A 115343-nucleotide genomic window follows, 5' to 3' on the forward strand; every position below is an offset into this window, starting at 1 on the left:
GGGGGCCGCCGCGCGTGGCTGAGCCTCTGGCGGCGCACGGACTACCTCGGCTTCCCGGTTGACTCGTACGCGAAGCCCGACAGGGAGCACCTCCTCGCGCGCGTGCCGGCGCTCGACCGCTACGCCGAGGAGCTCGAGCCGTCGAGCTACCTGGCCCGCGTCGCGACGCACGGCAACTACCTGGCGACCACGGGCTACGCTTCGGCGCGGGAGGAGCTCCTCGGAAGCCCCTGAGCTCCGGGGCCTCCTGGACGATTGGCTCGCTGCGCACGGCATGAACTCGTGTTCGCCGAGTTCAAGGGCCCGGTCAAGGACCGGCTGCTGCGCTCCAGGACGCGCGCGGGCGATTCGGGCCGGACCTGCCACCCCACCGAGAGCGCCGCCGTGCGGGTCCTGCGCTCGGACACTGCGCCCGGCAGTTCATCCGACGATCCATCTGGCGGCGAAACCACCGACGACGGCGGCCCCCGCACGTGAGCGGGGGGCGCTGGGTTCCACAGATCTAGACGAGGCCTAGATCAGGGAGTGATCGTCGTCGCGGCAACGTCTGTCCGGTTCGCGGTGTTGCCGTCGTTTGCCCGGACAGACAGCGACACGAAGTTGCTGCCCGAGGCGTCGAGCCCTTGATAGTCCCCCGTGAAGAAGCCGCGGGCGAACGGGGCAGTCAGCATGTCGAACGGACCGTAGAGGTGGGTCTCGTTACCGAAGGCGGCGCCGCCGGCGGGCGATGAGGTGAACCAGTAATCCGTGGGCAGCGTGCTCGTGTTCCCGACGGTCAGGTTGCGGAAGTCATAGTACGTGACCCCCACGGTGCCGCTCGCGTTGACCCGCACGCTCGGCGTGAAGGCTGGCGTGCCGGTCGGCGTGTTGACGCGCGCCGGGGCCGTCCAGGTCGCGCCGCCGTCAGACGACGTGGAGATCGCCACCTGGTCGAACGCGAAACCGGTGAAACGAGCATCCTGCCAGACGACGTAGAGCTGGCCCGTAGCCGGGTCGATCGCCGGTTCCGGAATGATGTCGCCCGTGCGGATCGGCGCTCCCGTATTCGGATCCCTCACGCCGACCGTGAAGAGCTTCGCCACGATCTTCGGCGCCGTCCAGGTCGCGCCGCCGTCAGTGGACTTGACGAAGGCGACGTTGAGCCCGTGGAGCCCGTCCACGCCGTGAGGGCCGGTTCCGAGAATGAGATCGAAGAAGTTGTAGAGCGTGCCGGTGCGTGGATCGACGACAATCTGGTTGCCGATCGTCTGCTGACGCTGCGCCGTCGGGACGATGACCTTCGCGGCGCTCCACGTGACGCCGCCGTCCGTGGTCTTGGAGAACCAGGCCGGGCCGGTGAAGGCGCGGATGTGCGGGGCAGCCTTGGGGTTACCCGTTGGGGAGACGAGGCGGTCCCAGACGGCGTAGGCCGTTCCGGCCTTAACTGGATCGGCCGTCACCGACTCCTTGTCGTTGAAGAACCGCGCTGTGCCAAGGTCTTCCTTGATGATGCGGAGATTGCCCCAGGTCTTGCCGCCGTCAGTCGACGTCGCGGCGGCCACAGCGTTGTCAGGGCCAGCGCCCTGCAACGAGAGGGACACCGAGTACGCCGTACCGTCCGGGCCGAACGATACCCAGGGGTCGGTGGCCCGATCGTAGCGGCTCAGACCGCCGGGCGCGCACGCGCTGAAGGGTTGCGTGGCCTGGCCCCAGGTCTTACCGCCGTCGGTCGAGTAGCCCGCGACCAGGCCGTGGGCACCACCGTCCGACCAGCGGTCCTGCTGCCACACGCCGATGATGTTGTCGGGATTCGCCGGGTTGACGGAGACCCACGGCTCGACTTCGGCGTTGACGTAATTGACCGACCCGGGCGCGGCCCCGACCGTGCAGGACGCATAGGGGCTCGGCCCGCTCACGGTGGCGAGTGGCGTGAAGGTTGCGGCCGAGGCGGCGCCCGCCGAGTTGAGCATGAGCGCGGCTGACAGCATGGCCGGCAGCGCGAGACGTACGGAACGTGTGCGGTTCCGCGCGGAGGGATCCACGGTCATGATGCTCTCCTAGGGTGACATTTCGGTGATGCGAACGGTGCGAGTGCATGAGGTGCGTGCCGCTGGCAGCCGACGGCACGATCCTGCCGACTTGCGTCGACGCGGGGAGGATTCAGGAACTGAAGCGGTACATTCCTACCAAGACGCCTGAGCTCCCTTGTCTTCCGGGCACGGAGTTTCGCGCTTCGGTTTAAGGCCGACGACCCCGCACCACGCGGCCGGGTAGCGGAGCGACCCGCCGAGGTCATTCCCGTGGGCGAGCGGTACGAGGCCCGCACCAACTGCCGCCGCCGAACCTCCGCTCGAGCCGGACGTCGAGCGGGATAGGTCCCAAGGGTTATGCATGGGCCCGTGGAGTGTCGGCTCGGAGCTCGGCGCGAGACCGAAGGGCACCCCAGCGAACGGTGCCTCGGCCCTCAGTAGGCGCGCTGCGCCGTCGTCCGGCTCGCCGCCTTCCGGCAGCCGGTTTCCCGACTCGTCGGCGAGCCAGACGACGGCGTTCAGGGCGAGGTTCAGAACCCGGATCCGTTCGCGCGCCTCTTCCTCGAGCTCCGCCGGACTCGCGCGTCCCGTGCGGACCAGTTCCGTCTGGCCAAGGCCGTCGAGCCATCGAAGCTCTTCGTCCACGCGCTCAGAGGACCACTGGACCCGCGGACGCGCAAGGTCCCGAGTAGCCGAATTTCAGCGGGCGGCGCGCACGAATTGAGATGAGGCCTGCGGCCTTCATCGCGCCCTCGGCGACCGCCATCGACGCCATGCGCCCACCCAAAGATTTTCCCGCAGTCACAGCGGTTCGGGGGCCGACCGCCGTCGTGCCTCCACCTCCACGACGGCGGCCCAACCAGGAATCGCTTTGGGCGCCCGGTCCGGAAGCTTCTTTGCCGACTTCCATGTAGGCGAAGTTGAAGTCGCGCCCGAACGCATCGCTGCGACGAGTTCGTCCACCATCAGCTGGCGCCGCGACTGGACCAGGGCCGCCAACGTCGGGGCGAGCAGCGCCCGTGCGCGCCTACGGCTTGCCGTTGACGGCGACGATGGCCACGTCCCTCCAGTTGCCGAAGGCGAGGACCGTCTGGGTGGGCGGCGGCTGTCCCGCAGATCCGCCCAGCATGGTGTGGAAGAACCGGTGGAGATTCCGGTGGACGCCGGATCCGATCGTGTGCCCCGCGCCATTCGTGCCGTCGGTCGCGCGGCCGGGCCGCGTCCAGTCGATCATCGTGTACTCCGCGGACGAACCGTCCGAGGAAGGGCGGGAGAGGATCACGACCATGTGGTCCGGCGAGACCGCGCGGACGTTGAAGGGCCGGGGACCTGCATCGGCGAACACGACCTTGTCGCCGAGGGTGAGATGGCGGAAGTCCATGGGGCCCCTCCGGAAGGCACTGGGTTGGACACAAGCGTAAGCGCTTACGCAGCCCTGCGCGAGTGGGCCGGGAAACTCCGCCAATGTGACGTTCGGCATACGCGCGGCTCGCCGGGCAGCCGACGACTGTCGGCGCGGTCCGCTAGGGTCACTCTCATGGACGCGACAACCGCAGGCGCCTTCTGGGGTGCCCGGCCAACGGCGCTTGGGACGGACTTCGCACTCGCAACAGCCCCCGAGGCGGAGCGGGTGGAGGTCTGCCTCGTCGATGCGGACCGGGCCGAGCGCAGGGTCGAGATGACGCGGGCCATGGCGCTCGTCGGCGGGGCCGTGAGGTGGGAGGCGAGCGTCCCCGGGGTGCGCGCCGGCCAGCTCTACGGCTACCGCGTCCACGGGCCCTGGGACCCGGACGGCGGACTGCGCTTCAACCCCGCGAAGATCCTCCAGGACCCCCGCGCGCTCGCCGTCTCCGGCCGCAACGAGTGGGGCCAGGAGATGCACGCCTACCGCTTCGGGGACCCGCGCACGATCGACACCTCGGACTCGCTCGGGCACGCGATGCTCTCCGTCGTCGTGGACCACGGCGAGTACGACTGGGAGGACGACGCGCCCCCGCGCACCCCGTACAACGAGAGCGTCATCTACGAGGCACACCTCAAGGCCCTCAGCAGGCTCCACCCCGAGGTTCCCGAAGCGCTCAGGGGAACCTACGCCGGGGCGGCCCACCCCGCCGTCGTGCGCCACCTCGCCGAGCTCGGAGTGACCGCGATCGAGCTCATGCCCATGCACCAGTTCGTGCACGACGCGGTGCTGCGCGAGCGCGGGCTCGCGAACTACTGGGGCTACAACACGATCGGCTTCTTCGCGCCGCACTCGTTCTACGCGTCGTCGGGGGACCGGGGGCAGCAGATCTTCGAGTTCAAGGAGCTCGTCAAGGCGTACCACCGCGCGGGCATCGAGGTGATCCTCGACGTCGTCTACAACCACACGGCGGAGGGCAACCACCTCGGCCCGCAGCTGAGCCTGCGCGGGATCGACAATGCCGGTTTCTATCACCTCGTCCCGGGGAATGAATTCCACTACATGGATTACACCGGGACGGGAAACTCGCTCAATGTCGGCAACGCGCATGCGCTCTCGCTGGTCATCGACTCGCTGCGGTACTGGGTCACCGAGATGCACGTGGACGGCTTCAGGTTCGACCTCGCGGCGACGCTCGCGCGCGAGGAGGGCACGGTGGACATGGTCTCGCCGTTCTTCGAGCTCGTCGCCGCGGACCCAGTGCTGAGCCGGGTCAAGCTCATCGCCGAGCCGTGGGACGTGGGTCCCGGCGGCTACCAGGTGGGCAACTTCCCGCAGCAGTGGACGGAGTGGAACGGCAGGTTCCGCGACTGCGTGCGCGACTTCTGGCGCGGCGAGCAGGGCACGCTCCGGGAGCTCGCGATGCGCGTGGCCGGCTCGGCGGACCTCTACCAGGAGGACGGGCGCAAGCCGAGCGCCTCGATCAACTTCGTCACGGCGCACGACGGCTTCACGCTGCGCGACCTCGTCTCCTACAACCACAAGCACAACGAGGCCAACGGTGAGGGCAACCGCGACGGCGAGAACCACAATCGCTCGTGGAACTGCGGCGTCGAGGGCCCCACGGACAATCCCGCGGTCCTCGAGCTGCGCGCCCGCCAGCAGCGCAACCTCCTGCTCACGCTGGTGCTGTCCCAGGGCGTGCCGATGCTCTCCCACGGCGACGAGCTCGGCCGGACCCAGCACGGGAACAACAACGCCTACTGCCAGGACAGCGCACTGGCCTGGATCGATTGGGAATCCGCGGACGCCGAGCTGCTGGACTTCACGCGCCGGCTCCTGCGCCTGCGCCACGCGCACCCCGTCTTTCGGCGGCGCAGCTTCTTCGACGGCTGCCCCGTGGCCCCCGCCGAGGGCGAGCCGCTGCCGGACATCGCGTGGCTCGACGCGGACGGGACCATGATGGGCGGCGAGGACTGGGACAACGACTGGGCCCGCTCCCTCGCCTTCTACCTCAATGGGGCCGCCGTCCCCGGAACCGGCCGGCACGGATCGGCCGGCGATTCGGACTTCCTCGTGATCCTCAACGCCGCGGTGAACGACGTCGAGTACCTCATCCCGTCGGGCCACTTCCCCGCGAAGTGGACCACCGCGCTCACCACGTGCTCGCGGCAGCTCGTGGGGGAGACGACGGCGGCAGGTGAGCGATTCGTGGTCCCGGCGCGCAGCGCCGTGGTCCTCGAAGCAGTCACGGACAGCCCAAGGAGCTGACATGGACATCTGGCCCGGAACCGCATATCCCCTGGGGGCTACCTTCGATGGCACGGGGACGAACTTTGCCCTCTTCAGCGAAGCGGCGAGCGGCGTTGAGCTGTGCCTCTTCGACGACGAGCGCAACGAGAAGCGCGTGCCCATGACCGAAGTCGACGGCTTCGTGTGGCACTGCTACCTCCCGCACGTCCAGCCGGGGCAGCTCTACGGTTACCGCGTCCACGGTGACTACGATCCCGACACTGGGCAGCGCTGCAACCCCAACAAGCTGCTCCTCGACCCCTACGTCAAGGCCGTCAAGGGCGAGCCCGACTGGGCGCAGCCCCTCTTCTCGTACAACTTCGGCGAACCGAACAGCAAGAACCACGAGGACTCGGCCGAGCACATGATGCTCGGCGTCGTCACGAGCCCGTTCTTCGACTGGCAGGGAGACGCCCTGCTCAAGGTCCCCTACCACCGCACGGTCATCTACGAGGCCCACGTCAAGGGCCTCACCGAGGCCCACCCCGAGGTGCCCGTCGAGCTCCAGGGGACGTACGCGGGCGTGGCCCACCCCGCCGTCGTCAGCCACCTGACCAAGCTCGGCGTGACCGCCCTCGAGCTCATGCCCGTCCACCAGTTCGTGGACGACAACACGCTCCGGGAGAAGGGCCTGTCCAACTACTGGGGCTACAACACGATCGGCTTCTTCGCCCCGCACAATGGGTACTCCGCGAGCGGGGACAGGGGCCACCAGGTCCAGGAGTTCAAGGCGATGGTCCGCACGCTCCACCAGGCGGGCATCGAGGTGATCCTCGACGTCGTCTACAACCACACGGCCGAGGGCAACCACCTGGGCCCCACGCTGTCCTTCAAGGGCATCGACAACGCCGCCTACTACCGGCTCGTCGAGGACGACCAGCAGTACTACATGGACTACACGGGCACGGGGAACTCGCTCAACGTCCGCCACCCGCACTCCCTCCAACTGCTCATGGACTCGTTGCGGTACTGGGTCACCGAGATGCACGTGGACGGGTTCCGGTTCGACCTCGCCGCGACCCTGGCCCGCGAGTTCTACGACGTCGACAAGCTCTCGAGCTTCTTCGAACTCATCCAGCAGGATCCGGTCGTCTCGCAGGTCAAGCTCATTGCCGAGCCGTGGGACGTCGGCCCCGGCGGCTACCAGGTGGGCAACTTCCCGCCGCAGTGGACGGAGTGGAACGGCAAGTACCGGGACACGGTCCGCGACTTCTGGCGCGGCGAGCCCGCGACCCTTGGCGAGTTCGCCTCCCGGCTCACGGGCTCGGCGGACCTCTACCAGCACACCGGGCGGCGGCCCGTGGCGTCGATCAACTTCGTCACGGCGCACGACGGCTTCACGCTGCGCGACCTCGTCTCCTACAACAGGAAGCACAACAAGGCCAACGGCGAGGGCAACGAGGACGGCGAGAGCCACAACCGCTCGTGGAACTGCGGCGCCGAGGGGCCGACGCACGACCCGGCTGTGCTCGAGCTGCGCGCCCGCCAGCAGCGCAACTTCATCGCCACGCTCCTGCTCTCCCAGGGCGTGCCGATGATCTCGCACGGGGATGAGCTGGGCCGCACGCAGAAGGGCAACAACAACGCCTACTGCCAGGACACGCCGCTGACCTGGATCAACTGGAAGAACGCAGACGGCCCGCTCGTCGAGTTCACCGCCGCCGTGGCCCGGCTCCGGGCCGAGCACCCGACCTTCCGGCGCTCCCGCTTCTTCGACGGCCGGCCCGTGCGCCGCCGGGGTGAGGGCCTGCCGGACATCGAGTGGCTGCGGGCCGACGGCGAGCCCATGGTCCCGGAGGACTGGGACATCGCCCTGGGCCGGAGCGTGGGGGTGTTCCTCAACGGCCACGGCATCCGAGGCAAGGACACCCACGGCCGGCCCATCACCGACAAGAACTTCCTCCTGTACTTCAACGCGGACGACACGGATGTGGACTTCCGCATCCCGCCGGACGAGTACGCCCCCGGCTGGGACGTCCTGCTCGACACCTCGGGGCAGACGGCCGGGGTCACCGAGATCCCGAGCGGGGCCCTGCTGACCGTCCCGGCCAAGAGCATGGCCGTGCTGCGTGCCCACGAGCGCACCGAGGAGGTCGACCACTCCGTGGCCGCGTCCCTCGCCGCGCAGGCGGGTTCTTTGAGCAAGAGCAACCAGCCGTCCTCGAGCAGGGCGGGCGAGTAGCCCGGGAGAGCCGCCCGCACGCCGACGCGAAGGAGCACCGTGAAGATCCCAGCCTCGACCTACCGAGTCCAGATCCGGCCCGGATTCACGCTCCGCGACGCGGAGGCGATCCTGCCCTACCTGCGCTCCCTCGGCGTCGGGTGGCTCTACCTCTCGCCGCTGCTCGAGGCGACCGACTCCTCCGAGCACGGCTACGACGTGTGCGACCCGTCCCGCGTCGACCCGGCGCGCGGCGGCGGCGAGGCGCTCGCGTCCCTCTCGGCCGCCGCGCATGCGGAGGGCATGGGCCTCCTCGTGGACATCGTGCCCAACCACGTGGGCGTCGCCGTCCCTGCGCAGAACCCGTGGTGGTGGTCGCTCCTGCGCGAGGGCCGCGGGTCGCGCTACGCGGAGGCGTTCGACGTCGACTGGGACGCCGCGGGCGGGAAGGTGCTCCTGCCGATCCTCGGCTCGGAGGACGACCTGACCGTCCTGCGGCTCGAGGATGGCGAGCTGCGGTACTACGGGCACCGCTTCCCGCTCGCGCCCGGGACGTGGAAGCAGGGCGAGACCGCCCCGGAGGTGCACGCCCGCCAGCACTACGAGCTCATCCCGTGGCGCTTGGCCGACACGCGGCTCAACTACCGCCGCTTCTTCGCGATCAACAGCCTCGCGGGGGTGCGGGTCGAGGTTCCGTGGGTCTTCGACGAGGCCCACACCGAGGTCAAGCGCTGGTTCGACGAGGGCCTCGTGGACGGGCTCCGGATCGACCACCCGGACGGCCTCGCGGACCCCGCGGGGTACCTCTCGCGGCTGCGCGAGGTCACCGGCGGGGCGTACACCTTGGTCGAGAAGATCCTCGAGGGGCACGAGGAGCTGCCCGCGTCCTTCCAGTGCGAGGGCACGACGGGCTACGACGCTCTCGGCCTCGTGGACCGGCTCTTCGTGGACCCAGCCGGGGAGGCCGGCCTGACGGCGCTCGACGCGGAGCTACGCGGCGGCGAGCCGGCGGACTTCGCGGACATGGTCCACGGGACGAAGCGCTGGATGACGGACGGCCTCCTGCGGGCGGAGATCCTCCGCCTGGCCCGGCTCGCCCTCGACCCGGTGGCCGAGGCGGTTCAGGCGGACCCGGCCGCGGCCGAGCTCGTCGAGGCCGAGTCGCTGCCGCGCCATCCGGAGGTGAGCGCGGCCGACCCCGACGCCGTCAGCCCCCTCGAGACCGCCGCGGACGCCCTCGCGGAGGTCGCGGCGCAGTTCCCCGTGTACCGCACCTACCTTCCCGCGGGCCGCGAGGTCCTCGCGCGGGCTTGCCGCGACGCGGCCGCCCGCCGCCCGGACCTCGCCGCGACGATCGGGGACCTCGAGCCGCGCCTCGCCGACCCGGCGGGGGAGCTCGGGGTCCGGTTCCAGCAGACCACCGGCATGGTCATGGCCAAGGCCGTCGAGGACACCGCGTTCTACCGGTACACGCGCCTCGGCACGCTCACCGAGGTCGGCGGCGACCCGACGCACTTCTCGGTCTCCCCGGACGAGTTCCACGCCCGCATGGCCGAGCGCGAGCGGCACCAGCCGCACACCATGACGACCCTCACGACCCATGACACGAAGCGCAGCGAGGACGCCCGGGCCCGGATCAGCGTCCTGTCCGAGCTCGCCGAGGAGTGGGCGGCCCTCGTGCCCCGGCTCAACGCGTTCGCGCCCCTGCCCGACGGTCCGCTGTCCAACCTGCTCTGGCAGGCCATCCTCGGCGCATGGCCCGCGGAGGCCGGTCGGCTCACCGAGTACGCCCTCAAGGCGGCCCGCGAGGCCGGCGTCCACACGCTCTGGACGGCACCGGACGAGGAGTTCGAGACCGCCGTGCGCGCGCTCGTGGACATCGCGCTCGTGCCGGGCGAGGTGCGCCGGCTCCTCGAGGAGCTCTCCGGGCGCATCGACGGCCACGCGGCGTCGAACGCGCTCTCGGCCAAGCTCGTGCAGCTCGCCATGCCCGGCGTCCCGGACGTCTACCAGGGCACGGAGTTCTGGGACCGCTCGCTGTGCGACCCGGACAACCGGCGGGACGTCGACTTCGCCGCCCGCGCCGCCGCGCTCGAGGCCCTCGACGCCGGCGCGCCCGTGCGCGGCCCCTTGGTCCAGGAGGCCAAGCTGCTTGTCGTCTCACGGACCCTGCGGCTGCGCCGGGATCGTCCCGGGCTGTTCTCGGGCTATGCGTCCGTCGAGGCGCACGGGCCCGCCGCGGAGCACCTCGTCGGGTTCCGGCGCGGCGAGCGCGGGGCGCTCGCCCTCGCCACGCGCCTGCCGGCCGGGCTCGAGCGCCGCGGCGGCTGGGGCGAGACGAGCGTGCGGCTGTCCCGCCCGATGCGGGACGCCTTCACCCAGACCGAGTACGACGCCGGCGAGCACCACGTGGGGGAGGTCTTCGCGGCCCTCCCCGTGGCGCTCCTGATCCCGGAGGAGGGGGCCTAGACAATGACGGAGCGGAGCGCGGTACGCGTGGCTGAGCGGAGCGCGGCGGAGTCGAAACGAGGTCCGGCGGTCGAGCGGAGTGCAGCGGAGCCGAGGCCCCCCGGCTGGGTCTGGGCCCCCCGGCCGCAGCGGGTCGAGCTCGTCCTCGGCGCCGGCCCGGAGCCTGAGCGGCTGGCCCTCGAGGCGCGCGACGGCGCGTGGTGGGCGCCGCCGTCGGGCGCCGCCGCCCGCGTGGCCGCCGCCCTCGCCGCGGGGGAGCGCTACGGCTATGCCCTCGACGGCGAGGGGCCCTACCCGGACCCGCGCTCGCTGCGCCAGCCCGACGGCGTCCACGAGCTCTCGGCGGGCTTCGACCCGGGCGCCCACGCCTGGTCCGACGGCCGCTGGTCCGGCCGCGAGCTCGCTGGCTCCTCGGTCTACGAGCTGCACGTGGGCACCTTCACCCGCGAGGGCACGTTCGACGCCGCGGCGGCGCGCCTGCCGTACCTGGCCGACCTCGGCGTCGGCTTCGTCGAGCTCCTGCCGGTCAACGCGTTCAACGGCCCGCACAACTGGGGCTACGACGGCGTCCTGTGGTCGGCGGTGCACGAGGGCTACGGCGGCCCAGCCGCGTACCAGCGCTTCGTCGACGCCGCGCACGCGGCGGGGATCGGCGTCGTCCAGGACGTCGTGTACAACCACCTCGGCCCCAGCGGGAACTACCTCCCGCAGTACGGCCCCTACCTCCTGCCCGGCGCCGCGACGGGGTGGGGCGACGCCGTCAACCTCGACGGCCCCGACTCGGACGAGGTCCGCGCGTTCATCCTGGCCAACGCGCGGCTGTGGCTCGAGGACTACCGCGTCGACGGCCTCCGCCTCGACGCCGTCCACGCCTTGGTGGACCGCCGCGCCCGCACGCTCCTCGAGGAGCTCCAGGATCTCGCGGACGACGTCGCGGCCCGCACCGGCCGCACGAAGGTCCTCGTGGCCGAGTCGGACCTGAACAACCCGAGGCTCATCGACCCGCGTTCCCGCGGGGGGTACGGCCTCGGCGGGCAGTGGAGCGACGACTACCACCACGCCGTCCACGTGGCCCTGACCGGGGAGTCGGCGGGCTACTACGGGGACTTCGCGGACCCCGAGGCCCTGCCGAAGGTCCTGCGCGGCGGCTTCTACCACGACGGGACGTACTCGAGCTTCCGCGGCCGCGGGCACGGCCGGCCCATCGACCCCGACCGCGTGCGCCCCTCGCAGCTCGTTGTCTGCAGCCAGAACCACGACCAGGTGGGCAACCGCGCCGTCGGGGACCGCCCGAGCGCGCACCTGGGCCACGAGGGCCTCGCCGTCGCCGCGGTCCTCACCCTCGCCGGGCCGTACACGCCGATGCTCTTCATGGGGGAGGAGTACGGGGCGAAGACCCCGTGGCAGTTCTTCACCTCCCACCCCGAGCCCGAGCTCGCCGAGGCCACGCGCGAGGGCCGGCTCAAGGAGTTCGAGCGGATGGGCTGGGACCCCGCCCTCGTCCCCGACCCGCAGGACCCGGCCACGCGCAAGCGCTCGATCCTCGACTGGGCGGAGGCGGAGACGCCCGACGGCGCGCGACTGCTCGCTCTGTACCGGCGCCTCCTCGCCGTGCGCGCCGAGCTCCCGGGGCTCTGGGACGGCCGGCTCGACGAGACGGAGGTCCTCTCCGGGACGTCGGCCGACGGCTCGCGCTGGCTCACGTGGCGCCGGCCCGGGGCTGCTGTGTGCGTGGGCTTCGGCCCGGGACCGGTCTCCCTGCCCCTCCCGCAGGGGCTCGCCGCCCGGATCGCCGTCGCCACGGACGAGGCGTGCACCGTCGACGGCGCGGAGGCGCGCCTGCCCGGGCTGGCCGCCGTCGTCCTCGCGACGGGGTGAGGCGGGCTGTCAAGACGCGGCACGGTCATGACTTCTTCTGAGAGCGGTGCACGCACCGTGTCGCGGGGGGTCGACAAACGTCTCTGTGGACTACATCCAATCCTTGGATGAATCAGGCGACTCTCCCTAGACACCCGCCGCGGGCGGTCCTAGCGTGTTTGACACATCTCACTCTTAGCCTGGGGGCAGACCGTGGATCGACGTGGATCAATCATTGCCGCCGCCGCGAGCGTCGTGGCTCTTTCGCTGTTCGGAATCCCCGGCGCGGCCGCCCACCCGGACGGCCAGCACGGCATGGACGAGGGACACCTGATCGGTGCCGGGGCCTTCGGGAACGTCGAGTTCGTTGACAAAGTCGACGTGACCGACACGCCCGACCTCATCGCGGATGTGGCCGTCTCGCCGGACGGCAACACCGCATTCCTCGCCAACTGGGGCGAACCGGACTGTGCCGGGCCGGAGACCGGTGGCCAGACCAGCCCGGATGCCGGCGCCTACATCGTGGACATCTCCGGCGTCGACCGGAACCCGCGCGAGGCGGCCCGGCAGATCGGCTTCATCCCCTCCCACCAGGACTCGCGTCCCGGCGAGGGCATGCAGGTCATCGAGGTGACCACCGCAAGCTTCAGCGGCGAGGTGCTCGTCATGAACAACGAGCCCTGCGGGAAGAACGCCAAGGGCGGAGTCTCACTGTGGGACGTCACCGACCCGCTCAACCCGAAGAGGCTCTCCGAGCACTTCGGCGACCGGGAACCCGGGGCCCGCGACACGCACCAGATCCACAGCGCCTTCGCGTGGGACGCGGGGGACAAGGCCTACGTGGTCGTCACGGACAATCTCGAATTCCCGGACGTGGACATCCTGGACATCACCAACCCGCACCGGCCGCGCGTCATCGCCGAGTACGACCTCAACCTGGCCAAAGAAGGCGGCATCGCCCAGCCGGACCTCGGCCTGACCGACTCCTTCCTCCACGACATGGTGGTCAAGCAGATCGACGGCCGCTTCATCATGCTGCTCTCGTACTGGGACGGCGGGTACGTCCTGCTGGACGTCACGGATCCCGCCAACGCGGTGTTCTTCGGCGACACCGACTTCGCCGCCGTGGACCCCGAGCTCCTCGAGTCTCTGGGCGTCTCCCTCACCCCCGAGGGCAACGCCCACCAGGCGGAGTTCACGATCGACAACCGCTTCTTCATCGGCACGGACGAGGACTTCGGGCCCTACAGGACGGCGCCCTTCCAGATCACCACCGGCGATTTCGCGGGCGAGTACCCGTCGGTCATCGTCCCAGGCGGTCAGGCCCCGGCCATCCTGGGCGACCTCACGCTGAACGGGCCCGTCGTGTACGGCGGCTATGGATGCCCCGACTCGGCCGCGATCCCCCGCCCGGAGGACGTCCCCGGCTACCTTCCCTTGCAACCGGGCGAGGAGAAGACCCTCGTGCTCCAGCGGGGGCCGGTGGGCGATCCGAGCGAGCCAGAGGAACCCTGCTTCCCGGGCGAGAAGGCCCACGAGGCCGCCTTGGCCGGATGGGACGCCGTGCTGTTCGTCGAGCATCATTCCGGGGCGGCGGCCGAGGGCGCGCCCTTCTGCGGCTCCGGAGCCTTCGTCGACGAGATCGTGGCTGTGTGCACGTCCCACGAGGCGTTCCACAGGCTCTTCGGCCTCGCGCCGGTCGACGGCCCCTGGACCTACCCTGAGGCCCTGGCCATCGGCACGGTCGGGGAGGACATCGAGGTCGGCTCGATCTTCGACGGCTGGGGCTACGTCCACCTGTTCGACGCCCAGACCCTCCAGGAGCTCGACACCTACGCCATCCCCGAGGCCCACAATCCGGACTTCGCACTGGGGTTTGGGGACCTGAGCGTCCACGAGGTCGCTGTCGACCCGCAGGACCCGTCGCTGGCCTACCTGTCCTACTACTCGGGCGGGCTCCGCGCCGTGCAGATCCAGTGCACCGACCCGGCAGACACCGCCACGTGCGGGCTCGTCGAGGTCGGGGGCTACCTGGACAAGCAGGGCAACGACTTCTGGGGCGTGGAGACCTTCGTCGGCGAGGACGGCCGGACGTACATCCTCGGCAGCGACCGCGACAGCGGCCTCTGGATCTTCGTCCATCAGTGACCGACATCTTCGTCCATCAGTGACCGAGAGGACCCTCGCGGACCCGCCTCGACGGGTCCGCGAGAGGTCTTGGCACTCTTGGGCGAGAGTGCTAAAACGGTGCCGTCGGGAGAGATCCCGACCCGAGAGACAAGGAGTGAACACCCCCCGAAGGGGGCGATGAAGGAGTGATTCCTGATGGTTGATTTTGATCCGATCCGCGAGCTCGACCGCATGGCCGGAGCCCTGTTTGGCCAACGCAGCAGCGGGCCCAGGCTCATGCCGATCGACCTCTACTTCGAGGACGATCACTACATCCTCAACGCCGACCTGCCCGGCATCGACCCGGGCTCGGTCGACATCGACGTCGACGGCCAGCTGCTGACCATCCGCGCCGTGCGCACGCTGCGCGGGCACGAGGGCGTCAAGTGGCTCGCACGGGAGCGCGAGGGCGGTGCATTCCTGCGCCAGCTCACCCTCGGCCAGGGCATCGACACGGAGAGCATCTCCGCGACGTACAGCAATGGCGTGCTCGCAGTGACCATTCCCGTGCACGAGCGTGCCAAGCCCCGCAAGATCGAGGTCAGGACCGAGACCGAGGAGACGCAGGTCGGAACCCGCGGCGAGGCCCCCAAGGACCTCGGCGAGCGAAAGGGACGCCAGCGTCAGGTCGGGGCCTGACGAGGGTCGGCTCCGCCGCTGGCGGAGCGATGGAGGGGCGGTGCCGGACGGCGCCGCCCCTCCGCGGTGCTGGAGGTGACCCCGGATCGCAGGGAGGTGACCCCGGATCGCTGGGAGGTGACCCCGCATCGTTCGGGCGGCGGTTGGGTAACGTGAGCCTCAACGCCGCCGATCGGAAGGGGCACACCGGCATGGAACGCTGCGCACTCGTGGTCAACCCGGTCAAAGTCGGGGCCGCGAAGGTCGCGAAGGCCTTCGAGGCCCGCTGCGCGGAGGCCGGCGCCGAGCCGATCGTTCTCGAGACCACGGTCGAAGACCCCGGCGGCGGGATGGCCCGGGAGGCTGTCCGGGCCGGCGCCGGGCTCGTCGTCGTCGGCGGCGGGGACGGCACGGTGCGCGCCGTGGCCGGCGAGCTCGCCGGCACGACGGTGCCGATCGGCGTCGTGCCCCTCGGGACAGGCAACCTGCTCGCGCGCAACCTCGGGATCCCCATCGACGACCCGGCGGCGGCGCTCGCCACCGCGTTCGGGCCCCATGAGCGGGTCATCGACGTCGCGTGGGCGCGGATCGACGACGGGCCCGAGCTGGCGTGGGTCGTCATGGCGGGCATGGGATTCGACGCGACGATCGTGGCCAGGACCAACGTCGACCTCAAGGCCCGTGCGGGCTGGCTCGCCTACGTCGTCTCCGCCGCGCAGAGCGTCGTCGGGGAGGCGCACCGGATCAGGGTCGACGTCGACGGCGAGCTCGCGCTCGAGCGGCGCCAGCGCGGCGTCATGGTGGGCAACTGCGGCAAGATCCAGGGCGAGGTCGAGGTGTTCCCCGGTGCCAAGGTCGACGACGGGATCCTCGACGTGCTCGCCGTCGCGCCTCGCGGGGCGCTCGGCTGGTTCCGGGTCGCGACCGCGCTCCTGAGCCGCGTCCGCCGCCACAATCCGCCGGACCTCGGGCACTTCACGGGCCGGACCGTCCGGGTCGCGTCCGCCACCCCGCACGACGTCCAGCTCGACGGCGAGCACCTCGGCACCGGCAGCCGGCTCACCTTCCGCGTCGCCCCCGCCGCGCTGACGGTCCGCGTCCCCGAACGGGATAGGCCAGAACGGGGATAGGATCGATCCCTGTGACCTACATCGCAGCAGCTGACCGCTATGAATCGATGCAATACCGCCGCGTGGGCCGGAGCGGGCTCAAGCTCCCCGCTATCTCCCTGGGCCTGTGGCACAACTTCGGCGACGACAGTCCCTTCGAGGTCCAGCGGGACATCCTGCGCCGGGCCTTCGATCTGGGCGTGACCCACGTCGACCTCGCGAACAACTACGGCCCGCCCGCCGGCAGCGCCGAGACGAACTTCGGCCGGCACCTGCGCGACGACTTCCGCCCGTACCGGGATGAGCTCGTCATCTCGACCAAGGCCGGCTACCACATGTGGGACGGCCCCTACGGCGAGTGGGGATCGCGCAAGTACCTCATCTCGAGCCTCGACGCCTCCCTCAAGCGCATGGGCCTCGAGTACGTCGACATCTTCTACTCCCACCGCTTCGACCCCGAGACGCCGCTCGAGGAGACCATGGGCGCGCTTGACTTCGCGGTGCGCTCGGGCCGGGCGCTCTACGCGGGCATCTCGTCCTACTCGCCCGAGGACACGCTCGAGGCCGCCCGCATCCTGAAGGAGCTCGGGACGCCGCTGCTCATCCACCAGCCGCGCTACTCGATGCTGGACCGCTGGACCGAGCAGGGCGCCCCCGACCTGTATGAGGCCCTCGACGACGTCGGCGCCGGCTCGATCGTGTTCAGCCCGCTCGAGCAGGGCCTCCTCACGGACCGCTACCTCCGGGGCATCCCGGAGGGCTCGCGCGCGGCCAAGGAGCACTTCCTCAAGTCCTCCTCGATCACCGAGGACAGGCTCGCCGTGATCAGGGACCTCCATGGCATCGCCGAACAGCGCGGGCAGTCGCTCGCGCAGATGGCCATCTCGTGGACCCTCCGGCCGCGGCCCAATGGAGCCGCGCCCGTCACGAGCGCGCTCGTCGGAGCGTCCTCGGTCCGCCAGCTCGAGGACAGCCTCGGCGCCCTCGCGACTCTGGACTTCAGCGACGAGGAACTCGAGCGGATCGACGGGATCGTCGCCGGGATGTCGTTCCGGAGGTGACCCCTGGGCCGTGACGTGGAGACGGCCGCCGCCCGGGGGGAGTCCCGGGCGGCGGCCGTCCGAGCGGCAGGCGAGCGCCGCCGTCGTGCGCCCTACGCAGTCACCCCGCTGTCATATATCAGAGGTGCGCGTAATATATCAGAGCTTCTTGCCGAGGCCGACGCCCACCGCCGTGTGCAGGCCCGCGGTCGAGGCCTTCGTCCCGGAGCCCCTCCTGATCTCGGCCGGGACGTGCTTGCGGCCGAGGAGGAAGTACGCGATCGGTCCTATCCCGTTGATGAGCGTCCCCAAGGCCCATGCGGCCTTGGGGCCGTTGACCTGGTCCGAGGGCCGCTTGGCCAGGTCGCGCAGGGCGAGCCCCTGCAGTGTCATCTGGATGGCGGCCCCGAGCACGACGCCGAAGCGCTGGCCGCCGCTGAGCTCACTCCACTTCTTCTTTCTGCGTCCCATGCCGTCAGTCTAGGCAGGCCGGTTAGGATGGTCGATGCTCTCCGGCGCGCACAGCAGCCCAGCCGGGGACCGATCAACTAGGAGTGACGTGTCAGAGAAGAAGATCAAAGTCGCCATCGTCGGCGTGGGCAACTGCGCCGCCTCCCTCGTGCAGGGCGTCCACTACTACCGTGACGCCGACCCGGCGGACACCGTCCCGGGCCTCATGCACGTCGAGTTCGGCGACTACCACGTGGGCGATATCGAGTTCGTCGCGGCGTTCGACGTCGACGGCAAGAAGGTCGGCTTCGACCTGGCCGAGGCGATCGTCTCGAGCGAGAACAACACGATCTCGATCGCCGAGGTCCCGCCCACGGGCGTCACGGTCCAGCGCGGGCACACCCTCGACGGCCTCGGCCGCTACTACCGCGAGACGATCGAGGAGTCGGTCCTCGAACCGGTCGACGTCGTCGCGGCCCTCCGCGAGGCCGAGGCCGACGTGCTCGTGTGCTACCTGCCCGTCGGCAGCGACGAGGCCGCGAAGTTCTACGCCCAGGCCGCGATTGACGCGGGCGTCGCGTTCGTCAACGCGCTGCCCGTCTTCATCGCGAGCGTCCCGGAGTGGGCCGAGAAGTTCCGGGCCGCGGGCGTGCCGATCGTCGGCGACGACATCAAGAGCCAGATCGGCGCGACCATCACCCACCGCGTCCTCGCGAAGCTGTTCGAGGACCGCGGCGTGACCGTCGACCGGACGTACCAGCTCAACGTCGGCGGCAACATGGACTTCAAGAACATGCTCGAGCGCGACCGCCTCGAGTCCAAGAAGGTCTCCAAGACGCAGGCCGTGACCTCCAACGTCGAGGCCGAGCTCGCCGAGCGCGACGTGCACATCGGCCCGTCCGACTACGTCCAGTGGCTCGACGACCGCAAGTGGGCGTTCGTGCGCCTCGAGGGCCGCAACTTCGGCGATGCCCCCGTCTCGCTCGAGTACAAGCTCGAGGTCTGGGACTCGCCCAACTCCGCGGGCGTGATCATCGACGCGATCCGCGCGGCGAAGATCGGCCTCGACCGCGGCATCGGCGGCCCGCTCACGTCCCCGAGCGCCTACTTCATGAAGTCCCCGCCGGAGCAGAAGGCCGACGACGTGGCCCGCGCCGACGTCGAGGCCTTCATCCGCGGCGAGCGGGAGCGCTGACCGGCGTCCCTTCCACCCCCCCTTCCCAACGCCGCATCGCAACACGCTGTTATGAGATCTCCTTTTCGGCGTGTTGCGATGCGGCGTTTGGCTTGAGGCGGACGACGCCGGGCTGCGGCAGGGCCCCTCGGCCCACCAGGGCGTCGCGCAGGCGCCTGACGGTGCGGTCGAACCCGTTCGCGAGGTCCTTCCTGGTGGCCTTGATGAGCAGCCAGTCCGCATCGGTGAACTGGGCGTCGCGCTCGACGTCCCGCCACTGCTGTTCGGCGGTGAGGTGGTGCTCGCCCTCGTACTGGAGGCCCACGCGCACGCTGCGGTAGCCGGCGTCCGCCGTCGGCGACCAGGGATCATCCGGCCGCAGCGCGATCTGGAGCTCGGGCTCGGGAAGACCGGCATCCACGATGGCGAGTCTCAGCTTGGTCTCTGGGACGGAGTCCGCGCCGACGCGCATGAGCTCAAGAGCGGCGCGGGCCTTCCGGATCCCCTGGAGGTTCGGGTGGCGGCCCACCAGGAGGCGGAGGCCCGCGACTGTGTCCAGCGGCGCCGACCGGCCCTCGAGCTCGGGCCGGGGCCGGCGGATGAGGTGGTCGCCGAGGGCGACGAGGTCAGGGAGCGGGAGCCTCCGCGCCAGATCCAGCCACGTCCGGCCTGGTGTTGCCACGGGAACACCCGAGATCTCGGTGAGCTCCTCGGCGAAGGCCGTGACGTTGTGCGCAATCAGGCCCATGCGGCGGGACTGGGGCAGGGCCCGCGGCCGGCTCACGTGCAGCGCCGCGTCGAGGTCCATCCACGGCGGGACCGGGAGACCGTGCAGCGCGGCCGCGGACTCGTGCGAGACCCAGGCGCCCGGGCTCGCCGCGCAGACCGCACGTGCGAGCGCGAGGACGGGCACGTCGTCGTGCGCCGGCGTGTACAGCCCGTGGCTGAGCCGCTCGAGGTCGCCGGCTCGGAGCCTCGTCGGCGTGAGCCCAGCGAGGCGCGCCTCGGCGCTCGTGAAGGGGCCTTCGCCGAGACCCTCCGGAAGGGGAGCGGGTGTGCGCATGCGCCCATGGTGCCCGAGAACGGACGGGGCCGTCGGGAGTTATCCACAGCCCCCCGTCCCGCCCAACGCCGCATCGCGACACGCTGGAAAGGACCCGTCATAAGGGCGTGTTGCGATGCGGGGTTGTCGGCGGACGACGGCGGGTTCCCACCCGCCGTCGTGCGCCCGCCTGCGCTGCGTGAGTGGACCCTTGACGGTCCGGAGGCCGGGGCGTAGACCGAAAGGGTCATGGGGCCGTCTCTGGCTGGGGAATCTACGGAGGCGGTCCTCCACTCGGGTCTCGTGGGCAATTCTGGAGTCTGTCATGGGTACCGAGCGGTTTGATGTTCTCCGCGAGCAGGTTCGTGGGCAGGTCATCGAGGAAGAGGACCCGGAGTACGACGCGGCGCGCCGGGTCTTCAACGCCATGGTGGACCGCCGCCCGGCCGCGGTGCTGCGCGTATCGCAGGTCGCCGACGTCATGGCCGCGGTCCGCTTCGCGCGCGATCAGGGCCTCGACGTCGCCCTGCGCGGCGGCGGGCACAGCGCACCCGGCTACGGCACGGTCGACGGCGGGCTCGTCCTCGACTTCTCGGCTCGCCGCGGCGTGCGGGTCGACCCGGCGACGCGGACGGCCCGAGCCGAGGCGGGCGCGACGTGGGCCGACTTCAACCACGCGACGCATGCCTTCGGACTCGCGAGCACGGGCGGAATCATCGGCACCACAGGCGTCGCGGGCCTCACGCTCGGCGGCGGGATCGGCTACCTGGCCCGCAAATGCGGGCTCGCGTGCGACAACCTGATCTCGGCGGACGTCGTCCTGGCCGACGGGAGCTTCGTCACCGCCAGCGAGAGGGAGAACCCGGACCTGTTCTGGGCCCTGCGCGGGGGCGGCGGCAACTTCGGGGCCGTGACCTCGTTCGAGTTCCGGCTCCACCCCGTTGACACGATCTACGGTGGCGTCGTCTTCTTCCCCGCCGCCGAGGGTCGCCAGGTCGGCGAGTTCTACCGCGAGTGGCTCCCGGGGCAGCCCGAGGAGTTCGGAGCCTTCTACGCATACCACCAGGGCCCTCCCGTTCCCTTCCTCCCCGAGGAGTGGCACGGCAAGCCGGTCTCCCTGATCGCGGGAATGTGGACGGGGGACGTCAGCGAGGGCGAGAAGCGGTGGCAGCCCGTGTTCGACGCGGCGACGAGTGTCGGCTCGCTGATCGCCACAATGCCCTACCCCGCACTCAACGTGGCCTTCGACGCCCTGAACCCTCCGGGCATGCAGGGCTACTGGAAGTCCGACTTCGCGAAGGAACTCTCGGACGACCTCCTGCGCGTCGCCGCGGAGTTCGGGAACTCGGTGCCGAGCGTGCAGACGGCCAACCACTTCTACCCGATCGACGGCGCCGTCCAGCGCGTCGCCGCCGATGCGACGGCCTTCCCCTACCGGAACGTCAACTTCTCGCCCGTCATCGCGGGCCAGTGGGACGATCCGGCGGCCAATGAGTCCAACATCCAGTGGGTGCGGTCCTACTGGGCGGCCCTGCACGAGTACACCGAGCCCGGCGGCTACATCAACTTCCAGGATGCAGACGACCAGTCGAGGATCCAGGCCAACTACTCGGCCAACTACGCCCGGCTGGCCCAGATCAAGGCGAAGTACGATCCCGACAATTTCTTCCGCATCAACCAGAACATCACCCCGGCCGCCTGAGGCGCCGCCGCCCGCCCGCCCAACCCCGCATCGCAACACGCTGTTATGACGCATCGTTTGCGGCGTGTTGCGATGCGGCGTTTGGGGGCGGCGCGGTCAGGCCGGGGCGCCCGGGTCGGGCTGGGCGAGGAGGCCCGGGCCGGGTGCGGCGGGGCCGTGGCGCATGATCGACCGGCTCGTCTGGGCGAGCGCGAGGAGCTTGACCACGAGCTGGGCGCGCATGTGCATCGCCACGGCGGCGCGGGTCACGAGGGTCTCGAGGTCCGGGGCCTCGGTGGCGTTGCCGATGTCCACCTGGGCGATTGCGTCCGCCGCGGCGCTGTAGGCGTCGAGGACCGCGGCGTCCGGGAGGATCCCGAGCTTCTCCATGGCCTCGAGGTGGTCGTCGAGCGCGGCGCGCGCCCCCGTCGGCAGGGGCGGCCAGCCGCGGAGCCGCACGACGTCGTCGCCCGCGGTGGTGCGCCCGGGCTGCGGCGCCGGCAGTCCCTGGATCTGCACCTGGATGGCCTTCATGACCTCGATCCGCTCCGCGCCGGAGTCGATGAGCCTCACGATCCCGCGGATCTGCGCGACGCTCAGGCCCACCGCCCGGCGGAGGGCGCGGATCGTCCCGAGGCGCCGCACGTGGGCGTCGCCGTAGTCGGCCCGCGTCTGGGTGAGGATCCGCCCCGGCGGGAGGAGTCCCTCCCTGAGGTAGAACTTGATGGTCGCGACCGGAGTGCCGGTCGCTTCGCTCAGCGCTCGCAGCTGCATGGCATCCCCTAGGAAGCCCCTTGGATAGTGCCACTTTAATACTTCTCAAGACGTTCGGAGTGGCCCGAAGCTGGATAGCAAAGGTATCTTGGTCGGTGGGTCGGGGCGCACGCTCCTCCGAGGGAGCGCGCGATGGATTGGGGGGCGCTCCCTCGGCCCTGCCCGCAGGAGGCGGCCCGGGCGGGCGTCAGGGCCCAGGCGGGCCTCAGAAGAGTCCGGAGATGCGGCCCTCGTCGTCGACGTCCATGCGCAGGGCCGCGGGCTCGGCCGGCAGGCCCGGCATCGTCATCGTCTGCCCCGTCACGGCCACGATGAACCCCGCCCCCGTGCGCGGCCACAGCTCCCGCACGTGCACAATGAAGCCCTTGGGCGCGCCGAGCCTCGAGGGGTCGTCGGTGAACGAGTACTGCGTCTTGGCCATGCACACCGGCAGCGCGTCCCAGCCGTTCTCCCGGATCTGCCCGAGCTGGCGCAGGGCCTTGTCCGAGAACTCGACGCCGGCCCCGCCGTAGACGTCGCGCACGATCGTGCCGATCTTCTCCTCGATCCCCGCCTCGAGGGGGTACAGCTGGCGGCACTGCCCGGGGGTCTCGAGCGCGGTGAGGACCTCGCGCGCGAGGGCGTCCCCGCCGTCGCCCCCGCCGCCGCGGCCCCACACGTCCGCCACCGCGGCGCGCACGCCCCCCTCCGCGCACCAGCGCAGCACGGCATCGAGCTCCTCTGCGGTGTCCGCGGCGAAGCGGTTGATGGCCACAACCGGCTCGAGCCCGAAGCGGCGCACGTTGGCCACGTGCCGGGCGAGGTTGGCGAGGCCCCGCCCGAGGGCCTCCACGTTCGGCGTCCCGAGACGGTCCTTCGGCACGCCGCCATGCATCTTGAGCGCGCGGACCGTCGCGACGAGCACGACGGCGGAGGGCGCCACGTCCGCGCAGCGGGCCTTGATGTCGATGAACTTCTCGGCGCCGAGGTCCGCGCCGAAGCCGGCCTCGGTCACGACGACCTCGGCGAGGCGGCGCGCCGTCGTCGTCGCGAGGACCGAGTTGCAGCCGTGCGCGATGTTCGCGAACGGACCGCCGTGCACGAGGGCCGGCGTGCCGGCGATGGTCTGGACGAGGTTCGGCTTGATCGCGTCCTTGAGCAGGAGCGCCATGACGCCCGCGGCGCCGAGCTCTCCGGCCGTGACGGGCCGGCGGGCCCAGGTGTAGCCGACCGTGATCCGGCCGAGGCGCTCCTTGAGGTCCCTGAGCGAGGACGCGAGACAGAACACCGCCATGACCTCGGAGGCGACCGTGATGTCGAACCCGTCCTCACGCGGGACGCCCTGCGCCGGGCCGCCGAGGCCCACGACGATCTCGCGCAGCGTGCGGTCGTTCATGTCCATGATGCGCTTGACGGCGATCCGCCGCGGGTCGATCCCGAGGGCGTTGCCCTGGAAGATGTGGTTGTCCACGAGCGCGCACAGGGCGTTGTTCGCGGCCGTGACGGCGTGGAAGTCGCCCGTGAAATGCAGGTTGATGTCCTCCATCGGCAGGACCTGGGAGCGGCCGCCGCCCGTCGCGCCGCCCTTCATGCCGAGGATCGGGCCGAGGCTCGGTTCGCGCAGGGCGACCATCGTGCGCTTCCCGGCCCGCGCGAGGGAATCCGCGAGCCCGACCGTGAGGGTCGACTTGCCCTCGCCCGCGGGGGTGGGGGACAGCGCCGAGACGAGGACCACCTGGCCGAGCGTGCCCGCGGGAGGCAGGCGGCCGACGTCGACCTTCGCCTTGTAGCGGCCGTAGAGCTCGAGCGCGTCGGCGGGGATCCCCGCGGCCGCGCCGACCTCCTCGATGGGGCGGAGGGTGGCGGCCCGCGCGATCTCGAGATCGCTGGGGGGAGAGGCGCTGGGCGTCGCTGCCGTGGCGGTCATGCGGCCACCCTACCCCGCGACGCTGAGACTGCCCCGACCCGCCCCGTTGAGGGGTTTGCGGGTCAGGGGAGCGTTGCCGAGGCGAGGTGTGCCGCGTGCTCGCGCATCGCGGCCCGGTACGCCGCCCGGGTCGCCTCCGCCGTCTGCTCCCAGCCGAACCGCTCGGCGTAGATCGAGGCCGCGCGGCCCAGGTCGTGCCGGGTCTCCGGGTCATCGTGGAGCTGTTCGAGCACGGCTGCCCAGTCGGAGGGATCGTGCCCGTCGATGAGGAACCCCGTACGGCCGTCGCACACGGCACGCGTGAGCCCGCCGACCCGGGCTGCGACCACCGGCGTCCCGCACGCCTGCGCCTCGAGGGCCACGAGCCCGAACGACTCCGACGCGCTCGGCATCGCCACGGCGTCCGCTGACCGGAACCACTCCGCGAGCTCCGCCGCCGGCACGGGCGGCAGGCGCCGCACAACGCCGTCGAGCCCCTCCGCCTCCGCGAGCACGTCCAGATCGAGGCCCGCCGAGCCGCTGGGCGCCCCGACAATGCTCACGCGCAGCGGGATGTCCGGGCGCCGCCGGCGCAGCTCGCCCGCGGCGGCGACGAGCACGTGCGGGCCCTTGAGCCGCTGGATCCTCCCGGCGAAGAGGACGTGGAATTCGTCCGGGCCCACACCCCGGACGGCGCGGGAGCGGGTCCGGAACGCCGGCCGGAAAACCGACAGGTCCACGCCGGGGGAGACGACGTCGACCATGTCCTCGTCCGCATGGTAGTGCCGCACCAGCTCGTCCCGCTCCGCCGGCGTGTTGGCCGTGAGCCGCGCCGACGCGTCCACGAGCCGCTGCTCGCCGCGCTCGCGGTTGCTCGGCTCGGGGGTGTCGCCGGCGGGCAGGTGCAGGTTCTTGACCCGCGCCATCGTGTGCATCGTGTGCACGAGCGGGACGCGGAGCTCCCTGGCCACGTCGAGGCCCGCCATCCCTGAGACCCAGTAGTGGGAGTGCACGACGCCGGTCGGGTCGCCTCCCGCGTCCTGCCCGGCGAGGATGCGGCGCACCACCCCGGCGGCGAACTCCGCCGCGAGCGGGGGCATCTGCTCCTTCGCGAGCCGCCGCCGGGGCCCGGACTCGATGTGGTGGACGAGCGCCCCCGGCCCCAGCTCGACGGTGTCCGGCTGGGCTGTGTCGGTCGCGCGGGTGTAGACGTCGACGTGCAGTCCCGTCGCGGCGAGGGCCCGGGCGAGATGCGAGACGTACACGTTCATGCCCCCGGCGTCGCCGGCCCCAGGCTGCTCGAGGGGGGACGTGTGGAGGGAGATCATCGCCACGCGGTCGAGGTGCTGCACCCTTACAAGGCTACGGGTCCCGCGGAGGTGACCCCGCATCGCAGGGAGGTGACCCCGCATCGTAGGGAGGTGACCCCGCATCGCAGGGAGGTGACCCCGCATCGGGGTGGGCAGGCTGCGGCACCCGGCCCGGCGCCGTCGTGCGCCATGCCTGCGCCACTCCTTGTGCGACCTCCGGTCCGGGCTTACCTTTGCCGCGGAGCCCGCCGTGCCGCGCGCGGCCGGCGCTGGACAGCCGTCCGGCTCCGCGAGACCCCAGCGCAGGAGCACCCCATGACCAATCTCGAACGCCTCCAGGCGGGCTTCAAGGCTGCCTTCATCGACCGGGACTTCGACGCCGTCGACGAGTACTGGGCCGAGGACTACATTCAGCACTCGACCTTCGCCGCGGACGGCCGCGACGGCTTGAAGCAGGCCATCGCGCAGATCGGCGACGGGTTCTCGTACACCCCCGCCCGGGCCATCGAGGATGGCGACTTCGTGGCCCTGCACGGGATCTACACGGGGTTCGGCCCGGACCCGCTCGTCGCCTTCGACCTCATGCGGGTGGTCGACGGGAAGAACGCCGAGCACTGGGACGCCCTGACGCCCGTCGTGGCCCGGACGGCGAGCGGCCGCTCGCAGACTGACGGGCCGACGTCCATCGAGGACCTCGACCGCACGGAGGAGAACAAGGAGCGCGTCAGGGAGTTCGTCGAGAAGGTCCTGGTCGGGGCGGACTACGCGGCCCTCGCGGACTACATCTCGACCGAGCAGTACGACCAGCACAACCCCTTCGTCGCCGACGGCCTGGACGGGCTCGGCCGCGCCGTTGCGGCCATGGCCGCGGACGGCCGGGCGCTCGTGTACAAGAAGGTGCACCACATTGTGGGTCAGGGGAACTTTGTGCTGGCCGTCTCGGAGGGCGAGTTCGGCGGACCCGTGGCCTTCTGGGACCTGTGGCGCCTCAAGGACGGCAAGCTCGTGGAGCACTGGGACGTGGTCCAGCCGATCCCGGAGAAGCTCCCGCATGGCAATGGGGTGTTCTGAGCGGCCGAGGTGACCCCGGATCGCAGGGAGGTGACCGGCGGATCGCAGGGAGGTGACCCCGGGTCGTGGGGACGCGCACGACGGCGGCGACCCGGCGCCGTCGTACGCCCCGAGTAGACTCGGGGCGTGACTTCCGAACCCACCACGGCCTCCTCCAGCGTGCCCACGTCGCGGCTGCCCGAGCGCGCCGCCGTCGTCGACCTCGACGCGATCCGGCACAACATCGGCGTGCTGCGGAAGGTCGCGGAGCCGGCGCGGGTCATGGCGGTGGTCAAGGCGGACGGCTACGGGCACGGCGCCGTGCCGGTCGCGCGGGCGGCGCTCGAGGCCGGGGCGTCGTGGCTCGGGGTGGCGCACATCAGCGAGGCCCTTGGCCTGCGCGCGGCCGGTATCGACGCGCCGATCCTCGCGTGGCTGCACACTCCGGACTCGAACTTCTCGGCGGCGGTCGCGGCGGGGATCGACCTGGGCTGCTCGGGCTGGGAGCTCGAGCGGATCGTGGCGGCCGCGCGCGAGCAGGAGCGTCCCGCTCGGGTCCACCTCAAGATCGACACGGGCCTGGGCCGCAACGGCGCGACCCCCGACCGCTGGGACTCGCTCGTGGGCGAGGCCGTCGAGCACCAGGACGAGGGGCTCCTGCGCGTCGTCGGCGTCTTCAGCCACCTCGCCGTGGCGGACGAGCCCTCCCGCCCCGAGACCGACACCCAGCTCGGGGCGTTCCGCGAGGCGATCGCGCTCGCCGAGGACGCCGGCTGCGACCTCGAGGTGCGGCACATCGCCAACTCGCCCGCGATCTTCTCCCGCCCCGACGCGCACTTCGACCTCGTCCGCGCGGGCGTCTCGGTCTACGGCCTCTCGCCCTTCGAGGAGCAGTCCTCGGCGGACCTCGGCCTGCGCCCCGCGATGACCGTGCGGGCGACCCTCTCCCAGGTCAAGCGCGTCCCCGACCGCCAAGGGGTGAGCTACGGGCTGCTCTACCGCACCCGCGGCGCCTCGACCCTGGGCCTCGTGCCGCTCGGCTACGCCGACGGCGTGCCGCGCACGTCCGAGGCCGGGCCCGTGCGGATCGCGGGGGAGACGTACCCGGTCGTGGGGCGGGTTGCGATGGACCAGATCGTCGTCGACCTCGGCCCTGGCGCCGACCCCGACGCGCTCGCGGGCGCCGAGGCCGTGCTCTTCGGCTCGGGTGACGACGGCGGTCCCACCGCCGACGACTGGGCGCGCGCCGCCGGCACCATCAACTACGAGATCGTCACGCGGATCAGCCCGCGCGTGCCGCGGGTCTACATCGGGGAGGGCGCGTGAGCGGCGGCCCCGGCCCGGTGCCCGCGGCGCCCGGCGGCTTCGCGTGGGAGATCGCCTTCGCGCCGGCGACGGCGGAGCAGACCCACGCGATCGGCGCGGCGCTCGCGGGGGTGCTCCGCGCGGGTGACCTCCTCGTGCTCACCGGGGAGCTCGGCGCGGGCAAGACGACGCTCACCCAGGGCCTCGGCGAGGGCCTCGGCGTGCGGGCGGGGATCATCTCCCCGACGTTCGTGCTCGTGCGGATCCACCCGAACCTGCCCGACGGGCCGCGACCCGGCGGACCGGACCTCGTGCACGTCGACGCGTACCGGCTCTCCGGGGCCGGGGAGGTCGACGACCTCGACCTCGAGAACTGGGCAGACACCGCCGTGACGGTCGTCGAGTGGGGCCGCGGGCGGGTCGAGCACCTCGCCGAGAGCTGGCTCGACATCGAGCTGCGCCGCCCCGGTGCCCCGGCGCCCGCGCCCTCGGCCGGGATGGGCCCGCTCGACTTCGACACCGAGGATGACGACGAGCCCCGCCTCATCGTCGTCCGCGCCTTCGGCCCCCGCTGGGCCGCGCACCCCGAGGTGCACTGGCCCGCCGTCGAGCGCGTCGGCGCCCCTGGGCTCCACGCACCGACGGGCCCCGCCGAGATGGGGTCCCGGGACCGCGAGATGGGGTCTGGGGACGCCGAAATGGGGTCCCCGGACCGCGAGATGGGGTCCCACGGCGTACACGCCGCCCCGACGAAGGAGGAGGCTCCGTGATCATCCTCGCCATCGACACGTCCGCGATCGCGTCCGCGGCGCTCATCCGCTCCCATGAGACGACCGACGGCGACCCCGGCGCTCCCAACGATGCCGCCGTTCTCGCCTCCTTCGCGACCGAGGACACGAAGTCCCACGCAGAGGTCCTCGCCCCGGGAATCCGCGCGCTCCTCGCCGAGCAGGAGCTCGCGCCAGGCGAGATCGAGCGCATCGTCGTGGGCATCGGCCCCGGTCCGTTCACCGGCCTGCGCTCCGGCATCGCCACGGCGCGCGCCCTTGCGTTCGCGTGGGACGTCCCGCTGCACGGGGTCATGAGCCTCGACGCCCTCGCGTGGGACGTCCTCGCCGCGGGCGTCCCGGACGACGGCGCCGGCGCGCCGGGCGCCGACGGTGCGGCCCCGCCGTCGTCCGCGCCGCCGTCGTCCGTGCCGCCGGAATTCGGCGCCCCGGAATTCGGCGCGCGCGACTTCGCCATCGCGACCGACGCCCGCCGCAAGGAGCTCTACTGGGCGCGCTACGGCGCCGACGGGGTGCTCCGCGACGGCCCGCACGTCACGCCCCCTGGCGGGCTCCCCGCGGTGCCGGTCTACGGGGCCGGCGCCGGGATCTACCCCGAGCAGCTCGCCGACGCCGGGGCGACTTGCGTGCACGCCTTCGACGCGGCCCAGCCCACCGCGGCCTCGCTCGGCCTCGTCGCTGCCGCGCGCATCGCCAGGGGGCTGCCGCTCGCGGACACGACGCCCCTGTACCTGCGCGAATCCGACGCCCAGGTCCCCGGCCCGCGGAAGCGCGCCCTGTGAGCGGCGAGGCCGCGCGTGCTGGCCTGCCGGCCGGGGTCGTGCTCCGCGAGATGGCCGAGGCGGACGTGCCCGAGGTGCACGCGCTCGAGCGGCTGCTCTTCCCGGCGGATGCCTGGCCCGAGCAGATGTTCCGCGACGAGCTCGCCCAGGCCCAGACGCGCCGGTACTGGGTCGCCGAGCACCGCACTCCCTCCGGGACGAGGATCATCGCGTACGCGGGGCTCATGTGCGTGCCGCCGATCGCCGACGTGCAGACGATCGCCGTCGTGCCAGACTTCGAGGGCCGCGGGCTCGGCTCGGCGCTCCTGACCGGGCTCATCGACGAGGCGCGGCGGCGCGGCGCCGCCGACGTCCTGCTCGAGGTCCGCGCCGACAACCCGCGCGCGCAGGCGCTCTACCGGCGCTTCGGCTTCGTCCAGATCCACACGCGCCGGCGGTACTACCGCGACGGCGTCGACGCGCTCATCATGCAGCTGCCGATCGCCCCCGCGGGGGCGGCCGAGGCCGGCGACGCCGGGGAAGGGGAGACCGAATGAACCGCGAGGCACCGCTCGTCCTGGGGATCGAGTCCTCGTGCGACGAGACCGGCGTCGGCGTCGTCCGCGGCACGCGCCTGCTCGCCAACACCGTCTCCTCCTCGATGGACGAGCACGTGCGCTTCGGCGGCGTCATCCCCGAGATCGCCTCGCGCGCGCACCTCGACGCGGTCGTCCCGACCCTGCGCGAGGCCCTCGACACCGCCGGCGTGACCCTCGACGAGGTCGACGCGATCGCCGTGACCTCCGGCCCCGGGCTCGCCGGGGCGCTCATGGTCGGCGTGTGCGCCGCCAAGGCCCTCGCCGTCGCGACCGGCAAGCCGCTGTTCGCCGTCAACCACCTCGTGGCGCACGTCGGCGTCGGGCTGCTGGACGACGGCGTGTACGGCGGCGCGCTGCCGGCCGGCCTCGGGGCGCTGCTCGTCTCGGGCGGGCACACCGAGGTGCTGCGGGTGCGGAACATCGCCCGGGACGTCGAGCTGCTCGGCTCGACGATCGACGACGCGGCGGGGGAGGCCTACGACAAGGTCGCCCGGCTGCTCGGGCTCGGCTACCCGGGCGGGCCGGCGATCGACGGGATCGCGCGCGAGGGCGACGCACACGCCGTGCGCTTCCCGCGTGGGCTCACGCAGCCCAAGTACATGGGCACGGCCGAGGACCCGGGCCCGCACCGCTACGACTGGTCCTTCTCGGGGCTCAAGACGGCGGTGGCCCGGTGCGTCGAGCAGTTCGAGGCCGCGGGGCAGCCCGTCCCGGTCGCGGACATCGCGGCGTCGTTCCAGGAGGCCGTCGTGGACGTCATCACGTCCAAGGCCATCCTGGCCTGCCGCGAGCAGGGCATCCGGAACCTGCTCCTCGGCGGGGGCGTCGCGGCCAACTCGAGGCTGCGGGAGGTCACGGCCGCACGCTGCGAGTCCGCGGGGATCTCCCTGGCCGTGCCGCAGTTCTCGCTCTGCACCGACAACGGGGCGATGGTCGCGGCCCTCGCGGCGCGGGTCATCATGGACGGCGGGGAGCCGAGCGACCTGGGCTTCGCGCCCGAGTCGTCGCTGCCCGTGACGTCGGTGACGGCGTAGGGGGCCGCCGGGCCAGCGCGTCAGAAACTGCACAAGTCAGCACCATTTAGCCGCCGCGGCGGCGGTCGGGCGCGCTGAGTTGTGCAGTTTCTGACGTCCCGCCTCGGAATCTGGCCCCGACGGGGTTATCCACAGGTGGCGCCATGACGCCCATTCCACGGGGGAGCCCGGGCAGCATGGGAATGTGGACCACGTCGTTGAATTCCTTGCCGCGGTCGGTGGAAGTGCCCGGACGGGACAGCTCCTGCGTCACGTCTCCGCCCGGCACCTAGCAATGGCCGTCCGATCCGGTGCCGTCCTCAGGGCGGGCCAGGGCATGTACGCGCTGAGCGCCTTGGGGGAGGCGGAGCGGCTCGCCCTGACGGGGAGGGCCGTCCTCTTCGGCAGGTCCGCCGCCTTGGCCCACGGGCTCGGGGTCCTGCACCGGCCCGAGAGCGTCGAGCTGGCCGTCCCGCGAGGGCGCCGCACCAGGAAGGTCCCAGGCACCGTGGTCGCGACGCGACTCCTGCCTGCAGCTGACCTCGTCGCCAACGGCGCAGTACAGGCGACGTCGGTGGCACGCACGGTGCTGGACTGCGCCGCCGCGCTGCCATTCGCGGAGGGGCTGGCCATCGCTGACTCGGCCCTGCGGCTCGGGAAGGTCAGCCCGGACCAGCTTGTCGAGGCGGCGGGCCGGTGGGTGGGACGGAACCGCAGGGCCCAGCAGAGGGTCCTGCAGGCGATGGACGGGCGTGCATCAAACGCCTTCGAGTCAGGGCTCCGGGCCGCGTGCCTCGAGGCTGGGGTCGTCATGGAGCCGCAGGTCTGGATCCCCACGGCTCGGGGCGACTACCGCGTCGACCTGGCCAAGCAGTGGGTACTCGTCGCCGAGGCGGACAGCTTCGAATGGCACGGCGGGCGCGATGCCCTGCACCGGGACTGCACGAGGTACAACGAGCTCGTTCGTGCGGGCTGCACCGTGCTCAGGTTCAGCTGGGAGCACGTCATGTTCGAGCGGGCCTGGATCGGCGAGGTGGTCTCGGACGTCGAGAGGCGTCTGAAACTGCACAACTCGGAGCGGGAACGGGGCGAAGGCCTGCGCCCAGCCGCATGAGTTGTGCAGTTTCTGACAGCCAGAGTAGTCCCTAGGCGTTCTCGAGCTCCGCGATCACGATCTTCTTCTGCCCCATCATGATCTGGACCTGTTCGGGCCGCTTGGTCAGCTCGCCCATATTCGCGGGGATGATCTGCCAGCTGACCCCAAACCGGTCCTTGCACCAGCCGCACTGCTCGGAGTCGGGGACGTGCGAGAGCTTCGACCAGTAGTCGTCGATCTCGTCCTGGTCCGCGCACGAGACGACGAACGAGATCGACTCGTTGAAGGTGAACAGCGGCCCGCCATCGAGGCAGACGAAGTCCACGCCGTTGAGCGTGAACTGCCCGTTGATCACCTTGCCCGACATGCCCTTGAAGTGCTCGTCGAGGGACTCGTCCGGATACTCGTCGATCCGGTTGATCCGGGAATTCGGGAAGACGTTGACGTAGTACTCCATCGCCTCGCGGGCCTGGCTGTCGAACCACAGGCACGGCTGGATGGGTGAGAGCTCTGCCATGGCGGCCACCCTACGCCCGCGGTCCACCGCAGTCGAGGGACCAGTCAAACGTTCGGGATGTGGCCCCTCAACGGTGGGGAGGTGGCCACTCAGTCGCTCAGCCCGAACGGCGGCGGCGCCACTCGAGGACGCCCTCGACGACGGCGTAGACCGCCGCGGCCACGGCGACCGACAGTGCCGCCGTCGGATGCGCGGTCAGCGCGAGGACGAGCGCTGCGAGGGCGAGGACGACCATGATCCGCAGCGGCGAGCGCCGGCGCGCCGGGCCGGAAGCCCCGCGCCCCGGCCCCCGCCCGGAGGCCGTCACCCGACGTGGCCCTCGCGCATGAGCTTGGCCTCCTCGAGGACGACGGCGCGCAGGTCGCCTCCGTGGGTCTCCGCGACGCGGCGCTGCCGCTGGTACCCGGCCCCGCGGCGGATGATGCCCTCGACGTCGCGCAGCTCCGTCGCGCAGCCGAGGTCCCGCGCGACCGGCTCGAGCCGGCCGAGCGTCTCGGCGAGGTGCTCGGTCACGAGCTGCTCGTTGCCCGCGGCGTCGGTGATGATGATCGCGTCGAGCCCGTACCGGGCCGCGCGCCACTTGTTCTCCTGCACGTGCCACGGCGGCATGGTCGGGATCGTCCCGCCGGCGTCGAGGGTCCGCGAGGCCTCCTCGACGAGGCACTGCGTGAGGGCCGCGATGGCGCCGATCTCCTCGAGGGTCGAGAGCCCGTCGCACACGCGCATCTCGATCGTCCCGAGCCGCGGCACGGGCCGGATGTCCCAGCGGATCTCGCTGATGACGTCGATGACCCCGGTCGTGAGCATGTCCTGCACGTAGGCCTCGAACCCGGCCCAGTCGGGGAACTGGAACGGCAGCCCGGCCGTGGGCAGCTGCTGGAACATGAGCGCGCGCTGCGACGCGTAGCCGGTGTCCTCCCCGCTCCAGAACGGGCTCGACGCCGAGAGCGCCTGAAAGTGCGGGAAGTAGTTCACGAGGGCGTCGAGGACAGGCATCGCCTTGTCCCGCCGGTCCAGGCCCACGTGCACGTGCACGCCGTAGATCACCATCTGCCGGCCCCACCACTGCGTGCGGTCGATGAGCTTCGCGTACCGCTCCTTGTCCGTGACCGGCTGGAGCCGGGGCGGGCTGAACGGGTGGCTCCCGGCGGAGAAGAGCTCGACGCCGAGCCGGTCCGTGACGCCGCGGACCGCGGCGAGCGACTCGGCGAGGTCCGCCTTCGCGTTCCCGACGGTGTGGTGCACGCCCGTGACGATCTCGACCGTGTTGAGCAGCAGCTCCTGGTGGATGCGCGGGCAGGACTCCTCGAACAGGTCGGCGCGCTCGGACTGGAGCCGCGAGAGGACCTGCGGGGCCACGGAGACGAGCTCGCCACCGTGCTTGTCGACGAGCGCCATTTCCCACTCGAGCCCGATGGTGGACTGCTCGGACTGGGCGAAGTCGATCTTCAGGTGTCCACCCCCTGGGAAGCCGGCGTCAGTGCCGCCGGCGCTGGTCGTTCGGTCCCCCCAGTCTAGGACAGCGGCCGACACCGACCCTTCCATCCACCGCTCGCGCGGGCGCCCGGCGTCGTCCGCTGCGTCACACCCGCTCGAGGATCTCGTCGGTCCGTGCCGAGTCGGGAAGGCACCCGTAGCCGAGGCTCCGGCCCGGCGCGAGCCGGGCGGCGATGAAGGACTCCGCGACGGACGACGGCGCGTGCCCGACCAGGAGCGTCGCCTCCAGCGCCAGCGCGAGGGACTCCGCGAGGGAGCGGGCCCACGCCTGGGCTTCGTCCGGCTCGCGGACGGCGTCCGCCATGAGCGCGAGCGCCCGCTCGAGGTGCGCGTCGAGGACGGGGTCGGAGCCCCGGTGCTCCTCGAGCTCGACGGCAAGCACGTCGGCGGAGTCGGGCTCTCGGGCCAGGGCGCGCAGGACGTCGAGGGCGACGACGTTCCCCGTGCCCTCCCAGATCGCCATGACCGGCTGCTCGCGGTAGCGCAGCGCGAGCGGGAAGTCCTCGGTGTAGCCGTTGCCGCCCAGGCATTCGAGCGCCTCCGCCGCGTGCCCCGGACCGCGCTGGCACACCCAGAACTTGGCCGCGGGGACCGCGATCCGCGCGAACGCGCGCTCCCGGTCGGCGTCGACCCCCGGCCGGGGGGCCGGACCGTTGTCCACGGAGGCGGCCTCGCCGCCGCCCGCCCCGCCGGGGGCGGCGCGGTCCTCCGCCGGCGACCACACGGCGTCGTCCGCCGCCGCCAGCCGCATCCCGAGCGCGGTCGCGGCCTCGGACTCGAGCGCGAGGTCCGCGAGGACCGCCGCCATGAGCGGCTGGTCCGCCAGCAGGCGTCCGAACGCCCGGCGGTGCTGCGCGTGCCACAGCGCCTCGGCGACGCACTGCCGCATCCCGGCCGCGGTGCCCAGGACGCAGTCCAGCCGGGTCTCCTGGACCATGCCGAGGATGGTGCGCAGGCCCCGACCGGGATCGCCGATGCGCCAGCCGAACGTGTCCTCGAACTCGACCTCGGCCGAGGCGTTCGCGCGGTTGCCGAGCTTGGACTTGAGCCGCACGAGCCGGAAGGTGTTCCGCCCGCCGCTCTCGAGCACGCGCGGGACGAGGAAGCACGAGGGCCCCTCGGGCTCCTGCGCGATGACGAGGAAGGCGTCGCTCATGGGCGCGGAGCAGAACCACTTGTGGCCGGTCAGGAACGCGATGCCGCCGCCGGCATCGTGCGCCACGGTCGTGTTGGCGCTCACGTCCGAGCCGCCCTGCCGCTCGGTCATGGCCATGCCCATGAGCGCGCCGGGCTTCTGCCCGGCCGGGGCGAGGCCCGGGCTGTAGCCGGTGCCGAACAGGCGGGGCAGCCAGACCCGCGCCACGTCAGGCTCGGCGAGGAGCGCCGGGACGGCCGCGTGGGTCATCGACACGGGGCAGGTGTGCCCCGGCTCGCCCTGGGCGAAGAGCATGAACGCCGCCGCGCGGGCCACGTGCCCGCCGGGCCGCGGGTCGGCCCACGACGACGTGTGCGCGCCGCTCGCGACGGCGGTCGCGAGCACGTGGTGGTACGCGGGGTGGTACTCGACCTCGTCGGCGCGCTCGCCGTAGCGGTCGAGGACGTGCAGCTCGGGCGCGTGCTCGTTCGCGAGCCGGGCGTACTCGGCGAACTCGTGCGAGCCGACGAGCCGGCCGATCGCCGTGAGGACGCCAGCGGCCCAGCCGGCGCCGTGCCGCTCGACGGCCTCCACGAGGGCCGCATTGGAGGTGAATTCGTTGATCCCCCCGCGGGGCGGGGCCTGATTGCGACCCAGCGGCTCGGGATGCCGATCCGCGTCCACTGGCAGGCTGCGCTCGCTCGCGGCGGTCATGCATATATTGCACACCCGTGATGGCACGGGGGCCAGAGGGCGGCGATTCGCTTCTGAGAACAATTCTCATTAGACTCACTGGCCATGCATGTCTCCCTCCTGAGCTCCCTCGATCCGCAGTGCCGTGGGACCGCCGCGGCCCGTCTCGCAGCCACCCACCCCGGCTCGATCGTGCTCCAGCACGACCTGCTCGACGGCGGCGTCGTGCTCCGGCAGACCTACGACGGCGGGCGGCTCGCCGAGCGCGCCCACGCCACGCTCGAGCACGGATGCCTCACCTGCACGGTGCGCCTCGACGTCGTCCCCGCGATCGAGCGGCACCTCGAGGCCGGGACGCCGCACGTCGTCGCCGCCCTGCCCGCCGGCGTGAGCGTGGGCATGGTGCTCGCGGCCCTCGGCGAGGCCTTCGGGCTCGATCCGCAGGGCCACGGGATCCACGCGCCGCTGCGCATCGACACCGCAGCGCTCGCCGTGGACCCGTCGGCGCTCGAGGACTCGATCTGGGAGCGCGGGACGCTCTTCGAGTCCTCCCTGACGTCCTCGCCCGGCGACGACCGCACCCCCGGCGAGTTCCTCGTCGGCGAGCTCGCCGCCGCGGACACGGCCTTCGCCGTGCCCGGGCTGGCCGCGAGCCTGCTCGCGACCGGGGCGGAGTCCACTCCCGCGTGGGCCCGCGGCACCGAGCTGCTGTCCGAGCTCGCGCCGCACGCCGCCGTCGTCCGCCCCGACGACGACTACCGCCCCGGCTGCTTCGACGGCCCCGAGGCCGCCGCCCGGTCGCGGCGCGGCGAGGTCCGGGTGCCCGCCGCGGGCCTGTCCGGGCGGTTCGGCACGCTCCACCATCGTCTCGAGCGTCCCCTGCACCCCGCCCGGCTGCGGGAGGCGCTGCCCGAGCTCGCCGCCGGGAGCCACTGGCTGCGCGGGCGGCTGTGGGTGGCCTCGGCGCCTGGGCAGCGGATCGCGATCTCCGGCGTGGGGCCTCGCGTCTGGTTCGAGTCCACCGGGCCGTGGCCGGACGCGCCCGAGGTGCCCGGCGCGCCGCGGCGCTGCACCGAGGTCGCCGTCACGGCCGACGCAGAGGACCTCGACGCCGACGGCTTCCGCGGGCTGCTCGACGGCTGCCAGCTCACCCCGGCCGAGATCGCCGCCGGCCCCGGCGCCCTCGCGGCCGACCCGTTCGGCTTCGCCGACTCCTGACCCCTCACCCCAGGGGAAGTGACCCCTCAACCAGGAAGGAACCACCATGAAGGTCCGCAACTCACTGCGCGCGCTCAAGAAGATCCCGGGGGCGCAGATCGTGCGCCGCCGCGGGAAGACGTTCGTGATCAACAAGAAGAACCCGCGGTTCAAGGCCCGCCAAGGGTAGGAGGCTGCTGAACAAGGGGCTCGATGCGGCGGGCGGAACGCCACCAATGGCCGACTAGCGGCGTGTTCTAGCCAGCACCCGTGGGTGCGGCACCGGGGTCGTTCCGCCCGCTTGGTTTGAATGTGCCCCCGAGTGCGGTGCGTTTTCCAGTGGTGGGTCAGGCCGAAGCTCCGGGCGGCCACGACAAACCTCCTCGTCATCGCCCCGCCCCCCTGCCGAGAGGCTGCGTTCACCCTGGATTCACCCCCAGCCGCTACGATCCGACCAGGTCTCGACGGCGCACGGAAGAGGAGAGCAGTGGGCGCTCCTGAGCACCCGCACAGGCGGGTCCCCCAGATCGAGGAAATGCTCGCCCTGGCGCTGGCCGACAACATCGGCTCAAGCATGAGCCTAGGGATGTTCGCCCACTATATGCGCGCTGGTTCGCATCCGGCCGGTTCCATGGCACGGGCAGACGTACTCCATCGCCTCCGCACCGCCCTCACCGAGGGCCTCATGGTCGCAGGTACCGTCGGCTACACCGAGCACCGTCCTTGGGGCTTGGGCCCTGAAGCTGCCCTCCACTCCATCGCCGCGGCCTGGCCCCAACACGTCCCCGCCGAATACATGAATCTGCGGGACATCTGCTGGCTGGCCAACACCTTACGGGGAGACGAAGTCGGCAGGGCATTTGCCCGTGCAGCCGCACTCTGCCCCAGTACGGTACAGGGAGCAGCAGCACCCTGAACCGAAATGCTCCACCCCGACACCACGGGCGCCGGCTCACCCACCGGCCTCGTGCTGGGGGCTGTGTGTCAACCCGATGGGAGATTAGCGAGGAGGCGAGGCGTTCAGCACGGACGCAGACTAGCGTGCCGCCGTCATGGGTAGGGCAGGGGCCGGCGCGGCACTAGCCTTGTGCCGTGCCGATCCTGAACAAAGACATGACCCTGTGCATCTCGCTCTCGGCCCGGCCGAGCAACAACGGGACGCGCTTCCACAACTTCCTCTACGAGGCGCTCGGCCTCAATTGGATCTACAAGGCCTTCGCGCCGACTGACCTCGCCCAGGCGATTGCGGGCGTGCGCGGCCTCGGCATCCGCGGCTGCGCCATCTCCATGCCGTACAAGGAGGAGGTCATCGCTCTCGTCGACAGAATGGACGCCTCGGCCGCCGCGATCGACTCGGTCAACACGATCGTCAACGACGCCGGGATCCTGACCGCGTACAACACCGACTACACGGCGATCGCACAGCTTCTGCAGCGGAATGAGGTAGACCCGGCCTCGTCGGTGCTCCTGCGCGGTTCCGGCGGGATGGCCAAGGCGACCGCCGCGGCGTTCCGGGACGCCGGCTTCGGAGAAGTGACGATCGTGGCCCGCAGCGAGGCCGCCGGGCGGGCGCTCGCGGATCTCTACGGGTTCACCTGGCAGCCGACCATCGAGGCGGCGCTCGCAGAGGACCCGACCGACGTCGTCGTCAACGTCACCCCGATCGGCATGGCCGGCGGCGCCGAGGCGGAGGCGCTGTCCTTCCCGCAGGAGGTGATCGACGCGGCATCGATCGTGTTCGACGTCGTGGCCGTCCCCGCCGAGACCCCGCTCATCCGCGCGGGCCGGGCTGCCGGCAAGACCGTCATCACCGGGGCCGAGGTCATGACCATCCAGGCGCTCGAGCAGTTCGTCCTGTACACGGGCCTCACCCCGACGCCGGAGCAGGTCGCGGCGGCCGAGGAGTTCATGCGCGCCCAGTAGCCCTCCGGCCCGGGGTCACCTCCCAAGGTTGAGGGGTCACGTCTCAAGGTTGCGAGGTCACGTCTCAAGCTTGCGGGGTCACAATGACCCCGCAACGCTGGGAGCTGACCCCGCAACGCTGGGAGGTGACCCCGCAACGCTGGGAGGTGACCCCGCAACCCAGCCCTCGGGGGAGGGGTGGTCAGGCGGGCTCGGCGACGACGGGCTCGACGACGGCGGCCACCCGGTGCTCTCCGATCCGGGTCAGCACGAGGGTCGCCTTGCCGGTCGCGCCCTTCTTCTGCCCGGCCAGGAGCACCTTGCGCAGCTCGTCGGGCGTCACGGCGGTGCCGCGCTTCTTGATCTCGAGCACGCCGATGCCCTGTTCGCGCACCCACGCGCGCAGGGCCTTGACGTGGTAGGGGCGCACCTCGAGGACCCGGTACGCCCGCGCGAACGGCGTCTCGACGAGCCCGGGCGCGCACACGTACGCGATCTGCGGGTCGAGGAGGTGCCCGCCGATCCGCTCGGCGAACTCCGCCACGAGCCCCGCCCGGATGACCGCGCCGTCCGGCTCGTACAGGTACCCCTCGAACGGCCCGATGTGCGGCTGCGCGCCGCCGCCGAACTCTGTCTCGGCCACGAGCTCCGCCGCGCCGCCGTGACCGAGCACGAGGGCCGCCCGGCGCACGGTCGGGCGGCGCAGGGCGTTGAAGTAGAGCGCGACCTCGGCCACGTCGCCGTCGACCGAGACCCACTGGGCCTCGCACCCGTCCGGGACGGACTCGTGCGGCAGCCCCGGCCCGAGCTTGACCCCGAGGGGCAGCCCCCGCGCCGCGAGCGACTCGACGAAGGACAGCGGCGGCGAGAACGCCTCCGGGTCCCAGATCCTGCGCGTCCCCGAGCTCGAGGTCTCCCGCCGCGCCGGGTCGAGCCACACGCCGTCGACTTCCTCGAGCGGCACCGTCTCGGCGTCGGCGTGCACGACGCGGGCCTCCGGGAAGGGCATGAGGTTCATGGTCGCGCACGCCGCCGTCGCCTCGTCGCGCTCGACGGCGGTGACCTCCAGCTCGAGCGAGGCCATCGCGAGGGCGTCCGCGCCGAGCCCGCAGCCGAGGTCGGCGACGTGCCGCACCCCGGCGTCGACGAAGCGGCGCGCGTGCCGCGCGGCGACGGAGAGCCGCGTGGCCTGCTCGAGCCCTGCCCGCGTGAACAGCATCTGCGACGCGAACTCGCCGAACTTCACCGCGGCCCGCGCGCGGAGCCGGGCCTGGCTCAGGACGGCGGCGACGAGCTCGGGGGAGTGGCCCTCCTTGCGCAGCCGCGAGCCGAGCGCGAGGGCGTCCTCCTCGCGGTAGGGGCCGAGCGAGTTGAGCAGGGCCCATCCCTCCGGCGTCAGGAGGGGGGCGAGCTGGTCCTGGGCATTCTCGTCATGGGCCATGCATCCAGCGTAGTTGGATAGGGTTGAGCGCATGGAGACGACCCCGACTGTCCCCCAGCCCGCCCACCGCCCGGGGGGCTTCGCCCATCTCGCGCGCCCCGCCCTCGTCGTGGGCCTCGTCATCGTGGTCATCTCCGGGCTCCTGCTCGCCGTCGTCCTGGGCCTCGACGCCTTCACCGCGACCGTGTACTCAGTCGGGGGCAAAAGCATCAGTGACCCGACCCCCGAGGCTGCGGCGCTCCGCGACCAGTACGCGGGGGCGAAGGTCGCCGCGATCGTCGGGCTCGTGCTCGGCGGGGTCGCCCTCGTCGGCGCGGCCGTCGCGATGTACGCGACGCGCGGCCAGGACGCGGAGGACGACGGCGGCGGCCTGAGCTTCGACGAGCTCGCGGGGGAGTAGGGCTGGGCGGCGGCTCCGACGTCGCCCGACCGCCTTGGCACTCGCCTTGACCGAGTGCCAACCCGCTCACTAGAGTCGCAGTAGCACTCGGCAGCGTCGAGTGCTAACCATGTCAGGCACGCTCCCGGCACCCGCGACGACGGTTGCTTGCCCGGCTCCCCACCCGTGAACCCGTTCATGTAAAGGAGAGATCCGTGTCGGTCTCCATCAAGCCCCTCGAGGATCGCATCGTCGTCAAGCCGCTCGAGGCCGAGCAGACCACGGCTTCCGGTCTTGTCATCCCTGACACCGCCAAGGAGAAGCCGCAGGAGGGCGAGGTCGTCGCTGTCGGCCCCGGCCGCGTCGACGACAACGGCAACCGCGTCCCGGTCGACGTCACGGTCGGCGACGTCGTCCTCTACTCCAAGTACGGCGGCACCGAGGTCAAGACCGGCGGCGCCGAGTACCTCGTGCTCTCCGCCCGCGACGTCCTCGCGATCGTCGTCAAGTAGCGCCGTGTGCGACACCCCGGCCGCCGAGCGCGGCCGGGGTGTTGCGCGTTGCACAGAAGGAGAAGCGAATGGCTAAGCAGCTCGCATTCAACGACGACGCCCGCAAGGCCCTCGAGGCCGGCGTCGACAAGCTCGCCAACACTGTCAAGGTCACGCTCGGCCCCCGCGGCCGCAACGTCGTCCTCGACAAGAAGTGGGGCGCGCCCACCATCACGAACGACGGCGTCACGATCGCCCGCGAGGTCGAGCTCGAGGACCCGTACGAGAACCTCGGCGCCCAGCTCGCCAAGGAGGTCGCGACCAAGACCAACGACGTCGCCGGCGACGGCACGACGACGGCGACCGTCCTCGCCCAGGCCCTGGTCAAGGAGGGCCTGCGCAACGTGGCCGCCGGCGCCGCCCCGGGCGAGATCAAGCGGGGCATCGAGGCGGCCGTCGAGGCCGTCGTCGCCCGCCTCGCCGAGAACGCGAGCGAGGTCTCGGGACGCCAGGTGGCCAACGTGGCCGCCATCTCGGCCCAGTCCGAGGAGATCGGCGACCTGCTCGCCGAGGCCTTCGACAAGGTCGGCCAGGACGGCGTCATCACGATCGAGGAGTCCTCGACCACCCAGACCGAGCTCGTGCTCACCGAGGGCATGCAGTTCGACAAGGGCTACCTGTCGCCGTACTTCGTCACCGACGCGGAGCGCCAGGAGGCCGTCCTCGAGGACGCGCTCATCCTCATCAACCAGGGCAAGATCTCCTCGCTGCAGGAGTTCCTCCCGGTGCTCGAGAAGGCCCTGTCCGCCTCGAAGCCGCTCTTCATCATCGCCGAGGACATCGACGGCGAGGCCCTCTCGACGCTCATCGTCAACAAGATCCGCGGCACGCTCAACGTCGTGGCCGTCAAGGCCCCGGGCTTCGGCGACCGCCGCAAGGCCATGCTGCAGGACATCGCGACCCTCACCGGCGCGCAGGTCGTCTCCCCGGAGGTCGGCCTGAGCCTGGACCAGGTCGGGCTCGAGCAGCTCGGCACGGCCCGCCGGATCACGGTCACGAAGGACACGACGACGCTCGTCGACGGCGCCGGCTCGGCCGACGACGTCGCGGGCCGCGTCGCGCAGCTCCGCGCCGAGCTGGCCCGCACGGACTCCGACTGGGACCGCGAGAAGCTCCAGGAGCGCCTCGCGAAGCTCGCCGGCGGCATCGGCGTCATCAAGGTCGGCGCCGCGACCGAGGTCGAGCTCAAGGAGAAGAAGCACCGCATCGAGGACGCCGTGTCCTCGACCCGCGCGGCCCTCGAGGAGGGCATCGTGGCGGGCGGCGGCTCCGCCCTCGCCCACGCGGTCCGCGTGCTCGACGAGGACGAGAAGGTCAAGGCCCTCACGGGCGACGCCGTCGCCGGCGTCAGCATCGTGCGCCGCGCCCTCGTCCAGCCGCTGCGCTGGATCGCCCAGAACGCAGGCTTCGACGGCTACGTCGTCGCCGCCCGCGTGGCCGATGCCGAGGTCAACCACGGCTTCAACGCCAAGTCCGGCGAGTACGAGGACCTCATCGCGGCCGGCGTCATCGACCCGGTCAAGGTGACCCGCTCGGCGCTGCTCAACGCGGCCTCGATCGCGGCCCTCGTCCTGACCACGGAGACGCTCGTGGCGGACAAGCCGGCCGAGGACGCCGACGCGCACGCGGGCCACAGCCACTAGGCTCTCGCACAGCACCCCGGCGGCGGGTCCCCTTCCACGCGGAAGGGGGCCCGCCGCCGTCGTCCGCCCCCTTTCGTTTCGGGTACGCATCTCGAGGCGCCTCCGGCCTTTCGGGTGCAGATCTCGACGCCCCTTCCGCATTCCGGGTGCGCGCGACGGCGGCAGGCGGGCGCGATTCCCAGGGCATGCGGGACGGCGCCCACGGACGACGGCGGCTAGGCACGACGGCGCGCGTCGCGGCGGGCGAGCCGCAGCGCCGTCGTGCGCGGCAGCTTGGGGCTCACGGCCCCATAGACGAGCAGGACCACGACGGCCGCGACGACGATCCCGAGGAGGTTTAGCCCGAGCTGCGCGGCGGAGAGTGCGGCCTTCTCGACCTCGCCGAGCACGAGCGCCACCGCGACGAACCCCGCCGAGGGGACGGTCGTGACCGAGATGACCACGCCCACGAGCACCGAGGACTTGCGGCTGATGAGGGAGAGCATGCCCACGGTGCCGGCGATGGCGGCCACGATGAGCGAGTACGGCCCCGGGTGGTAGATGAACTCGACCGCGGAGTTCGAGGTGCGGACCTGTTCCGGGTCGTAGAGGCCGAGCGGGACGGAGACGGCCGCCGCCGCGGCCACGGTGAGCATCGCGAGCGGGAACCCGAGGCCGAGAGCGAGCGCGGCCTGCCGCGCGAGCCTCCACTTGCGCTCGACGACGGCGACGGCCAGGGCCGCGAGCGGGCCGAACTCGGGCCCGACGACCATGGCGCCGACGATCGCGATCGTCGAGTTGGTCACGATCCCGATCCCGGCCAGGTGCGTGGCGGCGACAAGGAAGACGATGTAGCTCAGCGTCAGCCGCGAGTCCTCGCCCGTGCGCTGGGACACCTCGTCCCAGATCACGGCGTCGGCGCCCTCGCCCGGCGCGGCCGCGTCGGCGTCGTCCGCCGCCGAGGAGAGCACGAGCTCGGGGCTGCCCGCCGTGATGGAGCCGAGCTCGGGGACCTTCAGCGCCTCGAGCTCCTCGAGCAGGCGGTCGGCGGCCTCGCGGGCCACTTGGACCTCGACGACGTCGCCCGGCGGGTGCACGGAGGCGCCGCGCGCGACGGCGACCTCCGCCGTGCCGACGTGCCCGCGGCACGCCGCGACGACGGTGTCGGTGAGCTCTCCTGGGACGCGCACGCGCAGGGTGACGATCACACGCTGAGCCTCTCATGGACGGCCATCCGGGGGCGGCGCGGCGTGGCTTTCCTCACGTGGCCGCCGCGAGGAATACGCTCGCCCCCGCCAAAAGTTACGATAGAAACCACCGCAGCAGACCAGACCCGTAAGCACTGGCTGGTCATCAGCGCAACCGCCTCACCTCTGCCGACCCCCGGCACACGGCCAAGGAGCACTCATGACCACGCCCCAGCCCCCCGCACCCGAGCATGACCCGTTCGGCTTCCTGGGCCTGACCTACGACGACGTCCTCCTCCTCCCCGGCCCCACGGACGTCATCCCGTCCGAGGCCGACACCTCGACGCGCCTCTCGCGCTGCATCCGCCTCGGCATGCCGATCCTCTCCGCGGCCATGGACACCGTGACCGAGGCGCGCATGGCCATCAGCCTCGCCCGCCAGGGCGGCATCGGCATCCTGCACCGCAACCTCTCGATCCAGGACCAGGCCGACCAGGTCGACCAGGTCAAGCGCAGCGAGTCGGGCATGATCACCAAGCCCGTCACGGTCGGCCCGGACGCGACGCTCCAGGAGCTCGACGACCTGTGCGCCCACTACCGCGTCTCGGGCCTGCCCGTCGTGGACGGCAACCGCAAGCTCCTGGGCATCATCACGAACCGCGACATCCGCTTCGTCCCGGGCGAGCAGTTCGCCACCCGCAAGGTCCACGAGGTCATGACGCCCATGCCGCTCGTGACGGCGAAGGTCGGCGTGGGCCGGGATGAGGTCATCGGCCTCCTCGGCAAGCACCGCATCGAGAAGCTCCCCCTCGTCGACGACGACGGCATCCTCCAGGGCCTCATCACGGTCAAGGACTTCGAGAAGGCGGACCAGTACCCGAACGCGACGAAGGACGACGCCGGGCGGCTCCGCGTCGGCGCGGCCGTCGGCTTCTTCGGCGACGGCTTCGAGCGCGCCATGACGATGGTCGAGGCCGGCGTCGACGTCCTCGTCGTCGACACCGCCAACGGGCACAGCCAGGGCGTGCTCGACATGATCGCCCGGCTCAAGAGGGATCCGGCCGCGGCGCACGTGGACGTCATCGGCGGCCAGGCCGCGACCCGCGAGGGCGCCCAGGCGATCATCGACGCCGGCGCGGACGCGATCAAGGTCGGCGTCGGCCCGGGCTCGATCTGCACGACCCGCGTCGTCGCCGGCGTCGGCGTCCCGCAGATCACCGCCATCTACGAGTCCTCCAAGGCCGCCATCCCGGCGGGCGTGCCGATCATCGCCGACGGCGGCCTCCAGCACTCGGGCGACATCGGCAAGGCGATCGTGGCCGGCGCCGACTCCGTCATGCTCGGCTCGCTCCTCGCCGGCACGGCCGAGGCCCCGGGCGATCTCGTGTTCATGAACGGCAAGCAGTTCAAGTCCTACCGCGGCATGGGCTCCCTCGGGGCGATGCAGACGCGCGGGAAGAACACCTCGTACTCGAAGGACCGCTACTTCCAGGCGGACGTGCCCTCCGACGAGAAGCTCGTTCCGGAGGGCATCGAGGGCCAGGTCCCGTACCGCGGCCCGCTCTCCGCGGTGGCGCACCAGCTCGTGGGCGGCCTGCGCCAGACCATGTTCTACGTCGGCGCGCACACCATCGACGAGCTCAAGGCCAAGGGCCGGTTCGTCCGGATCACCGCCGCGGGCCTCAAGGAGAGCCACCCGCACGACATCATGATCACCGCCGAGGCGCCGAACTACCGCCGGTAGTCGGTACTCCTCCCCACACCGATCGGGGGTCACCTCCCAAGGTTGCGGGGTCACCTTCCAAGGTTGCGGGGTCACGTCTCAGGGATGCGGGGTCACGTCTCAGGGACGCGGGGTCATTGTTAGGACAATGACCCCGCAACGCAGGGAGGTGACCCTGCAACGCAGGGAGGTGACCCTGCAACGCAGGGAGGTGACCCCCCATCGCAGGGAGGTGACCCCGCAACGCAGGGCAAGCGCAGACGACGGCGGCCCCCACCTCGCGAGGTGGGGGCCGCCGTCGTGCGTCCTTCCGTGGCCGGGAAACGCCTACTTCTGCGGCAGGTGCGGGTCCACGCCGTACTTCTCGGCGAGGGCCGTGAGCACGCCGTGCGCGCCCTGGATGCTCACCGAGGTCGCGAAGACGCGGTCGTCCACCTCGAGGACCTCGCCCTTGAGCGTCGACCACAGCGGGTTCGACATGAACGCCTGCTTCTGCGCGCGGGACTTCTCGCCCTCGGCGGTGTCCTGGCCGAAGGCCGAGACGATGATCAGGCCAGCGTCCGCCGTCGGCAGCTGCTCCTGGGAGAGCTCGACGAGGATCTTCTCCTTCGAGTCCGGCTGGCCCGCCGGGCGCGCGATGCCCGCATCGGTCATGATCTCGCCGAGGAACGACGTCGAGGAGTACAGGCGCGCGGTGTCCTCGCCGGCGAAGCGGAGGTACGAGTAGGTCAGGCCCGGGTTCTTCTTCAGGATCTCCTCGCCGACGGCCTTGGCGCGGTCCTTGTACTCGGTGATGAGCTTCTCGGCGAGGTCCTTCTTGCCGAGGGCGTCGCCGAGCATGACGATGTTCTGCTTCCACGACGGGCCCGTGGAGACGGACATGATCGTCGGGGCGATCTTCTCGAGCTGGCTGTAGAGCGCCTCGTGGCGGACCTTGGCGGAGACGATGAGGTCCGGCTGCGCCTCGAGGATCTTGTCGAGGCTCGGCTCGGCGAGGGCGCCGACGTTGACGGCGTCCTTGGTCAGACCGCTCACGTCGCCGAGGTACGACGGGAAGGACTCGTCGCCCTTGCGGTAGGTCGTGTAGCCGGCGATCTCGGCGCCGAGCAGGAGCGCGGCGTCGGTGTAGCTCGCGTCGAGGGTGGCCACGCGGAGCGGCTTCTTCTCGATCGTCGTCGAGCCCATCGCATGCTCGATCGTCTTCGGGAACTGGGCGTCGGCGGCGGCGGTCGACGGCGCGGCCGCCGGGGTCTGGCCGCCGCACGCGGTGAGGGCGAGGAGGCCGAGGGCCGTGGCGGCGGCCGCCGCCACGCGAGTGAATCGGGTGCGCTTCATGGGACTCTCTGTCACAGGGGGGCAGGGATGCACGACGGCGGTGGCCCGCCATCGGGTGTCACTAAGGCAAGCCTTGCCTGAGTTTCGTCGTAGACTGTACCGGCGTGTTTCAAATACGCGCAATTCGACTTGCGTAATCCAAAGGGAGGCCAGTGGCAGCGACCCTCGTACCGCCCCGGGCACGCACCGGGACCCTGCCCCGGAGGCGCCCGCTGCTCGGGCTCGCCGTCGGCGCCGGCGTCCTCGCCGCCGCCCTCGCGCTGAGCCTCGCGATCGGCGGCCGCCCCACGAGCCTCGCCGAGCTCCTGCACGCGCTCTTCACCCCGGACGGCTCCGTCGCGGACCTCGCGATTCGCGAGCTGCGCTGGCCGCGCACCGTCAACGGCCTCGTCGTCGGGGCGTGCCTCGGCGTCGCCGGCTGCCTGAGCCAGGGGCACACGCGCAACGCCGTCGCGGACCCAGGTCTCCTGGGCATCTACCCGGGCGCCGCGCTCGCCGTCGTCGGCGGCTCGCTCGTCTTCGGCGGGGCGGGCACGACGACGTACGCCCAGGCCGCGCTCGCGTTCTGCGGGGCGGTGGTGGCCTGCGCCGTCGTGTTCGCGGTCGGGTCCGCGACCCGGCACGGCGTGACGCCTGTGACGCTCGTCCTCGCGGGCGCCGCCGTCTCGGCGCTCGCGGGCGGGTTCGTCTCCCTCATCGTGCTCAGCTCCGACGCGGCCCTCGACACGCTGCGCTTCTGGCAGCTCGGCTCCGTCGCCGTCCGCGGCGGGCTCGTGCCCCAGATGCTGCCCTTCGTCGCCGTGGGACTGGCCCTCGCCGCGGCGAACATCGGCCCGCTCAACGCCCTGGCCCTCGGGGAGGATACCGCCCGCTCGCTCGGCGTCTCGGTGGCCCGCGCACGGTTCCTCGGCCTCGCGTCCCTGGCCCTGCTGGCAGCGTGCGCCGTGACGCTCGCCGGCCCGATCGCCTTCGCCGGGCTCCTCGTGCCGCATATGGTCCGCGGCCTCGTCGGCGCCGACTACCGTTGGCAGCTGCCCGGCTGCGCCCTGCTCGGCGCGTCCCTGCTCCTGCTCGCCGACACGGCGGGGCGGGTCATTGCCCGCCCCGGCGAGCTGCCCGTCGGCGTCGTGCTCGCCGTCCTCGGCGCGCCCTTCTTCGTCCACCTGGCCCGCCGGCGCAGGCTGGTGACCCTGTGAGCGTCACGGAGCGCGAGGCCCCCAAGCGGCCGGCGCCGCCGCGGCTGCCGCGGGCGAAGCGCGCGCCGCGGCCCACGGACCCTGCCCGCCCCGCGGGTGCGGGCGGGGCGCGCGTCGTGCGCGTCGGCCCCGTCTCCGCCCTCGTCCGGCCCCGGCTCGTGGCGATCTCGGCCGCCGCCGTCGTCCTCCTCGTTGTCGCCGTCGTCGGTCACCTCATGCTCGCCGGCCGCGCCCTCTCCGCCGCCGAGGTGCTCGGGGCGCTCGCGCAGGATCCCTCCGTGCCGGCGCGCACGCAGCTCATGGTCCTCGAGTTCCGCCTGCCGCGGACCCTCGCCGGCGCCGTCGCGGGCGCGTGCCTCGCCGTCTCGGGCGCCATCACCCAGACGGTCGCGCGGAACCCGCTCGCGACCCCCGAGATCCTCGGCGTCACCTCGGGCGCCTCGGTCGGAGCCGTCGCCGTCCTCGTCCTCGCGGAGGCGGGAGCCGGCGGCGCGAGCGGCGCCGCGGCCGCCGTCGGCATGCCCGCGGCCGCCATGACCGGCGCCCTCGTCTTCGGCATCGGCGTGTTCCTGCTCGCATCCCGCCGCCGCCAGGCTGCGCTCGACTCGACCCGGCTCGTACTCGTCGGTCTGGGCGCGACGGGGCTCGCGACGAGCCTCGTCACGTGGCTCCTGACGCTCGGGGACGTCTCGAACGCCGGACAGGCCCTGACCTGGATGATGGGCTCGCTCAACGGCCGCGACTGGGAGGCGGCCCTGCCGGCGCTCGCGGCGTGTGCGCCGCTGCTCGCGACCGCCGCCTTCTCCGGACGCTGGCTCACGCTCAGCAGCTTCGACGACGACACCTCGCGCGGGCTCGGCCTCCCGCTCGGGCGCAGCCGCCCGCTCCTGCTCCTGCTCGCCGTGCTCCTCGCCGCCGTCGGCACGGTCCTCGCCGGGCCGCTCGCGTTCGTCGCGCTCGTGTGCCCGCTCGCGGCCCGCATGGTCGGGGGCACCATCGTGCCGCCGCTCGCGGTCACCGCCCTCGTCGGCGCCTCCTTCACGGTCGCGAGCGACCTCGTCGCGGGCTTCGCCCTCCCGCACGCCCTGCCCGTCGGCGTCCTGACCACCGTGGTCGGCGCCCCCGTCCTGATCGCCCTCGTGCTGCGGAGCCAGAGAAGCCAGTGGAGGAATGCATGAAGAGTACCGAGGAGACCACCCCGATCCTCGCCGCCGAGGGCCTGAGCCTCGGCTTCGACGGCCGCACCGTGGTCCACTCCCTCGACCTGGCCTTCGAGCGGGGGACCGTGACCACGGTCATCGGCCCCAACGGCTGCGGGAAGTCCACGCTCCTGCGCGGACTCGGCCGGCTCCTGCGGCCCGAGGCCGGGCGCGTGACACTCGACGGCGCCCAGATCGCCGCGATGCCCCCGCGCGCCGTCGCCTGTCGCCTCAGCGTCCTGCCGCAGACCCCGCAGGCTCCCGCCGGCCTGACCGTGGGCGAGCTCGTGGCCCGCGGCCGGCATCCGCGCCAGCGCTGGTACCAGCAGTTCACGGGCGGCGACGAGCGGGCCGTCTCCGACGCGCTCGCCGCGACGGACATCTCCGACCTCGCCGGCGTCCCGCTCGAGGACCTCTCGGGCGGCCAGCGCCAGCGCGCGTGGATCTCGATGACGCTCGCCCAGGAGACGGAGCTGCTCCTGCTCGACGAGCCCACGACCTACCTCGATCTCGCCCACCAGGTCGAGGTGCTCGAGCTCGTCCAGCGGCTCAACCGCGAGCTCGGCCGCACGGTCGTCATGGTGCTGCATGACATCTCCCTCGCCGCGCGCTACTCGGACCGGATCGTCGCGATGCGGGACGGGCGGATCGTGGCCTCCGGCACGCCCGGCGAGGTCATCACGCCGCGGCTGCTCTGGGACGTCTTCGGGCTCAAGGCCCAGGTCATCGCCGAGCCCACCGACGGCCGCCCGCACGTCGTTCCCATCGGCGGCTGCCGCGTCGTCCGCGCCGTGTCGTAGGGACATCTCAGGGGCGCACGACGGCGGCCCTCACCCGCTCGGGTGAGGTCCGCCGTCGTCTGTTCGCCTGGGGAGCTCGATTGCCTAGGCCAGCGCGAGCTTCGTGTCGTCGACCTGGAACGTCGTCGCGTAGGAGTAGTCCTCCGTGCCGAGGAAGCGCAGGGTCACCGTCTTGCCCTTGAAGGCGGAGAGGTCGAGCGTCCTGAGGACGTAGGCCGAGCCCTTGTCCTTGTTCGAGAACGTCGCGAGCGTCTTGGTCGTCAGCCCGTCGATGACCTGGACGCGGAACGTGTCGTAGGCGGTGGACGTGCCCTCATCGCTCAGGACCCGCAGGAAGAAGGACAGCGACGCGGTGCCCGTGCCCGTGGGGACGGCGACGCGCTGGTCGAGCCTGTAGCTCGTCGACCTGCCCCAGCCGTTGAGCGCGGCGTAGCCGGAGCCGCTGCGCGCCGAGGAGCCGGACTCGAAGGTGTCGCTGTAGTTCGAGGTCCACGACGTGCCGGCGGACTCGAAGCCCGGGTTGAGCAGGGAGTTGGCGGGGGTCGGCGTCGGGGTGGGGGTCGGCGTCGGGCTGGGCGCCGCCGCGCCCACCAGGGCCATCGTCGCGGTGGCGTCCGAGAGGCCGGCCCCGCAGCCGAGCGAGCACCCGGCGGGCATCGGGCGCGTGCCCTGCTTGAGCGTGGCCTCGACGTCGGCCGGCGTCATCGTGGGCCGCACGGCCTTGAGGAGCGCGGCCAGGCCGGCGACGTGCGGGGTGGCCATCGAGGTGCCCTGGAAGTACGCGTAGCCAGCGCCGGCGGGGACGGTCGTGCCGGTGTTGAGCGTCGAGAGGATCCCGCCGCCGGCCACGCGCACGTCGCCGCCGGGCGCGGTGAGGTCCACGGTCGCGCCGTAATTGGAGAAGTAGGAGAGCCCGCCGCTCGGGTTGCTCGCCGCGACGGCGACGACGCCCGCGCAGTTGGCCGGCCGCGAGGTGGCCGCGTTCTGCGCCGAGTTGCCCGCGGCCACGACGACCGTCGTGCCGCGGCTCGCCGCGCTGTTGATCGCGTTCTGGTACGTCGTGCCGCACGTCCCTGCGCCGCCGAGGCTCATGTTGATGACGTGGGCGCGGCTGGCGGTGGCCGGGACGCCCGGAACGCCGCCGCCCGAGGCCCACACGATCGCGTCCGCGATGTCCGAGAGCATGCCGCCGCACTTGGCCAGGACGCGCACCGGGACGACCTTCGCGCCGGGGGCGACGCCGGCCACCCCGGCCGCGTTGCCCGTCACCGCCGCGACCGTCCCGGCCACGTGGGTGCCGTGCCACGAGGAGTTCGCGGCCTGGCTCTGGCCGCACTCGCCGGCGGCATACCAGTCGCCCTCGTCGCGCGGGTTCGCGTCGCGGCCATTCCCGTCCCGGGCCGAGACTGCGTCGGAGACGAAGTCGTAGCCGGGGAGGATGTTCGCGTCGAGGTCGGGGTGCGCGGTGACGCCGGTGTCGAGGACGGCGACGACGGCGCCGGTGCCGGTCGTGGTGTTCCACGCGCCCGGGATGCGCTGGCCGTTGGTGCCGGTGAAGTCCCACTGCTCGGCGTAGCGGGGATCGTTCGGGGTGAGCGTCGGCTTCATGAGGGCGTCCGGCTCGACGTAGTCGACGGCGCCCGAGCCGGCGATCCCGGTCATGAAGGCCTTGGCCTCGGTGTCGTTGAGCGCGCGGTCCGTCGCGACGAGCGTCGCACCGGTGGCGAGCTGGCGGACCTCGCGGGGCGAGAGGCCGAGCTGCTGGGCGATGCGGCCCCAGGCGTTGGCGCGGGAGCTCGCGTTCGCCCCCGCCGGCCCGGGCGCGAACTGGACGATGAACTGCGAGTACTGCTGCCCGGGCAGCGCGTTCTGGACGAACGCCGTGCCGGGGGCTCCGCCGCTCGGGCCCGGCGTCGGGCTCGGGGCCGCCGTGGCCGGGGCCGCGGCGAGGGCGGCGCTGCCGACGGCGGCGGCCAGCGCGAGCGCGAGGTGGGCGCGGAACCGGCGAGGCGTGGTCCCCATGATTCTCCTGGTCTAGCGGGCGCGGCTGAGCGGCCCGGCGGGTACGGGTGCGGTGCGTTGTGTGGGTGCTTGGGCGAGGGCGGTCCGCGCCGTGGGTGGCGGCGGTCTGCTGCGCGTGATCCCAGCGTAGGATCGGCGCCCCCAGCCCCGGCGCAGGGAAGTCCGAGCATGTGCGCAGGATTCGCCCGGGCGCCCAACCCGGGTCCAGTAAGGTAGAAGCCGTGACTTACGAGATCGAGATCGGCCGCGGCAAGCGCGGGCGGCGTGCCTACTCCCTCGACGACATCGCCATCGTCCCGAATCGACGGACCCGCGACCCGCACGACGTGTCGGTCTCGTGGCAGATCGACGCCTACCGCTTCGAGATGCCCGTCATCGCCGCCCCGATGGACTCGGTCATGTCCCCGTCGACCGCGATCAGGCTCGGCCGTCTGGGTGGGCTCGGAGTGCTCGACCTCGAGGGCCTGTGGACCCGCTACGACGACCCGGAGCCGGTGCTCGAGGAGATCGCCGCGCTCGAGGGCGGCTCGTCCAGCCCCTCCGTGACCCGGCGCCTCCAGGAGATCTACTCCGAGCCCGTCCAGACCGAGCTCATCACGTCGCGCCTCGCCGAGATCCGCGCCTCGGGCGTCACCGTGGCCGGAGCGCTCACGCCCTCGGGCACCGTCCAGCACTACAAGACCGTCCTCGCGGCCGGCGTCGACCTGTTCGTCATCCGCGGAACGACCGTCTCCGCGGAGCACGTCTCCAAGACCCACGAGCCGCTGAACCTCAAGAAGTTCATCTACGAGCTCGACGTCCCGGTCATCGTCGGCGGCGCCGCCGGCTACACGCCCGCACTGCACCTCATGCGCACGGGCGCCGCGGGCGTCCTCGTTGGATTCGGCGGGGGAGCGACGACGACGACGCGCCGCGCGCTCGGCATCCACTCGCCGCTCGCCTCGGCGATCAGTGACGTCGCGGCCGCGCGCCGCGACTACATGGACGAGTCCGGGGGCCGCTACGTGCACGTCATCGCCGACGGCGGGATGGGCACCTCGGGGGCCATCGTCAAGGCGATCGCGATGGGCGCGGACGCCGTCATGCTCGGCTCCGCCCTGGCCCGCGCCGACGAGGCGCCCGGCCGCGGCTGGCACTGGGGCGCCGAGGCGCACCACCCCGAGACCCCGCGCGGCGAGCGCGTCAACGTCGGCACGGTCGGCCCCATGGAGGAGGTGCTCTTCGGCCCGGGCCACGACGCCGGCGGCACGAGCAACCTCATCGGCATGCTGCGCCGCTCGATGGCGACCACGGGCTACTCGGACCTCAAGGAGTTCCAGCGCGTCGACGTCGTCGTGTCCCCCTACGGGGGCCGCTGACCTGCCTAGACTCTCCTAGGGGCAGGTTTCACAGGGGCAGGTTTCACAGGAGCAGGTTTCACCGAGCCGAAGGGGGCCTTGCATGGCAGGGACGCTCAGCCCGGAGGGCCGCGAGGCGGCGCTCGCGCGGATGCGCGAGAGCAGCGAGCCCGGCCGCGAGCTCGACGTCCTGATCGTCGGCGGCGGGATCGTCGGTGCAGGCGCCGCGCTCGACGCCGCGACCCGCGGGCTCGACGTCGGCATCGTCGAGGCCCGGGACTGGTCGTCCGGGACGTCCTCGCGCTCGTCCAAGCTCATCCACGGCGGCCTGCGCTACCTCGAGATGCTCGACTTCGGCCTCGTGCAGGAGGCCCTCCAGGAGCGGGGGCTGCTGCTGCAGCGCATCGCTCCGCACCTCGTGCGCCCCGTGCCGTTCCTGTACCCGCTCACGCGGCGCTTCTGGGAGCGCCCGTACGTGGGCATCGGCATGATCCTCTACGACACGCTCGGTCTCACGAGCGGGCGCGGCAACGGCGTGCCGGTGCACAAGCATTTCTTCCGCCGGGGCACGCTCCGGGCCGCGCCGAGCCTGCGCGAGGACGCCATGATCGGCTCCATCCGGTACTACGACGCGCAGGTCGACGATGCGCGCATGGTGGTCTCCGTCGTCCGCACGGCTGCGCACTACGGCGCGCACGCGGCGAACCGGCTCTCCGTCGTCGACTTCCTCCGCGAGGGCGAGCGCGTCGTGGGCGCGCGCGTGAAGAACCAGGAGGACGGATCCGAGTTCCCGGTCCGCGCCAAGCAGGTCATCAACGCCACGGGCGTGTGGACCGACGAGACGCAGGCCCTCGTCACCGACCGCGGCCAGCTCCAGGTGCGCGCCTCCAAGGGCATCCACCTCGTCGTGCCCCGGGACCGCTTCCAGTCCACGGTGGGGCTCATACTGCGCACCGAGAAGTCGGTCCTGTTCGTCATCCCGTGGGGGCGGCACTGGATCATCGGCACAACGGACACGGACTGGCGCCTGGACAAGGCCCATCCCGCGGCCTCGAGCAAGGACATCGACTATGTCCTGGAGCGCGTCAACCGGGTGCTCAAGCGGCCGCTCACGCGCGAGGACGTCGAGGGTGTCTACGCGGGGCTGCGGCCGCTGCTGGCCGGGGAGAACGAGTCGACGGCGAAGCTCTCGCGGGAGCACGTCGTCGCCCACCCTGTGCCGGGGCTCGTCGTCGTCGCCGGCGGCAAGTTCACCACCTACCGCATCATGGCGCGCGACGCTGTCGACGAGGCCACGCGCGCGATGGACGAACGTGTGCCGCCGAGCTGCACGGACCGTGTCCCGCTCGTGGGGGCGGACGGCTTCCGGGCCGTGTGGAACCGGCGCCAGCGCCTCGCCGACAAGGCCGGGGTCCATGTGGCCAGGGTCGAGCACCTGCTCAACCGCTACGGCTCGCTCGCGCGCGAAGTCCTCGACCTCATCGCCGAGCGGCCCGAGCTGCGCGCGCCCCTGCCCGGCGCCGACGACTACCTCGCCGCCGAGGTCGTCTACTCGACGACCCACGAGGGCGCGCGGCATGTGCACGACATCCTCACGCGGCGCACGCGCATCTCGATCGAGGCGTGGGACCGGGGCGTCTCCGCCGTACCGGTCGTGGCGGACCTCATGGCGCCCCTGCTCGGCTGGAGCGAGGTGCAGCGGGACAAGGAGGTGGCCCACTACATCGCCCGCGTCGAGGCCGAGCGGCTGAGCCAGCAGCAGCCCGACGACGAGTCGGCGGACGCCGCGCGCATGGGTGTGGAAGACATCGTCCCGGTAAAGTAGCCGTATGCCCCTCCCCGGACCCTTCGACCGCTATGACGCCCAGCTGACGACTCCGGGCCTCGTCATCCTCGAGATGGTCGCGGAGGATCGGGTGGACGCCGCACGCCAGCTTGCCCAGCGCCTCAAGGATGCGGGCCGCGTGGACGATCTGGACGCCTTCCTCGCCGACGTCGCCTCGCGGGAGCACCAGCTCGCGACCGGCCTGCCGGGCGGGATCGGCCTCCCGCACGCGCGCAGCGAGCACGTCACCCGGCCCTCGATCGCCGTCGGCGTAGCCAAGTACGGCCACCCCCTGGACTTCGGGGCGATGGACGGCCCCGCCAACGTCGTCCTGCTCATCGCCACGCCCGCGTCCTCGTTCTCGGAGCACCTCGAGGTGCTCGCGACGCTCGCCCGGTCCCTGTCCAAGCAGGGCTTCCGCGAGTCCCTGCGCCGCGCCAACGATGCGGACATCATCGCCGAGCTCATCAACTCCTCGCTCGTGTTCGCCGACCACTAGGATCCGGGCCACCGGGCCCGTTTACGTTTTCTACAGCGTGTCGGAGTACCGTTAATGGGTGCTCCGAACCGCCCTCAAGCCCCAGTGGATCGCCGCGCTCGTCGGAGCGCTCCTGGTCTCGTGGGTGTTCGTGCTCCTGAGCCAGTGGCAGTTCTCGCGCTCCGTCTCCGAGGCGCCCCCGGCTGTACGCACGACCGAGGAGGTCCGGCCGCTCGCCGAGGTGCTCCGCCCGGGCGAGTTCTTCCCGGCATCCGCCGCCGATCAGATGGTCAGCGCCGAGGGCAGCTTCGACCCCGCGAGGCAGGTCCTCGTCCGCGACCGCCTGCAGGACGGCCGCAAGGGCTGGTGGGTCGTCGCCGCGTTCGCCGTCGACGGTGCACCCTCCGTCGGCGGGGAGGCGGGCACAGTGATCCCGGTCGCCCGCGGATGGGTGGCGGCGCCCGAGGACGCAGGCCCGCCACCGTCAGGCCCCGTGGAGCTGACCGGCAGGCTCTTGCCATCCGAGGCCCCCGAGGCTGCCAGTGACCTCGCCGCCGGCGAGGTCGCGACCCTCTCCGTGGCGCAGCTGATCAACCTGTGGGACGTGCCGAGCTACCCCGGGTTCGTCGCCGCGACGTCCGAGGTCACCCCGGACGGCGACGCGTCGGCCGCGGCCCGCGGCGGCCCCGTCGAGGCCCTCACCATCGAGCCGCAGCCGCTCGAGCAGCCGGTCAATTGGCTCAACATCTTCTACGCCGTCGAATGGGTCGTCTTCGCCGGCTTCTCGGTCTTCCTGTGGTGGCGGCTCGTCCGCGACGACTACGAGCGCACCCAGGACGCCCTCGCCGACGCGGCCGACGACGCCGCGACTGACACAGCACGCCCCGGAGATGCCGGGCCCGCACGAACCGGAGGAACACCGTGATCGATCCCCAGCCCGCCGCGGGCCGCACCGTGAGGCAGCGCCGGTTCGGCGGCACCGTCGCGCAGATCAGGACCGCGCTCAAGCTCTACCGCGTCCTGTCCTACTCGACCGGCATCATGCTCCTGCTCCTGTGCACGGAGATGATCGCCCGCTACGCGTTCGGGAAGTTCCTGTACGCCGGCGGCACCGACGCCCTCACGGGCCAGCCGTTCGGCGTCGGCCTCGCCGACGCGGAACCCGCGGGCGTGCTCGGAGGGGTGAACCTGTCGATCGCGATTCTCATCGTGCACGGGTGGATGTACGTCGTGTACCTCATGTCGACCTTCCGCCTCTGGACCCTCATGCGCTGGCCCTTCGGCCGGTTCATCCTCATGGCGCTCGGCGGCGTCGTGCCGTTCCTGAGCTTCTTCGTGGAGCGCAGGATGCACGCCGAGGCCGAGCGCGAGCTCGAGTCCCACCCCGAGGCGGGCCAGCGCTACTGAGGCGGGCGCCACACCGGCCCCGGCCAGTCGCCCGCGTTCCGGTACCCTAGACGGGTGACTACAGCTTCCCAGACCGCGGGCGTGCAGACCGCCCACAGGCCGGTGCTGGTGGTGGACTACGGTGCCCAGTATGCGCAGCTCATCGCACGGCGCGTGCGCGAGGCCAAGGTGTACTCGGAGATCGTCCCGCACACCCTGACCACTGAGCAGATCCTGGCCAAGAACCCTGCCGCCATCATCCTCTCCGGCGGCCCGTCGAGCGTCTACGCTGAGGGCGCCCCGGCCGTCGGCGCTGACCTGTTCGAGGCGGGCGTCCCGGCCTTCGGGATATGCTACGGCTTCCAGGCCATGGCCAACGCCCTCGGCGGCCGCGTGGCCCGGACCGGCCTGCGCGAGTACGGCGCCACGCTGACCACCGCCGTCGGGCAGCCGCACTCCCTGCTCGCGGGCATCCCCGCCGAGCAGAGCACGTGGATGAGCCATGGCGACTCGGTCCACGAGGCCCCCGAGGGCTTCGAGGTCCTCGCGACCACCGCCGGCGCCCCCGTGGCCGCGTTCCTCAACCGGGAGAAGGCGCTCGGCGGCGTCCAGTGGCACCCCGAGGTCCGGCACTCCCAGTTCGGCCAGAAGGTCCTCGAGAACTTCCTCTTCGACGTGGCGGGCCTCGAGCCCAACTGGACCACGGGCAACATCGTCGAGGAGCAGGTCGCGCGCATCCGCGAGCAGATCGGCGACGCCCGCGTCATCTGCGGACTGTCCGGCGGCGTCGACTCCGCCGTCGCCGCGGCGCTCGTCCAGCGCGCCGTCGGCGACCAGCTCACGTGCGTGTTCGTGGACCACGGCCTGCTCCGCGAGGGTGAGGCCGAACAGGTCGAGCGCGACTTCGTCGCCGCGACCGGGGTCAACCTCTACGTGGCCAACGAGCAGGAGCGCTTCCTGTCTGCCCTCGCGGGGGTCACGGACCCCGAGCAGAAGCGGAAGATCATCGGGCGCGAGTTCATCCGCGCATTCGAGGAGGCCGAGCGGGCGATCATCGAGAAGGCCCGCGCCGAGGGGGAGCAGATCAAGTTCCTCGTCCAGGGCACGCTCTACCCGGACGTCGTCGAGTCCGGCGGCGGCGAGGGAACGGCCAACATCAAGAGCCACCACAACGTGGGCGGCCTCCCCGAGGACCTGCGCTTCGAACTCGTCGAGCCGCTGCGTGCCCTGTTCAAGGACGAGGTCCGCGCCGTGGGGCGCCAGCTGGGCCTGCCCGAGGAGATCGTCAACCGCCAGCCGTTCCCCGGCCCCGGCCTCGGGATCCGGATCGTGGGCGAGGTAACGGCGGAGCGCCTCGATCTCCTGCGCAAGGCCGACGCGATCGGCCGCGCCGAGCTGACCGCCGCCGGCCTCGACAACGAGGTCTGGCAGATGCCCGTCGTGCTCCTTGCCGACGTCCGCAGCGTCGGCGTCCAGGGTGACGGCCGCACCTACGGCCACCCGATCGTGCTGCGGCCGGTCTCGAGCGAGGACGCCATGACGGCCGACTGGTCGCGCCTCCCGTTCGACCTGCTGGCCAGGATCTCCAACCGCATCACCAACGAGGTCGAGGGTGTCAACCGCGTCGTGCTCGACGTCACGAGCAAGCCGCCGGGAACCATCGAATGGGAGTAGCCCCGCGCCGGCGGTTCCCCTAGGGCGGCGCCGGCGGGGCTCCACGACGTCGGGACGGCCGGCACACCCGCACCGCGGGGGTGCCGGCCGTCCCTCATTTTCGACTGCCGCAGCGTTGCACGGCCCGGGTCCGAGCTGTGGCAGGCTAACCTCGAGGCTATGCCGAGATGGTCCACAGGCAGGCGAGCAGCCGCACTCGCCGACGCGGAGGAGAGCATAGACGTGTCTGAGACGAGCACAGCCGAGGCCGAGAGCCGACTCGAGGCCTGGCTGTCGTCGTTGCCCGGCGTCACCGGACCGGATACGATGCTCGGCTTCGTCCCCGGGTCCGAGGGCACGATCGAGCTCACGCACGGGCATGCCTCCGGCCTCGCCCAGCTCCTCGCCGGCCGTCGAACCCGCCTCTCGACCCTCCTGCGCGACCGCCAGGAGTACACCGTCGCCGCCCGCGCGGCGCGGAACCTCCGCGCCAAGTCCTACGAGCTCGCGAACGAGCGCGGGGTCGACGCCGGCCACCTCGCCGCGGGACTCGTCACCTGGACCTCGGCGGTCGGCGGGCGCCCCCGCCGCGTGAGCGCGCCTGTGCTGCTCGCCGCCGTCGCCCTGACCGTCCGGGCAGAGCAGGACGACTTCGAGCTCCGGCTCACCGAGCCGGCCCGCATCAACCCCGCCCTCGTCCGGCACCTCCGCACCGTCCACGGCATGGACCTGGACAAGGTCGCGATCGAGCGCATGGCCTACAGCACCGCCCGCCTCGACCCCCAGCCCGTCCTCGACCGGATCCGCACGCTCGTCGCCGGGATCCCCGGCGCCCAGGTAGAGCCCAAGCTCTTCGTCTCGACCTTCGCCGACCTCGAAGAGTCCCTCGAGGACCCTTCGATCACGGCGGCCCACCCCGTCCTCTCCGCCCTCGCGGCGGCGTCCGGAGCCGTGCACGCGGCCCCTGACCCGCTGCCTGAGCACCGCTTCCCGCCCCTGGACGACCGTGACCCCGCCGACGAGTTCCTCGTCCTCGATGCCGACCCCGAGCAGCAGCTCGTGGTCGACGCCGTCCGCGCTGGCGATTCCGTCGTCGTCGAGGCGCCTCCGGGCACAGGCCAGACCCAGACCGCGGTGAACGCCCTGGCCACGCTCGTGGAGGCGGGCCGCTCGGTGCTCGTCGTCGCGGAGCGCCGCGCGAGCCTCGGTGAGCTCCACCGCACGTGCGAGGCCCTCGGGCTGGGCTCCCTCGTCCTCGAGCTCGGGGCCGCCGCCGGTCCGGCCCAGCTGCGCCAGCAGCTCGTGCGGGCGATCGTGCGCAGCGAGAAGGCCGAGGAGCCGAGGCTCGAGGGATTGCACCGCGTGCTGCGCGAACGCCGGCATCAGCTCACGGACCACGTCGCCTCGCTCCACAACGTGCGCGAGCGCTGGGGCTGCTCTCCGTACCAGGCCATGCAGTCGCTCGCGGCACTGACCTCCCTGCACCCGGCACCCTCCACGACGGTCCGGCTCAAGCGGAGTGTGCTCGACAGCATCCGCGACCGCGGTGAGCTCACCGAGAGGCTCCGGCGCGCCGCCGAGCTCGGGAGCTTCAGCAGCGAGACCGCCGAGAGCCCGTGGCATGGCGCCCGGCTCCTGACGCGGCGCGAGACGGACGATGCGCGGGAACTCGCCGCGCGCCTCGCAGAGGAACTGCCCGCCCTCGAGGAGCGCATGCGGGCCATTGCGGACTACGCCGCGATCAGGCTCGAGAACACGGTTGGCGGGTGGGGCCGGCAAGTCGAGCTGCTCGTCGCCGTGCGCGAGAGCCTCGACAAGTTCATGCCGGACATCTTCGACCGCCCCGTGGATGACCTCATCTCCGCCACCGCCTCGTCCGCGTGGCGGCGCGAGCGCGGCATCGAGGTCACCGCGATGCAGCGCTCGCGGCTGCGCCGGGTCGCCAAGGAGTACGTGCGCCCGGGCGTGCACCTTGCCGACCTGCACAGCTCCCTCGTGCTCGTCCAGCACCAGCGCGAGCAATGGTCCGCCTACGCGACCTCCGCCCGGCACCCCTCGGTGCCGTCCGGCCTCGCCGACCTGCGGCAGGCATACCGCGCCCTCGAGAAGGGCCTCGAGCGGCTGGGCGCACACCTCTGGCCGACCCCCGCCGGCGGGCAGCTCCTGGACGCCCCGATCGAGGAGCTCACGGCCCGGCTCACCGCGCTGTCCGAGGACACGCCGGCCCTCCGAACCCTCCCGGAGCGCACCCTCCTGGCGGACCAGCTGCGCGAGCGTGGCCTGGGGGACCTCCTCGAGGACCTTGCCCGGCGGGAGACTCCGGCCACTGTCGTCGGCGCCGAGCTCGAGCTCGCCTGGTGGCAGTCGGTGCTCGAGGCCATGATCAGCGGCGACGACTACCTCGCCATGTCCGACGGCGAGCAGCTGCGCCACGCGGAGGCCGACTTCCGCCGCGCGGACCGAGCCCACATCGCGAGCGGCAGCGCACGCCTGCGCTGGAAGCTCGCCCGCGAGTGGGCCGACGGGATCGCCCGCCACCAGCGCGAGGCCGACGCGCTCCGCGGGCTCCTGAAGGACGGGCGCATCAGCCTCGTCGCCCTCGAGAAGCAGGCTCCGCGGCTCATTAGGCCGCTCGTTCCCGTGTGGACCTGCAGCCCCTACGCGCTCTCCGCGGCCCTCCCGCGCGAGCACCGATTCGACGCCGTCCTGATCCTCGACGCGGACACGATGCCGCTGCGGGCAGCCCTGCCCGCCATCGGCCGGGCGCAGCAGATCGTGGCGTTCGGCGATGCCCAGGTGGCCAACCCGCGGCCCTTCTCTGTCGGCGTGGAGGTCCGACCGGGCCAGCGGCCTGTCGCCGCCGTCGAGAGCGCCTCCACGGCGCTCGCCCGAGTCCTGCCAACGGTCGCCCTGAGGACGCTCTACCGTGCCGTGGACGAGGACCTCGGCCTGCAGCTGAGCCGGCGGTTCTACGGCGGCGCCCTGCGGCGGCTTCCCGACGGGCACTCCGTCACGGGCCTCGACCGGTCCTTCGTCGTCGAGTACCTCTCCGATGGGACGGGCCTGCCGAGCGGCGATGACGGCGGCGTCGAGTCCGTCGCGGCCGAGGTCAACCGGGTCGTCGACCTCGTGTTCGACCACGCGCAGCATCGGCCCAGGATGTCGCTCGCTGTCATCACTGCGAGCGCCCACCACGCGGGCCGGGTCGGCGAGGCCATCCGGCTGCAGATGGCCAATCATCCCGACCTCGCGGGCTTCTTCAGCGGCGGCGAGGAGCCCTTCCGGGTCGTCCACGTGGATCGGGCCGGTGGCCTCGTCCGCGACCACGTGATCTTCTCCCTCGGCTTCGGGCGCACGCCACACGGCCGTGCCATGCACCACTTCGGTCCGCTGAGCGAGCCAGGCGGCCGGCGCCGCTTCGCGCTGGCCATGAGCCGTGCACGTCGGAGCATGCACGTGCTCACCTGCTTCCAGCCCTCGGAGCTGGACGTTGCGAGGCTCAGCGAGGGCGCCGTCGACTTCTACGAGCTTCTGGACCGCGAGCTCGGCGGCAACACCGAGCTCGGCACCCGCGCCACTCGGGCCGCCGAGAGTGCCGAGGCTCTCGGCGCGGATCCCCTCGTGACTGACTTGGGGGACCGGCTCGCGTCGCGCGGGGCCCGCGTGTGGCTCCACTACGACGGCGCCGTCGACATGGCGGCGGCCATCGACCCCCTTCTGACCATGGGCCGCGAGGAGCACGAGGCCAGCATCCCCGTCGCGATCGAGTCCGACGGCACCGAGCGGTACCGCCGCCTGAGCGTGCGCGAACGGACCCGGCAGCGGCCCGAGCTGCTCGAGCGGCTCGGATGGAAGTCCGTGACGCTCTGGACCATCGAGGTGTTCACCGACCCGAGCGGGTGCGCGGACATGATCGCCCGAGACCTCGGGCTGGAGTCGCACGCCGACGAGGGCGGTTCGGCCGGCTTCCTCCAGGGTCCCCTTCTCGGAGCCGCCCACGTGGCGGAGGCGCCGGCCGGTCCGGCCGTGGCGCTCGCCTCCACGGGAGACCAGGAGCCCGGCGAGGAGGAATACACCGAACCCGGAGAGCACTATGCCGAGGGGTCGTACGAGTACGGCTCGACCGAGAACGCCGGCGCCGACGAGGGCCAGGACGGGGAAGAGGACAACATGCCGGAGCCACACGACAGCGGTCTCCGCCGCCCGCGCGGCGCGCGCCGCGTGAGTGTCCCGGGCACCGGACCGGAGTCCGCGGACGCCGCGGAGGAGCCGGTCCCCGGGCTGGACGGGCGAGACGAGGCGAGGCCGTCGTCGTCGGACGAGGAGGAGCGAGACCGCTGGATCAAGGACCAGCGGCCCCCGCACTGGGGCTGATTCCCAGGACACGACGCTCACCGGCGGCCCGCCTCGACCAGGACGAAGAAGACCTTGCCCTGGGCCGAGGCACCCGCGATCCGCTGAGCCTGCTCAGGCGATGCTGCGACGACGAGGAGCCCCTCCGCCTCCGGTGTCCCGAGCCACTGCCCGGCTGGCCTTCCACCCGAGGCCCCCGGCGTCCAGAGGACCGGGATTCGCGAGGCGAGGGTCGATCCCTCGCCTGCAGGTCCTCCGATGTCGGGACTCAGCACGAGGTCGATGAGCTGACCGGGGCTCAGGAGCTGGAGCGACGCGGCGTCGGCGACGCGAACGGGAACGGCTGCGGTGCCAGACGGCGTCCCGGCTAGGAGGCCTGGGCCGACGAGGGCGGCATCCGTGATGATCTCCCCCCGGCGCACCGCGCCGGCGATCCGCTGGCCTTCGAGCTCCGACGTGCGAGGGGAGGAGCCCCGCGGTACGGCCTCGGCAGGGAGGCGGGCGGTGGTCAGGTCGGCGGCCGCAAGCTGGGCCCCGGCGGGCAGGTCCCGGGCCGCGACGGCCACGGGGGCCATGGCGGCGGACGGAGGGGTGATCTGGTAGACGGCAACGCCGACTGCGATGCACGCGAGGGCCGCAGCGAGGGTCCGGCGGCGCCGTTCGAGGAACCTCCTGAAGGGGCTGCGGGGCGCGGCCGACCAGAGCAGGGGTGCCGGGCGCGCAGGCGCCGGCCGTGCGCGCGGAGTGCGGGCGGCCGGGGAGCGCCGCGGTGCCGCATGCAGAGGCGCGGGAAGCAGGGGAGGCTCGGGGCGGCGGAGTCGGCTCATACGGCGACGCTAGGCCGCAGCCGCCCACAGTGCGTCCCGCCGTCGTCCTATGTGGACGACGCGCTGGTGGCGATGCCTGTGGAGGGGGAGTGCGTTAGGCCGACGCGCCGGCCGCCGCGGGAGCCTTAGTCGACGCCGAGGAGGAGGAGGACGTCGCCGGAACGCTGCTCCCGCCACTGCGCGAGTCCGTGCGGTAGAACCCGCCGCCCTTGAAGACGACCCCGACGCTGTTGAACTTCTTGCGCAGGGTGCCCGAGCACTCGGGGCAGACCGTCAGGGACTCGTCGCTGAAGGACTGGACGGTCTCGAACGCGTGGTCGCAGTCCTTGCAGGCGTAGGCGTAAGTGGGCACGGTAACTCCTAGCTCAACCGGGCGGAGGACCCTCAAGACGTGCCCGCGCGCGGCATCCGTTGCCCGCGCCGCTAGCAGTCATGGCCTCCGAGTGCCAATTCTAACAGTCCGGAGCCCCGTGGCATTCCCGCCTCATTCCCGGTTGCTGCCGAGGGCGATGGCGCCCGCCGGCGTCAGGGCGGTCCCGACCCGCCGGTCCAGCGGCTCGTCCGGAACGCCGCCTTCGGCGAGCAGCTCGCCGTCGTACACCACCGCAGCCGTCGGAACCCGCACCCCGAGCGTGTCCAGCCGCGCGAGGAAGCGGTCATAGTAGCCGCCCCCCTGGCCGAGTCGCCGCCCGGCCGCGTCGAGCGCCGTCGCCGGAAGCACGATGGCGCCGAGTGGTGCGCGGCCCGCGGCTCCGTCGCCCGAGGCGACGTCAACCGCTCCGATGACCGGACCCTCCGGCTCCTGGACGGGCGCGTAGCGGCTGCGCACGAAGGCGATCCCCGGCCGCCATTCGACCCATCCGAGCTGGCTCCCGGGCAGGCACACCGGCAGGAGGACGCGGAGGCCCTCCGCGTGGAGCGACTCGAGGAGCGCGAGCGTCGGAGGCTCCGCGCCGACGCCGAGGTACGCCGTCACGGTCCCGCCCTCGGCGACGTTGGCCTGCGCCCAGGCCCTGCCGTGGGCGGCGATCCGCTCCCCGGCGGACTCGCGCTCGCGCTGGTCCATGGTGCGACGGGCAGCCCAGATGCGGGCCCGGAGGGCTGACTTGAGTTCGGCGGTTCCCACGGGCCGACTCTAGCCGTCTCCCGGCGCTGCGCGGGAGGAAACCCCCTGCGCCGGCGGGCCGTCGTATAGAGTGGCAGGGTGTCTACGAGCGCTGCAGTCAGGAAAGCCGTCATCCCCGTCGCCGGGCTCGGCACCCGATTCCTGCCGATGACGAAGGCCATGCCCAAGGAGATGCTGCCGGTCGTGGACAAGCCCGCGATCCAGTACGTGGTCGAGGAGGCCGTCGGCGTGGGCATCGACGACATCCTGATGATCACGGGGCGCAACAAGCGGGCTCTCGAGGACCACTTCGACCGCGTCCCGTCCCTCGAGGCGACGCTCGAGGAGAAGGGCGACGCGAAGAAGCTCGCCGCCATCCAGGAGTCCAGCAACCTCGGAGACATCCACTACGTCCGCCAGGGCGACCCCAAGGGCCTCGGCCATGCTGTGCTCTGCGCCGAGCGCCACGTGGGCAACGAGCCCTTCGCCGTCCTCCTCGGCGACGACCTCATTGACGAGCGAGACCCCCTCCTGGGCGAGATGATCCGCGTCCAGCAGGCGACGGGCGGCTCCGTCGTGGCGCTCATGGAGGTCGACCCCGAGCAGATCTCCTCCTACGGCTGCGCCGACGTCACGGCCGTGGAGGGCGAGGGCTTCGTGCAGGTCCATGGCCTCGTCGAGAAGCCGGATCCCGCGGACGCCCCGTCGAATCTGGCCATCATCGGCCGCTACGTCCTGCACCCGGCCGTCTTCGGCGTCCTGCACCAGACGGCGCCGGGCCGCGGCGGCGAGATCCAGCTGACGGACGCCCTTCAGGCCCTCGCCCGCCACGATGGCGAGGGCGGCGGCGTGTACGGCGTCGTGTTCCGCGGGCGCCGCTACGACACGGGCGACAAGCTCTCGTACCTCAAGGCCGTCGTCCAGCTCGCATGCGGGCGCGAGGACTTCGGCGGGGACCTGCGCTCGTGGCTCAAGGACTTTGTGGCGGACGGGGCAGAGGCCCCGGCCGCCCAGCTCTAACCTCGCATGTGGGCTTCGGGCTTCTGGCCCGTGACTCTGCACGCCGGCGACCTCACGCTCCGGCCGCTGCGCCACCGCGACAGGTCAGAGTGGATGGCCGTCCGGGCCCGGAACCGGGACTGGCTCAGCCCATGGGAGGCCTCGAACCCGCACCCCGACGCCACGCTGCCGACCTTCTGGCAGATGGTCAGCTCTCTCAAGCATCAGGCGCGGGAAGGGACGGCCCTGCCGTGGGTCATCACCCTGGCCGACCCGCGCCGTCGCAAGGCGCCCATCGTCGGGCAGCTCACTGTCTCCTCGATCATGTGGGGCTCGGCGCTCATGGCGACGCTCGGCTACTGGGTGGACCGCGAGCGTGCGGGGCAGGGCATCGCCCCGACCGCCGTCGCCCTCGCCACGGACTACTGCTTCCGCGAACTGGGGCTGCACCGCATGGAGATCAACATCCGCCCCGAGAACGCCCCGAGCCTCCGCGTCGTGGAGAAGCTGGGCTTCAGGCACGAGGGGCTCAGGCCCCGCTACCTCCACATCAACGGGGCCTGGGCCGACCATGAGTCGTTCGCGCTCACCGCCGAGGAGGTCCCCGAGGAAGGGCTGCTCGGACGCTGGCTCGCGACCCGCGGCTGACGGCGCGGGGGCCGCACGGCCCCGAGTCGGACCTTCTCCGCGACACACCGGCGCCAATGCCCGACCCGCCCCAGGGATCCTCCTACGGTTTTGACTATGGACTTCGCCCTCAGCAGCTCGACGGTGCTCGGCGCCGCTGTGCTCCTGTGGCTGCTCTGGGTCGCTCCCTATCTCCTGCGTCGCCGTCGCGCCGCGCAGCCCGCAGGTGAGGCGTCCATGCTGATGGATGGCACCGGGCAGGACTCCTCCGGCGCCGTGCCTCCCCACGCGAGTTCGGGGGAGCCCGACGGAAAGGCGTCCGACGGCGGGGCGCCCGACGCCGCGGCCGGACCCCCCGCCGCGGCCGGACCCCCCGCCGCGGCCGGACCCCCCGCCGCGGCCGGACCCCCCGCCGCGGCCCCGCTCCCGGTGGCGCGGCCAGAGCGACTGGCGGCCCCGCCGTCGTCCGCGGCAGCACCCGGAGCCGGCGCGCCCCTTCCCCCGTCCAGGAGCGGCGGGCGGAGCCTGAGGGTCCGGTGGGGCCGGCTCGCCGTGGCGGTCCTCGGGCTCGTGGCCCTCGTGGCCTGTCCCGTCACGCTCCTCCTCGTGGCCTTCGGCGGCCCGGCGGTCGTCCCCGCAGGCTGCGCCGCTGCTGCGGCGACCGCCGTCGCAGTCCTCCGTTCCCTGGCAGTGAGGGATCGCCGCCGGCGCGTGGACGCCGCCTTCGGAGCGGCGATGCGCGGCGCCCCGTCTCCTCCCGCGCCGTCCCGCCAGCCTGCGCCGAGCGAGGTGTTCGACGCCGGCTTCCCCCCCGAGCCTGCCCCTCGACCGCTGAGCCGCGAGGAACTCCGCGCGGCCGCGCTCGAGGTGGCGAAGGCATCCCAGGCGAGCGCCGAGGAGGCCGCCAAGGCAAGCGGCCAGACGGAGGAGACCTGGGAGCCGGTCGGGGTCCCCAAACCGTCCTACCTCGAGGCGGCCCGCGCCGAGCGCCCCGAGCCCGAGCCGCTCGAGGCGCCCGAGGAACCCAAGCCCTCCGCCAAGACGGCGATCAGGCCCAAAGCCGACGCGCCGGAACCCGGCACCGCCCCCGGCGTCCCGGCCCTCGCCCCGCGCCCCGCGGGCCGGCCCGCGGGCGCCCTCGGCAACCTCGACGCCGTCCTCCAGCGCCGTCGGGCCTGAGCGGCCCCTCTCGCGACGCGCGGAGGCCGCGCCGTGCCGGCGCCTCCCGCCGGGGCTAGTCTCGCTCCCATGGGTCTCCTCCTCGTGGCCGGTGGGACCGGCACCGCCGGCAGGGCCGTTGTGCGCGAGGCGACCGCCCGCGGCTGGGACGTTCGCTCGCTGAGCCGCCGGCTTCCCGCGCCGGAGGACGCGGCCGGCGGCGTCGAATACGTCATCGGGGACGCTGCGACGGGCGCTGGCCTGGCCGCGGCGCTCGAGGGCGTCGAGGTCTTCGTGGACGTTCTCGAGGGCCTCCGCGGGCGGGCACGGCGTGACTATGCCCTCGCGGGCCGTCGGCTGCTCGACGCGGCCCGGGGGTCGGGGACGGACCGTGCCGTGTCCCTCTCGATCGTCGCGGCCGACCGGTTCCCGATCGGCTTCTACCGTGCCAAGCTCGCCAAGGAGCGCGTGTACGAGGAGCACCCCCTGCCGACGACGGTGCTGCGGTGCGCCCAGTTCCATGACCTCGTCGCCGAGGTCTTCAGGGCTGGGGCGAGGTTGGGAGTCATCCCGTGCCTGCGCGGCGCCCGCCTCCAGCCGATCGACGTCCGGGACGTGGCCAAGGTCCTCCTGGACGCGGCCGCGGAGCCCGCCGGCGGCCATCTGGCGCTCACGGCCTGCGGGCCGGAGATCCGGGCCATGGCGGAGCTCGCCGAGGCCTGGAAGCATGCAGAGGGGTCCACGGCCCGGATCGTCGAGATCCCGGTCCCGGGCCGCTCCGGGCGGGTCCTCGCCGAGGGCGGGAATCTCGTGCCCGAGGCGGCCCGCGGCACCATCACGTTCGAGCAGTGGCTCGCGGAGCGGCACCAGCCGGTGCCGGGCGCGTGAGGCCCGGCGGATTTGGATTCCGGCCCCTCGCCCAGTAACGTAGATCCCGCACCGCGGGGTCTTAGCTCAGTTGGTAGAGCGCTTCGTTCGCATCGAAGAGGTCAGGGGTTCAAATCCCCTAGGCTCCACGTCTGTGCCGTGGCGCATGCGCGGCGCATGGGGAAGGCCCCCGGTCCCTCGGGACCGGGGGCTTTCTGCTGTCCAGGTGTACCCATCCCGGGGTGTCGTCCGAAGATGGCTAGAGCCAGTGCTTGCCCTTGAACACGAGGTAGAGGATGAGGCCCGAAAGCAGCATGAGCACGAGCGCGAACGGGTAGCCGGCGGTCCACTCGAGCTCCGGCATGAGACGGAAGTTCATGCCATACACGGCGGCGACGAGGCTCGGGGCGAAGAAGATGGCCGCCCACGCCGAGATCCTCTTGACCTGCTCGTTCTGGGCAGCGCTCGACTCGCTCTGCCGGTTCGCCGTGAGCGTTCCGTCGAGGACCAGGGCGTTCTGCAGGATGTCGCGGAACGAGTCGGCGCGGGAGATGAGCTGCTCGACGTGGTCGTGGACGTCGCGCAGCCTCCGCTGGAGCTCGACGTCGACGCCGTACTTGCCGAAGCCGCCCTCGAGGGCCTCGATGACGGGCCGCAGCGGGTGCAGGGCGCGCTGGAACTGGATGACCTCGCGCGCGAGCTCGTAGATGCGCCGCGAGACCGTGTGGTCGCCCGCGAAGAGCTGGTCCTCGATCTCGTCGATATCGTTCTCGAGGCCGTTGACGACGGGCCGGTAGTCGTCCACGACGCGGTCCAGGAGCGCGTAGAGCACCGCCTCGGGCCCGCAGCGCAGGAGCCCGGGATCGGCCTCGAGGCGCTTGCGCACGAGCCCGACGCCGGCAGTCTCGGCGTGCCGGATGGTCACGACGAAGTTGGGGCCCGTGAAGACGTGCAGCTCCCCAAACTCGACGGTTTCCGTCTCGTCGAGGTAGCGGGCCGGGCGGAGGACGACGAACAGCGTCTTGTCGTAGCGCTCCATCTTGGGCCGTTGGTGGGCGTGGATGGCGTCCTCGACCGCGAGGGGGTGGAGGCCGAACTCCTGGGCCACCGCGGCCATCTCGTCCTGGGACGGCCGGTACAGCCCGATCCACGCCATGCTCCCCCCGGCGGCTGCCAGCGTCTCGAACGTCTGCTCGAGGCTCTCGGGGTGCGCTGCCCTGCGGCCGTCAATGTAGACCGCGTTGTCGATGATCGTCACGGCCCCATTATGGTCGGCCCGGTCGGCTGCGCCTCAAGGGAGGTGGCCCCGCGCCGCAGGATCCCGGCCTACTCCGGGAGCGGGCCTCGGCCGGGGATCTGCTCGAAGACGAGGGTCGTCTCCGTGTGGCCGACCACGGGGTCGGTCGTGAGGTTGTCCAGGACCCAGTCGCGCAGCTCCTCGGTACTGCCGACGGCGATGTGGAGCATGTAGTCCACGGCGCCGGAGGTGTGGAAGGTCGCGAGGACTCCGGGCAGGTGCGGCACGCGGGCGGTGAAGCTGTCGATCTGGTCCCGGTCATGGGCCCGCAGGCGCACCGAGATGAGGGCCTGGACCGACCGGCCCACGGCGGCCAGGTCGACCTTGGCCTCGAAGCCCGTGATGATGCCGCGCTCCGAGAGGGCGCGCGTGCGCATGAGCGCCGTCGAGGGCGCGATGCCGACCATCTCGGCGAGCTGCTTGTTGGTCACGCGTGCGTCCTCGACGAGGGCGGCCAGGATGCGCCGGTCGACGTCGTCGAGCGGTTCGCCTCCCACGTGCCGGTGGGTCGTCGGGATGTGCGGCTGGCCCATGCTCGGCGTGCTCACGAGCGCTCCCTCCTGCTGACGCGCCTTCCGGGCGCGACCCCCATGATATGCGAGCGCCATCACGCGCGGTGCACGGCGGCGGAGGCCGCCGCCGTCGTGAGCGCCGCCGCCGCGACACAGCCCGCGAGGCCCGCCCAGCCGAGACCGTGGAACACGACGCCGCCCGCCCAGCCGAGCAGGCTGGAGCCCGCATAGTAGAAGAGGTTGTAGAGCGAGGCCGCCTGCGCCCCGCCCGTCGTCGCGAGCGCGCCGGTCCAGCCGGAGGCGATGCCGTGCGCCGCGAAGAACCCGGCCGTGAACACGACGAGGCCCGCGAGGACGACGGCGAGCGGCTCGGCCGCCATGACGATCGCCCCCGCGGCCATCGCGAGTGTGCTGGCCACGACGACGGGGCGGCGGCCGAAGCGCGCGGCGGCCCGACCGGCCAGCCCCGAGCTGAAGGTTCCGGAGAGGTAGGCGAGGAAGACGAGGCTCACAACCGCCGTCGGCAGCCCGAAGGGCGGGGCCTCGAGCCGGAAGCCGAGGTAGTTGTAGACCGCGACGAAGGCGCCCATGAGCATGAAGGCCTGCGCGTAGAGCACGAGGAGGCGCCCGCTGCGCAGCTGGGCGCCCAGCCGCCGGGCCACGTCCCCGGCGCCAGCGCGGAGCCCGCCCGCCGCAGGGGCCGGGACGAACCCGCGCGAGGGCGGGGCGAGGACGATGAACGCCGCGGCCGCCGCGGCGCCGAGGACCGACACGGCGAGGATCCCGGCGCGCCAGCCCGCCGCGTCAGCGAGCGGCCCGGCGACCAGCCGGCCGGCCAGGCCGCCGACGGTCGTGCCGGCCACGTACGTGCCTGCGGCCACGGCGGCGTGGGCCCGTCCGACCTCCTCGCTCAGGTAGGCGATCGCGACGGCGGGCACAGCCCCGAGCCCGGCGCCCTCGAGGAGGCGCAGCGCCAGGAGCACCTCGAAGGACGGCGAGAGGGGCGCGAGCAGGCCGAGCGCCGTCGCGGTGACCATCCCGATGCGCATTGCCCGCACGCGCCCGATCCGGTCCGCGGCGAAGGACCACGGCAGGACGGCGGCGGCGAGCCCGATCGTCGCGAGCGAGACCGTGAGGGCCGCGAGGGCCGGGTCGACGCCGAGTCCCGCAGAGATCCGCGGGAGGATCGCCTGGGCCGAGTAGAGCTGCGCGAAGGTCGCCACCCCGGCGCAGGCGAGGGCCGCGATGAGCCTGCGGTAGCCGCGGCTGCCCTGCGCGTGCCCGGCCCACGCGACCGGGGCGGGGGCTGTCTGCGCGGCGGCGTTCATGGGCTCCAGCGTAGGGACGCCTCAATCCATGCGTCTAATGCGTTTTCTGTGACAAAATATGCTGCAGACGCATGAATCTCCGGATAGAGCCGAACCGAGCCGACAGAGGAGCCGCCGTGCTCGAGAGCCACGCCCCCGCGCCCCTGCACTCGGACCTCGCCCGGCTCCTGCCCCTCCTGCCGGTCCTCGACGCCGTCGGGCAGACCCGGCACGTCACCGCGGCCGCCGAGCTGCTCGGGGTCCCGCAGCCGACCGTGAGCCGCGCGCTCGGCCGGGCCGCCGCCGTCGTGGGCACCGAGCTGGTCCGCAAGGAGGGCCGCGGCATCCGGCTCACGCCGGCCGCCGAGCAGCTCCTGCCCGCCGTGCGCGCGGCCCTCGACGAGCTGCAGCGGGGGCTCGACGCCGTGCACGAGCGCGCCCAGCAGGCCCGCGGGATCGTGCGGCTGAGCTTCCAGATGACCTTCGGCGAGGCCGCAGTGCCCGTGTTCGTGAGCGGTTTCCGCGCGAGGCACCCGGAGGCGCGCTTCGAGCTCCTCCAGGGGTCGCGGCAGAGCTGCCTCGACGCGCTCGCGGAGGGAAGGGTGGACCTCTCGATCGTCTCGCCCCGCCCCGAGCCGACGCGGTCCCTCGAGAGCGCCGTGCTGCACGTCCAGCCCGTGCGGCTCGCCGTCCCCGCGGGGCACCGGCTCGCGCGGCGGCGCCGGGTGCGCCTGGCCGAGGCCGCGGGGGAGCCGTTCGTGGCCCTCGAGCGCGGCTTCGGGATGCGCAGCATCCTCGACCGGCTCGGCCGCGACGCCGGATTCTCCCCGGACATCGCGTTCTCGGGGCAGGACACCCGCACGCTCCTGGGCCTCGTCTCCGCGGGCCTGGGCGTCGCCGTCGTGCCCCCGTCCAGCGAGGGCCACGCCGCCGCGCACGGGTCGCGCCTGGGCTGGGTGGAGCTCGAGCTCGAGGACCCGGGGGCGACCCGGGAGATCGGCCTCGTGTGGCCGCGCGGGATCGGCGAGCCGCCGCAGGTGAGGATGTTCCGCGAGCATGTCCTGGGCCTCGACCCCGGCACCCTCGCCGGCGCCTTCGGTGGCTAGCCGCGCTCTTCCCGGGCCGCAGCCCGAACACGGCGCGGGCCTCCCCACGGCGGGCGGCGCCCGCCTAGGGTGGGGGCCATGGCTACCGCACCGCGCATCCCGCTCGCCTCAGGGAACTCCATCCCGCAGATCGGCCTCGGCACGTGGCCGCTGGACGACGCCGGGGCCGCCGACGTCGTCTCGCTCGCCTTCGGCCTCGGCTACCGGCACGTCGACACGGCCGAGAACTACGGCAACGAGGCCGGCGTGGGCGAGGGCATCCGGCGCTCGGGCGTCCCGCGCGAGGAGGCCTTCGTCGCCACGAAGTTCAACCGTCGGTGGCACAGCGTCGACGGCGTGCGCTCGGCGTGGGAGAACAGCGTCCGCCGGCTCGGGCTCGAGTACCTCGACCTCTTCCTCGTCCACTGGCCCAACCCGGACCAGGACACGTACGTGCAGGCTTGGGAGGGCCTCATCACGCTGCGCGAGGAGGGGAAGGTGCGCTCGATCGGGGTCTCCAACTTCACCCCGGCCCACCTCGACCGGATCATCGACGCGACCGGCGTCGCGCCGGACGTCGACCAGATCCAGCTGAGCCCCTACTGGGTCCAGGCCGGGCCCCGCGCCGCCCACCGTGAGCGCGGCATCGTCACGGAGGCGTACACCCCGATCGGCCGGGGCACAGACCTCCTGGCGGCGCCCGCCGTCGTCGCCGCGGCCGAGGCGCATGGGGTCACGCCCGCCCAGGCCGTGCTGCGGTGGCACACCCAGCAGGGCCTCGTGGCCATCCCCAAGTCCTCCGACCCGCGGCGTCTCGCGCAGAACCTCGACGTGTTCGGCTTCGACCTGACGGAGGCCGAGATCGCGGCGATCGACGCCCTCGACGGATCCGGCCCCGAGCAGGCGGATCCGGACGCGTTTGGCCACTGAGCCCTGCGGGGCGTCCCCGTCCGGCTGCTCACCCCGCGAAGCGCGCCACCGTCTCCGCCGCCGGCTCGTCGCGGGCGGCCCGCCACGCCGTCCCGGCCCACAGGTTCGTGCGCGAGGGGTCGCCGGCAGCGACCGACGCCGCACGCAGCGGCGCCGTGAGGTGATGGATGACGGGGTAGGCTGCCGGGGCGTCCGGGAACCGGCGCATGAAGCCGTTCTCGAGCCCGCGCGCCCACTTGCCCGAGAACGCGCGCGTCGGGGCCGTGCGCTCGAACTCGTCGGAGGCGAGGGCGGCCCGATGCACGGGGTTGGTCCCCGCCTCCGGGGTGCGCAGGAACGCGGTGCCGAGCTGCACCGCCTCCGCGCCGGCGGCGCGGGCCGCGGCGGCGTCCTCGGGGGTGCCGATCCCGCCGGCCGCCACGATCGGGAGGACGACGGCGGCGCGCACCGCCGCGACGAGGTCGGCGAGAGTGCCCTCCCACGCGGGCAGGTCGAGGAACGCGCCGCTGTGGCCGCCCGCGTCGGGGTGCTGGACGACGACGGCGTCGGCCCCGAGCTCGGCGGCCGCCCGGGCCTCGTCCGGGCCGGTGACGGTCTGGAGCACGAGCGTCCCCGCGCGGCGCAGCGCCGCGACGGCGTCCGCGGCCGGCAGCCCGAACGTGAACGAGACCGCGGCCGGGGCCCGCTCGGTCAGGAGCGCGAGCTTCGCCGGGTACGCGTCGTCGTCGTCCCAGCGCGGCTCCGGCAACGCGGCGCCCACGGCGCGCGCCTCCCCGGCGAGGCGCTCGCGGTAGGCCAGTACGGCCGCGCGGTCCACCTCCGCGGTGCTCGGCACGAACAGGTTCACGCCGTAGGCCGCCGCCCCCATCGCGTCCAGCACATCCAACTCACCCTCGAGCGCTGCGGGGGACTTGAGGCCGCCCGCGAGGAAGCCGAGACCCCCCGCCCGGCCCGCCGCGTGGGCGAGCTCCGGCCTGCTCGGCCCGCCCGCCATGGGCGCCGCCACGACCCCTGCCGGTCCTGCCCATCCCTCCATGCCGTTCCTCCTCGGGCGTCTGTGTGCCGTGCCCCGCCGGGGCCCTGGTCAGTACTCTAGGTGGCGTGACTCAGAGCCCAGGCGCCCCGGCGTCCCCAGCAGGCCCCGGCAGCGCGCGTCCCCTCGTCGGCCTGGACATCGGCGGGACCAAGACCAGGGGCATCAAGGTCGTCGGCGGCGAGGTCGTCGCCGACCTCGAGGTCGGCAGCGCGAACGTGCAGAACGTGAGCCGGGAGACGGCGGCGGCGAACCTCGCCGAGCTGTTCGCGAGGCTCGACGCCGCCGACGCCGACCAGGTCTTCGCCGGTGCCGGCGGGATCGACACCGACGCCGACGCCGAGGCCCTTGCGGCCCTCATCCGACCCCACGTCCCCGCCGCGCAGGTCACGGTGGTCCACGACTCGCGCCTCCTGCTCGCGGCGGGCAGGGCTGCGACGGGGGTCGCGGTCATCGCCGGGACGGGCTCGGTCGCGTGGGGAACGAACGGCGACGAGGAGGCCCGGGCCGGCGGCTGGGGCTACCTCCTCGGCGACGAGGGCAGCGGCTACTGGCTCGGCCGCGAGGCGGTGCGCTACAGCCTGCACCGCATGAACCTCGGCCTCGAGCCGGATGCGCTCACGCAGGCCCTCCTCGACAGCACAGGCCTTGCCGAGCCCAACGAGCTCATCGCGCACTTCCACTCCGACGCGACGGACCGGCGCTACTGGGCCCAGCGCTCGCGGGTCGTGACCGAGGCCGCCGAGGCCGGCCACGCCGGCGCCCGGTTCATGGTGGACCAGGCCGCGCACGACCTCGCGCGGATGGCCGCGCAGGTCGCCCGCCAGCTGGGGATCGACGGACCGGTGATCCTCGGCAGCGGGCTCGGGATGCATGTTCGGCGCCTCCAGGACGGTTTCCGGGCCTCGCTCGCGGAGCAGGGGGTCGAGGACGTCCGGGTCCTGGACCGCGACCCGATCTTCGGCGCCGTCGAGCTCGCGGCCCGCTGATAGGCTCGCACGAGCACCCGGCAGCGGCGCACGTCCACGGGTCTGCCAGGGCGCACGAGGCCATCGAGGTGCGGGCGGACGTCCCACGCCCACCGCGCTCGAGGAAGGAACACCATGAGCCACGCACGACCCGTGCCGCGCCGCCGGGCGCTCACCCTGTTCGCCAGCCTAGCCGCGGGGGCCGTCTCGCTGGGCCTCGCCGGCTGCGGGGCCAGCTCCGACCCGCTCTCGAGCCCCGCGGGGAGCGGCACGGCCATGGCCGGGAAGGAGCTCGTGATCGGCTGGGGGGACGTCCCCGAGAGCCAGATCCTCGCCGAGGTGTACGCGGGTGCGCTCAATGCCGCAGGGATCACCGCGTCGACGAAGCCCACCATCGGCTCTCGCGAGGTGTACGTCAAGACCGTCCAGGACGGCTCGATCGACGTCGTGCCCGACTACACGGGCAGCCTCCTGCTGTCCCTGGACCCGGCTGCCACCGAGGCCTCCGCCGACGAGATCGCCAAGGCGCTGCCCAAGCGACTGCCGGAGGGGATCGCCATCCTCGAGCCCGCCAAGGCGGAGAACAAGGACGCCCTCGTCGTCACGCGTGCGACGGCGGCCAAGTATGAGCTCACGAGCATCGAGGATCTGGCCAAGGTGTGCTCCGAGCTCGTCATCGGGGCGCCCGCCACGTTCGCCGAGCGGGCCCACGGCCTGCCGGGCCTTAAGGAGAAGTACGGCTGCGAGCCCAAGAAGCTCGAGCCGTTCGCCGACCGTGGACTCATTCTCAAGGCCCTCCTGACCGACCAGGTGCAGGTCGCCGACTTCGGCACGGCGACGCCGTCGATCGCCGACAACGACCTCGTCGTGCTCGAGGACCCGAAGGACAACTTCATCGCCCAGCAGGTCGTCCCGCTCGTGCATAGCTCGACGCTCCCGGACGCGGCGCGCAGCGTGCTCAACGACGTTTCGCGCAAGCTCACGACCGACGACCTCATGAACCTCAACCGGGCCGTGAGCGGGAACCAGAAGCAGAGCCATGCGGACGCCGCGAAGGCCTGGCTCAAGGAGAAGGGCCTCGCCTCCTAGGCCCCGGCGCCGGCCACGGGGTGTGAGCGGAATCTCGCCGGGAGTCGCTCGAACCCTGTGGCATATTTGGACAATGGCCCAGTTCACGCAGTCCTCCAAGCTCCACAACGTCCTCTACGACATTCGCGGACCGATCCTGGAGGCTGCCCACCAGATGGAGGCCGAGGGCCACCGGATCCTCAAGCTGAACATCGGCAACCCGGCGCCGTTCGGCTTCGAGGCGCCGGACGCGATCCTCGTGGACATGATTCGGCACCTGCCGCACGCGCAGGGCTACAGCGACTCGCGCGGCATCTTCTCCGCCCGCACCGCGGTCTCGCAGTACTACCAGACCCGCGGGATCCAGAACATCCACGTGGACGACATCTACCTCGGCAACGGCGTCTCCGAGCTCATCACGATGTCCCTCATGGCGCTGCTCGAGCCCGGCGACGAGATCCTCATCCCGAGCCCCGACTACCCTCTGTGGACGGCGTCGGTCTCGCTCGCGGGCGGCCACGCGGTGCACTACCTGTGCGACGAAGAGCTCGACTGGGAGCCGGACCTGGACGACCTCGAGTCGAAGATCACGCCCCGGACCAAGGGCATCGTCGTGATCAACCCGAACAACCCGACTGGGGCGCTCTACTCCGACTCGACGCTGCGCCGGATCGTCGAGCTCGCCGAGAGGCACGGGCTCATCGTCTTCGCCGACGAGATCTACGAGAAGATCCTCTACGACGGGGCCACGCACACCAACATGGCCGCCTTCACGGGCGAGGACGTGCTCTGCCTGACCTTCTCGGGCCTGTCCAAGGCCTACCGGGTCTGCGGCTACCGGGCCGGGTGGATGGCCATCTCGGGACCCAAGCAGGCCGCGGCCGACTACCTCGAGGGGATCAACCTCCTGGCCAACATGCGCCTCTGCGCGAACGTGCCTGCGCAGCACGCGATCCAGACCGCGCTCGGCGGGTACCAGAGCATCAACGACCTCATCCTGCCCGGCGGGCGGCTGCTCGAGCAGCGCAACAAGGCCTACACCATGCTCAACGCGATCCCCGGCGTCTCGACGCGCCAGGCCAAGGGCGCGCTCTACCTCTTCCCTAGGCTCGACCCGGAGGTGTACGAGATCCGGGACGATGAGAAGTTCGTCCTGGACCTGCTGCGTGAGCAGAAGATCCTCGTCTCCCACGGGCGGGCGTTCAACTGGCCCGCCCCGGATCACTTCAGGATGGTCACCCTCCCGGCGGTGGCCGACATCGAGGAGGCCATCGGACGCATGGCCGATTTCCTCGCCCGCTACAAGGGTAATTAGGAAGGCAGAGCGCAGAGGTCCGGCACCGTGCTGGGCCCGAGAGCGGGGTGCCATGGCTGCGAAGGGGTTCGACGGCGATCTCGAGGAACTGCTCCGCGTCCGCGAGGGGTTCCACCTCGCGGGCGTGGACCCGGGGTCCACGCCCGGGTACCGCGGGGGCAAGTCCGGCGGCGAGGCGCTCTTGGCAGAGCAGGACCTCGTGCTCGCGGAGCTTCAGGAGCGGCTCTACGCGGCGGGCCGAGACGGGGACGCGCCGTCTCTCCTGCTCATCCTCCAGGCCATGGACACGGCCGGGAAGGGCGGGATTGTGAGCCATGTCGTGGGCGGCGTGGACGTCCAGGGGGTCAAGCTCAAGGCGTTCAAGGCGCCCACTGACGAGGAGAAGGCCCACGACTTCCTGTGGCGGGTCGAGCGCGAGCTGCCCGAGGCGGGCATGCTCGGCGTCTTCGACCGCTCGCACTACGAGGACGTGCTGATCCACCGCGTCCACGGCTGGGCCGACGCCGCGGAGATCGAGCGGCGCTACGGGGCCATCCGCGACTTCGAGGAGCGCCTCGCGTCCGGCGGTACGAGGCTCGTGAAGGTCATGCTCAACATCTCCAAGGACGAGCAGAAGGAGCGCCTCCTCGCGCGGCTCGACGACCCGATCAAACGCTGGAAGTACAACCCCGGCGACGTCGACGAGCGGCTCCTCTGGGACGAGTACATGGACGCCTACCAGCGGGTCTTCGAGGAGACGGCCACGGAGAGCGCGCCGTGGTACGTCGTCCCGGCCAACAAGAAGTGGTACGCGCGCATCGCGGTCCAGCAGCTGCTCATCAGCGCGCTCGGGGACATTGCCCCCGACTGGCCCGAGCCCACCTACGGCGTCGAGCACGAGCGCGCCCGGGTCGCCGCAAGCTGAGGCGCGGACCCGGGGAGGCGCTAAGGCCGGTCCGTGCCGGAACCCTGGCCGCCGCCAGGGGCGCCGTGCCCGTTCCCGGCCATCGCGTTGCCGCCTGAACCTGCCGGGCCGGCGTTCGCGGGCTGCTCGCGCGCGGCATCCAGCCGGCGGCGCGCGCCCTCTAGCCAGTCCTCGCAGCGCTGGGCGAGCGCCTCGCCCCGTTCCCAGAGGGCGAGCGACTCCTCGAGGCTCACGCCGCCGGCCTCGAGCCGGGACACGACCGCGACGAGCTGCTCGCGCGCGTCCTCGTAGGAGAGGCCGTCGAGGTCCTCCGTTCGTGCCGGGCGGGACTCGGGTGCTTCAGCCATGGATGGCTCCTTCCTCGTGGTTCTCGGCGTCCGTGCGCGCCCCTGCCGCTGCGGGCCGCGGTCCCTCGGACCGCGCGGCCAGCTCGCCGCGCGCGAGCCGCAGCCGCAGGGCCGTCCCGGCCGGCGCGATCGCCGGGTCCTGGACGACGGCGCCGGGGTGGGCCGGGGTCCCGGGGACCCCCTCGGCGAGCTGGACGACGGCGTAGCCGCGGTCGAGCGTCTGCTGCGGCGACAGGGCGCGCACCTGCGCGCGCAGGTGGGAGACGGCGTCGAGCCCGCGGACGACGCCGGCGCTCACCGCCGCGTGCGAGCGGCCCCGCAGGCGCTCGAGCTCCTCGTGCCGGACCTCAACCATCGCCTCGGGCGCCGCGAGCGACGGCCGGCTGCGGATCGCCGCGATCCTGTCCGACTCGCGCTCGACGAGCAGACGGATCTGCCGCTCGAGCCGCTCGCGGCACTGCCGCACCCGTGCGAGCTCCTCGGAGACCTCCGGGACGATCCGCTTGGCCGCGTCCGTGGGCGTCGAGGCGCGCAGATCGGCCACGTCATCGAGGATGGGACGGTCGGCCTCGTGGCCGATGGCGCTCACGACCGGCGTGGTGGCGTCCGCGACGGCCCGGACGAGGGCCTCGTTGCTGAACGGCAGGAGATCCTCGAGCGAGCCCCCGCCGCGCGCGATCACGATGACGTCCACCTCGGGGCGCGCGTCGAGCTCCCGGAGCGCGGCCATGACCTCCGAGACGGCGTTCGCCCCCTGGACCGCCACCTCGCGGATCTCGAAGCACACGGCGGGCCAGCGCAGCGACGCGTTGCGCAGCACATCCTTCTTCGCGTCCGAGTCCCGGCCCGTGATGAGGCCCACGCAGTGCGGGAGCAGCGGAAGCCGGCGCTTGCGGGAGTCCGCGAAGAGCCCCTCGCTGCCGAGGGCCTGGCGCAGGCGCTCGACGCGGGCGAGCAGGTCCCCGAGCCCCACGGGACGCATGTCCCGCACCGCCATGGTGAGCCGGCCGGTCTTGAGCCACATCTCCGGCTTGACGAGCGCCACGACGCGGGATCCGCGCTCGACCGGCTCTCGGAGCCGGGCCATGACCATGCCCCACGCCGACGCGGGCAGCGAGATCTCCTGGTCGACATCGCGCAGCGTCAGGTAGGCCGTTCCGCCGCGGCGGTTCAGCTCGATCACCTGGCCCTCGATCCAGACCTGCGGCGCCCGCTCGATGTGCTCCTTGAGCTTGCGGGAGAGGACATGCAGCGGCCACGGGTTGTCGGGGGTCGTGTCCGCCGCGCGCGCGGGCAGCGACGAGGGGCCGGGTCCCTCGGGGTCTGGTCCCTCTGTGCCTGATCCCGCGGTGTCTGGTCCCCCGGTGTCTGATCCCGGGTCTGGTCCTTCCATCTCTGCCACCATAGTTCAGGACTATCACGCGGCACCGACACTCCACGGGCCGCCCGCGAGGCCCCGGCTAGGATGGACGGGTTGCCGACCCCCGGGAAGTCCATGCGCACCGTCCTCTCCGCCCTCTCCGTGCTGCTCGCCGTCGTGCTCGCCGCCGTGGCCGTCCCCGCCCTGTGGGTCGAGCGGAACATCGTCGACGAGTCCGGGTTCGTCCGCCTCTTCTCGCCGCTGCGCGAGGACCGGGGGCTCTTCGACGCGCTCGGGGCCTCGATCGCCGCCACGGCCGTCTCGGCGTCGAACGTCCCAGAGCGGCTCCAGCCGGCCGCGCAGGAGCTCGCCGCGGGCATCGTGGACGGAATCACCCGGGATGCCCGCTTCCCCGCGGCCTGGGACGAGACCCTGCGCGAGAGCCACGCCGCGAACTTCGCCCCGGATGCCCCGGCGGACGCCGTGAGCCTCGAGCTGCGGCCGCTCGCGGACCTCGTGCTCGCGCGCGTCGGCGAGTCGCTCGGCGTCGACCTCCCCGAGTCCGGGGGCCTCGCGGTCCAAGCTGGCTCAGCGCAGCAGCGCGCCGCCCTCACCGCCGCCCAGGACGCCGCCGCACTCTCGGGGCCGCTGTGCGCCGGCGCGGCGCTCTCACTCGTGCTCGGTCTGCTCGCCGCACGACGGCGGGGCGTCGCCCTCGCGTGGGCGGGCCTCGGCCTGCTCGTCACTGCGGCGGTGCTGGGCGCGGGGACGTTCCTCGTCTCCTCGCTCGCGGGCGCACAGGCAGGTTCGGGGACAGTCTCCACCGTGTTCGCCCAGCGGGCGGGGCAGCTCGTCGCGGACGGCTTCGCGCCATGGAACGCGGCGCTCGCGCTGGTCGGTGCGGCGCTCTTCGTGATCGGGGGCATCCTCGGGGCCCGGCGGAGGCGGCGCCTCGCACGCCGGTAGCATGGACGCATGACCTCCTCTCCCATCGCCCTTTCCATGCCCACGGTCCCGCGGCGCCGCCGCACGCCCGAGGACGTGGCGCAGGCCGCCCCGGTCGCGGGGGAGAAGAAGGTCCTGCTCGCGGCCCCGCGCGGCTACTGCGCGGGAGTTGACCGGGCCGTCATCGCCGTCGAGAAGGCCCTCGAGCACTACGGCCCCCCGGTGTACGTGCGCAAGCAGATCGTGCACAACCGGCACGTCGTCGAGACCCTCGAAGAGCGCGGGGCGATCTTCGTGGACGAGACCGACGAGGTCCCCGAGGGCGCCCTCGTGGTGTTCTCCGCACACGGGGTGAGCCCCGCCGTCGTCAACTCCGCCGCCGACCGCGGCCTGCGCACGATCGACGCGACGTGCCCGCTCGTGACCAAGGTCCACCGCGAGGCGGTCCGCTTCGCCAAGAGCGACTACGAGATCCTGCTCATCGGCCACGAGGGCCACGAGGAGGTCGAGGGCACGTACGGCGAGGCGCCTGAGCACACGCAGATCGTGAACTCGCCTGAGGAGGCGGACACGATCCAGGTCAAGGACCCGGACCGGCTCATCTGGCTGTCCCAGACCACCCTCTCCGTGGACGAGACCATGGAGACCGTCCGCCGGCTGCGCGAGCGCTTCCCGAACCTCCAGGACCCGCCGAGCGACGACATCTGCTACGCGACGAGCAACCGGCAGGCGGCGATCAAGAAGATCGCCCCCCAGGCGGATCTCGTGATCGTGGTCGGCTCCTCGAACTCCTCGAACTCGGTCCGGCTCGTCGAGGTCGCCCTCGAGTACGGCGCCAAGGCCGCGTACCGCGTCGACTTCGCGAACGAGGTCGACGAATCCTGGTTCGAGGGGGTCACGACCGTGGGCGTGACCTCCGGCGCCTCCGTGCCCGAGGTGCTCGTCCAGGACGTCCTGCGCCTCGCCTCCGAGTACGGCTACGGCACTGTGGAGGAGGTTGTCACCGCCGAGGAGGACATTCTCTTCTCCCTGCCCAAGGAGCTCCGGGCCACCCTCAAGGACGCCGGCGACGCGAGCCGCGGCCTCGGCGGCCGGGGCCAGCGCCCCCGCGGCTGATGCTCCCCACCCCGGGGTGGAGTCCTGGGACGTCGAGATGGGGTCCTGGGGCGCCGAGGTGGGGTCCTGGGGCGCCGAAATGGGGTGCTGAGACGCCGAAATGGGGTCCTGGGGCGCCGAAATGGGGTGCTGGGACCGCGAGGTCGTCCTGTGGAACTGCTGGGGGCCATAGATCGCTGAGGTGGGGTCCCGGGACCGCGATCGCGCGTCCAAGGGCAGCCCGCAGCGCGACGGATGCAGCGCGCGAGCCCGGTTCTGGACGGCGGTGGGCCAGCACCGGGAGGCCAGCGCCTGAAGCGCCTCATCCTGCGGCGCTATCCGGACAGCGAGTGGTGTGAAGAGGCGTCCCTTCCGATACGTCCTTGTCCTGCTGCCCGGTTGGGAGTGGGAGCAGGACAAGGTTCGGTCAGGCGGAGTCGCGCAGCTCAGGCGGAGTCGCGCAGCTCTCCATCGAGGCCCTCGACGCCCCCCGAGAGCCGCCGCCCCGCGAGCCCGCTGTCCCTGAGCTGCTGCTCGTCGAGGAGTTCGCCCGCACTCAACACCCGTGGGGTCGACTCGAGCGGGGGCACCTCCGGGAGGGCGTCGGCCGAGGCAGGGTCGAGGGCACCGATCCGCCGGGCCGTGGGCAGCACGCGGGACTCGAGGGTGCCGACGAAGCTGTTGTACCGCTCGACCGAGGTCTTCAGCGACGCCCCCAGCTTGGCCACGTGGCCGCCCATCGTGCCGAGCCGGCCGTACAGCTGCTGGGAGAGCTCGAAGAGCTCGCGCGCGTTCTCCGTCAGCAGTTCCTGCCGCCAGCCGAAGGCCACGCCCTTGAGCAGGGCCATGAGCGTCGCCGGGGACGCGAGGGCCACGTTGCGGGCGAAGGCGTGGTCGAGGAGCCCCGCATCCGTGCGCAGCGCCTCCGCGAGGAAGGACTCTGCCGGGAGAAAGCACACGACGAGCTCGGGGCTCGCCCCGACCGCCTCCCAGTACTTCTTGGACCCGAGCGCGTCCACGTGGGCGCGCAGCGCCTTGGCGTGCTCGGCGAGGTGCCGCTCGCGCAGGGCCGTCCCGGCGGGGCTCGCATCCTGGGCGTGCTCCTGCGCCTTGAGGTACGCGCCCAGGGGCACTTTCGAGTCGACGACGATCCGCTTCCCGCCGGGCAGGGAGACCACAAGGTCGGGCCGGACTCCGCCGGCCTCACCGTTCGCGGAGACCTGCTCCGTGAAGTCCACGCGCTCGAGCATCCCGGCAGCCTCGACAACCCGCCGCAGCTGGACCTCGCCCCATGTGCCGCGCGAGGCGTTGTTGGCCAGCGCCGCCGTGAGTGCGTGCGCCGTGGTCAGGAGGGCGGCGTCGGATTCGCGCGCCGCTTGGAGCTGCTGCGCGATCTGCCCGTACTGCTCGACCCTGTCGCGCTCGAGCAGCGCCACCTGCCGCTGGACGGCCCCGAGCTTCTCTGCCACGGGGGCGAGGGCGTGCAGGACGGTGTTCTCCTGCTCGTCGAGCGAGGTCAGCGCCGCGTTCTGCCGCGCGAGCAGGTCCCGCTCCGCGCTCGCGGCAGCGAGCTGCGCCTCCGCCGACGCGAGGCGGGATTGCAGCGCGGGCAGCCCCGCGCCGTCGTGCGCGGCCCGGCGCCGCTCCCACACCGCACCGGCCAGCGCGCCCACAACGAGCGCGAGCAGGGCCACGAGCACCACCACGAGAATCTGTGTTCCGTCCATGGCCCCACCCTCGCACGGCCGTCCGACAATCCTCGCGACGGTATGATGGATGACCGTGGCTCTCACTATCGGTATCGTCGGTCTCCCCAACGTCGGCAAGTCGACGCTCTTCAACGCCCTGACCCGGAACCAGGTCCTCGCGGCGAACTACCCCTTCGCGACGATCGAGCCGAACGTCGGCGTCGTGAGCCTGCCCGACCCGCGCCTCGGCCAGCTCGCGGAGATCTTCGGCTCCCAGCGCGTCCTGCCCGCGACCGTCTCCTTCGTCGACATCGCCGGCATCGTCAAGGGCGCCTCCGAGGGCGAGGGCCTCGGCAACCAGTTCCTGGCGAACATCCGCGAGGCGCAGGCCATCGCCCAGGTGGTCCGCGTCTTCGACGACCCGGACGTCGTGCATGTCGATGGGCGGGTCGACCCGAACGCCGACATCGAGATCATCCACACCGAGCTCATCCTCGCCGACCTCCAGACGATCGAGAAGGCACTCCCGCGCGTCGAGAAGGAAGTGAAGATCAAGAAGCGTGACGCCGCCGAGCTCGCGGCCATTCAGGCCGCGCAGAAGGTCCTCGAGCGAGGCGTCACCATCATCTCGGCGGTCGAGAGCGACAAGCTCGATATGGCGTCCCTCAAGGAGCTCGGCCTTCTCACGGCGAAGCCGTTCATCTACGTCTTCAACTGCGATGAGGGCGTGCTCGGCAGCCCGGAGAAGCAGGCCGAGCTGCGGGAGCTCGTCGCCCCCGCGGACTGCGTCTTCCTCGACGCGAAGCTCGAGGCCGACCTCGTGGAGCTCTCCGAGGAGGAGGCCCGCGAGTTGCTCGAGATGAACGGGCAGGACGAGTCCGGCCTCGACCAGCTGGCCCGCGTCGGCTTCCACACCCTCGGCCTCCAGACCTACCTCACCGCCGGGCCCAAGGAGGCCCGCGCGTGGACGATCCGCCAGGGCGACACCGCCCCCCAGGCCGCGGGCGTGATCCACTCGGACTTCCAGCGCGGCTTCATCAAGGCCGAGGTCGTGCACTTCGGCGACCTCGTCGACGCCGGCTCGATGGCCGAGGCGAAGGCCCGCGGCAAGGTCCGCATCGAGGGCAAGGACTACGTCATGACCGACGGCGACGTGGTGGAGTTCCGCTTCAACGTCTGACGCGTGGCGGGCTCCGCACCGCCCGTTGCTGCGTGCGCACTTGATCACCTCATGGCGAGGATCGTTATTAGAGAACCGAGGAACGCCGGGAGAGCCAGCAGGGCGATCACGCCGAGAACGGCACGCCCAGCCCACCGCGGCACGCTGGTTCGGCGTCCAGGAGGCGTGGCGAGGGCTGCCACCACTTGGACGAGTGCCCCGAGGATCAGCAGTACCCCAGCCGGAAAGTAGACGATGGCAGCGAGCAGGGGCAGGTAGGCCGGAAGGGTCCGGGAGGAGAGGGCAGGGACCCGGTGGCTGGCCCACCTCGCCGCGGCTACGACGAGGGAGCCGCCGACGAGGGCGAGGACCGTGAAGAGCAGCACCGCCAGCCAGTTCGGTCCCAGTATGGCGAAGTCAATGTTGCTGCTGTCCAGCGTGCCTGATATGACCAGCAGGAACAGACCGAGGACGGGTCCTGTCCACCAGCCGGACGGCAGCCAGTGGCGCGCCCTAGCTTGGGGGTTTGTCACCCCTAGTAGCCGCCCCTGTCGCATTCGGCCGTGAGTCCCTGGCCGCGCGTCCACGAGGTCCTCGATGTCCCCCGACCGCGCCGCCTGTGCGACGGTCTGGGCCTGCTCGCGCCATGCTGTGAGCGTGCTGGGCAGGGCGGCCGCGAGCTTCACGGTGGAGGCCCGGTACGGCCTCGCCGCCGTGCCGTAAGGGTCATCGGCGGACACCCAATGGGGTGCGGCCGCGGCTTCCGCGGCATGGCGCGCCGGTTCCCCACGGCTGACTGTGGACAGGACCAGCAGGCCGCGCGCGGAGAGGCACGGCGATGAGCGCCACGGCCCAGCGCACCATGTGGGGTGGGCAGAGCGGATCGGAGCGGATACGGTTCAGGCGCCGACCGCAGGGGCATGCCCGTGCCCGAAGTCCAGAGCGCCCCACGCCTCCCGCAGCATGAGGCCGCCGACGAGGGCCCACGCCAGCGCGGCGGGCACGGCAAAGAGCACGGCCGCGGTCTCGGTGTTGAATAGGGGGAGCACTACGCTCGTCACTGTGGCCGCGATCCCTGCCCACCTGGGCACGACACGAGTGACGAGGGCGTGGACGCCACCAACGACGAGGCCAATCCACATGCCCGTGAATCCGGCGAAGCCAAACACCCACCATCCCCACGACTCGCTTGCGGTTCCCGCCAAAAGGACGCTGAAGGCGGTCAGGGACGCCACTCCCGCTGCAACCAAGGCCGCGGCAGTGATCGCAGCCCAGTAACTACGGCCCTTCGCCCGCGCCAAGACAGCAAGTCCGAGGAGACCGATGATGGCGAGGAGGATTGAGGACACAGCGAGGGCGGCAACCATGGGCGTGGTGACTCTGTACACTCCCGGGCTCCCCTTGGGGGCGAGGGACTCCATGTACGCCGCCGCGGCGCCGAGTAGGCCGCCGAGGAGGGCTGCTGCGCCGCCCATGGCGGCTAGAGTTGCTGATCTTTTGCTCGTGTGGTGGGTGTTCGCGTGGGTTGTCATGATGACGAACCTCATTCTTTGGGGCGTACAGATGGCGCCCATGTGGGCGCAATGCGGTGTACCCCCAGCAGGCCTTCCGCAGGATGCGAGCGACTGATCCCAGACCGCTTCAAGTTATAACTCCAGCGTCTGGACTGACACAACGGACCGATCAGTCTCGTTGCCGACTTCGTTCCGGCCAAGATGATGACATAGACATGGAGTTCCGCTCCAACGTTTAGTCCCGGCTGTCTCCGGCCGGCGGCGGCGGCGTGCATGGTTGACCACGGCCGCCGCTCGTCGGAAGGTTGGTGGCGTGGGCATCACACCAGCGGGCCGGTCCTTGGCGATGCGGCTCGTCGGGGTCGGGGTGCCCGAGGACCTGGCCCTCGTGTTCGCCGAGGCGAGCACGAGCCCGGTGGGGGAGCGCACGGGGGACGCCGCTGGCTGCGTTCTGGAACCGTCCGGTGCCCTCCAGGCCGTCCGGCACCTGGAGGAGCAGCTGGCCGGCGGCGTGCAGCCCCTCGGCAGGGTGTTCACGCTGCTGGGCGTAGCCGCTCTGCTCTTCGGCGCTGAGGAGGGCTCCCGCATCGTGCTGCACCACATGCCCGCGGCCGTGAAGGCCCTGCAGGAGATGGCCGACGAGCCCGAGGACGCGCCACGCGAGGACTCGCTGCTCGCGTCCGCCGCGCGGGCGGAGCCGCTGATGCTCAAGGCCGCGCTGGAGCAGGCCGCCTCGTCGGATCCCCACTACGACCATCAGCTCTACATGGACGAGTCCGTCCTGCTGCCAGGGTTCGTCGTGGCCGAGCGGGACGGTGCGGAGCCGGTCGAGCTGAGCGGGGCCCTCGTGACCACCCCGCGGGAGATGATCTTCGTGCTCAGCGATGCGGTCCTGTCGGAGGCCACGGCGAGGCTGATCCCCGAGGGGCTGCTCGCGCACGGCACCCTGAGCTTCCGCCTCGAGGAGCTCACGGCTGTGACGTTCTACCTGCCCGACGCCTTCGCCGACGTGGGGGAGGCCTCGCGAGTGGACTTCGGGCCGTCCCCGGATGACGACGTGCACGCGTACTTCGTGCTCGAGGGCCACCGCCAGCTGAGCGTGCGCCTGCTGTACGCCCGGTGGCCCGCCAGCAGGCAGGAGGGCCTGAGGCGGCGGCTCGCCGCCGTCGTGGAGCGCGTGGGGGACGCCCTCGCCGCCTGAGCTAGGCTGGCAGCGACCTGCCGCGCCGGCGCGGCAGCCACGAGGGGGAAGGCGGACCAGCATGGCCTCGACCGATGAGCGCCGCGCTGTGGGCGACGAGCGGCTCGACGACCTCGAACGCTGGTGGCGCGCGGCCAACTACCTGTCCGTCGGCCAGATCTACCTCCGCGACAACCCACTCCTGCGCCGGCCGCTCGAGGCCGGGCACGTCAAGACGCGCCTCCTCGGCCACTGGGGAACGACCCCCGGCCTGAACTTCGTCTACGCCCACCTCAACCGCGCGATCGTCGAGCGCGACCAGCCGATGCTCTTCGTCACCGGGCCGGGCCACGGCGGCCCCGCGAACGTCGCGAACGCCTACCTCGAGGGCACCTACGCCGAGGTCTACACGCGCTTCGCCGACGACGAGGACTCCCTGCGCGAGCTCTTTCGCCAGTTCTCCTACCCGGGCGGCATCCCGAGCCACGCGGCGCCGGAGACCCCCGGCTCGATCAGCGAGGGCGGCGAGCTCGGCTACTCGCTCGCCCACGCCTTCGGGGCCGCCTTCGACAACCCGGACCTCGTCGTCGCGTGCGTCGTGGGCGACGGCGAGGCCGAGACAGGTCCCCTCGCGGGCAGCTGGCAGTCCACCGCCTTCCTCGACCCCGTGCACGACGGCGCCGTCCTCCCGGTCCTGCACCTCAACGGCTACAAGATCGCCAACCCCACGGTCCTCGCCCGCCGTCCCGAGTCGCAGGTCCGCGCCTACTTCGAGGGCCTCGGCTGGGCCCCACGCTTCGTGACCGTCGCCGACCCCGAGGACCACCCCGCTGCGCACCGGGCCTTCGCCGCGGCCCTCGACGACTGCCTCGACGAGATCGGCGCCATCCAGCGCCGCGCGCGCGCCGCCGCGGAGCGGCCCGCGGGGGAGGCCGTGGAGCTCTGGCCCATGATCGTGCTCCGCTCGCCCAAGGGCTGGACCGGCCCCGCCGAGGTGGACGGCTCGCCGGTCGAGGGGACGTGGCGGGCGCATCAGGTCCCGCTCGGCGGCATCCACGAGCACCCGGACCACCTCGCCCTCCTCGAGGAGTGGCTGCGCTCGTATCGCCCCGAGGAACTCTTCACGGACGACGGCGCGCGCTCGCCGGAGCTGGGCCGGCTCGCCCCGCGCGGCGACCGCCGGATGAGCGCGTCGCCGCACGCGAACGGCGGCCGGCTCCTGGCCGACCTGAGGCTCCCCGACGCGACGGCGCACATGCTCCCGGTGGAGGCGCCCGGCGTCGTCCGCGAGAGCGCGAACCTCGGCGGGTGGCTGGGCGAGGTGATCCGGGCCAACCCGGAGACCTTCCGGCTCTTCGGCCCCGACGAGACCGCGTCGAACCGTCTCCAGTCCGTCTACGAGGCCACGGACAAGGTCTGGCAGGAGCGCATCGAGGACGTCGACGAGCACCTCGCACGGGCGGGGCGGGTCATGGAGGTCCTGAGCGAGCACCTGTGCCAGGGCTGGCTCGAGGGCTACCTCCTCACCGGCAGACACGGAGTGCTGACCTCGTACGAGGCGTTCGTGCACATCGTCGACTCGATGTTCAACCAGCACGCGAAGTGGCTCAAGGTGCACCGCCAGCTCCCGTGGCGCATGCCGGTCGCGTCGCTGACCTACCTGCTCTCGAGCCACGTGTGGCAGCAGGACCACAACGGCTTCTCGCATCAGGATCCCGGGTTCATCGACCACGTGGTCAACAAGAAGGCCGAGGTCGTGCGGGTGTACCTGCCGGTGGACGCGAACACCCTCATGGCGACGATGGACCACTGCCTGCGCAGCCGGGACTACGTCAATGTCGTCGTCGCGGGCAAGGCCCCGGCCCTGCAGTGGCTCGGTCCGGAGGAGGCCCGGCTACACTGCGCCCGGGGCCTCGGGGTCTGGGACTTCGCCGGCAGCGAGGTCCCGGGCGAGGAACCCGACGTCGTGCTCGGCTGCGCGGGGGACGTGCCCGCTCTCGAGGCCGTCGCGGCGGCGCAGCTGCTGCGCCGGGACCTCCCAGAGCTGAGGGTCAGGGTCGTGAACGTCGTGGACCTCATGCGGCTCCAGGACGAGCGCCAGCACCCGCACGGGCTGCCCGACCGCGAGTTCGACGCGCTCTTCACGACGGACAGGCCGGTCATCTTCGCCTACCACGGCTACCCCTGGCTCATCCACCGTCTCGCCTACCGGCGCACGAACCACGCCAACCTGCACGTGCGCGGCTACATCGAGGAGGGTACGACCACGACTCCGTTCGACATGGCGATGCTCAACCGGATCGACAGGTTCCACCTCGCGATCGACGTGATCGACCGCGTGCCCGGGCTCGCGGTGCGCGGCGCTTCGGTCCGGCAGCGCTACGAGGACGCCGTCGCGAGGGCCCGGGCCCACACCCGGGAGCACGGCGAGGATCCAGCGGACATCCGCGACTGGACCCTCGAGAGGCCATGAGATGACCCTTTCGCGCCGGTGAAGAACTGATTGGCGACGGCGCGCTACCGCCGCGTATCGTCCGCATCCGCCGAGAGGAGGTGATTGGGAACGTCCGGTCGCACATCGCTCCATTCCCGCGCAAGGAGCTGGACCTGAAAGATATGTTGCATCTCGATAACGACGACGATCTGAAACGGAACTTTCGTAGCCAGTGGGCGCCCTCCGCGTCTAGGCTTTCGACCATGTGAGGCGGGCCACGACTTCCTTGGGGGGAGGGGCCGTCTGGCCGGGACCAATCCCGGCACCATCACACACAAGGAAATGAGGAGGCGGAATGCGTTTCGGGCGTATTTCCAAGGCGATCGGGCTCGCGGCGGCGGCGGCACTCGCACTCAGCGCCTGCGCGACCCAGGGCCCGGGGCAGGGGACCAGCCCCACCGGCCAGGCCAGCGCCAAGCAGGGCGGCACAGTCACCATCGCGGAGGTCAACGGCTTCAGCAGCTTCAATCCCGGCACCGCAGACGGCAACTCGGACGTCAACGGCCACATCGGCTACGCGACGCACTCGAACTTCATCTACATCGACAACAAACTGAACATCGTCAGGAACGAGAAGTTCGGCACGTACGAGAAGGTCTCCGACGATCCGCTCACGGTCAAGTACACGGTGAACGAGGGCGTGAAGTGGTCCGACGGGACCCAGGTCTCGGCCGCCGACCTCCTGCTCACGTGGGCCTCCGGCTCTGCCTTCTACGACGACGCCAAGAAGGACCCGAACACTGGCGACATCGTCAGCGGCACCGTGTACTTCACGACGGCGGCAGACACGTCCGGCCTCAACCTCACAGAGTTCCCCGAGCTGGGCGCCGACGGCCGTTCGCTCACGATCAAGTACTCGAAGCCGTTCGCGGACTGGGAGCTGGCCTTCGGCACCCCGGGCAACGGCGGCGTCGACATCCCCGCCCACGTCGTGGCCAGCAAGGCAGGCCTCAGCGACACCGACGCGCTCGTCGACCTCCTCAAGGGCATCAAGCGCGGCGACCCGGAGGCGCAGTTCCCCGCCAACGAGACCCTCAAGAAGGTCGCCGAGGTCTGGAACACCGCCTTCGACACGAAGACCCTCCCCGCGGACACGAGCCTTTTCCTCTCCAACGGCCCGTTCGTGGTCAAGGACATCGTCCCCGAGCAGTCGCTGACCCTCGTGCGGAACAAGGACTACACATGGGGCCCGGTGCCCCACGTCGACGAGGTCGTCGTCCGCGTCATCGGCCAGGCCCCCGCCCAGGTCCAGGCCCTCAAGAACGGCGAGGTCGACATCATCGCCCCCCAGGCCTCGGCCGACACGGTCGAGCAGATCAAGGCCGTCCCGGGGGCCACGCTCCTCGAGGGCAAGCAGCTCTCCTACGACCACCTTGACCTCAACTTCTCCGGCGTCTTCGCTGACAAGGACGTGCGCACGGCGTTCATGCTGACCGTCCCGCGCAAGGACATCGTCGACAAGCTCCAGAGGAAGATCGATCCCGAGGCCGCGCCGCTCGACTCGCAGCTCTTCGTGCCGGACCAGGCCGCCTATGCCCAGTCCGTCAAGGACAACGGCTCCTCGGCCTACCAGGACGTGGACATCGACAAGGCCAAACAGCTCCTCAACGGCAAAGAGCCCGAGGTCCGCATCTTGTACAACAAGGACAACCCGAACCGCGTCGACTCGTTCTCGCTCATCCGGGAGTCGGCCGCCCAGGCGGGCTTCAAGGTCGTCGACGGCGGCCTGGGCGCCTCCGACTGGAGCAAGGCACTCGGCAACGGCACCTATGACGCGGCGGTCTTCGGCTGGATCAACTCGGGCGTCGGCGTGACTGGCACGCCGCAGATCTTCAAGACGGGCTCCGGCTCGAACTTCAACGGCTTCTCCGACACCGAGGCGGACAAGCTCATGGACGAGCTCGTGCTGACGACCGACAAGGCCAAGCAGGACGAGCTCCAGCAGAAGATCGACAAGAGGATCTGGGACAGCAGCTACGGCCTGCCCCTGTTCCAGTCACTGGACATCAAGGCCTACTCGGACAAGGTCGACGGTGTGAAGCAGATGGCCAACCAGACGGGCGCCTGGTGGAACATCTGGGAGTGGTCGGTCAAGTAGTCCGCCGGGCTCGACCATACGAAGCGCCGGGGCTGAGCGTCATGGCCCCGGCGCTTCCGGCGTTCGCCGCACCTTCTTAACGACCCACGAGGTACAGACCCACCATGGTGACCTACGTTGTCAGGCGACTCATCGCGGCCGCCTTCATCCTCCTCGGCGCCTCCTTCCTGGTCTACAACCTGACGGCGATCTCTGGAGACCCCCTTGAGGAGTTCCGGGCCAGCAGCGCCCCGAACGCGGCCCAGCTCATGCAGGCCCGCAGCGAGCTCCTCGACCTCGGCACGCCCGCCCCGATCCGGTATTTCAAATGGCTCGGCGGCGCGGCCCAGTGCCTCGTGCCCTTCGCCGCCAGATGCGACCTCGGGAAGAGCATCTCCGGCCAGCCCATCACGGAGGCCCTCGGCATTGCGCTCGTCCAGACGCTCACGCTCGTGACGGCGGCGACGGTCCTCGCAATCCTCATGGGCATCGCCCTCGGCATCGTCACGGCCCTGCGGCAGTACAGCGCGCTCGACTACGGCGTGACGTTCATGGCCTTCCTCTTCTTCTCGCTGCCGATCTTCTGGGTCGCCGTCCTGCTCAAGGAGTACGGCGCCATCGGCTTCAACAACTTCCTGCGCGAGCCCGAGATCCCTTGGTACGTCGCGGCCGGCATCGGCGCCGTCGTCGGCCTCGCCGCCAGCATGGCGGTGGGCGGCGAGCCCAAGCGGCGCGCGATCATCGGCGGCGGCGGCTTCGCGTTCGTGACCGCGCTGCTCATCCTTGCCTCGGTCACGCGCTGGTTCCGCTACCCCGGCCTCGGCCTCGCCGTCATCCTCCTCGCCGGCGTCGGCCTCGCGTTCGCCGTGGCGGTCCTCGTGGCCGGGCTGAACAACAGGCGCGCGCTCTACTCCGGGCTGGCCGCCGTCGCCGTCGGGCTCGTCGCCTACTTCCCGGTCCAGGGGCTGCTCAACCTCGCGACCCCCCTCATGATCCTCATCCTCGGGATCCTGACAGTCCTGGTCGGCATCGGGGTCGGCTGGGCGTTCGGCGGCTACGACCGCGGCCAGAACATGCGCGTCGGCGGCATCATGGCCTTCCTCGTCGGCGGCATGATCGTCCTCGACCGCTTCCTGCAGGCCTGGCCGGCCTACTTCGACAACGGCAAGATCCGCGGGCGCCCGATCGCAACGATCGGCGCGCAGACGCCCAACCTCGAGGGCGACTTCTGGATCAGAGGCATCGACTCGTTCACTCACCTCATCCTGCCGACGGTCGCGCTCATCCTCGTCTCGCTCGCGAGCTACACGCGGTTCACGCGCTCGTCGATGCTCGAGGTCATGAACATGGACTACATCCGCACGGCCCGCGCGAAGGGCGTGAGCGAGCGCGCCGTCGTCATGCGCCACGCGTTCCGCAACGCGCTCATCCCGATCGCGACCGTCGTGGCCTTCGACATCGGCGCCCTCATCGGCGGCGCCGTCATCACGGAGACCGTGTTCGGCGTGCGGGGCATGGGCTTCATGTTCCTCGACGGGATCTTCCACGTGGACCCCAACCCCGTCATGGGCGTCTTCCTGTGCGTCGCCGTCACCGCCATGGCGTTCAATCTCATGGCCGACCTCGCCTACTCGGCCCTCGATCCGCGCGTAAGGGTGAAGTGACATGTCCCAGCCAACCCCGCAGAACGAGCTGATCGCCGAGCGCGAGATCCTCGCCGAGCGCCCCGCCGCCGTCGCGCCGGCGGCCGGCGAGGCCAGGGGCCTGAGCCAGGGGCAGATCGTCCGCCGGCGCTTCTTCGGCCACACCGGGGCGCTCATCGGCCTTGTCGCGTTCGGGGCGATCGTCCTGCTCTCCTTCACGGCCGTCGGATGGGGGCCGATCCCGGGCTGGTGGAGGTTCAACCATGAGCAGGTCAGCCCGCTGGTCAACGACGGCCAGCCCACGCTCACGCTGTGGCCCCTCGCGGGCGGGGAGCACCCCTTCGGCCAGGACCGGATCGGCCGTGACCTCTTCGCCATGACGATGCGCGGGACACAGCAGTCCATCACCGTCATGTTCCTGATCGGGCTCGTGGCGGGCTTCATCGGTGTCGTCGTCGGCTCCCTCGCGGGCTACTTCCGCGGCTGGATGGAGACGGTGCTCATGCGGCTCACCGACGTCGTCATCATCATCCCCGCCCTGCTCCTCGCTGCCGTCATGTCCCGCACCGCCGGCCGGCGCGACGAGGGCAGCTGGTTCAGTTCCTTCGCCGCGGACAACGGAGTCGTGGTCCTGGGCATCTTCCTCGGCCTCGTGCTGTGGGTGGGCCTCGCGCGCCTCGTGCGTGGCGAGTTCCTCACGCTGCGCGAGCGCGAGTTCGTCGACGCCGCGCGGATCTCGGGGGCGTCCAACCTGCGGATCATCTTCAAGCACATCCTGCCCAACGCCGTGGGCGTCGTGATCGTCAACGTCACGCTCACGATGAGCGCCGCCATCCTCCTCGAGACCGCGCTGAGCTACCTCGGCGTGGGCGTCAAGGCGCCGGACACGTCCCTGGGCCTGCTCATCTCGCAGAACCAGGAGGCGTTCTCGACGAGGCCCTGGCTGTTCTGGTGGCCTGGCCTGTTCATCGTGCTCATCTGCCTCAGCATCAACTTCATCGGCGACGGCCTGCGCGACGCGTTCGACCCGCGGCAGAAGAAGTTCAACGCCAAGCGGGCCGTGGCGCGGGAGAGGTCCACGACGGCGGGTATCGCGGCGGCGGGGGCGACGACGGCGGTCGCCGCCCCAGGAGTCGCCGGCACCACCGCGGGCGGAGACACCCCCGCGGGATCCGTGACCCCGGAGGGGCCCACGGGCGGCCCGGAGGGACAGGGCTGATGCCCGGGCTCTGTGTGCCGGGGATCGGCGCGTCAGGCCACGCTGAGCGTGACCACGGTCGCCGCTGCGAGCACGAGCGTCCCCACGAGCTCGGGCCACGCGGTGCGCTTCGCGATGGGCGTCTCGCGGGTGCGGCCCGCATGGGCGAGTCCGGAGGCGAGGGCGTCCGCCCAGCGGGTGCGCACGAGGGCTGCCGCCTGCCCGGAGTCCGTATGCCTGAGGTCGCCCGGCCGGACGGAGCGCGCCGGGCCGTAGGTGGTTTCCGGCAGCCCGTCGAGGTGCTCGGGCCGCGCGTTGCGGGCGCCCCAGACCCCGGGGGCCGGCGCGGCCCAGGCCGTGAAGCGGCCGTGATCCGTGATGAGCGTGAGGGCATACTTCGTGTCGACGTGCGCGAGGGCATCCCACGGGACCCCCACGCTGCGGAACGGATTGCGCAGCTCGACCCCGGCGTCGCTCACGAGGACCCCGGGGCGCCAGAACAGCACCCAGCCGCCCGCGGCGAGCAGCGCGAGCGGCGCGGCGAAGCGCAGCCCCGCGAGGCCCGCCGTCGTGAGCGTGACGGCGAGCCCGAACCCGGCCATGCCCCAGGTGAGCCACGCGAGCGCGCGGCTGCTGCGCGCGGTGAACGACTCGATGCGGCCGGTGTGGCTCAGGGCATGCATGCCCCCATGAAACAGGATTCGCCCGGGTACGGGAAACGCTGCCAACGCGGCTGTACCCCGACAGCGGCGACGCACGGGAGGACGGTGTGACGATGGCGGAGAACCTCGGATGGGCGGGCGGCCCGCGGCGGCGAGCGGCCGGGAGCGGTGCGGGGCAGCGGATCGGTGCCCCTCTCGTGAAGGGCGAGCCGGTGCTCGAGGTCCGCGGCCTGAGCGTGGACTTCGGCGTCGAGAAGGAGTGGATCCCGGCCGCGATCGGTCTCGACTACGAGGTCCGGGCGGGCGAGGTCCTCGCGATCGTCGGCGAGTCCGGGTCCGGCAAGTCGGCGAGCTCGATGGCCCTCCTGGGCCTGCTGCCCTCCAACAGCCGTGTGTCGGGGAGCGTGCGCCTCGCGGGCCAGGAGCTCCTCGGCCGGGACCAGAGCCGCGTCCGGCAGGCGCGCGGCAAGGATGTCGCCGTGATCTTCCAGGAGCCCATGACGGCGCTCAACCCGGTGTACACGATCGGGAACCAGATCGTAGAGACTGTCCGGCTGCACAACGAGGTCTCGCCGGACGAGGCGAAGGAGCGGGCCCTGCGGATGCTCGAGCTCGTCGAGCTGCCTGACCCCGGGAAGGCGTTCAGGTCCTACCCGCACCAGCTCTCCGGGGGCCAGCGCCAGCGCGCCATGATCGCCCAGTCGCTCTCCTGCGACCCCAAGCTGCTCATCGCGGACGAGCCGACGACGGCCCTCGACGTGACCGTTCAGGCCGAGATCCTCGACCTCATGCGCCACCTCAAGGACAAGCTGAACTCGGCGGTCATCCTCATCACGCACGACATGGGCGTCGTCGCGGACCTCGCCGACCGGATCGCCGTCATGCGCAGGGGAGTCATCGTCGAGACGGGCACGGCGGAGCAGGTCTTCGCCGCGCCCCGGCACGAGTACACGCAGGCCCTCCTCGCCGCCGTCCCGCACCTCGGGCAGGGCAGCGAGGCCGACGCCGACGTCGACATCACCGCCGCGCTCGCCTCGGTGACCGGCGTCGAGCTCGAGGCGGTCGACGCCGACGAGCTGGCCGCGCGGGAGCGCGAGAACGAGTCGGCACTCGCCGCCATCAAGGCCGCGCAGGGGAGGCAGGGGACGCCGGTGCTCGAGCTGCGCGACGTCGCGATCGAGTACCCCAGGCAGGGGCGCGTGCCCGCGTTCCGTGCCGTCGAGGGCGCGAGCCTCACGGTCTACCCCGGGCAGGTCGTGGGGCTCGTGGGCGAGTCGGGCTCGGGCAAGACGACGATCGGCCGGGCCGCCGTCGGCTTGCTCGACGTCGCCGAGGGCTCGCTCAAGCTCGTGGGCACTGAGATCTCGGGCCTCAGGCGGAACTCGCGTGAGCTGCACGCGCTGCGGCGGAGCGTCGGGATGGTGTTCCAGGACCCGTCGTCGTCCCTCAACCCGCGGCTGCCGATCGGCGAGTCGATCGGCGAGCCCATGCACCTCGCGGGCGTCGCGAAGGGGGCGGCCCTGCAGCAGCGCGTCGAGACGCTCCTCGACCAGGTCGAGCTTCCGCGCTCGTACCGCAACCGCTACCCGCATGAGCTCTCCGGCGGGCAGAAGCAGCGCGTCGGGATCGCGCGGGCGCTCGCCCTCGAGCCCAAGCTGATGGTGGCCGACGAGCCGACCTCCGCCCTCGACGTCTCTGTCCAAGCCAAGGTCCTCGAGCTCTTCCAGGGACTCCAGCGGGAGCTCGGCTTCGCGTGCCTCTTCGTCACGCACGACCTGGCCGTCGTGGACGTCCTCGCCGACCACATCTGCGTCATGCAGCATGGGCGCATTGTCGAGCAGGGCCTGCGCGATGCGATCCTGCGGAACCCACAGGAGCCCTACACCCAGCGACTCCTCGCGGCCGTCCCGCTGCCCGACCCGCAGAAGCAGCGCGAGCGCCGGGAGCTGCGCGAGCTGCTCGCTGCGAGCGGCATCGAGTGACCGCGCGGCGTAAATCGCACCTTATACCAAATCAGATCACGTTTTGGCAAATTTTTCCTTCACTATTCCGAATTGTGACTAGGCTGTCAGCTAGTGGGCTGCGTTACAGGGCCAAGCGCTGTCGTTGCCCCCGGGCTCCTGCGTCGGGCCGGGGTCCGCACCATCAGCTAAGGAGGATTCGGGATGCGTCACTCGCGCATTTCCAAGGCCTTGGGCGCAGCAGCGGCCCTCGCGCTTGCCGTGAGCGCATGCGCCCCTGGGGGTGGGACACCGGGCGGCACCGAGGCGCCGGTCGACCCCAACAAGGTCATCTCGGCCTACAGCAACGAGCCCCAGAACCCGCTCCTGCCGGCCAACACGAACGAGGTCTACGGCGGCCGCGTCGTCGAGCTCCTCTTCGAGGGCCTGCGGGCCTACGACCCCAACGGAAAGCCGGTCAACGCGCTCGCGGAGAGCATAGAGACGACCGACTCGCAGCACTGGACCATCAAGGTCAAGCAGGGCGCCACGTTCACCAACGGTGAGGCCATCACCGCCAAGACCTTCGTGGACTCGTGGAACTTCGCCGCGCTGAGCACCAACCTCCAGAACAACAGCTTCTTCTTCGAGTCCATCGAGGGCTACCCGGAGGTCAGTGCCGTCACCAAGACGACCGATGCGGAAGGGAAGACGACCAGCACTCCGGCGCCGACGGCGCAGACCATGTCGGGGCTCGTCGCCAAGGACGACCAGACCCTCGAGGTGACGCTGCTCCAGCCCGAGGCCGACTGGTCCCTCCGGCTCGGCTACTCGGCCTTCTACCCGCTTCCGTCGGCGGCCCTCGCGGACCCGAAGGCGTATGGCGAGAACCCGGTCGGCAACGGCCCGTACATGATGGCCAAAGAGACCGGTTCGTGGGTCCATGACCAGTCGATCTCCCTCGTGAAGAATCCTGACTACGAGGGTCCCCGAAAGGCCAAGAACGGGGGCGTGACGTTCAAGTTCTACACGGACCCCGGCCCTGCCTACACCGACCTCCAGGCCGACAACCTCGACGTGTCCGACGTCCTGCCGTCGAACGCGCTCAAGACGTACACGACGGACTTCCCCGACCGGAACGCGACCAAGCCGACCGCCACGAACTCGACCCTGAACATCCCGGGCTACAACCCGAACTTCCAGGGCGAGGCTGGCAAGCTCCGGCGTCAGGCGCTCTCGCACGCCATCAACCGCGAGGAGATCGCCAAGGTGGTCTTCAACGGGACCCGCACACCGGCCAAGGCGTACGTTCCGCCGGTCATCGAGGGGTTCAAGGCGGATGTCCCCGGCAGCGAAGTCCTCACCTACGACCCGGCCAAGGCCAAGGACCTATGGGCCCAGGCCGAGGCGATCCAGCCGTACGACGCCTCCAAGCCGATCCTGATCGCCTCGAACACGGATGGCGGCAACAAGGAATGGGTCGACGCGGTGTCCAACAACTTCAAGAACAACCTGGGCATCCAAGCGGAGATCCAGCCGTTCGCGAAGTTCGCCGAGGTGCTCGACCTGCGCAAGACGCAGAGCCTCGTCAGCCTCACGCGCGCCGGATGGCAGGGCGACTACCCGTCGATGTACAACTTCCTGGGTCCCGTCTGGGCCACCGACGCCTCGTCGAACTACGAGAAGTACTCGAACCCTGAATTCGACAGGCTCCTGAGGGAGGGCCTCACCTCCGACACCACGGAAGGGGCCAACGCCAAGTTCAACCAGGCCCAGGAAATCCTCTTCGAGGATCTCCCCGGGCTCCCGCTGTGGGACCAGAACCGGGCTATCGTCTGGAGCAACAACGTGATCAAGGCCGAGACCGGCTGGAACGGCGCGATCCGCTACTTCGACATCGAGGCGAAGTGACGCGGTGCTGACGTCCTCCATCGCGGCGGAGGGCCCGGCCACGTGCCGGGCCCTCGGTCGCTCGCCCAGGGAAGGCTCAGTCTGATGGCAGGCCACTGTGCCCGGAGCGCACGAGCGCAGCGATGATCCGCTACATCGTCCGTAGGCTCCTGCAGGTGATTCCGGTGTTCCTCGGAACCACGCTCCTCGTCTACTTCATGGTCTTCGCGCTGCCGGGGGACCCGATCGCGGCGCTCTTCGGCGACCGGCAGCCGCCGCAGAGCGTTATCGACGCCCTGCGGGCGCAGTACAACCTCGACCAGCCGTTCATCGTCCAGTACGGGATCTTCCTCAAGAACCTGTTCACGCTGAACCTCGGGGTCGACTTCACGCAGCAGCCGATCGCCGCGACCCTCGCCCGGATCTTCCCCGTCACGGCGATGCTCGCGGTCGAGGCACTCGCGATCCAGGCCATCTTCGGTGTGGCCTTCGGCCTCGTGGCCGGCCTGCGGCGCGGGAAGCTCTTCGACTCGACGGTGCTCGTGGCCTCCCTCGTCGTCATCGCCGTCCCCACCTTCGTGCTCGGCTTCGTCTTCCAGCTCGTCTTCGGCGTGTATCTCGGCTGGGCCAAGCCTACGGTCGGCGCGCAGGCGGGCTGGGGCGACCTCCTCCTGCCCGCGGTGGTGCTCGGGCTCGTCTCCTTCGCGTATGTCCTGCGCCTCACTCGCGCCTCGGTCACCGAGAACATGAACGCGGACTATGTCCGCACGGCCACGGCCAAGGGGCTCTCGCGCCCGCGCGTCGTCCTGGCCCACATCCTGCGGAACTCGATGATCCCCGTGGTGACCTACCTGGGCGCCAACCTCGGCGGGCTCATGGGCGGGGCGATCGTCACCGAGGGCATCTTCAACGTCCCCGGCGTGGGCAACAAGCTCTATCAGGCCACCCTGCGCGGAGAAGGTCCCACGATCGTGGCGATCGTGAGCATCCTCGTGCTGGTGTTCGTCCTCGCGAACCTGCTCGTCGACCTCCTCTACGCCTGGCTCGACCCGAGGATCCGCTATGAAGCCTGAACGCACCGAGGGCCACTACGTGGCGCCGCTCGAGGAGACGGCCCTCGAGGCCACCGACACGCTCCGCGTCGAGGAGGCCCCCCTGAGCCTGTGGGCCGACGCCTGGCGCAAGCTCCGCCGTCGGCCGCTGTTCATCGTCTCCTCGATCATGATCCTCGCGCTCATCTTCATCGCCCTGTTCCCGGGAGTCTTCACCCAGGTCCCGCCCAACAACGAGTGCCTGCTGGCCAACTCCGAGGCTGGCCCGCGGGAGGGCCATCCCTTCGGATTCACCTTCCAGGGGTGCGATCTGTTCTCGAGGGTCATCCACGGGACGCAGGCATCCCTCTCCGTGGGCATCCTCGCCGTCCTGTGCGTCCTGGTCATCGGCGTGACCTTCGGTGCGCTCGCGGGCTACTACGGGGGGTGGCTCGACGCCGTCCTCGCCCGCCTCGGCGACATCTTCTTCGCCCTTCCGCTCATCCTCGGCGCGCTGGTCATCACCCAGCTGCCGTTCTTCCGCGAGAACAAGAGCGTATGGACGGTGGTCGTCGTCATCGCGATGCTCGCCTGGCCGCAGATGGCCCGCATCACGAGGGGTGCCGTCATCGAGGTGCGCAACGCGGACTTCGTCACCGCGGCCCGCTCCCTGGGCGTCTCGAGGTTCGGCGCGCTCATGCGCCACGTGCTGCCCAATGCGCTGGCCCCGGTGATCGTCCTGGCCACCCTGGAGCTCGGCGTCTTCATCGTCACCGAGGCGACCCTGTCGTTCCTGGGCATCGGGGTCCCTGAGTCCGTCATGTCGTGGGGGCATGACATCGCGGCCGCCCAGGTCTCGATCAGGACCAACCCGATGATCCTCATCTACCCGTCCATTGCGCTCTCCCTCTGCGTCCTGAGCTTCATCATGCTGGGGGACGCGCTGCGCGACGCCCTCGACCCGAAGAGCAGGGAGCGATGAGCTTCGAGGAGTCACCCGCGGCGTCTGGCCCCCAGATCGTCGACGACGTGCCGGCCGGCGGGCGCCCGATCCTGGACATGCGGGACGTCGCCATCACGTTCACGACGGGCAGCGGAAGTCTCCACGCCGTCCGGAAGGCGGACCTGACGATCATGCCGGGGGAGACGGTCGCGATCGTGGGGGAGTCCGGGTCGGGGAAGTCGACGACGGCGCTCGCCGCGATCGGCCTCCTGCCCGGCAACGGCCGCGTCTCGGCCGGGCAGATCCTGCTCGACGGCGAGGACGTCGCCCACGCGCCGGAGCGGCGCATGATCGAGCTGCGCGGCAACACCATCGGGATGGTGCCCCAGGACCCGATGTCGAACCTCAACCCCGTGTGGCGGATCGGCTACCAAGTGCGGGAGACGCTCCGGGCGAACGGCCGCCCGGACGGCCCGGCCGACGTCGCCCGCGTCCTCGCCGAGGCCGGCCTGCCGGATGCCCAACGCCGGGCGAGGCAGTACCCGCACGAATTCTCCGGGGGCATGCGCCAGCGGGCCCTCATCGCGATCGCCCTCTCGTGCTCGCCCAAGCTGCTTATCGCCGACGAGCCGACCTCGGCGCTCGACGTCACGGTCCAGCGCAGGATCTTGGACCATCTCGAGACCATGACGTCCGAGCTGGGCACCTCGGTCCTGCTCATCACCCATGATCTCGGTCTGGCCGCCGAGCGCGCCGACAAGGTCGTCGTCATGTACCGGGGCCGCGTCGTCGAATCCGGGCCGTCGCTCGAGCTCCTGCGCAACCCCCTGCACCCCTACACGCAGCGGCTCGTGGCCAAGGCCCCGTCGCTCGCGTCCCGGCGCATCCAGGTCGCGAAGGAGGCCGGGCTCGAGTCCGGGGAGCTCCTGACGCCCTCGGCCGAGGCGGTCGAGAAGGCCGCGGAGAAGGCCGAGGCGACGACGGCAGAGGCGATCGAGGCCGAGGAGGTGCCCGCCGCGGCGGTGCCAGAGGCGCCGTCGGACGACGTGCTCGTGATCGAGGACCTCACGAAGGTCTTCCGGCTCCGCACGGGCCTCGGCCGGGGGACCGACTTCACCGCGGTCGACGGCGTGAGCTTCCGCGTGCAGCGCGGCACGACGACGGCGCTCGTCGGCGAGTCGGGCTCGGGCAAGTCGACGGTGGCGCAGATGGTCCTGCAGCTCCTCGCGCCCACGTCGGGGCGGATCGTGTTCGACGGGATCGACACGGCCGGGCTCGACAGGCGGCAGCTGTTCGCGTTCCGGCGGCGCGTCCAGCCGATCTTCCAGGACCCGTACGGCTCCCTCGACCCGATGTACAACATCTACCGGACCATCGAGGAGCCGCTGCGCACGCACCGGATCGGCGATCGGGCGACGCGCGAGCTCAAGGTCCGGGAGCTGCTCGACCAGGTCGCCCTGCCTCAGTCGGCCATGCAGCGGTACCCGAACGAGCTCTCGGGCGGGCAGCGCCAGCGCGTCGCGGTCGCGCGGGCGCTCGCCCTCGACCCCGAGGTGATCATCTGCGACGAGGCGGTCTCGGCCCTCGACGTGCTCGTCCAAGCCCAGGTGCTGAACCTCCTCGCCGAACTCCAGGAGCGGCTCGGGCTCACGTACCTGTTCATCACGCACGACCTCGCGGTGGTGCGGCAGATCGCGGACCACGTGTGCGTCATGGAGAAGGGACGGCTCGTCGAGACCGGGACGACCGACAGGGTCTTCGACTCGCCCGAGAAGGACTACACGCGGGCCCTGCTCGACGCCATCCCCGGCGGCAAGCTGCTCCTGCCGCCGGAGGTGCTGTAGCCCACGGCCGGACGGCAGCGTCGGCGGGATCCCGGCCGGCACAGTACGGGGCCGTCGGCGACGGCCCTGTCCGCACAGTAAAATAGTGGTGCTGGCCTGCTGAGGGTCCGCTCCACTGTGCCGTCCGCCGTCCGGACGCGCCGGGACCCCGCCGTCGAACGAATCGAGCTTTTCCGTATGTCTGAAACCACTCTGGCCTCGCGCGCCGACCTGCGCAACGTCGCCATCGTCGCGCACGTCGACCACGGGAAGACCACCCTCGTGGACGCGATGCTCAAGCAGACCAACTCCTTCGCCGCACACGGCGAAGTCGAGGACCGCGTGATGGACTCCGGCGACCTCGAGCGCGAAAAGGGCATCACGATCCTCGCCAAGAACACCACGGTGCGCTACGCCGGCCCCGCTGCGGCGGAGGCGGGCGAGCCCGAGGGCATCACGATCAACGTCATCGACACCCCCGGCCACGCCGACTTCGGCGGCGAGGTCGAGCGCGGCCTCTCGATGGTCGACGGCGTCGTCCTCCTCGTCGACGCGTCCGAGGGCCCGCTCCCGCAGACGCGCTTCGTGCTCCGCAAGGCGCTCGCCGCGCACAAGCCGGTCATCCTCGTGGTCAACAAGACCGACCGCCCGGACGCGCGCATCGACGAGGTCGTCCACGAGACCATGGACCTTCTCCTCGGCCTCGCCTCGGACCTCGCGGACGAGGTCCCGGACCTCGACCTCGACAAGGTCCTCGACGTCCCGGTCGTGTACGCCGCCGCCCGCGTCGGTGCGTCCTCCCTCGAGCAGCCGGCCGACGGCGCCGTGCCTGGGAACGACAACCTCGAGCCGCTGTTCGAGACGATCCTCAAGCACATCCCGGCCCCGACGTACAACCCCGAGGGCGTCCTCCAAGCGCACGTGACCAACCTCGACGCGTCGCCGTTCCTCGGCCGCCTGGCGCTCCTGCGCATCTACAACGGCACGCTCCGCAAGGGCCAGCAGGTCGCCTGGGCCCGCCAGGACGGCACGCTCAAGACCGTCAAGATCACCGAGCTGCTCGCCACGAAGGCGCTCGAGCGCGTCCCGGCCGACGCCGCGGGCCCGGGCGAGATCGTCGCCGTCGCCGGCATCGAGGACATCACGATCGGCGAGACGCTCACCGACGCCGAGGACCCGCAGCCGCTGCCGCTCATCACTGTCGACGACCCGGCGATCTCGATGACGATCGGCATCAACACCTCCCCGCTCGCGGGCAAGGTCAAGGGCGCCAAGGTCACCGCGCGCCAGGTCAAGGACCGCCTCGACAAGGAGCTCATCGGCAACGTCTCGATCCGCGTCCTGCCCACCGAGCGCCCCGACGCGTGGGAGGTCCAGGGCCGCGGCGAGCTCGCCCTCGCGATCCTCGTCGAGCAGATGCGCCGCGAGGGCTTCGAGCTCACGGTCGGCAAGCCCCAGGTCGTGACCAAGAAGGTCGACGGGCAGGTCCTCGAGCCGATGGAGCACATGACCATCGACGTGCCCGAGGAGTACCTCGGCGCCGTGACGCAGCTCCTCGCCGCGCGCAAGGGCCGCATGACCAACATGTCCAACCACGGCACCGGCTGGGTCCGCATGGAGTTCATGGTCCCCGCTCGCGGGCTCATCGGCTTCCGGACCAAGTTCCTCACCGAGACCCGCGGGGCCGGCATCGCGTCCTCGATCTCCGAGGGCTACGAGCCGTGGGCCGGCGAGATCGAGTACCGCACCAACGGCTCCCTCATCGCCGACCGCGCGGGCGTCGCGACCCCGTTCGCGATGATCAACCTGCAGGAGCGCGGCACGTTCTTCGTCCAGCCCACCGCCGAGGTGTACGAGGGCATGATCGTCGGCGAGAACTCCCGCGCCGATGACATGGACGTGAACATCACCAAGGAGAAGAAGCTCACCAACATGCGCTCCTCCACCGCGGACTCCTTCGAGGGCCTCACCCCGCCGAAGACGCTCACGCTCGAGGAATCCCTCGAGTTCGCCCGCGAGGACGAGTGCGTCGAGATCACCCCCGAGGACATCCGCATCCGCAAGGTCATCCTCGACGCGAACGAGCGCATCAAGGCCGCGCGCGCCCGCGCCCGCGCCTAACCCCACCCCCGTTTCGGGTACGTATCTCGACGCGCTTTCGCCGTTTCGGGAGCGCTCGTGCCCGGGCGCACGACGACGAGCGGCGGCTTCCGCACGGAAGCCGCCGCTCGTCGTCGTCCGGGGCCGGTCCGCAGCCGGGGCCTCGTACCCGGAACCCAGAATCCGTGGCGAGATGCGCACCCGAAAGCCTGAAAGCGTGGCGAGATACGTACCCGAAATGTCAGGCGGTGGGGTCTCGGTGGTGGGCAATCATGAGCGAGGTCGCCTCGCCGTCGGGGTCGCTGGGCATGGCCCGGTACTCCTCGACCACGTCCCGCAGCCTCGCGAGCATCTCCTCGCGGTGCTTCGCGCTGAGCTTGAGCCCGAGCCGCCACACCTCGATATCCTCGGGCGCGAGGGCCGCCGTCTCCTGGATGAACGCCTCGATGAGGATCGGCGCGACGCCCTCGACATGGCTCCACGAGCGGCGCGTGGCCAGGTAGGGTACCTCGCGCGCCCCGCGCGTTCCGCGGCGCTCCTCCTGAGCCTCGAGGAATCCCGTCGCGACGAGCGTGCGGACGTGGTGCAGGCACGAGGCGGGGTTGATCCCGAGCAGCCCGGCGATCTCCTTGTTCGTCCGGGCCTGATGCAGACACAGCCGCAGGATCCGCAGGCGCACTGGGGAGCTGAGCGCCCGGGCCTTCGCGGCGTCGTCGGTGGCGGCCATGCAGCAACTCTATGCCCGGAGCGATTGACTCTTACCAATTACTCGGCCGCCTGGGCGCATGCCGTGAGCGACCGTCCCGCCGCCGGCGCCGCGCGCTCGCGGGGGACCGGTCTTCCGCGGACCGGTGCTGGCCCGAAACCGGGCCTTCCCCGCGAGACAGGTCGCTTCCCCGCCGGTCTCGCAGCCAAGCGCCGCTCTCGTGGCGAGACCGGTGCCAATCTTCGGAGCCCGGTCAGGCCGCGGACCCGGTCAGGCCGCGGGCCCTGTCACACCGTGGACCTGGCAAGGCCTCTCGCCTTCCCCGACCAGCGGGACCGCAAGCGGGGCCGCGCCACGGGAGGGGACCGTGCTGGCCCGAAACCGGGCCTTCCCCGCGAGACAGGTCGCTTCCCCGCCGGTCTCGCAGCCAAGCACCGCCCTCGTGGCGAGACCGGTGCCAATCTTCGGAGTCCGGGCAGGCCGCGGGTCCTGCAGGCCGGGGGTCTGGCGCGGCGGCGGCCGTCGCGCGCTAGGGGAGCGGCCCGCCGTCGTGCGTCCCGAAGCGAGCGGCGCGCCGCGGCGGGGGAGGGGGCACGGGCTTGGCCGCGACCACGTCGGCCAGATGCACGACGACGTCGCCCCGGCGGGTGCGTACGCTCGCCTCATCCGCGGTGCAGGAGAGGAGGTCGCCGAGCGCGTCGGTGAAGCCCTGCCCGATCCGGTAACGCACGACGACGCGCGTGCCGGGGGCGAGGCGTCTCAGGGCCGCGACAGGGGGAGTGTCCCGCGGGGCCTCCCGGGGGGCGTCGGGCGGGACGGGGGCGGGGGAATCGGGCACGGTCCATCGTAGGCACGCGCCTCGGGCGCGCATCCTGGCACAGGCAGCGGGATGCGGATGCTACGCCACGTGTCCGGGTGGATTGGCGCCTGCGCGTCGGGGATAATAGGCTCGTTCGGCCGCGGGAGAGCGGGGGATGAAACAAGAGAGGGTGTCACCGTGACCTACGTGATCGCACAGCCGTGCGTGGATGTGAAGGACAAGGCCTGCATCGAGGAATGCCCGGTCGACTGCATCTACGAGGGCGAGCGGTCCCTGTACATCCACCCGGACGAATGCGTCGACTGCGGCGCGTGCGAGCCGGTCTGCCCCGTCGAGGCCATCTACTACGAGGATGACGTCCCCGACGAGTGGGCGGACTACTACAAGGCCAACGTCGAGTTCTTCGACGACCTCGGCTCGCCCGGCGGCGCCGCCAAGGTCGGCAACACGGGCAAGGACCACCCGCTCATCGCTGTCCTGCCCCCGCAGAACCAAGACCACTGAGCGTGCAGAACGGCAGCGGCGTCGCCGGTGCGCCCGGGGCCGCCGCGCCCGCCAGGTCCTTCGGCCTCGACCTTCCCGACTACCCGTGGGAGGCCATGGCCCCCTACGCCGCGACGGCAAAGGGCCACCCCGACGGCGCCGTGAACCTCTCCATTGGGACGCCCGTCGACCCCACCCCCGAGGTCGTCCAAGAGGCCCTCCGCGCGGCCGCGGACGCGCCCGGCTACCCGACCGTCCACGGCACCCGCGCGCTACGCGAGGCCGTCGTCGAGTGGTTCGAGCGGCGCCGCGGCGTGACGGGCCTCGACGAGCAGGCCGTCATGCCGACCATCGGCTCGAAGGAACTCGTGGCCTGGTTGCCGTTCCTCCTCGGCCTCGAGCCCGGCGACGTCGTCGTTCGGCCCACCGTCGCGTACCCGACCTACGACATCGGAGCCCGCCTGGCCGGCGCCACCGCCGTCGCCGCGGACTCCTTGGACGAGCTCGACGCCGAGACGCTCGCCCGAGTGCGGCTCGTCTGGGTCAACTCCCCGGGCAACCCCACCGGCGCCGTGCGCGGCGCGGACGAGCTGCGCGCCGTCGTCGACGGCGCCCGCTCGCTCGGCGCCGTCGTGGCCTCCGACGAGTGCTACGCCGAGCTCGGCTGGGGCTCGTGGGACGTCCAGCGAGGCGGCGAGGCCGTCCCGTCCGTGCTCGACCCGCGCGTCAGCGGGGGCGACTTCACGGGCCTGCTGTCCGTGTACTCGCTGTCCAAGCAGTCCAACCTGGCCGGGTATCGGGCCGCCTTCGTGGCGGGGGCGCCCGAGCTCATGCCGAACCTCGTCAACAGCCGCAAGCACGCGGGCATGATCATGCCCTTCCCCGTGCAGGAGGCGATGCGCGTGGCCCTCGCCGACGCCGACCATGTCGAGGCGCAGAAGGATCTCTACCGCGCCCGGCGCGAGCGCCTCGTGCCCGCGCTCGAGGCGTTCGGCCTCACGCTCTCCCACTCCGAGGCCGGCCTCTACCTGTGGTGCACCGCGGGCGAGGACACGTGGGCGACCGTGGGCAGGCTCGCCGAGCTCGGCATCGTCGTCGGCCCCGGGGTGTTCTATGGCGAGGCCGGCTCCGGCTTCGTCCGGGTGGCGCTGACGGGGACCGACGAGCGCGTCGACGCCGCGGTGGAGCGGCTCACGCGCCGGTAGTAAAGCGTTTGTGAGCGGACTCACAGGACCTCCGGGCCGATTAGTGCACGTGCGGATCTGGGAGTAGCTTAGGAATGTTGCGAGCTACCTCTTGAAGGGGAACCATGACTGAGATGAACGGCGCCCTTCTGCGCCACGAGGGGGGAGACCTCCAGCTCCCCCGCATCGCCGCCGTCGAGGGAAACGACGGCTACGACGTCTCGAAGCTGCTCAAGGAGACGGGCGCCGTCACCTTCGACCCGGGCTTCATGAACACGGCAGCCACGACCTCGGCGATCACGTTCATCGACGGCGATGAGGGGATCCTGCGCTACCGCGGCTACCCCATCGAGCAGCTGGCCCAGCACTCGAACTTCCTCGAGGTGTCCTACCTCCTCATCTACGGCAACCTGCCGACCGCCTCGGAGCTGGACTCCTTCGACCAGCGCATCCGCCGGCACACCCTCCTGCACGAGGAACTCAAGAACTTCTTCGCGGGCTTCCCGCGCGATGCGCACCCGATGCCCGTGCTGTCCTCGGCCGTCTCCGCGCTGTCGACCTTCTACCAGGACTCCCTGGACCCGTTCAACGACGAGCAGGTGGAGCTTTCCACGATCCGCCTCATGGCGAAGCTGCCCGTCATCGCCGCCTACGCGCACAAGAAGTCGATCGGCCAGGCCCTCCTGTACCCGGACAACTCCATGAACCTCGTGGAGAACTTCCTGCGCCTCTCCTTCGGTCTGGCCGCCGAGCCGTACGAGCTCGACCCGCTCATCGTGAAGGCCCTCGACACGCTCCTCATCCTGCACGCGGACCACGAGCAGAACTGCTCGACCTCGACCGTGCGCCTCGTCGGCAGCGCCAACGCGAACCTCTTCGCCTCGGTCTCGGCCGGCATCAACGCGCTCTTCGGACCGCTGCATGGCGGAGCCAACGAGGCCGTGCTGAACATGCTCCGCCGCATCCAGTCCGAGGGCATCAAGCCCGAGGACTTCATGGAGAAGGTCAAGAACAAGGAAGACGGCGTCCGCCTCATGGGCTTCGGGCACCGGGTCTACAAGAACTACGACCCGCGCGCGAAGATCATCAAGGCCACCGCGCACGAGGTCCTCTCCAAGCTCGGCGGCAACGACGAGCTCCTCGACATCGCCATGCGCCTCGAGGAGAAGGCCCTCGCGGACGACTACTTCATCCAGCGCAAGCTGTATCCGAACGTCGACTTCTACACGGGCCTCATCTACAAGGCCATGGGCTTCCCGGAGAAGATGTTCACGGTCCTGTTCGCCATCGGCCGCCTGCCGGGCTGGATCGCCCAGTGGCGCGAGATGATCAAGGACCCGCAGACCAAGATCGGGCGCCCGCGCCAGCTCTACATCGGCGAGGAGAAGCGCGACTACCCCGTGCGCTAACCCCACCCCTTTCGGGTACGTATCTCGACGCGTTTTCCGCGTTTCAGGTACGGACCTCGACGGGCTTCCGGGCTTTCTGGTACGACGACGGCCGGTGCCTTCCGCTGGGAGGCGCCGGCCGTCGTCGTCTGTTCCGGGCCCGCGTGCTGGTCCCGCCGCGGACGACGGCGGAGGGCGGCTTCCGCGCGGAAGCCGCCCTCCGCCGTCGCAATCCCTGGGGTCCGGTACCAGAAACCAGAGATCGGCGTCCTGATCCGTACCCGGAATGCCGAAAGGGCGTCGAGATACGTACCCGAGACGGGCGGGGTCAGGAGGGGGCGTAGCCCATGGGGTTGTTCTTCTGCCAGCGCCAGTGGTCCTCGCACATCTGCTCGACGGTTCGCACGGTGGACCAGCCGAGGTCGGCGAGCGCCGCGGACGGGTCGGCCCAGAAGGCGGGCAGGTCGCCGGGGCGGCGGGGCGCGATCTCGTAGGGGATGGGCGACCCGACGGCCTTCTCGAACGCTGCGTGCATCTCGAGCACGCTCGTGCCAGTGCCTGAGCCGAGGTTCCAGCGGTGCACGCCCTCGTGGTCGGTGAGGTAGTTCAGGGCGGCGACGTGGCCCTCGGCGAGGTCGACGACGTGGATGTAGTCGCGCAGGCACGTGCCGTCGGGCGTGTCGTAGTCCCCGCCGAAGACCATGAGCTTCTCGCGCCGGCCGACGGCGACCTGGGCGATGAACGGCACGAGGTTGTTCGGGATGCCCTGCGGGTCCTCGCCGATGCGGCCCGAGGGGTGCGCGCCGACGGGGTTGAAGTAGCGCAGGAGCGCGATGCGCCAGCGCGGGTCGGAGGCGCCGAGGTCGCTGAGGATGTCCTCGATCTGCTCCTTCGTGCGCCCGTAGGGGTTCATGGCCCCGATCTCCATCTTCTCCACGTACGGCGTCGGGTTGTGCTCGCCGTAGACGGTCGCGGAGGAGGAGAAGACGATCGTGCGGACGGCATGGCGGTCCATCGAGCGCAGGAGCGAGATCGTGCCGGCGACGTTGTTGTGGTAGTAGTCGAGCGGGATGCCTACGGACTCGCCCACGGCCTTGAGGCCCGCGAAGTGGATCACGGCCTCGGGCGAGTGGTCGGAGAACGCCGCATCGAGCGCGGCCTCGTCGGTGATGTCCGCCTCGACGAAGGCGGCCTCGCGGCCGGCGAGCTCGCCGACCCGGCGCAGGGCCTCCGGGCTCGAGTTGACGAGGTTGTCGACCACGACGACGTCGTGACCCGCCTCGAGCAAGGTCAGGACCGTGTGGGAGCCGATGTAGCCGGTGCCGCCGGTGACGAGGATGCGCATGCCGTCCATCCTAGCCAGCGGGCGGCTCCGCCGCGGCGGCAGGCCGATGTGTTGCGCGGCGTCAGGGCACGAGTGTGCTAGAGAGGACGGGTGCCCAGATTCGTGGACGCCGCCGCGCGTCGCCGTGACGTCGTGGAAGCCGTCAAGCGGATCGTCGTCGCGGACGGACTCGAGCGCGTCTCGCTGCGCGAGGTCGCCGCGGAGGCCGGCCTCGTCGTCGGCTCGGTGCGGCACTACTTCGCGACCTCGACCGACCTGCTCGTGCAGTCCTTCGAGGCTGTCGTGGACACGGTCCTGGAGCGGCTCGAGGACGCGTCCCCGGGCGCGGACGACGGCGCGGGCTCGCCGCCGGGCGCATCTCGCGGCGGCCTTGAGGACGCTGTCGTGGCACAGCTGTGCCAGCTCCTGCCGCTCGACAAGCCGCGCGCCGTCGACCTCTGCGTCTGGACCGCGTTCAAGCTCGCGGCCCGGACGCGCCCCGAGCTCTCCACGACTGCTGAGCGCAGCCATCGGGCCGTGGCCGCCGCCGTTGGCCGCTCCGTGCTGGCCCTGCGCCCCGGGGCCGGGCGGGAGGAGCTCGTCCGCGAGGCGGAACGGCTGCTCGCTGTCGTCGAGGGGCTCGGCTTGCACGCCATGCTGCAGGGACAGTGGCTCGATGCCGGGCTGTGCCTGGCCGTCCTGCGCGCGCAGGTCGCGAGCGTCGGCGCTGCAGTTCCCACGTGAGGCGTTCGCCGGGTCCCGCCGGGACCTCGGTGCGGGAATACACTGGGAGAGCAGACCGGCAAGGAGTGTAACAACCCATGCACCACACTGGGGGACCCGGATGGCAGATCACCATGGACACGTCAGGACCCATGCTCCTGGCGCTTTACCTTAAGGACAGCGCGGGCCTCAACGGCGCCGGGATGCCTCCTATCGCCCCCGCGCAGCCCAAGGTCCGCGAGACCGACCACCACCAGCTCACCGCGCACGTAGGCGGCGTGCCCGCCCTGCGGCGCGAGTGGGAGGCCTGGTGGGGGGACCTGATCCGCAGTCATCCGGAGATGACACCCGAGCTGACCCCGCCGGGCTTCGCCGCGTTCGAGGGGGCCCCGGCCCTCCAGCGCTCCCTGCAGGCGCATTTCGGCACGGCGCTCACCTGGGCGCGCGAGCGGCGCAGCGAGTACGAACGGCTCGAGCGCACGCGCGAGGAATCGGGCTCGACCGACATTCTGCGCGAGATCGTTGAGGCCCGGCAGCTCGAGGTCGGGAACGAGGCGCGCGACTTCTCGCTCACGATCATCGAGCTCCCGCTCGCCCAGGAGCGCGCGTGGCTCGTCGACGCCGACAAGCTCATCATGAGCCAGTCGCTCCTGGAGGACAGTGGGGCCTTCCGCAGCTATCTGCAGCCCGTCGTCGAGCTGCTCGTCTGAGGCCCCCGGGCCGCCCGGGCGGGCCCCTAGGGCGCCTCGGCGAGCGTGATCGAGACGACGCCGTGGGGCGCCGTGGACTCGCCCCAGCCCTTGCCGCCGTCGCGCACCCACGAGTGGCCCGCGACGTCGACCTGGGTCACGGCGAGCTCCTTCGCGTTGGCGACCGCCCACTGGGCGATCGACCACCCGAGCGTGCCCTCAGTAGGGATGCTCACCGTGCGGCCCGCGGTGCTCGCATCCATCGCGCCGTAGGCCAGAGTGAGCTCGGAACGGAGCGCCTTGACGTCCCCCGCGGCCTCGGGCTTGCGGAGGGTGCACGTCAGGGCTGCCTCCGAATGTCCGCTCAGGGCTGAGGCGAACGCCCGGCTCATGTCCTCGTGCTGGGCGTAGGCCTGGGGGAACGCCGAACGCTGGACCTTCTGGGCGGCGTCGGTGATCGACAGCCCTTCGTAGCCCTCCACCCCGATGAGGACGTCGTAGAACGCATTCGTCGCGTACACCGGGTCCATGATCTCCGCCTCCGTGCCCCAGCCCTGGGAGGGCCGCTGCTGGAAGAGCCCGCGCGAGTCGGGGCCGGCACCGTCCCCGTAGGAGATGTTGCGGAGCTTGGACTCCTGCATGGCGGTCGCGAGGGCGATCGTCGCCGCCCGTGGGGGGAGGCCGCGGCGGACGGCGATCGCCGTGACGAGCGAGGCGTTGGCCGCCTGGTCCGTCGCGAGGGACTGCCGGCCGTCGCCGAGCGGGGCCGTGCAGCCCTCGACGATGGGGGTCTCGCTGCGGTTCAGGACGACCGCTGCGATGTAGACGCCCACGGCCGCGAGGGCGACGGCGACGACGATGGTGAGGGCACGCCGCACTCTGCGGGCCAGGGCCATCGGTGATGCTCCTAGTGGTGGCTGAGGGACCGGCGGGGCGCCGGCTCCCCGCAGGGGCGCACCGGTCCGCAGCACGCCCACGCGGGGACGGGTCAGTTGGCGTGCAGGGCCTCGTTGAGCTCGACCGTCTGGCCGGCGCGGGCGAGCACCTCGACCTGGCCGGTCGTCGAGTTGCGGCGGAACAGGAGGTTCGGCTGGCCGGACAGCTCGACGGCCTTGACGACCTTCTCCGCGTCCTCGCCGAACGAGTCCTTGAACCCCGGGATCCGCACGCGGGTGCCGGCAGTGACATACAGGCCGGCCTCGACGACGGAGTCGTCCCCGATCGAGATGCCGACGCCCGAGTTGGCGCCGAGCAGGACGCGCTCGCCGAGCGTGATGCGCTCCTTGCCGCCGCCCGAGAGGGTGCCCATGATGGACGCGCCGCCGCCGACGTCGGTGCCGTCGCCCACGACGACGCCCGCGGAGATGCGGCCCTCGACCATCGAGGTGCCGAGCGTGCCGGCGTTGAAGTTCACGAAACCCTCGTGCATGACGGTCGTGCCCTCGGCGAGGTG

At 71.7% G+C, this 115343-nt stretch carries 98 protein-coding genes, 1 tRNA gene and 1 pseudogene (2 of these 100 cut by a window edge); 66 read left to right on the forward strand and 34 right to left on the reverse strand.

Annotated features, from left to right (window positions below; genetic code table 11):
* Both BV907_RS11645 and BV907_RS18875 read left to right on the forward strand, forming a co-directional pair.
* A protein-coding gene (locus BV907_RS11645) for a hypothetical protein (protein ID WP_077489902.1) crosses the window boundary here: on the forward strand, positions 1 to 234 show its 3' portion. Its footprint begins 2517 nt before the window's first position; 234 of the gene's 2751 nt are visible here — the last part of the coding sequence; its start codon lies beyond the left edge, outside the window; it ends in the stop codon at positions 232 to 234.
* A 48-nt stretch (positions 235 to 282) separates the two neighbouring features.
* Positions 283 to 477: a hypothetical protein gene (locus BV907_RS18875; RefSeq protein WP_077489903.1), complete on the forward strand. Its 195-nt coding sequence runs from the start codon at positions 283 to 285 to the stop codon at positions 475 to 477.
* Positions 478 to 518: 41 nt separating this feature from the next.
* Here the strand turns inward: BV907_RS18875 and BV907_RS11655 are convergent, their stop codons facing one another.
* The 3 genes from BV907_RS11655 to BV907_RS11665 all read right to left on the reverse strand — a co-directional run bounded on the left by BV907_RS11655 (position 519) and on the right by BV907_RS11665 (position 3390).
* On the reverse strand, positions 519 to 2021 hold the full coding sequence (locus BV907_RS11655) for a sialidase family protein (protein WP_217697929.1): 1503 nt from the start codon (positions 2019 to 2021) through the stop codon (positions 519 to 521).
* Between the two features lie 141 nt (positions 2022 to 2162).
* On the reverse strand, positions 2163 to 2654 hold the full coding sequence (locus BV907_RS19790) for an amidase family protein (RefSeq protein WP_425441633.1): 492 nt from the start codon (positions 2652 to 2654) through the stop codon (positions 2163 to 2165).
* A 382-nt stretch (positions 2655 to 3036) separates the two neighbouring features.
* Entirely contained in the window at positions 3037 to 3390 is a 354-nt protein-coding gene (locus BV907_RS11665; RefSeq protein ID WP_077489904.1) for a hypothetical protein, read from the reverse strand.
* Positions 3391 to 3546: 156 nt separating this feature from the next.
* Here BV907_RS11665 and glgX (BV907_RS11670) point away from each other — a divergent pair, with 156 nt between their 5' ends.
* The 8 genes from glgX (BV907_RS11670) (at position 3547) to mgrA (ending at position 17147) form a co-directional block, all read left to right on the forward strand.
* Entirely contained in the window at positions 3547 to 5682 is a 2136-nt protein-coding gene (gene glgX, locus BV907_RS11670) for a glycogen debranching protein GlgX (protein WP_077489905.1), read from the forward strand.
* Between the two features lies 1 nt (position 5683).
* Complete coding sequence (glgX, locus tag BV907_RS11675; protein ID WP_077489906.1) at positions 5684 to 7885, forward strand: glycogen debranching protein GlgX; 2202 nt, start codon at positions 5684 to 5686, stop codon at positions 7883 to 7885.
* 39 nt (positions 7886 to 7924) lie between these two features.
* Positions 7925 to 10333 (forward strand): alpha-amylase family glycosyl hydrolase, encoded by a 2409-nt coding sequence (locus tag BV907_RS11680; protein WP_077489907.1) that lies wholly within the window; start codon positions 7925 to 7927, stop codon positions 10331 to 10333.
* A gap of 27 nt (positions 10334 to 10360) precedes the next feature.
* A complete protein-coding gene (gene treZ, locus BV907_RS11685) occupies positions 10361 to 12211 on the forward strand; it encodes a malto-oligosyltrehalose trehalohydrolase (RefSeq protein ID WP_245827939.1) in 1851 nt (616 codons plus the stop codon).
* A gap of 192 nt (positions 12212 to 12403) precedes the next feature.
* The gene (locus BV907_RS11690; RefSeq protein ID WP_139346744.1) at positions 12404 to 14338 is read left to right on the forward strand and encodes an LVIVD repeat-containing protein; all 1935 of its coding nucleotides are present in this window, start codon (positions 12404 to 12406) and stop codon (positions 14336 to 14338) included.
* A 177-nt stretch (positions 14339 to 14515) separates the two neighbouring features.
* The gene (locus BV907_RS11695) at positions 14516 to 14998 is read left to right on the forward strand and encodes an Hsp20/alpha crystallin family protein (RefSeq protein WP_077489910.1); all 483 of its coding nucleotides are present in this window, start codon (positions 14516 to 14518) and stop codon (positions 14996 to 14998) included.
* Positions 14999 to 15189: 191 nt separating this feature from the next.
* The gene (locus tag BV907_RS11700; protein WP_175637449.1) at positions 15190 to 16107 is read left to right on the forward strand and encodes a diacylglycerol/lipid kinase family protein; all 918 of its coding nucleotides are present in this window, start codon (positions 15190 to 15192) and stop codon (positions 16105 to 16107) included.
* Positions 16108 to 16118: 11 nt separating this feature from the next.
* Positions 16119 to 17147, forward strand: a complete 1029-nt coding sequence (gene mgrA, locus BV907_RS11705; RefSeq protein WP_077489912.1) for an L-glyceraldehyde 3-phosphate reductase — start codon at positions 16119 to 16121, stop codon at positions 17145 to 17147.
* Positions 17148 to 17285: 138 nt separating this feature from the next.
* Here the strand turns inward: mgrA and BV907_RS11710 are convergent, their stop codons facing one another.
* Complete coding sequence (locus BV907_RS11710; protein WP_077489913.1) at positions 17286 to 17597, reverse strand: PLD nuclease N-terminal domain-containing protein; 312 nt, start codon at positions 17595 to 17597, stop codon at positions 17286 to 17288.
* A gap of 88 nt (positions 17598 to 17685) precedes the next feature.
* On the opposite strand from BV907_RS11710, the gene BV907_RS11715 reads away from it, so the two are divergent.
* Positions 17686 to 18771, forward strand: coding sequence for an inositol-3-phosphate synthase (locus BV907_RS11715; protein ID WP_077489914.1), 1086 nt, complete (start codon positions 17686 to 17688; stop codon positions 18769 to 18771).
* A 49-nt stretch (positions 18772 to 18820) separates the two neighbouring features.
* Here BV907_RS11715 and BV907_RS11720 read toward each other — a convergent pair whose 3' ends face one another.
* Complete coding sequence (locus BV907_RS11720; protein WP_077489915.1) at positions 18821 to 19813, reverse strand: hypothetical protein; 993 nt, start codon at positions 19811 to 19813, stop codon at positions 18821 to 18823.
* 304 nt (positions 19814 to 20117) lie between these two features.
* Here BV907_RS11720 and BV907_RS11725 point away from each other — a divergent pair, with 304 nt between their 5' ends.
* Complete coding sequence (locus BV907_RS11725) at positions 20118 to 21494, forward strand: FAD-binding oxidoreductase (RefSeq protein ID WP_077489916.1); 1377 nt, start codon at positions 20118 to 20120, stop codon at positions 21492 to 21494.
* A gap of 96 nt (positions 21495 to 21590) precedes the next feature.
* Here the strand turns inward: BV907_RS11725 and BV907_RS19605 are convergent, their stop codons facing one another.
* From BV907_RS19605 to mshA, 3 genes are all read right to left on the reverse strand, one after another.
* A complete protein-coding gene (locus BV907_RS19605) occupies positions 21591 to 22247 on the reverse strand; it encodes a MerR family transcriptional regulator (RefSeq protein WP_077489917.1) in 657 nt (218 codons plus the stop codon).
* 205 nt (positions 22248 to 22452) lie between these two features.
* Complete coding sequence (locus BV907_RS11735) at positions 22453 to 24153, reverse strand: formate--tetrahydrofolate ligase (protein ID WP_077489918.1); 1701 nt, start codon at positions 24151 to 24153, stop codon at positions 22453 to 22455.
* Positions 24154 to 24215: 62 nt separating this feature from the next.
* Positions 24216 to 25484: a D-inositol-3-phosphate glycosyltransferase gene (mshA, locus tag BV907_RS11740; protein ID WP_139346745.1), complete on the reverse strand. Its 1269-nt coding sequence runs from the start codon at positions 25482 to 25484 to the stop codon at positions 24216 to 24218.
* A gap of 273 nt (positions 25485 to 25757) precedes the next feature.
* Between mshA and BV907_RS11745 the strand changes: the two genes are divergently transcribed.
* The 7 genes and pseudogenes from BV907_RS11745 (at position 25758) to BV907_RS11775 (ending at position 32072) form a co-directional block, all read left to right on the forward strand.
* Positions 25758 to 26513 (forward strand): nuclear transport factor 2 family protein, encoded by a 756-nt coding sequence (locus tag BV907_RS11745; RefSeq protein WP_077489919.1) that lies wholly within the window; start codon positions 25758 to 25760, stop codon positions 26511 to 26513.
* A gap of 126 nt (positions 26514 to 26639) precedes the next feature.
* Complete coding sequence (gene alr, locus BV907_RS11750) at positions 26640 to 27818, forward strand: alanine racemase (protein ID WP_077489920.1); 1179 nt, start codon at positions 26640 to 26642, stop codon at positions 27816 to 27818.
* A 17-nt stretch (positions 27819 to 27835) separates the two neighbouring features.
* A pseudogene (gene tsaE / locus BV907_RS11755) lies at positions 27836 to 28390 on the forward strand (tRNA (adenosine(37)-N6)-threonylcarbamoyltransferase complex ATPase subunit type 1 TsaE); the annotation flags it as partial.
* 173 nt (positions 28391 to 28563) lie between these two features.
* Entirely contained in the window at positions 28564 to 29367 is an 804-nt protein-coding gene (gene tsaB, locus BV907_RS11760; protein WP_077489921.1) for a tRNA (adenosine(37)-N6)-threonylcarbamoyltransferase complex dimerization subunit type 1 TsaB, read from the forward strand.
* A gap of 50 nt (positions 29368 to 29417) precedes the next feature.
* On the forward strand, positions 29418 to 29903 hold the full coding sequence (gene rimI / locus BV907_RS11765) for a ribosomal protein S18-alanine N-acetyltransferase (protein WP_077490211.1): 486 nt from the start codon (positions 29418 to 29420) through the stop codon (positions 29901 to 29903).
* Positions 29900 to 30979: a tRNA (adenosine(37)-N6)-threonylcarbamoyltransferase complex transferase subunit TsaD gene (gene tsaD, locus BV907_RS11770; protein WP_077489922.1), complete on the forward strand. Its 1080-nt coding sequence runs from the start codon at positions 29900 to 29902 to the stop codon at positions 30977 to 30979. Before rimI ends, tsaD begins: the two co-directional genes overlap by 4 nt.
* Before the next feature lie 184 nt (positions 30980 to 31163).
* Positions 31164 to 32072 carry a hypothetical protein gene (locus tag BV907_RS11775; protein WP_175637451.1) on the forward strand — a complete coding sequence of 303 codons (909 nt, stop codon included), beginning with the start codon at positions 31164 to 31166 and terminating at the stop codon, positions 32070 to 32072.
* 31 nt (positions 32073 to 32103) lie between these two features.
* Here BV907_RS11775 and BV907_RS11780 read toward each other — a convergent pair whose 3' ends face one another.
* The 4 genes from BV907_RS11780 to BV907_RS11795 form a co-directional block, all read right to left on the reverse strand.
* Positions 32104 to 32571 carry a VOC family protein gene (locus tag BV907_RS11780; protein WP_077489924.1) on the reverse strand — a complete coding sequence of 156 codons (468 nt, stop codon included), beginning with the start codon at positions 32569 to 32571 and terminating at the stop codon, positions 32104 to 32106.
* Positions 32572 to 32668: 97 nt separating this feature from the next.
* Entirely contained in the window at positions 32669 to 32878 is a 210-nt protein-coding gene (locus tag BV907_RS11785) for a hypothetical protein (RefSeq protein ID WP_077489925.1), read from the reverse strand.
* Complete coding sequence (locus BV907_RS11790) at positions 32875 to 34023, reverse strand: glutamate--cysteine ligase (RefSeq protein WP_077490212.1); 1149 nt, start codon at positions 34021 to 34023, stop codon at positions 32875 to 32877. The genes BV907_RS11785 and BV907_RS11790 overlap by 4 nt, the downstream gene beginning before the upstream one ends.
* Before the next feature lie 130 nt (positions 34024 to 34153).
* The gene (locus BV907_RS11795; protein ID WP_077489926.1) at positions 34154 to 35917 is read right to left on the reverse strand and encodes an acyl-CoA dehydrogenase family protein; all 1764 of its coding nucleotides are present in this window, start codon (positions 35915 to 35917) and stop codon (positions 34154 to 34156) included.
* 84 nt (positions 35918 to 36001) lie between these two features.
* Between BV907_RS11795 and BV907_RS11800 the strand changes: the two genes are divergently transcribed.
* The 3 genes from BV907_RS11800 (at position 36002) to BV907_RS11815 (ending at position 39016) form a co-directional block, all read left to right on the forward strand.
* Complete coding sequence (locus tag BV907_RS11800; protein WP_077489927.1) at positions 36002 to 37114, forward strand: GTP-binding protein; 1113 nt, start codon at positions 36002 to 36004, stop codon at positions 37112 to 37114.
* Between the two features lie 46 nt (positions 37115 to 37160).
* On the forward strand, positions 37161 to 37283 hold the full coding sequence (ykgO, locus tag BV907_RS11805) for a type B 50S ribosomal protein L36 (protein ID WP_077489928.1): 123 nt from the start codon (positions 37161 to 37163) through the stop codon (positions 37281 to 37283).
* A 902-nt stretch (positions 37284 to 38185) separates the two neighbouring features.
* Positions 38186 to 39016, forward strand: a complete 831-nt coding sequence (locus BV907_RS11815; RefSeq protein ID WP_281250863.1) for a shikimate 5-dehydrogenase — start codon at positions 38186 to 38188, stop codon at positions 39014 to 39016.
* Positions 39017 to 39197: 181 nt separating this feature from the next.
* Here the strand turns inward: BV907_RS11815 and BV907_RS11820 are convergent, their stop codons facing one another.
* Positions 39198 to 40436, reverse strand: coding sequence for a class I SAM-dependent methyltransferase (locus BV907_RS11820; RefSeq protein WP_077489931.1), 1239 nt, complete (start codon positions 40434 to 40436; stop codon positions 39198 to 39200).
* Positions 40437 to 40467: 31 nt separating this feature from the next.
* Here BV907_RS11820 and BV907_RS11825 point away from each other — a divergent pair, with 31 nt between their 5' ends.
* The 3 genes from BV907_RS11825 to groL all read left to right on the forward strand — a co-directional run bounded on the left by BV907_RS11825 (position 40468) and on the right by groL (position 43009).
* On the forward strand, positions 40468 to 40836 hold the full coding sequence (locus tag BV907_RS11825) for a hypothetical protein (protein WP_077489932.1): 369 nt from the start codon (positions 40468 to 40470) through the stop codon (positions 40834 to 40836).
* A gap of 194 nt (positions 40837 to 41030) precedes the next feature.
* Positions 41031 to 41327 (forward strand): co-chaperone GroES, encoded by a 297-nt coding sequence (gene groES / locus BV907_RS11830; protein ID WP_066499141.1) that lies wholly within the window; start codon positions 41031 to 41033, stop codon positions 41325 to 41327.
* Positions 41328 to 41395: 68 nt separating this feature from the next.
* On the forward strand, positions 41396 to 43009 hold the full coding sequence (gene groL, locus BV907_RS11835; protein WP_077489933.1) for a chaperonin GroEL: 1614 nt from the start codon (positions 41396 to 41398) through the stop codon (positions 43007 to 43009).
* 215 nt (positions 43010 to 43224) lie between these two features.
* On the opposite strand, the gene BV907_RS11840 is transcribed toward groL, so the two are convergent.
* Entirely contained in the window at positions 43225 to 44196 is a 972-nt protein-coding gene (locus BV907_RS11840) for a DUF389 domain-containing protein (RefSeq protein WP_077489934.1), read from the reverse strand.
* Positions 44197 to 44395: 199 nt separating this feature from the next.
* On the opposite strand from BV907_RS11840, the gene guaB reads away from it, so the two are divergent.
* The gene (guaB, locus tag BV907_RS11845; RefSeq protein WP_077489935.1) at positions 44396 to 45919 is read left to right on the forward strand and encodes an IMP dehydrogenase; all 1524 of its coding nucleotides are present in this window, start codon (positions 44396 to 44398) and stop codon (positions 45917 to 45919) included.
* A gap of 306 nt (positions 45920 to 46225) precedes the next feature.
* Here guaB and BV907_RS11850 read toward each other — a convergent pair whose 3' ends face one another.
* Positions 46226 to 47233, reverse strand: a complete 1008-nt coding sequence (locus tag BV907_RS11850) for an ABC transporter substrate-binding protein (protein ID WP_077489936.1) — start codon at positions 47231 to 47233, stop codon at positions 46226 to 46228.
* Between the two features lie 152 nt (positions 47234 to 47385).
* Here BV907_RS11850 and BV907_RS11855 point away from each other — a divergent pair, with 152 nt between their 5' ends.
* From BV907_RS11855 to BV907_RS11865, 3 genes are read left to right on the forward strand one after another with little or no spacing between them, the layout of a single operon-like run.
* On the forward strand, positions 47386 to 48429 hold the full coding sequence (locus tag BV907_RS11855) for a FecCD family ABC transporter permease (protein ID WP_077489937.1): 1044 nt from the start codon (positions 47386 to 47388) through the stop codon (positions 48427 to 48429).
* Positions 48426 to 49607, forward strand: a complete 1182-nt coding sequence (locus BV907_RS11860; RefSeq protein ID WP_245827940.1) for a FecCD family ABC transporter permease — start codon at positions 48426 to 48428, stop codon at positions 49605 to 49607. Before BV907_RS11855 ends, BV907_RS11860 begins: the two co-directional genes overlap by 4 nt.
* Positions 49604 to 50428, forward strand: a complete 825-nt coding sequence (locus BV907_RS11865) for an ABC transporter ATP-binding protein (protein ID WP_077489938.1) — start codon at positions 49604 to 49606, stop codon at positions 50426 to 50428. The genes BV907_RS11860 and BV907_RS11865 overlap by 4 nt, the downstream gene beginning before the upstream one ends.
* Positions 50429 to 50512: 84 nt before the next feature.
* Here the strand turns inward: BV907_RS11865 and BV907_RS11870 are convergent, their stop codons facing one another.
* Positions 50513 to 52450, reverse strand: coding sequence for a S8 family serine peptidase (locus tag BV907_RS11870; RefSeq protein WP_077489939.1), 1938 nt, complete (start codon positions 52448 to 52450; stop codon positions 50513 to 50515).
* 221 nt (positions 52451 to 52671) lie between these two features.
* On the opposite strand from BV907_RS11870, the gene BV907_RS11875 reads away from it, so the two are divergent.
* From BV907_RS11875 to BV907_RS11905, 7 genes are all read left to right on the forward strand, one after another.
* The gene (locus tag BV907_RS11875) at positions 52672 to 53808 is read left to right on the forward strand and encodes a GuaB3 family IMP dehydrogenase-related protein (protein WP_077489940.1); all 1137 of its coding nucleotides are present in this window, start codon (positions 52672 to 52674) and stop codon (positions 53806 to 53808) included.
* A gap of 82 nt (positions 53809 to 53890) precedes the next feature.
* Positions 53891 to 55612: a glycerol-3-phosphate dehydrogenase/oxidase gene (locus tag BV907_RS11880; protein ID WP_077489941.1), complete on the forward strand. Its 1722-nt coding sequence runs from the start codon at positions 53891 to 53893 to the stop codon at positions 55610 to 55612.
* A 4-nt stretch (positions 55613 to 55616) separates the two neighbouring features.
* On the forward strand, positions 55617 to 56111 hold the full coding sequence (locus BV907_RS11885; protein ID WP_077489942.1) for a PTS sugar transporter subunit IIA: 495 nt from the start codon (positions 55617 to 55619) through the stop codon (positions 56109 to 56111).
* 58 nt (positions 56112 to 56169) lie between these two features.
* Positions 56170 to 57015, forward strand: coding sequence for an SURF1 family protein (locus BV907_RS11890; RefSeq protein WP_077489943.1), 846 nt, complete (start codon positions 56170 to 56172; stop codon positions 57013 to 57015).
* Positions 57012 to 57497 (forward strand): DUF3817 domain-containing protein, encoded by a 486-nt coding sequence (locus BV907_RS11895; RefSeq protein ID WP_077489944.1) that lies wholly within the window; start codon positions 57012 to 57014, stop codon positions 57495 to 57497. Before BV907_RS11890 ends, BV907_RS11895 begins: the two co-directional genes overlap by 4 nt.
* A gap of 102 nt (positions 57498 to 57599) precedes the next feature.
* Entirely contained in the window at positions 57600 to 59150 is a 1551-nt protein-coding gene (gene guaA / locus BV907_RS11900; RefSeq protein ID WP_425441639.1) for a glutamine-hydrolyzing GMP synthase, read from the forward strand.
* 159 nt (positions 59151 to 59309) lie between these two features.
* Positions 59310 to 63503, forward strand: a complete 4194-nt coding sequence (locus BV907_RS11905) for a DUF4011 domain-containing protein (protein WP_077489946.1) — start codon at positions 59310 to 59312, stop codon at positions 63501 to 63503.
* A 17-nt stretch (positions 63504 to 63520) separates the two neighbouring features.
* On the opposite strand, the gene cpaB is transcribed toward BV907_RS11905, so the two are convergent.
* The 3 genes from cpaB to BV907_RS11920 all read right to left on the reverse strand — a co-directional run bounded on the left by cpaB (position 63521) and on the right by BV907_RS11920 (position 65435).
* The gene (gene cpaB / locus BV907_RS11910) at positions 63521 to 64309 is read right to left on the reverse strand and encodes a Flp pilus assembly protein CpaB (protein WP_077489947.1); all 789 of its coding nucleotides are present in this window, start codon (positions 64307 to 64309) and stop codon (positions 63521 to 63523) included.
* Positions 64310 to 64403: 94 nt separating this feature from the next.
* Positions 64404 to 64661, reverse strand: coding sequence for an FmdB family zinc ribbon protein (locus BV907_RS11915; RefSeq protein ID WP_077489948.1), 258 nt, complete (start codon positions 64659 to 64661; stop codon positions 64404 to 64406).
* Between the two features lie 132 nt (positions 64662 to 64793).
* Positions 64794 to 65435, reverse strand: a complete 642-nt coding sequence (locus BV907_RS11920; protein WP_245827941.1) for a 5-formyltetrahydrofolate cyclo-ligase — start codon at positions 65433 to 65435, stop codon at positions 64794 to 64796.
* A gap of 78 nt (positions 65436 to 65513) precedes the next feature.
* On the opposite strand from BV907_RS11920, the gene galU reads away from it, so the two are divergent.
* The 5 genes from galU to BV907_RS11945 all read left to right on the forward strand — a co-directional run bounded on the left by galU (position 65514) and on the right by BV907_RS11945 (position 69214).
* A complete protein-coding gene (gene galU, locus BV907_RS11925) occupies positions 65514 to 66434 on the forward strand; it encodes a UTP--glucose-1-phosphate uridylyltransferase GalU (RefSeq protein ID WP_077489949.1) in 921 nt (306 codons plus the stop codon).
* Between the two features lie 6 nt (positions 66435 to 66440).
* Positions 66441 to 67061, forward strand: coding sequence for a GNAT family N-acetyltransferase (locus tag BV907_RS11930; RefSeq protein WP_077489950.1), 621 nt, complete (start codon positions 66441 to 66443; stop codon positions 67059 to 67061).
* Between the two features lie 96 nt (positions 67062 to 67157).
* A complete protein-coding gene (locus BV907_RS18880; protein ID WP_077489951.1) occupies positions 67158 to 68219 on the forward strand; it encodes a hypothetical protein in 1062 nt (353 codons plus the stop codon).
* 69 nt (positions 68220 to 68288) lie between these two features.
* Positions 68289 to 69086 carry an SDR family oxidoreductase gene (locus BV907_RS11940; protein ID WP_077489952.1) on the forward strand — a complete coding sequence of 266 codons (798 nt, stop codon included), beginning with the start codon at positions 68289 to 68291 and terminating at the stop codon, positions 69084 to 69086.
* A 55-nt stretch (positions 69087 to 69141) separates the two neighbouring features.
* Positions 69142 to 69214: transfer RNA gene (locus tag BV907_RS11945), tRNA-Ala, on the forward strand.
* A gap of 110 nt (positions 69215 to 69324) precedes the next feature.
* On the opposite strand, the gene corA is transcribed toward BV907_RS11945, so the two are convergent.
* The 3 genes from corA to BV907_RS11960 form a co-directional block, all read right to left on the reverse strand.
* Positions 69325 to 70323: a magnesium/cobalt transporter CorA gene (gene corA / locus BV907_RS11950; RefSeq protein WP_077489953.1), complete on the reverse strand. Its 999-nt coding sequence runs from the start codon at positions 70321 to 70323 to the stop codon at positions 69325 to 69327.
* Between the two features lie 68 nt (positions 70324 to 70391).
* Positions 70392 to 70895: an Lrp/AsnC family transcriptional regulator gene (locus tag BV907_RS11955; RefSeq protein ID WP_077489954.1), complete on the reverse strand. Its 504-nt coding sequence runs from the start codon at positions 70893 to 70895 to the stop codon at positions 70392 to 70394.
* 74 nt (positions 70896 to 70969) lie between these two features.
* Positions 70970 to 72202, reverse strand: coding sequence for an MFS transporter (locus BV907_RS11960; protein ID WP_077489955.1), 1233 nt, complete (start codon positions 72200 to 72202; stop codon positions 70970 to 70972).
* Positions 72203 to 72318: 116 nt separating this feature from the next.
* Here BV907_RS11960 and BV907_RS11965 point away from each other — a divergent pair, with 116 nt between their 5' ends.
* Together BV907_RS11965 and BV907_RS11970 are read left to right on the forward strand one after the other, a co-directional pair.
* On the forward strand, positions 72319 to 73287 hold the full coding sequence (locus tag BV907_RS11965) for a LysR substrate-binding domain-containing protein (protein ID WP_245827942.1): 969 nt from the start codon (positions 72319 to 72321) through the stop codon (positions 73285 to 73287).
* 78 nt (positions 73288 to 73365) lie between these two features.
* Positions 73366 to 74196 (forward strand): aldo/keto reductase, encoded by an 831-nt coding sequence (locus BV907_RS11970; RefSeq protein ID WP_077489957.1) that lies wholly within the window; start codon positions 73366 to 73368, stop codon positions 74194 to 74196.
* A 28-nt stretch (positions 74197 to 74224) separates the two neighbouring features.
* Here the strand turns inward: BV907_RS11970 and BV907_RS11975 are convergent, their stop codons facing one another.
* Complete coding sequence (locus tag BV907_RS11975) at positions 74225 to 75232, reverse strand: nitronate monooxygenase (RefSeq protein WP_077489958.1); 1008 nt, start codon at positions 75230 to 75232, stop codon at positions 74225 to 74227.
* Between the two features lie 65 nt (positions 75233 to 75297).
* Between BV907_RS11975 and BV907_RS11980 the strand changes: the two genes are divergently transcribed.
* From BV907_RS11980 to BV907_RS11995, 4 genes are all read left to right on the forward strand, one after another.
* Positions 75298 to 76218, forward strand: a complete 921-nt coding sequence (locus tag BV907_RS11980) for an N-acetylglucosamine kinase (RefSeq protein WP_077489959.1) — start codon at positions 75298 to 75300, stop codon at positions 76216 to 76218.
* A gap of 114 nt (positions 76219 to 76332) precedes the next feature.
* Positions 76333 to 77286, forward strand: a complete 954-nt coding sequence (locus BV907_RS11985; protein ID WP_077489960.1) for an ABC transporter substrate-binding protein — start codon at positions 76333 to 76335, stop codon at positions 77284 to 77286.
* A gap of 73 nt (positions 77287 to 77359) precedes the next feature.
* Positions 77360 to 78580 carry a pyridoxal phosphate-dependent aminotransferase gene (locus BV907_RS11990; RefSeq protein ID WP_077489961.1) on the forward strand — a complete coding sequence of 407 codons (1221 nt, stop codon included), beginning with the start codon at positions 77360 to 77362 and terminating at the stop codon, positions 78578 to 78580.
* A 52-nt stretch (positions 78581 to 78632) separates the two neighbouring features.
* Positions 78633 to 79484 (forward strand): PPK2 family polyphosphate kinase, encoded by an 852-nt coding sequence (locus tag BV907_RS11995; RefSeq protein WP_077489962.1) that lies wholly within the window; start codon positions 78633 to 78635, stop codon positions 79482 to 79484.
* Positions 79485 to 79504: 20 nt separating this feature from the next.
* On the opposite strand, the gene BV907_RS12000 is transcribed toward BV907_RS11995, so the two are convergent.
* Complete coding sequence (locus tag BV907_RS12000; RefSeq protein ID WP_077489963.1) at positions 79505 to 79831, reverse strand: exodeoxyribonuclease VII small subunit; 327 nt, start codon at positions 79829 to 79831, stop codon at positions 79505 to 79507.
* Entirely contained in the window at positions 79824 to 81224 is a 1401-nt protein-coding gene (gene xseA, locus BV907_RS12005; protein ID WP_077490215.1) for an exodeoxyribonuclease VII large subunit, read from the reverse strand. Before xseA ends, BV907_RS12000 begins: the two co-directional genes overlap by 8 nt.
* 81 nt (positions 81225 to 81305) lie before the next feature.
* Between xseA and BV907_RS12010 the strand changes: the two genes are divergently transcribed.
* Positions 81306 to 82157 carry a hypothetical protein gene (locus tag BV907_RS12010; RefSeq protein ID WP_139346747.1) on the forward strand — a complete coding sequence of 284 codons (852 nt, stop codon included), beginning with the start codon at positions 81306 to 81308 and terminating at the stop codon, positions 82155 to 82157.
* A 9-nt stretch (positions 82158 to 82166) separates the two neighbouring features.
* The gene (locus BV907_RS12015; RefSeq protein WP_077489965.1) at positions 82167 to 83252 is read left to right on the forward strand and encodes a 4-hydroxy-3-methylbut-2-enyl diphosphate reductase; all 1086 of its coding nucleotides are present in this window, start codon (positions 82167 to 82169) and stop codon (positions 83250 to 83252) included.
* Between the two features lie 425 nt (positions 83253 to 83677).
* On the opposite strand, the gene BV907_RS12020 is transcribed toward BV907_RS12015, so the two are convergent.
* Complete coding sequence (locus BV907_RS12020; protein ID WP_077489966.1) at positions 83678 to 84958, reverse strand: DNA recombination protein RmuC; 1281 nt, start codon at positions 84956 to 84958, stop codon at positions 83678 to 83680.
* Positions 84959 to 85013: 55 nt separating this feature from the next.
* Here BV907_RS12020 and ychF point away from each other — a divergent pair, with 55 nt between their 5' ends.
* Entirely contained in the window at positions 85014 to 86099 is a 1086-nt protein-coding gene (gene ychF, locus BV907_RS12025) for a redox-regulated ATPase YchF (RefSeq protein WP_077490216.1), read from the forward strand.
* A 44-nt stretch (positions 86100 to 86143) separates the two neighbouring features.
* Here the strand turns inward: ychF and BV907_RS12030 are convergent, their stop codons facing one another.
* A complete protein-coding gene (locus BV907_RS12030; RefSeq protein WP_139346748.1) occupies positions 86144 to 86764 on the reverse strand; it encodes a hypothetical protein in 621 nt (206 codons plus the stop codon).
* A 213-nt stretch (positions 86765 to 86977) separates the two neighbouring features.
* A complete protein-coding gene (locus tag BV907_RS12035; RefSeq protein WP_139346749.1) occupies positions 86978 to 87625 on the reverse strand; it encodes a hypothetical protein in 648 nt (215 codons plus the stop codon).
* 280 nt (positions 87626 to 87905) lie between these two features.
* Between BV907_RS12035 and BV907_RS12040 the strand changes: the two genes are divergently transcribed.
* The 5 genes from BV907_RS12040 to BV907_RS12060 all read left to right on the forward strand — a co-directional run bounded on the left by BV907_RS12040 (position 87906) and on the right by BV907_RS12060 (position 96205).
* Positions 87906 to 88793: a hypothetical protein gene (locus BV907_RS12040; RefSeq protein WP_139346750.1), complete on the forward strand. Its 888-nt coding sequence runs from the start codon at positions 87906 to 87908 to the stop codon at positions 88791 to 88793.
* Between the two features lie 61 nt (positions 88794 to 88854).
* Positions 88855 to 91245, forward strand: a complete 2391-nt coding sequence (locus tag BV907_RS12045) for a phosphoketolase family protein (RefSeq protein WP_077489970.1) — start codon at positions 88855 to 88857, stop codon at positions 91243 to 91245.
* Between the two features lie 316 nt (positions 91246 to 91561).
* Positions 91562 to 93364, forward strand: a complete 1803-nt coding sequence (locus tag BV907_RS12050) for an ABC transporter family substrate-binding protein (protein WP_077489971.1) — start codon at positions 91562 to 91564, stop codon at positions 93362 to 93364.
* Positions 93365 to 93468: 104 nt separating this feature from the next.
* Positions 93469 to 95007, forward strand: a complete 1539-nt coding sequence (locus tag BV907_RS12055; protein ID WP_077489972.1) for an ABC transporter permease — start codon at positions 93469 to 93471, stop codon at positions 95005 to 95007.
* 1 nt (position 95008) lies between these two features.
* Positions 95009 to 96205, forward strand: a complete 1197-nt coding sequence (locus BV907_RS12060; RefSeq protein ID WP_077489973.1) for an ABC transporter permease — start codon at positions 95009 to 95011, stop codon at positions 96203 to 96205.
* A 32-nt stretch (positions 96206 to 96237) separates the two neighbouring features.
* Here BV907_RS12060 and BV907_RS12065 read toward each other — a convergent pair whose 3' ends face one another.
* On the reverse strand, positions 96238 to 96867 hold the full coding sequence (locus BV907_RS12065; protein WP_077489974.1) for a PH domain-containing protein: 630 nt from the start codon (positions 96865 to 96867) through the stop codon (positions 96238 to 96240).
* A 92-nt stretch (positions 96868 to 96959) separates the two neighbouring features.
* Between BV907_RS12065 and BV907_RS12070 the strand changes: the two genes are divergently transcribed.
* The 6 genes from BV907_RS12070 (at position 96960) to typA (ending at position 106594) form a co-directional block, all read left to right on the forward strand.
* Positions 96960 to 98828: an ABC transporter ATP-binding protein gene (locus BV907_RS12070; RefSeq protein WP_077490217.1), complete on the forward strand. Its 1869-nt coding sequence runs from the start codon at positions 96960 to 96962 to the stop codon at positions 98826 to 98828.
* A 183-nt stretch (positions 98829 to 99011) separates the two neighbouring features.
* The gene (locus tag BV907_RS12075) at positions 99012 to 100697 is read left to right on the forward strand and encodes a peptide ABC transporter substrate-binding protein (RefSeq protein ID WP_077489975.1); all 1686 of its coding nucleotides are present in this window, start codon (positions 99012 to 99014) and stop codon (positions 100695 to 100697) included.
* 122 nt (positions 100698 to 100819) lie between these two features.
* Positions 100820 to 101749 carry an ABC transporter permease gene (locus BV907_RS12080; RefSeq protein ID WP_077489976.1) on the forward strand — a complete coding sequence of 310 codons (930 nt, stop codon included), beginning with the start codon at positions 100820 to 100822 and terminating at the stop codon, positions 101747 to 101749.
* Positions 101739 to 102689, forward strand: a complete 951-nt coding sequence (locus tag BV907_RS12085) for an ABC transporter permease (RefSeq protein WP_077489977.1) — start codon at positions 101739 to 101741, stop codon at positions 102687 to 102689. The genes BV907_RS12080 and BV907_RS12085 overlap by 11 nt, the downstream gene beginning before the upstream one ends.
* Before the next feature lie 77 nt (positions 102690 to 102766).
* A complete protein-coding gene (locus BV907_RS12090; RefSeq protein WP_245827961.1) occupies positions 102767 to 104494 on the forward strand; it encodes a dipeptide ABC transporter ATP-binding protein in 1728 nt (575 codons plus the stop codon).
* A gap of 177 nt (positions 104495 to 104671) precedes the next feature.
* Positions 104672 to 106594 carry a translational GTPase TypA gene (gene typA, locus BV907_RS12095; RefSeq protein ID WP_077489979.1) on the forward strand — a complete coding sequence of 641 codons (1923 nt, stop codon included), beginning with the start codon at positions 104672 to 104674 and terminating at the stop codon, positions 106592 to 106594.
* A 220-nt stretch (positions 106595 to 106814) separates the two neighbouring features.
* Here the strand turns inward: typA and BV907_RS12100 are convergent, their stop codons facing one another.
* Complete coding sequence (locus BV907_RS12100; protein ID WP_077489980.1) at positions 106815 to 107300, reverse strand: ArsR/SmtB family transcription factor; 486 nt, start codon at positions 107298 to 107300, stop codon at positions 106815 to 106817.
* Between the two features lie 508 nt (positions 107301 to 107808).
* A complete protein-coding gene (locus tag BV907_RS19685) occupies positions 107809 to 108117 on the reverse strand; it encodes a putative acetyltransferase (protein ID WP_342745552.1) in 309 nt (102 codons plus the stop codon).
* Between the two features lie 159 nt (positions 108118 to 108276).
* On the opposite strand from BV907_RS19685, the gene fdxA reads away from it, so the two are divergent.
* From fdxA to BV907_RS12120, 3 genes are all read left to right on the forward strand, one after another.
* Entirely contained in the window at positions 108277 to 108603 is a 327-nt protein-coding gene (gene fdxA, locus BV907_RS19125) for a ferredoxin (protein ID WP_077489981.1), read from the forward strand.
* A 2-nt stretch (positions 108604 to 108605) separates the two neighbouring features.
* Complete coding sequence (gene dapC / locus BV907_RS12115) at positions 108606 to 109787, forward strand: succinyldiaminopimelate transaminase (protein ID WP_281250864.1); 1182 nt, start codon at positions 108606 to 108608, stop codon at positions 109785 to 109787.
* A gap of 104 nt (positions 109788 to 109891) precedes the next feature.
* Positions 109892 to 111175 (forward strand): citrate synthase, encoded by a 1284-nt coding sequence (locus tag BV907_RS12120; RefSeq protein ID WP_077489982.1) that lies wholly within the window; start codon positions 109892 to 109894, stop codon positions 111173 to 111175.
* A 307-nt stretch (positions 111176 to 111482) separates the two neighbouring features.
* On the opposite strand, the gene galE is transcribed toward BV907_RS12120, so the two are convergent.
* The gene (gene galE / locus BV907_RS12125; RefSeq protein WP_077489983.1) at positions 111483 to 112499 is read right to left on the reverse strand and encodes a UDP-glucose 4-epimerase GalE; all 1017 of its coding nucleotides are present in this window, start codon (positions 112497 to 112499) and stop codon (positions 111483 to 111485) included.
* A 90-nt stretch (positions 112500 to 112589) separates the two neighbouring features.
* Between galE and BV907_RS12130 the strand changes: the two genes are divergently transcribed.
* Both BV907_RS12130 and BV907_RS12135 read left to right on the forward strand, forming a co-directional pair.
* Positions 112590 to 113222, forward strand: a complete 633-nt coding sequence (locus tag BV907_RS12130; protein WP_077489984.1) for a TetR/AcrR family transcriptional regulator — start codon at positions 112590 to 112592, stop codon at positions 113220 to 113222.
* A 77-nt stretch (positions 113223 to 113299) separates the two neighbouring features.
* The gene (locus BV907_RS12135; protein WP_077489985.1) at positions 113300 to 113911 is read left to right on the forward strand and encodes a hypothetical protein; all 612 of its coding nucleotides are present in this window, start codon (positions 113300 to 113302) and stop codon (positions 113909 to 113911) included.
* A 26-nt stretch (positions 113912 to 113937) separates the two neighbouring features.
* Here BV907_RS12135 and BV907_RS12140 read toward each other — a convergent pair whose 3' ends face one another.
* Both BV907_RS12140 and dapD read right to left on the reverse strand, forming a co-directional pair.
* The gene (locus tag BV907_RS12140; protein ID WP_077489986.1) at positions 113938 to 114786 is read right to left on the reverse strand and encodes a transglycosylase SLT domain-containing protein; all 849 of its coding nucleotides are present in this window, start codon (positions 114784 to 114786) and stop codon (positions 113938 to 113940) included.
* Positions 114787 to 114878: 92 nt separating this feature from the next.
* A protein-coding gene (gene dapD, locus BV907_RS12145; protein WP_077489987.1) for a 2,3,4,5-tetrahydropyridine-2,6-dicarboxylate N-succinyltransferase crosses the window boundary here: on the reverse strand, positions 114879 to 115343 show its 3' portion. It continues 558 nt past the right edge of the window; 465 of the gene's 1023 nt are visible here — the last part of the coding sequence; the start codon falls outside the window, past its right edge; it ends in the stop codon at positions 114879 to 114881.

Source organism: Sinomonas mesophila, assembly GCF_001999765.1.
Classification (GTDB): Bacteria; Actinomycetota; Actinomycetes; order Actinomycetales; family Micrococcaceae; genus Sinomonas; species Sinomonas mesophila.

Coding starts and splice junctions, on each gene's coding strand:
- BV907_RS12090 (WP_245827961.1), top strand. CDS start 102,767: ATGCGGGACGTCGCCATCACGTTCACGACGGGCAGCGGAAGTCTCCAC.
- guaB (WP_077489935.1), top strand. CDS start 44,396: ATGACCACGCCCCAGCCCCCCGCACCCGAGCATGACCCGTTCGGCTTC.
- BV907_RS11800 (WP_077489927.1), top strand. CDS start 36,002: ATGCATGTCTCCCTCCTGAGCTCCCTCGATCCGCAGTGCCGTGGGACC.
- BV907_RS11745 (WP_077489919.1), top strand. CDS start 25,758: ATGACCAATCTCGAACGCCTCCAGGCGGGCTTCAAGGCTGCCTTCATC.
- xseA (WP_077490215.1), bottom strand. CDS start 81,224: ATGGAAGGACCAGACCCGGGATCAGACACCGGGGGACCAGACACCGCG.
- BV907_RS12080 (WP_077489976.1), top strand. CDS start 100,820: ATGATCCGCTACATCGTCCGTAGGCTCCTGCAGGTGATTCCGGTGTTC.
- BV907_RS11695 (WP_077489910.1), top strand. CDS start 14,516: ATGGTTGATTTTGATCCGATCCGCGAGCTCGACCGCATGGCCGGAGCC.
- BV907_RS11940 (WP_077489952.1), top strand. CDS start 68,289: ATGGGTCTCCTCCTCGTGGCCGGTGGGACCGGCACCGCCGGCAGGGCC.
- BV907_RS11725 (WP_077489916.1), top strand. CDS start 20,118: ATGGGTACCGAGCGGTTTGATGTTCTCCGCGAGCAGGTTCGTGGGCAG.
- BV907_RS12065 (WP_077489974.1), bottom strand. CDS start 96,867: ATGCATGCCCTGAGCCACACCGGCCGCATCGAGTCGTTCACCGCGCGC.
- BV907_RS11710 (WP_077489913.1), bottom strand. CDS start 17,597: ATGGGACGCAGAAAGAAGAAGTGGAGTGAGCTCAGCGGCGGCCAGCGC.
- BV907_RS11955 (WP_077489954.1), bottom strand. CDS start 70,895: ATGGGCCAGCCGCACATCCCGACGACCCACCGGCACGTGGGAGGCGAA.
- BV907_RS11995 (WP_077489962.1), top strand. CDS start 78,633: ATGGCTGCGAAGGGGTTCGACGGCGATCTCGAGGAACTGCTCCGCGTC.
- BV907_RS11825 (WP_077489932.1), top strand. CDS start 40,468: ATGGAGACGACCCCGACTGTCCCCCAGCCCGCCCACCGCCCGGGGGGC.
- galE (WP_077489983.1), bottom strand. CDS start 112,499: ATGCGCATCCTCGTCACCGGCGGCACCGGCTACATCGGCTCCCACACG.
- BV907_RS12050 (WP_077489971.1), top strand. CDS start 91,562: ATGCGTTTCGGGCGTATTTCCAAGGCGATCGGGCTCGCGGCGGCGGCG.
- groL (WP_077489933.1), top strand. CDS start 41,396: ATGGCTAAGCAGCTCGCATTCAACGACGACGCCCGCAAGGCCCTCGAG.
- BV907_RS11820 (WP_077489931.1), bottom strand. CDS start 40,436: ATGGCCCATGACGAGAATGCCCAGGACCAGCTCGCCCCCCTCCTGACG.
- BV907_RS11905 (WP_077489946.1), top strand. CDS start 59,310: ATGCCGAGATGGTCCACAGGCAGGCGAGCAGCCGCACTCGCCGACGCG.
- BV907_RS12045 (WP_077489970.1), top strand. CDS start 88,855: ATGGCCTCGACCGATGAGCGCCGCGCTGTGGGCGACGAGCGGCTCGAC.
- BV907_RS11700 (WP_175637449.1), top strand. CDS start 15,190: ATGGAACGCTGCGCACTCGTGGTCAACCCGGTCAAAGTCGGGGCCGCG.
- cpaB (WP_077489947.1), bottom strand. CDS start 64,309: ATGAGCCGACTCCGCCGCCCCGAGCCTCCCCTGCTTCCCGCGCCTCTG.
- BV907_RS19605 (WP_077489917.1), bottom strand. CDS start 22,247: ATGCAGCTGCGAGCGCTGAGCGAAGCGACCGGCACTCCGGTCGCGACC.
- BV907_RS12055 (WP_077489972.1), top strand. CDS start 93,469: ATGGTGACCTACGTTGTCAGGCGACTCATCGCGGCCGCCTTCATCCTC.
- BV907_RS12135 (WP_077489985.1), top strand. CDS start 113,300: ATGCACCACACTGGGGGACCCGGATGGCAGATCACCATGGACACGTCA.
- BV907_RS11975 (WP_077489958.1), bottom strand. CDS start 75,232: ATGGAGGGATGGGCAGGACCGGCAGGGGTCGTGGCGGCGCCCATGGCG.
- BV907_RS12120 (WP_077489982.1), top strand. CDS start 109,892: ATGACTGAGATGAACGGCGCCCTTCTGCGCCACGAGGGGGGAGACCTC.
- BV907_RS11870 (WP_077489939.1), bottom strand. CDS start 52,450: ATGGGGACCACGCCTCGCCGGTTCCGCGCCCACCTCGCGCTCGCGCTG.
- BV907_RS12085 (WP_077489977.1), top strand. CDS start 101,739: ATGAAGCCTGAACGCACCGAGGGCCACTACGTGGCGCCGCTCGAGGAG.
- BV907_RS12020 (WP_077489966.1), bottom strand. CDS start 84,958: ATGGACGGAACACAGATTCTCGTGGTGGTGCTCGTGGCCCTGCTCGCG.
- ykgO (WP_077489928.1), top strand. CDS start 37,161: ATGAAGGTCCGCAACTCACTGCGCGCGCTCAAGAAGATCCCGGGGGCG.
- BV907_RS12140 (WP_077489986.1), bottom strand. CDS start 114,786: ATGGCCCTGGCCCGCAGAGTGCGGCGTGCCCTCACCATCGTCGTCGCC.
- typA (WP_077489979.1), top strand. CDS start 104,672: ATGTCTGAAACCACTCTGGCCTCGCGCGCCGACCTGCGCAACGTCGCC.
- BV907_RS12060 (WP_077489973.1), top strand. CDS start 95,009: ATGTCCCAGCCAACCCCGCAGAACGAGCTGATCGCCGAGCGCGAGATC.
- glgX (WP_077489905.1), top strand. CDS start 3,547: ATGGACGCGACAACCGCAGGCGCCTTCTGGGGTGCCCGGCCAACGGCG.
- BV907_RS11885 (WP_077489942.1), top strand. CDS start 55,617: ATGCCCCTCCCCGGACCCTTCGACCGCTATGACGCCCAGCTGACGACT.
- BV907_RS18880 (WP_077489951.1), top strand. CDS start 67,158: ATGGACTTCGCCCTCAGCAGCTCGACGGTGCTCGGCGCCGCTGTGCTC.
- BV907_RS12070 (WP_077490217.1), top strand. CDS start 96,960: ATGGCGGAGAACCTCGGATGGGCGGGCGGCCCGCGGCGGCGAGCGGCC.
- BV907_RS11665 (WP_077489904.1), bottom strand. CDS start 3,390: ATGGACTTCCGCCATCTCACCCTCGGCGACAAGGTCGTGTTCGCCGAT.
- BV907_RS12075 (WP_077489975.1), top strand. CDS start 99,012: ATGCGTCACTCGCGCATTTCCAAGGCCTTGGGCGCAGCAGCGGCCCTC.
- rimI (WP_077490211.1), top strand. CDS start 29,418: ATGGCCGAGGCGGACGTGCCCGAGGTGCACGCGCTCGAGCGGCTGCTC.
- BV907_RS11970 (WP_077489957.1), top strand. CDS start 73,366: ATGGCTACCGCACCGCGCATCCCGCTCGCCTCAGGGAACTCCATCCCG.
- BV907_RS11930 (WP_077489950.1), top strand. CDS start 66,441: ATGTGGGCTTCGGGCTTCTGGCCCGTGACTCTGCACGCCGGCGACCTC.
- BV907_RS11990 (WP_077489961.1), top strand. CDS start 77,360: ATGGCCCAGTTCACGCAGTCCTCCAAGCTCCACAACGTCCTCTACGAC.
- BV907_RS12000 (WP_077489963.1), bottom strand. CDS start 79,831: ATGGCTGAAGCACCCGAGTCCCGCCCGGCACGAACGGAGGACCTCGAC.
- BV907_RS11985 (WP_077489960.1), top strand. CDS start 76,333: ATGAGCCACGCACGACCCGTGCCGCGCCGCCGGGCGCTCACCCTGTTC.
- BV907_RS12100 (WP_077489980.1), bottom strand. CDS start 107,300: ATGGCCGCCACCGACGACGCCGCGAAGGCCCGGGCGCTCAGCTCCCCA.
- BV907_RS12035 (WP_139346749.1), bottom strand. CDS start 87,625: ATGAGGTTCGTCATCATGACAACCCACGCGAACACCCACCACACGAGC.
- BV907_RS11720 (WP_077489915.1), bottom strand. CDS start 19,813: ATGCGCACACCCGCTCCCCTTCCGGAGGGTCTCGGCGAAGGCCCCTTC.
- tsaD (WP_077489922.1), top strand. CDS start 29,900: ATGAACCGCGAGGCACCGCTCGTCCTGGGGATCGAGTCCTCGTGCGAC.
- BV907_RS11795 (WP_077489926.1), bottom strand. CDS start 35,917: ATGACCGCCGCGAGCGAGCGCAGCCTGCCAGTGGACGCGGATCGGCAT.
- BV907_RS12015 (WP_077489965.1), top strand. CDS start 82,167: ATGACCTCCTCTCCCATCGCCCTTTCCATGCCCACGGTCCCGCGGCGC.
- glgX (WP_077489906.1), top strand. CDS start 5,684: ATGGACATCTGGCCCGGAACCGCATATCCCCTGGGGGCTACCTTCGAT.
- BV907_RS11880 (WP_077489941.1), top strand. CDS start 53,891: ATGGCAGGGACGCTCAGCCCGGAGGGCCGCGAGGCGGCGCTCGCGCGG.
- BV907_RS11960 (WP_077489955.1), bottom strand. CDS start 72,202: ATGAACGCCGCCGCGCAGACAGCCCCCGCCCCGGTCGCGTGGGCCGGG.
- BV907_RS11865 (WP_077489938.1), top strand. CDS start 49,604: ATGAAGAGTACCGAGGAGACCACCCCGATCCTCGCCGCCGAGGGCCTG.
- BV907_RS11850 (WP_077489936.1), bottom strand. CDS start 47,233: ATGAAGCGCACCCGATTCACTCGCGTGGCGGCGGCCGCCGCCACGGCC.
- BV907_RS11735 (WP_077489918.1), bottom strand. CDS start 24,153: ATGACCGCCACGGCAGCGACGCCCAGCGCCTCTCCCCCCAGCGATCTC.
- BV907_RS11780 (WP_077489924.1), bottom strand. CDS start 32,571: ATGGCAGAGCTCTCACCCATCCAGCCGTGCCTGTGGTTCGACAGCCAG.